Annotated in this window: 77 protein-coding genes, 1 tRNA gene and 2 pseudogenes (2 of these 80 cut by a window edge); 33 read left to right on the forward strand and 47 right to left on the reverse strand. The window is 43.1% G+C overall.

What is annotated here, in order from left to right:
• The 3 genes from KUL49_RS02140 to KUL49_RS02150 all read right to left on the reverse strand — a co-directional run.
• Positions 1-174, reverse strand: partial view of an MFS transporter gene (locus tag KUL49_RS02140; protein WP_131136139.1) — the beginning only. 1,404 nt of this gene lie to the left of the window's left edge; 174 of the gene's 1,578 nt are visible here — the first part of the coding sequence; it begins with the start codon at positions 172-174; its stop codon lies off the left edge, out of view.
• A gap of 107 nt (positions 175-281) precedes the next feature.
• The gene (locus tag KUL49_RS02145) at positions 282-1,268 is read right to left on the reverse strand and encodes an SMP-30/gluconolactonase/LRE family protein (RefSeq protein ID WP_131136140.1); all 987 of its coding nucleotides are present in this window, start codon (positions 1,266-1,268) and stop codon (positions 282-284) included.
• A 5-nt stretch (positions 1,269-1,273) separates the two neighbouring features.
• Entirely contained in the window at positions 1,274-3,613 is a 2,340-nt protein-coding gene (locus tag KUL49_RS02150; RefSeq protein ID WP_131136141.1) for a beta-galactosidase, read from the reverse strand.
• Positions 3,614-3,887: 274 nt separating this feature from the next.
• Between KUL49_RS02150 and KUL49_RS02155 the strand changes: the two genes are divergently transcribed.
• The 5 genes from KUL49_RS02155 to KUL49_RS02175 all read left to right on the forward strand — a co-directional run bounded on the left by KUL49_RS02155 (position 3,888) and on the right by KUL49_RS02175 (position 10,080).
• Complete coding sequence (locus KUL49_RS02155) at positions 3,888-5,018, forward strand: mandelate racemase/muconate lactonizing enzyme family protein (protein ID WP_131136142.1); 1,131 nt, start codon at positions 3,888-3,890, stop codon at positions 5,016-5,018.
• A gap of 10 nt (positions 5,019-5,028) precedes the next feature.
• On the forward strand, positions 5,029-6,057 hold the full coding sequence (locus KUL49_RS02160; RefSeq protein WP_131136143.1) for a zinc-binding dehydrogenase: 1,029 nt from the start codon (positions 5,029-5,031) through the stop codon (positions 6,055-6,057).
• Complete coding sequence (locus KUL49_RS02165; RefSeq protein WP_131136144.1) at positions 6,057-6,818, forward strand: SDR family NAD(P)-dependent oxidoreductase; 762 nt, start codon at positions 6,057-6,059, stop codon at positions 6,816-6,818. Before KUL49_RS02160 ends, KUL49_RS02165 begins: the two co-directional genes overlap by 1 nt.
• Positions 6,819-6,821: 3 nt before the next feature.
• Entirely contained in the window at positions 6,822-8,273 is a 1,452-nt protein-coding gene (aldA, locus tag KUL49_RS02170) for an aldehyde dehydrogenase (RefSeq protein WP_131136145.1), read from the forward strand.
• A 286-nt stretch (positions 8,274-8,559) separates the two neighbouring features.
• Complete coding sequence (locus KUL49_RS02175; RefSeq protein ID WP_131136146.1) at positions 8,560-10,080, forward strand: ISNCY family transposase; 1,521 nt, start codon at positions 8,560-8,562, stop codon at positions 10,078-10,080.
• A 255-nt stretch (positions 10,081-10,335) separates the two neighbouring features.
• On the opposite strand, the pseudogene KUL49_RS02180 reads toward KUL49_RS02175, so the two are convergent.
• The 4 genes and pseudogenes from KUL49_RS02180 to KUL49_RS02195 all read right to left on the reverse strand — a co-directional run.
• Positions 10,336-10,689, reverse strand: a pseudogene (locus tag KUL49_RS02180) (ISNCY family transposase); the annotation flags it as partial.
• Positions 10,690-10,804: 115 nt separating this feature from the next.
• On the reverse strand, positions 10,805-12,622 hold the full coding sequence (locus tag KUL49_RS02185) for an RICIN domain-containing protein (protein WP_131136147.1): 1,818 nt from the start codon (positions 12,620-12,622) through the stop codon (positions 10,805-10,807).
• A gap of 364 nt (positions 12,623-12,986) precedes the next feature.
• The gene (locus KUL49_RS02190) at positions 12,987-14,549 is read right to left on the reverse strand and encodes a sodium/sugar symporter (protein ID WP_131136148.1); all 1,563 of its coding nucleotides are present in this window, start codon (positions 14,547-14,549) and stop codon (positions 12,987-12,989) included.
• Between the two features lie 71 nt (positions 14,550-14,620).
• Positions 14,621-16,138: a sulfatase gene (locus KUL49_RS02195; protein WP_242633700.1), complete on the reverse strand. Its 1,518-nt coding sequence runs from the start codon at positions 16,136-16,138 to the stop codon at positions 14,621-14,623.
• A gap of 128 nt (positions 16,139-16,266) precedes the next feature.
• On the opposite strand from KUL49_RS02195, the gene KUL49_RS02200 reads away from it, so the two are divergent.
• From KUL49_RS02200 to KUL49_RS02215, 4 genes are read left to right on the forward strand one after another with little or no spacing between them, the layout of a single operon-like run.
• Positions 16,267-17,292, forward strand: a complete 1,026-nt coding sequence (locus tag KUL49_RS02200) for a sialic acid TRAP transporter substrate-binding protein SiaP (protein ID WP_131136149.1) — start codon at positions 16,267-16,269, stop codon at positions 17,290-17,292.
• Positions 17,270-17,782, forward strand: coding sequence for a TRAP transporter small permease (locus tag KUL49_RS02205; RefSeq protein WP_131136150.1), 513 nt, complete (start codon positions 17,270-17,272; stop codon positions 17,780-17,782). Before KUL49_RS02200 ends, KUL49_RS02205 begins: the two co-directional genes overlap by 23 nt.
• Positions 17,783-17,785: 3 nt before the next feature.
• The gene (locus KUL49_RS02210) at positions 17,786-19,072 is read left to right on the forward strand and encodes a TRAP transporter large permease (RefSeq protein ID WP_131136151.1); all 1,287 of its coding nucleotides are present in this window, start codon (positions 17,786-17,788) and stop codon (positions 19,070-19,072) included.
• 14 nt (positions 19,073-19,086) lie between these two features.
• Positions 19,087-20,151, forward strand: coding sequence for an L-dopachrome tautomerase-related protein (locus tag KUL49_RS02215; protein ID WP_131136152.1), 1,065 nt, complete (start codon positions 19,087-19,089; stop codon positions 20,149-20,151).
• Between the two features lie 55 nt (positions 20,152-20,206).
• Here KUL49_RS02215 and KUL49_RS02220 read toward each other — a convergent pair whose 3' ends face one another.
• From KUL49_RS02220 to KUL49_RS02255, 8 genes are all read right to left on the reverse strand, one after another.
• Positions 20,207-22,498 (reverse strand): molybdopterin cofactor-binding domain-containing protein, encoded by a 2,292-nt coding sequence (locus KUL49_RS02220; protein WP_131136153.1) that lies wholly within the window; start codon positions 22,496-22,498, stop codon positions 20,207-20,209.
• Positions 22,495-22,977 (reverse strand): (2Fe-2S)-binding protein, encoded by a 483-nt coding sequence (locus tag KUL49_RS02225; protein ID WP_131136154.1) that lies wholly within the window; start codon positions 22,975-22,977, stop codon positions 22,495-22,497. Before KUL49_RS02225 ends, KUL49_RS02220 begins: the two co-directional genes overlap by 4 nt.
• A gap of 54 nt (positions 22,978-23,031) precedes the next feature.
• Positions 23,032-24,600 (reverse strand): alpha-L-fucosidase, encoded by a 1,569-nt coding sequence (locus tag KUL49_RS02230; RefSeq protein WP_165477862.1) that lies wholly within the window; start codon positions 24,598-24,600, stop codon positions 23,032-23,034.
• Positions 24,601-24,616: 16 nt separating this feature from the next.
• Positions 24,617-27,325 carry a CRTAC1 family protein gene (locus tag KUL49_RS02235; protein ID WP_242633701.1) on the reverse strand — a complete coding sequence of 903 codons (2,709 nt, stop codon included), beginning with the start codon at positions 27,323-27,325 and terminating at the stop codon, positions 24,617-24,619.
• A complete protein-coding gene (locus KUL49_RS02240) occupies positions 27,322-29,265 on the reverse strand; it encodes a CRTAC1 family protein (RefSeq protein WP_131136156.1) in 1,944 nt (647 codons plus the stop codon). Before KUL49_RS02240 ends, KUL49_RS02235 begins: the two co-directional genes overlap by 4 nt.
• A 218-nt stretch (positions 29,266-29,483) precedes the next feature.
• Positions 29,484-30,797, reverse strand: coding sequence for an NAD(P)/FAD-dependent oxidoreductase (locus KUL49_RS02245; protein WP_165477863.1), 1,314 nt, complete (start codon positions 30,795-30,797; stop codon positions 29,484-29,486).
• A gap of 16 nt (positions 30,798-30,813) precedes the next feature.
• Positions 30,814-31,125 carry a 2Fe-2S iron-sulfur cluster-binding protein gene (locus KUL49_RS02250; RefSeq protein ID WP_131136158.1) on the reverse strand — a complete coding sequence of 104 codons (312 nt, stop codon included), beginning with the start codon at positions 31,123-31,125 and terminating at the stop codon, positions 30,814-30,816.
• 109 nt (positions 31,126-31,234) lie between these two features.
• Positions 31,235-32,365, reverse strand: a complete 1,131-nt coding sequence (locus KUL49_RS02255) for a cytochrome P450 (RefSeq protein ID WP_131136159.1) — start codon at positions 32,363-32,365, stop codon at positions 31,235-31,237.
• 393 nt (positions 32,366-32,758) lie between these two features.
• On the opposite strand from KUL49_RS02255, the gene KUL49_RS02260 reads away from it, so the two are divergent.
• Both KUL49_RS02260 and KUL49_RS02265 read left to right on the forward strand, forming a co-directional pair.
• A complete protein-coding gene (locus tag KUL49_RS02260) occupies positions 32,759-33,610 on the forward strand; it encodes an SDR family oxidoreductase (protein WP_131136160.1) in 852 nt (283 codons plus the stop codon).
• 4 nt (positions 33,611-33,614) lie between these two features.
• Positions 33,615-34,538: an AraC family transcriptional regulator gene (locus KUL49_RS02265; protein WP_131136161.1), complete on the forward strand. Its 924-nt coding sequence runs from the start codon at positions 33,615-33,617 to the stop codon at positions 34,536-34,538.
• 6 nt (positions 34,539-34,544) lie between these two features.
• Here KUL49_RS02265 and KUL49_RS02270 read toward each other — a convergent pair whose 3' ends face one another.
• Positions 34,545-35,399 carry an AraC family transcriptional regulator gene (locus KUL49_RS02270; protein ID WP_242633702.1) on the reverse strand — a complete coding sequence of 285 codons (855 nt, stop codon included), beginning with the start codon at positions 35,397-35,399 and terminating at the stop codon, positions 34,545-34,547.
• A 303-nt stretch (positions 35,400-35,702) separates the two neighbouring features.
• Between KUL49_RS02270 and KUL49_RS02275 the strand changes: the two genes are divergently transcribed.
• Positions 35,703-36,830 (forward strand): alcohol dehydrogenase catalytic domain-containing protein, encoded by a 1,128-nt coding sequence (locus KUL49_RS02275; protein WP_131136163.1) that lies wholly within the window; start codon positions 35,703-35,705, stop codon positions 36,828-36,830.
• A complete protein-coding gene (locus KUL49_RS02280; protein ID WP_131136164.1) occupies positions 36,830-37,630 on the forward strand; it encodes an alpha/beta hydrolase family protein in 801 nt (266 codons plus the stop codon). Before KUL49_RS02275 ends, KUL49_RS02280 begins: the two co-directional genes overlap by 1 nt.
• 110 nt (positions 37,631-37,740) lie before the next feature.
• Here KUL49_RS02280 and KUL49_RS02285 read toward each other — a convergent pair whose 3' ends face one another.
• Together KUL49_RS02285 and KUL49_RS02290 are read right to left on the reverse strand one after the other, a co-directional pair.
• Entirely contained in the window at positions 37,741-40,128 is a 2,388-nt protein-coding gene (locus KUL49_RS02285) for an alkaline phosphatase D family protein (protein WP_131136165.1), read from the reverse strand.
• Between the two features lie 62 nt (positions 40,129-40,190).
• Positions 40,191-42,521, reverse strand: a complete 2,331-nt coding sequence (locus KUL49_RS02290; protein ID WP_131136166.1) for a beta-galactosidase — start codon at positions 42,519-42,521, stop codon at positions 40,191-40,193.
• A gap of 232 nt (positions 42,522-42,753) precedes the next feature.
• Here KUL49_RS02290 and KUL49_RS02295 point away from each other — a divergent pair, with 232 nt between their 5' ends.
• The 3 genes from KUL49_RS02295 to KUL49_RS02305 all read left to right on the forward strand — a co-directional run bounded on the left by KUL49_RS02295 (position 42,754) and on the right by KUL49_RS02305 (position 46,199).
• Positions 42,754-43,356 carry a GntR family transcriptional regulator gene (locus KUL49_RS02295; protein WP_232369732.1) on the forward strand — a complete coding sequence of 201 codons (603 nt, stop codon included), beginning with the start codon at positions 42,754-42,756 and terminating at the stop codon, positions 43,354-43,356.
• Between the two features lie 229 nt (positions 43,357-43,585).
• Positions 43,586-45,298 carry a sulfatase-like hydrolase/transferase gene (locus KUL49_RS02300; RefSeq protein ID WP_131136168.1) on the forward strand — a complete coding sequence of 571 codons (1,713 nt, stop codon included), beginning with the start codon at positions 43,586-43,588 and terminating at the stop codon, positions 45,296-45,298.
• Between the two features lie 25 nt (positions 45,299-45,323).
• The gene (locus KUL49_RS02305) at positions 45,324-46,199 is read left to right on the forward strand and encodes a beta-agarase (RefSeq protein ID WP_141306329.1); all 876 of its coding nucleotides are present in this window, start codon (positions 45,324-45,326) and stop codon (positions 46,197-46,199) included.
• 127 nt (positions 46,200-46,326) lie between these two features.
• On the opposite strand, the gene KUL49_RS02310 is transcribed toward KUL49_RS02305, so the two are convergent.
• Positions 46,327-46,977: a putative glycoside hydrolase gene (locus KUL49_RS02310; RefSeq protein WP_131136170.1), complete on the reverse strand. Its 651-nt coding sequence runs from the start codon at positions 46,975-46,977 to the stop codon at positions 46,327-46,329.
• Positions 46,978-47,108: 131 nt separating this feature from the next.
• On the opposite strand from KUL49_RS02310, the gene KUL49_RS02315 reads away from it, so the two are divergent.
• A complete protein-coding gene (locus KUL49_RS02315; protein WP_131136171.1) occupies positions 47,109-48,584 on the forward strand; it encodes a tryptophan halogenase family protein in 1,476 nt (491 codons plus the stop codon).
• Between the two features lie 81 nt (positions 48,585-48,665).
• Here KUL49_RS02315 and KUL49_RS02320 read toward each other — a convergent pair whose 3' ends face one another.
• Positions 48,666-51,221, reverse strand: a complete 2,556-nt coding sequence (locus KUL49_RS02320; RefSeq protein WP_165477864.1) for a glycoside hydrolase family 2 TIM barrel-domain containing protein — start codon at positions 51,219-51,221, stop codon at positions 48,666-48,668.
• A gap of 152 nt (positions 51,222-51,373) precedes the next feature.
• On the opposite strand from KUL49_RS02320, the gene KUL49_RS02325 reads away from it, so the two are divergent.
• Complete coding sequence (locus tag KUL49_RS02325; RefSeq protein ID WP_131136173.1) at positions 51,374-53,698, forward strand: FdhF/YdeP family oxidoreductase; 2,325 nt, start codon at positions 51,374-51,376, stop codon at positions 53,696-53,698.
• A 70-nt stretch (positions 53,699-53,768) separates the two neighbouring features.
• On the opposite strand, the gene fdhD is transcribed toward KUL49_RS02325, so the two are convergent.
• The 7 genes and pseudogenes from fdhD to KUL49_RS02360 all read right to left on the reverse strand — a co-directional run bounded on the left by fdhD (position 53,769) and on the right by KUL49_RS02360 (position 66,174).
• Positions 53,769-54,542 carry a formate dehydrogenase accessory sulfurtransferase FdhD gene (fdhD, locus tag KUL49_RS02330; RefSeq protein ID WP_242633703.1) on the reverse strand — a complete coding sequence of 258 codons (774 nt, stop codon included), beginning with the start codon at positions 54,540-54,542 and terminating at the stop codon, positions 53,769-53,771.
• A gap of 72 nt (positions 54,543-54,614) precedes the next feature.
• Complete coding sequence (locus tag KUL49_RS02335; RefSeq protein WP_131136175.1) at positions 54,615-55,184, reverse strand: molybdenum cofactor guanylyltransferase; 570 nt, start codon at positions 55,182-55,184, stop codon at positions 54,615-54,617.
• Positions 55,185-55,281: 97 nt separating this feature from the next.
• A complete protein-coding gene (locus KUL49_RS02340; protein ID WP_207308447.1) occupies positions 55,282-56,694 on the reverse strand; it encodes a sulfatase-like hydrolase/transferase in 1,413 nt (470 codons plus the stop codon).
• A gap of 75 nt (positions 56,695-56,769) precedes the next feature.
• Positions 56,770-58,932 (reverse strand): hypothetical protein, encoded by a 2,163-nt coding sequence (locus KUL49_RS02345; RefSeq protein ID WP_131136176.1) that lies wholly within the window; start codon positions 58,930-58,932, stop codon positions 56,770-56,772.
• 88 nt (positions 58,933-59,020) lie between these two features.
• Entirely contained in the window at positions 59,021-62,773 is a 3,753-nt protein-coding gene (locus KUL49_RS02350; RefSeq protein ID WP_242633704.1) for a TonB-dependent receptor, read from the reverse strand.
• A 182-nt stretch (positions 62,774-62,955) separates the two neighbouring features.
• Positions 62,956-65,046 (reverse strand): annotated as a pseudogene (locus KUL49_RS02355) (agarase); the annotation flags it as partial.
• A 363-nt stretch (positions 65,047-65,409) separates the two neighbouring features.
• Positions 65,410-66,174 (reverse strand): IclR family transcriptional regulator, encoded by a 765-nt coding sequence (locus KUL49_RS02360; RefSeq protein ID WP_131136179.1) that lies wholly within the window; start codon positions 66,172-66,174, stop codon positions 65,410-65,412.
• A gap of 177 nt (positions 66,175-66,351) precedes the next feature.
• Here KUL49_RS02360 and KUL49_RS02365 point away from each other — a divergent pair, with 177 nt between their 5' ends.
• A complete protein-coding gene (locus tag KUL49_RS02365; RefSeq protein ID WP_131136180.1) occupies positions 66,352-67,119 on the forward strand; it encodes a phytanoyl-CoA dioxygenase family protein in 768 nt (255 codons plus the stop codon).
• 67 nt (positions 67,120-67,186) lie between these two features.
• Here KUL49_RS02365 and KUL49_RS02370 read toward each other — a convergent pair whose 3' ends face one another.
• Positions 67,187-68,182 carry a 6-bladed beta-propeller gene (locus KUL49_RS02370; RefSeq protein WP_131136181.1) on the reverse strand — a complete coding sequence of 332 codons (996 nt, stop codon included), beginning with the start codon at positions 68,180-68,182 and terminating at the stop codon, positions 67,187-67,189.
• 81 nt (positions 68,183-68,263) lie between these two features.
• Here KUL49_RS02370 and KUL49_RS02375 point away from each other — a divergent pair, with 81 nt between their 5' ends.
• The 8 genes from KUL49_RS02375 to KUL49_RS02410 all read left to right on the forward strand — a co-directional run bounded on the left by KUL49_RS02375 (position 68,264) and on the right by KUL49_RS02410 (position 77,590).
• Positions 68,264-69,418 carry a mandelate racemase/muconate lactonizing enzyme family protein gene (locus KUL49_RS02375; protein ID WP_131136182.1) on the forward strand — a complete coding sequence of 385 codons (1,155 nt, stop codon included), beginning with the start codon at positions 68,264-68,266 and terminating at the stop codon, positions 69,416-69,418.
• 3 nt (positions 69,419-69,421) lie between these two features.
• Positions 69,422-70,699, forward strand: coding sequence for an MFS transporter (locus KUL49_RS02380; protein WP_131136183.1), 1,278 nt, complete (start codon positions 69,422-69,424; stop codon positions 70,697-70,699).
• A 21-nt stretch (positions 70,700-70,720) separates the two neighbouring features.
• Complete coding sequence (locus tag KUL49_RS02385) at positions 70,721-71,344, forward strand: bifunctional 4-hydroxy-2-oxoglutarate aldolase/2-dehydro-3-deoxy-phosphogluconate aldolase (RefSeq protein ID WP_131136184.1); 624 nt, start codon at positions 70,721-70,723, stop codon at positions 71,342-71,344.
• A gap of 109 nt (positions 71,345-71,453) precedes the next feature.
• Entirely contained in the window at positions 71,454-74,207 is a 2,754-nt protein-coding gene (locus KUL49_RS02390) for a TonB-dependent receptor (protein ID WP_131136185.1), read from the forward strand.
• Positions 74,208-74,252: 45 nt separating this feature from the next.
• Entirely contained in the window at positions 74,253-75,818 is a 1,566-nt protein-coding gene (locus tag KUL49_RS02395) for a tryptophan halogenase family protein (protein ID WP_131136186.1), read from the forward strand.
• 55 nt (positions 75,819-75,873) lie between these two features.
• Positions 75,874-76,599, forward strand: coding sequence for a SapC family protein (locus KUL49_RS02400; RefSeq protein ID WP_131136187.1), 726 nt, complete (start codon positions 75,874-75,876; stop codon positions 76,597-76,599).
• A gap of 12 nt (positions 76,600-76,611) precedes the next feature.
• A complete protein-coding gene (locus KUL49_RS02405) occupies positions 76,612-76,821 on the forward strand; it encodes a LacI family DNA-binding transcriptional regulator (RefSeq protein WP_131136188.1) in 210 nt (69 codons plus the stop codon).
• 280 nt (positions 76,822-77,101) lie between these two features.
• Entirely contained in the window at positions 77,102-77,590 is a 489-nt protein-coding gene (locus tag KUL49_RS02410; protein ID WP_131136189.1) for a hypothetical protein, read from the forward strand.
• A 171-nt stretch (positions 77,591-77,761) separates the two neighbouring features.
• Here the strand turns inward: KUL49_RS02410 and KUL49_RS02415 are convergent, their stop codons facing one another.
• The 3 genes from KUL49_RS02415 to topA form a co-directional block, all read right to left on the reverse strand.
• Positions 77,762-78,388 (reverse strand): leishmanolysin, encoded by a 627-nt coding sequence (locus tag KUL49_RS02415; protein ID WP_242633705.1) that lies wholly within the window; start codon positions 78,386-78,388, stop codon positions 77,762-77,764.
• A gap of 363 nt (positions 78,389-78,751) precedes the next feature.
• Positions 78,752-79,303, reverse strand: coding sequence for a DUF2058 domain-containing protein (locus KUL49_RS02420; RefSeq protein ID WP_131136190.1), 552 nt, complete (start codon positions 79,301-79,303; stop codon positions 78,752-78,754).
• Positions 79,304-79,441: 138 nt separating this feature from the next.
• Entirely contained in the window at positions 79,442-82,096 is a 2,655-nt protein-coding gene (gene topA / locus KUL49_RS02425; protein ID WP_131136191.1) for a type I DNA topoisomerase, read from the reverse strand.
• A 395-nt stretch (positions 82,097-82,491) separates the two neighbouring features.
• On the opposite strand from topA, the gene astB reads away from it, so the two are divergent.
• The gene (gene astB / locus KUL49_RS02430) at positions 82,492-83,832 is read left to right on the forward strand and encodes an N-succinylarginine dihydrolase (RefSeq protein ID WP_131136192.1); all 1,341 of its coding nucleotides are present in this window, start codon (positions 82,492-82,494) and stop codon (positions 83,830-83,832) included.
• A gap of 204 nt (positions 83,833-84,036) precedes the next feature.
• On the opposite strand, the gene KUL49_RS02435 is transcribed toward astB, so the two are convergent.
• Positions 84,037-87,276, reverse strand: coding sequence for an S-layer family protein (locus KUL49_RS02435; protein WP_131136193.1), 3,240 nt, complete (start codon positions 87,274-87,276; stop codon positions 84,037-84,039).
• 114 nt (positions 87,277-87,390) lie between these two features.
• Here KUL49_RS02435 and KUL49_RS02440 point away from each other — a divergent pair, with 114 nt between their 5' ends.
• A complete protein-coding gene (locus tag KUL49_RS02440) occupies positions 87,391-88,737 on the forward strand; it encodes a dicarboxylate/amino acid:cation symporter (protein ID WP_014949187.1) in 1,347 nt (448 codons plus the stop codon).
• 400 nt (positions 88,738-89,137) lie between these two features.
• Here KUL49_RS02440 and KUL49_RS02445 read toward each other — a convergent pair whose 3' ends face one another.
• The 6 genes from KUL49_RS02445 to dnaQ form a co-directional block, all read right to left on the reverse strand.
• Positions 89,138-90,364: a lipoprotein-releasing ABC transporter permease subunit gene (locus KUL49_RS02445; protein WP_131136194.1), complete on the reverse strand. Its 1,227-nt coding sequence runs from the start codon at positions 90,362-90,364 to the stop codon at positions 89,138-89,140.
• Positions 90,351-91,061, reverse strand: a complete 711-nt coding sequence (gene lolD / locus KUL49_RS02450; RefSeq protein ID WP_131136195.1) for a lipoprotein-releasing ABC transporter ATP-binding protein LolD — start codon at positions 91,059-91,061, stop codon at positions 90,351-90,353. Before lolD ends, KUL49_RS02445 begins: the two co-directional genes overlap by 14 nt.
• 101 nt (positions 91,062-91,162) lie before the next feature.
• Positions 91,163-92,716, reverse strand: coding sequence for an EAL domain-containing protein (locus tag KUL49_RS02455; RefSeq protein WP_131136196.1), 1,554 nt, complete (start codon positions 92,714-92,716; stop codon positions 91,163-91,165).
• 319 nt (positions 92,717-93,035) lie between these two features.
• Positions 93,036-93,112: transfer RNA gene (locus tag KUL49_RS02460), tRNA-Asp, on the reverse strand.
• 215 nt (positions 93,113-93,327) lie between these two features.
• Positions 93,328-94,818 carry a TIGR03503 family protein gene (locus KUL49_RS02465; RefSeq protein WP_131136197.1) on the reverse strand — a complete coding sequence of 497 codons (1,491 nt, stop codon included), beginning with the start codon at positions 94,816-94,818 and terminating at the stop codon, positions 93,328-93,330.
• Between the two features lie 54 nt (positions 94,819-94,872).
• Positions 94,873-95,592: a DNA polymerase III subunit epsilon gene (gene dnaQ, locus KUL49_RS02470; protein WP_014976297.1), complete on the reverse strand. Its 720-nt coding sequence runs from the start codon at positions 95,590-95,592 to the stop codon at positions 94,873-94,875.
• Positions 95,593-95,703: 111 nt separating this feature from the next.
• Between dnaQ and rnhA the strand changes: the two genes are divergently transcribed.
• A complete protein-coding gene (gene rnhA, locus KUL49_RS02475) occupies positions 95,704-96,174 on the forward strand; it encodes a ribonuclease HI (RefSeq protein ID WP_131136198.1) in 471 nt (156 codons plus the stop codon).
• Positions 96,175-96,196: 22 nt separating this feature from the next.
• On the opposite strand, the gene KUL49_RS02480 is transcribed toward rnhA, so the two are convergent.
• Positions 96,197-97,174, reverse strand: coding sequence for an NAD(P)H-quinone oxidoreductase (locus KUL49_RS02480; RefSeq protein WP_131136199.1), 978 nt, complete (start codon positions 97,172-97,174; stop codon positions 96,197-96,199).
• Positions 97,175-97,430: 256 nt separating this feature from the next.
• On the opposite strand from KUL49_RS02480, the gene KUL49_RS02485 reads away from it, so the two are divergent.
• Positions 97,431-98,624, forward strand: coding sequence for a class I SAM-dependent rRNA methyltransferase (locus tag KUL49_RS02485; protein ID WP_014976294.1), 1,194 nt, complete (start codon positions 97,431-97,433; stop codon positions 98,622-98,624).
• Positions 98,625-98,724: 100 nt separating this feature from the next.
• Here KUL49_RS02485 and KUL49_RS02490 read toward each other — a convergent pair whose 3' ends face one another.
• From KUL49_RS02490 to KUL49_RS02515, 6 genes are all read right to left on the reverse strand, one after another.
• On the reverse strand, positions 98,725-98,982 hold the full coding sequence (locus KUL49_RS02490; RefSeq protein WP_014976293.1) for a DUF2061 domain-containing protein: 258 nt from the start codon (positions 98,980-98,982) through the stop codon (positions 98,725-98,727).
• Positions 98,983-99,266: 284 nt separating this feature from the next.
• Complete coding sequence (locus KUL49_RS02495; protein ID WP_014949177.1) at positions 99,267-99,569, reverse strand: PilZ domain-containing protein; 303 nt, start codon at positions 99,567-99,569, stop codon at positions 99,267-99,269.
• A gap of 257 nt (positions 99,570-99,826) precedes the next feature.
• On the reverse strand, positions 99,827-103,822 hold the full coding sequence (hrpA, locus tag KUL49_RS02500) for an ATP-dependent RNA helicase HrpA (RefSeq protein ID WP_131136200.1): 3,996 nt from the start codon (positions 103,820-103,822) through the stop codon (positions 99,827-99,829).
• A 100-nt stretch (positions 103,823-103,922) separates the two neighbouring features.
• The gene (locus tag KUL49_RS02505; protein ID WP_131136201.1) at positions 103,923-105,269 is read right to left on the reverse strand and encodes a Na+/H+ antiporter NhaC family protein; all 1,347 of its coding nucleotides are present in this window, start codon (positions 105,267-105,269) and stop codon (positions 103,923-103,925) included.
• 455 nt (positions 105,270-105,724) lie between these two features.
• On the reverse strand, positions 105,725-106,987 hold the full coding sequence (locus KUL49_RS02510) for a helix-turn-helix domain-containing protein (protein ID WP_131136202.1): 1,263 nt from the start codon (positions 106,985-106,987) through the stop codon (positions 105,725-105,727).
• Positions 106,988-107,075: 88 nt separating this feature from the next.
• Positions 107,076-107,987, reverse strand: a complete 912-nt coding sequence (locus tag KUL49_RS02515) for a diguanylate cyclase domain-containing protein (protein ID WP_131136203.1) — start codon at positions 107,985-107,987, stop codon at positions 107,076-107,078.
• A gap of 374 nt (positions 107,988-108,361) precedes the next feature.
• On the opposite strand from KUL49_RS02515, the gene KUL49_RS02520 reads away from it, so the two are divergent.
• Complete coding sequence (locus tag KUL49_RS02520) at positions 108,362-111,067, forward strand: TonB-dependent receptor (protein WP_131136204.1); 2,706 nt, start codon at positions 108,362-108,364, stop codon at positions 111,065-111,067.
• A gap of 144 nt (positions 111,068-111,211) precedes the next feature.
• Positions 111,212-113,542 carry a phytase gene (locus KUL49_RS02525; protein WP_131136205.1) on the forward strand — a complete coding sequence of 777 codons (2,331 nt, stop codon included), beginning with the start codon at positions 111,212-111,214 and terminating at the stop codon, positions 113,540-113,542.
• Positions 113,543-113,721: 179 nt separating this feature from the next.
• Here KUL49_RS02525 and KUL49_RS02530 read toward each other — a convergent pair whose 3' ends face one another.
• Entirely contained in the window at positions 113,722-114,141 is a 420-nt protein-coding gene (locus KUL49_RS02530) for a CBS domain-containing protein (RefSeq protein WP_014949170.1), read from the reverse strand.
• A 180-nt stretch (positions 114,142-114,321) separates the two neighbouring features.
• Positions 114,322-115,343, reverse strand: the 3' portion of a protein-coding gene (locus KUL49_RS02535; RefSeq protein ID WP_131136206.1) for an isoaspartyl peptidase/L-asparaginase family protein. Its footprint extends 46 nt past the window's final position; 1,022 of the gene's 1,068 nt are visible here — the last part of the coding sequence; its start codon lies off the right edge, out of view — the gene reads right to left on this strand; its stop codon occupies positions 114,322-114,324.

Genomic DNA, 115,343 nt, shown 5'->3' on the forward strand with positions numbered 1-115,343 from the left:
AAAAAGCACGCCGAAACCAGGCGCGCTTACTACCGCGCCTACTTGTAAATCACTGAGACCAAATTCCATAGTGATGAACTTTACAGTACCCGATATAAGTGCTGCATCTAATCCGAATATAAACCCACCTAGGGCCACGATGATTGCATTGGCAATAATTTGTCTGGAGTTCATTGATGATCTTCTTTACCATTGTTAAAGGCTGGTTAAAACACCCAACCTGCTCGTAACATTTATCTTACCCCAAACCACACCAATTGTTAACAATAAAATATATACAATCAATTCAAACTTAGAGTCATCAGTGTGTCGTTCGCGGTTATGTATAGCGTTTTATAGGAACTATCGAAAGCTACATTTGAAGTAATATTAGGGATAGAAATGTGACCAACTAAGATCAGATTGGTATCGAAAACAAAAAGCCCACCAGGTCCTGTAGCGAACAACAAACCGTTAGAATGGAAAACTAAGCCATCAGGCATGCCCTCCATTACTCTTCCCTCTACGTTTTTATGTTCATGTATAAGAGTTTTCTTTGTTACTGCATTATCTGTGTCTAGGTCTAGCTTGTACCACGCTTTATGCTGTTTATCGGATATTGCTACCACTATATAGCTTTCATCCAACGCTAATGCTATTCCATTGGGAAAGCTAAGTTCACTTTCTAATAAGGTAAGCTTCCCGTCTTTTGGTAACAGGAACACGCCTTGAAAGGGTAATTCTTTGTGTGGATCATTTATGCCCATCGGTAAGCCATAAGGCGGGTCGGTAAAAAACAGGTCTCCTTTCTTATTAAATACTCCATCGTTTGGGCTATTCAAACGCTTAGAATGATAACTCGTGGCTAAGTCCTCATAAGTCATACTTGGCTTATCGATAGTTCCCATCATTTCGCTTACCGTGCGATTTCTGGATTGAAGTAATATGAGCTTTCTTGCGGGAGAAATAAGTAAACCGTTAGAGTATCGGCTATTACTTAGATACTCACGCACCCCAGAAGCTTCAGTGTAAAGGTATACTTTACTCTCTGGTATATCAGAAAATAAAAGCCCATTTAATTCATCAACCCAAACAGGGCCTTCTGTCCATTGAAAGCCTCGCTCTAATACACATAGTGCGCTGTCTTCAGTCACTAAGCGCAATAAATCTGAGTTCGTGGAGCGAAGGCGCTCACCTAGAGGCGTGCATTCTTTGCCGAGAACCATTGTTGTAGTAAAGGTAACCGTACAAGCGATAACATAACCTATCCATCTAATAAGTGACTTCATGATGATTACTTCTCAAACCTACGTTGGTATAGCGAATTGTTAACCCGCTTAACTGATTTGATAAATGGTTTATAGGGAATATCAGCAACTGAAACGAAACCTACATTATAATTTTCGCCGTCATAAGCGCGCCCTGCGATTGGAGAATCTATATATTGGAACCAGTGTGCACCGACAAAATATGGGTTGTCGATAACTGAATTCATATAAGTCTCATACATTTGTCCTCTTAACTCTTGGGTATGCGCACCTATTAACCCAGGATTGAACAATCCAGAATCCAAGGCCCCCATATGAAACTCTCCGATTATAGAAGGCATATCAACTTCTTCAAGAAATCCCCAAAACGCTGTATTAATGCCCTCTCGATAATAGTTGTAACTCATGACATCGACATGCTTGGCAGCAGCTTCACGTAACTCAGGGGTCATTCCCCAGTCGGCGAACCTAGCTCCCATATACAAATGATTAGGCATATATTTGTCCATTGAGCTAGCTACCGTCTTAAAATAGGCTTCCGCATAAAAGGTAAGGAGTTCACTGTAGTCTTGTATGGCTTCTTCTGAATTGAAGTTAATCGCAAAACCCTTGTTCAGTTCATCAAAACTGTTGAACGTTTTGCCCCAATTCTTGTTTAGCGACTCAATGGTGTTATATTTCGTTTTTAGCTTTTCAACAAACGCTCGTTTTGCGGGGCTTTCGCTGGCATTAAGCGCCATCGTACCCGCTACTAGACCGAATTGAGATTCGGGGCTCCCCATAATCCCCCAACTCTTTTCGTTATCGATAAACACTCCTACGCACCAAGGGCTATTTTTAACTTCTAGCGCTATCTGTTTCACTGTAGTATCAGTTCGTTCAGCGAACTTTTTATCAAAAGGGTCGGGAATAGGTGCCCAATAGTCATTGCCTGAGCTTACCGTTTTGAAATCACCAATAATCCAGCCATTAGCAAAATAGGGAAAGTTATTGTTGTCATAAAAACGCGTATCAATCCAGTTACCAAACGAAGTAAAGCCCCAGCTTTGCATACGCTTAACCGTTAGTGACTCCCACTTATCTAGTACTCCATCTACCGTCATATCGTCAAACTTTCTAGCCAGGTTTGCCATATAAAAACTGTAGGTTTCACCTTTATCAATAGTTCCTGTATGCACAGAACGACGATAGCCATAAAAGTTACCTAAATCTTCATTATAATCGGGTAAGGAAGTAAACATATTGGCACGTATGGCAGATGCCTCGAAGCGATGCTCCGCTGCTGCATTACTCAGCCTATTGAGGCCCATTGAATCTTCAGGCGTTAAATCAGTACTCACCCTTGATTTAACATAGGCGTCAGATACATCAAACCCGGTGATAGTAGATGTATTTGCCATTCGAACATTGGCTATTCCTGTTGAGAAAAACAAATACCCTTCAGGGTCTACAAGGGCCCATTTTCCATCATGCTTTTCAGTGCGAAAATACCCCGTACTTTCTAATTTTGGTCCATTGAGGTACCCACCAAATTTGCTCCTATCAGTGGGTAATTGCGCTTGAAGTTCAACACTTTCTTCTTTGAAATGTTGCCGCAAATTGTCGATGGACATAACTTTGCCTTCAAAATCAATTTTATTGTTTTGGCCAAATTCGTCGACAATATGCTTCGCCGAATCTTGAATAAAAGAGGTTGGGCGCACTGCTCTGATATCTCTAACGGTGATATATTTATCGGCCATTACCCCCATCACTTGGAAGGTAATTGATTTGATTTTACTGACATCTATCTCTTTTGAGCCCGTTCTCCATATTAACTGAGTATAGTCGGTGTCCCAATGTTTAGGGTTCGAACGCATACCAGTATCTAAGGAAACATTCTCCCCTTTTATCAAAGAATAATAAGATGCAGAAGAATGAGGAGGTATAGCGCTATTGCGATTGTGTTTTTTCCCGTGCACATCAGTTAGGGCTACATGAAGGTGTACAGGCTCACTGCTCGGGTTATCAATATCCATTACTACGGCGACCGTGTCGTTCAAGCTAAAATCCCACGTCGACTCAGCATTAATAGTTAAAGATGGTTTGTTTGCTAATGCTGCGTTAAATTTTATATTGAGTTGCCTTTCTCCATCGTCTGCGGTTGAAATTTGCCAATCTACTGCATTAGCGTTTATCAGGCTTTTAGTGTTTTCATTTAACTTAACCATCGACTCAAGCATGTCGTGTGAAGTATTACTTTCATGTTGTGAAGCCAACTCTTTCGTGTCAGTAATTAAATATGCTTCGCGCTTTGCGCACGATTGAAGCCCAACCGCAGCCAAAACACACGTGGCAACCACGCCAAACCTGGTTCGAATAGTCATAATAACCCTTGAAAAATATCATTCGTCTTACCAAAAACCTTACTTTTAATAATAAAACTGTCAACATTTTTGTTAACATTTCACAAAATTAGTTTTTTGAAATTATCCTTTTGAAAGATATTAATAAAATAATCAACAACATAGAAAAGTATTATAAATTTTACGTTGCTATTTTTACCCAGTTGCAAATTCGCTCTTTCCCACAAACCAAAAGTTTGCTATTAATTGTTAACAATGTACATAAAAAAACTATACGTTTAATAAGGATGCGAAAGTGACAGCAATCCCTTTAAGTACGAATCATGTTTCTGCTAGTGGTATCAAAGATGTTGAGGTTAGCTATTACGTTATCCCACTCCCCGAAGTGTTAAGCGACGCAAAACACGGTGACCATACACATTTTGAGTTGATTACCTGCACAGTGACATGTGGAGATGGTACCCAAGGTACTGGCTATACCTACACAGGCGGTAAAGGCGGACAAGCTATATTCAGCCTTTTAAAATATGACTTAGCCAAATTTTTGGTAGGTAAAGATGCTGATTGCGTTGAGTCTATTTGGGAACAAATGCAGTACGCTTTGCATTATGTAGGCCGTGGCGGTTTAGTAAGTTTTGCAATATCCGCCGTAGATATAGCATTGTGGGATATACGCTGCAAGCGTATCCAGCAGCCTTTGTGGCGTTTAGCGGGCGGCTGTGCAGATAAAACACCTTGTTACGCTGGAGGCATTGACCTTAACTTTGACGAAGCGAAGCTTATATCAAATGTTGACGGCTATTTGAAAAAGGGTTTCAAGGCGATAAAAATAAAAGTCGGCAAACCTGATATAAATGAAGATATTGCCCGTGTAGCTGCAATTCGCCAGCATATTGGTGACGATATCGCGTTTATGGTCGACGCTAACTATTCTATGTCTCCAGAACACGCTATCCGCTTCGCAAATGCGATAGAGAAATACAATATTCACTGGTTTGAAGAACCAACCATTCCCGATGACTACCAAAGTTATTCTCGCATAGCTTGTGCTACCAATATCCCTTTAGCAATGGGAGAAAATTTACATACATTGTATGAATTCAACTACGCGATTAATCAATCGAAGCTTTCGTATTTGCAGCCTGATGCCTCCAACATTGGTGGTATTACCGGTTGGTTAAAGGTCGCAAGTCTCGCTCATATTAATAATTTGAAGGTTTGTAGCCACGGAATGCAAGAACTGCATGTCTCGCTAATGGCATCCCAACCCAACGCAGGAATGATGGAATATCACTCTTTCCCTATCGATGCTTATACAAAGCGGCCGGTTACCTTGGATAAAAATGGCTTTGCCTTAGCACCAAATGACGTTGGTGTAGGCGTAATCTTTGACTCAGAAAAACTTTCACCCCACAAGGTCATGTAAGGAATTTATTATGTTTTCAGCACAATATGTAGGCAATAAAACGTTTGATGTACAAACAGGTACGGCAATACCGCCAGGGCCAGGGGAAGTTAGGCTTAATGTAGGCTATGTAGGTATTTGTGGTACGGACATGCACATATATCACGGTGTTATGGATGCTCGTGTTGCTCCTCCACAGATTATTGGTCATGAAATGTCAGGAGTGGTAGCGGAAATTGGTGAAGGTGTTAGCAATGTCGCACTGGGTGACCATGTGGTAGTAAGGCCTCTAGACTATTGTTTAGCGTGCCCTGCATGTGAAGCTGGACACTCGCACGTTTGTCAAAACTTAAAGTTTATGGGCATAGATACACCGGGAGCCTTTCAAAGCTCTTGGACTGTTAAAGCTAGAACATTACATAAACTACCTAGCAATGTGTCGTTGAAAATGGGCGCACTAGTAGAGCCTTTAGCTGTAGCCTGTCACGATGTTTCACGTGCACGCGTTTCTCAAAATGAAGATGTTATCGTTATTGGCGGTGGCCCTATTGGTCAATTAGTGGCTTTAGTTGCTAAAGCTAAAGGCGCTAACGTAATGATTTCTGAAGTAAATGACACGCGCCGAAAATTTGCTGAAAATAACGGTATAAAAACTGTTGACCCTATTAACCAAGATGTTATTGAGCAGGTAAATACATGGACAAATGGCAAGGGCGCTGATGTTGTTTTTGAAGTATCAGGTGTGCAAGCCGCTGTTGATGTAATGACGGAAATTGCGGCAGTAAGGGGGCGTATTTGCATGGTAGCTATTCACTCCCAAAAACCACAAGTAGATTTGTTTAAGTTTTTCTGGAAAGAGCTCGAGCTTTTAGGTGCTCGCGTATATGAACACGAAGACTTTGAACACGCAATATCCTTAATTGCGAATGAGTCGTTAGATTTAGCCCCTTTCATTAGCTCAGTAAACCAATTATCAAACATTGGTGATGCATTTGCTTCAATGGACGGAAACCCATCGGGTATGAAAGCGCTTGTGTCGCTTATTGAGGAGGTACAATAATGAGTGAGTTATTCAGCTTAGAAGGGAAAACGGCATTGGTGACCGGCTGCAGCAGGGGTATTGGACAAGCCATGGCGATAGGGCTAGCACAAGCTGGCGCAGATATAATAGGCGTATCTGCCTCGCTCAAACCAGATAGCGAAACTGAAAAAGGTGTTACAGCTACAGGTAAGCGCTTCTCAGCTTATAGATGTGATTTCGGCAATAGGGATGACGTCTATCAATTTATTACAAAAGTAAAAAGCGAACACGCTAAAATAGATATTTTAGTGAATAACGCTGGTACTATACTACGGGACCCTGCTACAAATCATAGCGATGAATATTGGGGTAAAGTTATCGAAGTTAATCTGAACGCACAGTTTATCCTTAGCCGTGAGATAGGCAAAGATATGGTAGCGAACAAGTCAGGAAAGATTATTTTCACGGCATCATTGTTAACCTTCCAAGGGGGCATCACAGTACCCGGATATGCCGCGAGTAAAGGCGCAATTGGACAACTGACCAAAGCACTTGCTAACGAATGGGCAGGGCAAGGCGTTAACGTAAATGCTATAGCGCCAGGATATATTGCCACCGACAATACAGAAGCGCTAAGAAATGATCCAGAAAGGGCGTCATCAATACTAAGCCGCATACCACAAGGCCGGTGGGGTGAACCCACAGATTTTGTGGGACCTACGGTATTTTTAGCATCTAAAGCATCTGACTATATGAATGGTGCTACTGTTCTGGTTGATGGCGGATGGATGGGAAGATAATTCATGTTCAAATACAATAAAAAGCATTTTATTAATGGCCAATACTGTGAATCAGTGTGTGCGGAGTCTATACCCGTTTTAAATCCTTCAACAAGCGAAGCAGTGGGTGAAGTACCGCTGGGTTGTGAAGATGACGCTGAGCACGCGCTTATTAGCGCGCAGCGAGCCCAAAAAGCGTGGGCTAAAAAAACGGCGCGCGAAAGAGCTTCTATATTGAGAATATTTGCGCAACTTATACGAGAAAACACCCCTACCCTGGCGCCGTTGATTGTTCAAGAACAAGGTAAGCTTATCGGTGTTGCTGAAATGGAGGTTGCCGTTACCGCTAGCTTTATCGACTATGCATGTGACAACGCACTCACCATAAGCGGTGACATCCTTCCTTCGGACAATGAAAACGAAAAAATTTATATTCACAAAGTACCGCGCGGCGTGGTTGTTGGTATTACAGCATGGAATTTTCCGTTAGCGCTGGCTGGCAGAAAGATAGGTCCAGCCCTAGTGACAGGAAACACTATGGTGTTAAAACCTACAGAAGAGACTCCGCTTTCAACACTGATGCTTGGCGAATTGGCTAATCAAGCTGGAATTCCAGCTGGAGTGCTCAACATTGTCAACGGTACGGGAAGCTCAGTAGGTCAATACCTGTGCGAAAGCCCTATCACCAAACTTATTACCATGACAGGTAGTACTCGGGCAGGTCAGCACATATATCAATCAGCCGGTAAGCATATGATACCTGTAATGCTCGAGTTGGGTGGTAAAGCGCCCTTTATTGTTATGGAAGATGCTGATATAGACAAAGCGGTAAACGACTTAATAGACACCCGTTTTGCTAATTGTGGTCAGGTCTGTACTTGTGCAGAGCGCCTTTATGTTCATTCAAATGTGTATGATGAATTTATTGAAAAGCTTACCCCTAAAGTCAGAGCATTAGTGGTAGGCGATCCAATGTCGCCAACAACGCAAATGGGCCCGAAAGTTAATGCTCGAGAGATTGACAATATTTCGTCTCTTCTGGGTAAGAGTTTAGAACAAGGCGCAGAAATTATCACAGGTGGCAGTAAAACAAGCATTGACGGCTTTGAGAAGGGTCACTGGTTTGAACCTACATTGGTGGGCAATGTTGCACAAGATAACGTACTTATGCACGAAGAAACGTTTGGCCCTATTTTGCCAATCTGCAAAATTGACAGCATAGACCAGGCTATTGCATACACAAATGACAGTGAATACGGACTATCCGCGTACTTATATACTAAATCACTTGCATATATAAACCAGGCCATTGACGAGATGGAGGTTGGTGAAGTGTATGTCAATAGAGGTATCGGAGAGCAGCATCAAGGTTTCCATAATGGTTGGAAAAAGAGCGGAATGGGCGGCGAGGACGGTCAATACGGTCTAGAGCAGTACCTTGATAAGAAAACTATTTATATGAACGAGGCGATTTAGCACGTTATATGTACTAGTGTGATGACCAAGGAAAATTGACGGTATAAGTACCAAGCGACTTGTCATATGTACTAGCTCAGACTTGATCTGACAGTTACCCGATTTTCAAGGTGCCGCTGTCAGATTAGATTTGAGCTAGATTCTTCACATGTTAACACCAAGCGACTTTGTCGTACTTTAATTACCACGCGATTCTGTCGTAGTCGCTAATTACCAAGGGAAATTGACGGTTATCTTTAACCGTGTTCTTTGAATGTTTTGTTTGTGCATTTGAGGAACGCTAAGGATGATTGTTTTGAATTCCAAAGCTCAATTGACAGTTGATGTCATCGCGAAAGTGGCTGAGCGTAAAATTACGATAGCCAATGCCACTAAGCTCCTCAATAAATCCAGACGTACTATTGAACGGTATTTACAACGTTATCGAAGCCAAGGCTTACAGTTTGTTGTTCACGGAAATAAAGGCTGCAAGCCAGTTAATAAAACGCCTGACAGACTTAAGCAGCACGTTCAGTCGCTAATCCGCGAGAAATACTATGACCTGAACTTGTTGCACCTCGCCGAGATACTTGAGACTCACGAACACATTCTTGTTAAGCGCGAGACACTGCGTAAGTGGGCACATGATATCCATCATGTAAAACGGGCGAAGCGCAGGCGCAGCCGTGTTCACAAACGTAGAGAGCGAATGGAAGCACCTGGATTAATGCTACAAATGGACGGCAGCACACATCACTGGTTCGGCGATAAGAAATCGTGTTTAATCGCCATGATTGATGATGCTAATAGCGATATTCATGCTGAGTTTTTTCCGTCAGAAACGACTGAAGGGTGTATGAAAGTCATGCGCTCAGTCCTTGAAAAATACGGTGTATTTAAAACTCTGTATGTTGATCGTGCCGGAATATTCGGTGGCCCCAAACGCTGCAACTTCTCCCAGATGCAACGGGCCTGTGAGGAGTTGGGGATTGAAATCATCTTCGCCAGTTCTCCTCAGGGTAAAGGCAGGATTGAACGCGCCTTCGATACCCTGCAAGACAGGTTAATACCGGAGTTACGACTTAACAATATTACTGATATGACGGGCGCAAATAGCTACCTCCAACACGTCTTCATCCCCCAGTTCTGGCGTAAAAACCTGGTTGTAAAATCAAGAACGTCAGACACCGAATATGTGCCTGTATCCCGCTACACCAATCTTGATGATATCTGCATCACCAAGGTCTTCAGGAAGATCCGTAACGACCATACGTTTAGCTACAGGGGAAAACTCTACTTCATCGACTCACCACTTAAGCACTCAATCGCAAATCAGAAAATTGAAATTCGTTCCGGTAAAAATAAGCGGTTCGATACTTACTTCGCTGGACGACAGCTACAGGTAACAGAAGTCACTGAGCCTGAAAAAGTGTCCTCGGAAGACAATGAGATCCAGAAGAAACTAGAAGTATTAGCTTTGGCTGACAGGCTTGGAAATGTGGCAGAAGCATCTCGGCTTAGTGGCGTCTCCCGCGATACGATTTACCGCCATCGTAAACTGATAAAACAAGGTGGAATCGAATCGTTAAAACGTCAGGAAACGCCGGTTCTTCATCACAAAAATCGTACCGACAGAGCCATTGAGGAAGTCGTCATCGAATTCTCCCTGGCTAACCCACATCTAGGTCAATCCAAGGTGTCACGGCTGCTCAAATCTGAAAGAAACATCGATATACACGCTAGCGGCGTTCGCAATATTTGGCTAAGGGAAAACATGAATACTACTGCGTTACGATTGGCAAAGCTTGCCGAAGAGCAGCAACATTGATAGTGTGATTACGTCAAAATCGCTTGGTGCTTATACCGTCAGTATCCCTTTGTAATCAGCTAATTCATGTAATAATATCACTTTTTCGTCCGTAAAGTTGCAGTACATACCCTGTGGTACTACACAGGGTATGTTTTATCTTAGAGGCCGTTCACTACCATTTGAATTGCTTCAATAACGATTTCGGGCTGTACGTTATGGATAGAATGCAGGCGCTTTCCCGTAAATATTAATGTGCTATCAGTAGAACGAGAAGCACGACTTCCTATCACCGAACAACCGAATTGTGCTGCCGTCCATTTGTATCATTAACCCTGACGCTTTCATTCACTATCTGCGTTTGTGAACACGGCCGCGCCTGCGCTTCGCCCGTTTTACATGATGGATATCATGTGTCCACTTACGTAGTGTTTCGCGCTTAACAACAATGTGTTCGTGAGTCTCAAGCTTTTCGGAGAGGTGCAACAGGTTCAGGTCATAGTATTTCTCGCAGATTAGCGACTGAACTTGCTGATTAAGGCTGTCAGGTGTTTTATTAACTGGCTCGAAGCCTGTATTTCCATGAACAACGAACTGTAACTCTTGGCTTCGGTAGCGCTGCAAATAACGTTATCGTGGTTTACTAGATATTACAGCTTGGACACCTCGCTCATTAGCATCCTGCCTAAGGCACAATGATTTATATTGGGGGCCTGAGCCCCCGTAATTTTTTGGGGATATCTGGTCAATGCCTTTGATCTGGTGGCAAGTCAGATGGATCACCAGTGTTGAAAAGTGTTGCCGTGACTAATCCAGACCCACCAAGATTTGTTGTTGCACCAAAGTTAACAAAACTTCCTGCTAATGTGGAACGCTCATTCTCTTGGAGTGTTCCATTCTGATTGTCGTCTGTGTTAAAGAGATTAATGGTGGCCAGTCCAGTACGTGAAGAGCTAAAAAGGTTAAAATTGTTTCCATTAATTTCTAAATCTCTAAAAGCGAGCCCGAAAATGCCGCTTCGTCCTGAACCGTAAAAATTATTGTCGATAATTTTTACATTGACCGTAGCTTCTTCACTTTCAGCATTGTTTCCGTGGTCTTGATAAGGTAATACGCTGATCCCCTGGTTATTTTGTGCACCATTAACTACTCTATTAACAGCAATAGCATTATTTGAAATAGTTATGTCTCTCGACATATGCTCGACGTTTATTCCGCTTGAGAAATCAAATTCATCATTCGTTAGACCAACTGTCTCGACGAAGTTATTGCTTATAGTCACGTCAGCTACTTTGGCAAGGGCTATTGGGAATTCCGAAGCGCGTAAAGGATCACTAGGCTGTAAACCTTGATTGTTCGATATAATTCCATTTTCGAACTTAATTATAAGATTATCGTTCACGCGACGTTCTTCAGTATTATTAGGGAAACCCGGTGCTGGTTGAGGATTGAATCCGTCATTCCCACCATCAATTTGAATACCAACTTGCATTGGGTTCTGCCCTTCTTCAACAAAGAAGCGATTGTCTCTGATTATTAGACTACCCGCATTTTGAAAAAAGATTTGCTCCCCAAAAGCATTTACAAAGGCAGTAGGAACTCTATTAAATTCTGATAGCTGTGCATCTCGTGTTAAATCAATCGCTTTGTTTAAATTCTTAAAGGTACAATTTTCAACTCTTAGATTCGAAGGGATGATTCCTTGGTTTCTCAGTCCAGCCGTCGCATTAGTTAAAGTCACGTTAAATAGGGTCAAATTGCTTGACCTTGTTATACCTCTATTATCAGTCTGTACAAGCGTATTAGATCCATCTCTACCGCTGCCATTGATTGTAAGATTTCTAATGATAACATTACTCGCTGACACAATTATCGCTGGAGTAAATTCTGCATATTCCCCTTGTGTGGGTGTGGAGTAATTGATGGTCGCGCCATTGCCTTCAAGCACTATACTCTTATCGATAACAATTGCTTCATTAGAGCTAAAGTCAGATGATAATGTAATGATATCACCAGAACTTGCACCAGCAATACGTGCAACTAGAGCAGAATATGAACTCACGCCACTTTGATTGCTGCCTTGTATTGATGATTGCGGCGTAAATGCGAGACGAGTCTCATTGCAGCCGTCCCACATAACCAACCCGGTTCCATTGCTCGGATTCGCGGAACCATCACCTGGATGAACACACTTACCGCTAGAAACCTGCTGCAGACTGTCTAAAGATGTACGTCTGAATCGTATACGATCTGCAAAATCACACCCCTCCCACAACACAAGTACAGTTCCATTACTTGGGTTAGGGGAGCCTCCTGGATGCACACATTTATTGGATGGGACATGTTTAATACTTCCTCCGCTGGTCCAACTAAACTGCGCTGCACCGCCAGTACAGTTATCGGTTAGCACTACTTGGGTGCCATTTGGAGGCGAGTTGGAGTTATTGGCAGTTCTTAAGCATTTACCTGAACTATGCTCAATGGTCTGAGCACTTAGTTTAAATGAGGTAGAGAGTGAAGCAATTGCAACAAAAATTATGTACAACGCAAATGTACTGTTCATGAGTTAAACCTTTAAAAGTTATGCTTGCTTGTTAAATTCCCATTAACAACAATATAACATATGTTAAATGTTAACAATATGAAATTGACATTTTGAAGCACTGACCCATAATTAATTATTCGCGTTTTAAACAATCACCTTTTAATACCATAACGATTAAGTAAAAGCTTTTAATTTTCTCTTGCTAGAATTTTGTTTATATCAGTATTGGAATGCCTACTAAATGAATCGCACAAATCCCTTGAAGCCGTTCTTGATAGTTCACATTTCACTGGTTAAGGTAGAGCGTTTAACGAACCATCCTAAATTTAACGTTCGGTTGAACTCAAAACGCGAGTCTTCTCACCGCTCCAACGCGTCTCCACTACCACCATGTAAAATAGAGTAATACGAGCAAAATCATAATTCCCAGTGCTGACACGTTAAAACTACGCTGCGTTTTAAAATTGATTGTCGAGACATCTACAGAAGTATCTGTAACAGAGGGTTTTCCGAGAAGTGATGTAATGGTCGCTACAACTATGCACAAAATGAATACGTACCCGATACGATCCATAAATGGTATAGCAGGCCACGCTAACTTAAATACAATTGAAAAACCAGCCGAGCTTAACGCTGCCGCAAGGGCACCAGATGATGTCGTTCGTTTCCAGAACATACCTAAAAGAAAAATCGCTGTGATGCCTGGCGAAAAGAGGCCAGTAAATTCTTGGATATATTGAAATGCCTGATCAAATTTTCCGAGGAGTGGTTGGGCGGTCAGTAATGCCAAAATCAAAGATACGATCGTAGTTATTCTCCCCACTCGGACATAAAATTCCTGACTCTTATCAGGCTGTAAAGTCCGAAATATATCCATTGTGAAAATAGAAGAAATACTATTTGTCATCGACGCAAGCGATGAAACAATAGCAGCAACTAATGCTGCGAATACCAACCCTTTCAGTCCAATTGGCATTAGTTCCATCATTGATGGGTATGCCTGATCGGGCGCGGTCAAATTAGGATATAGGATAAACGCAGCGATTCCCGGCAACACGACAATAATAGGCATCAGTAATTTAAGGTAGGCTGCAAAAGCAATACCTTTTTGTGCTTCTTTGAGACTTTTTGCTGCTAACGCACGTTGAATTATATACTGATTGAATCCCCAATAACCTATGTTCATCACCCATAATCCACCGACTAGTACTGAAATACCAGGAAGACTCATATAGTGCGGACTCTCTTTTGACAAAATCATATCAAAGTGTTTTGGCGTACTTTCGGTCATAGTGTTAAAACCAGCTATAACTCCTTTACCATTTCCGATAGTATCAAGAGCTAGATAGCTCAACACAAAGCCACCTACAACGAGTAAAACCACTTGAATAATGTCGGTATAAGCAACTACCTTTAGCCCGCCATAGAGTGAGTAAACTACAGAAAATGAAGCTAAAAAAATCATCCCATATAGCCAACTAATTCCCATTATGGTTTGGATAGCCAGTCCTCCAAGCCATAACACAGAAGTAAGATTTACAAAGATAAATACCGAAAGCCAAAACAAAGCAAGTGTTGTCTTAACTCTGGAGTCGAAACGCTGCTCCAAATACTGAGGCATTGTATAAATTGCGTTTTTCAAGAAAATAGGAAGTAAATATTTTCCCACTACGATCAGAGTTATCGCCGCCATCCACTCGTATGAGGCAATCGCCAAGCCTATCGCATACCCCGAGCCTGACATACCAATTATTTGCTCTGCGGAAATATTCGAAGCAATTAAAGAGGCACCAATCGCCCACCAAGGTAAGGCCTTACTTGCTAAAAAGTAATCTTCTGTATTCTGGTTTTCCTTTCGCTCATTTTTGGAAAGCAGGTACGCTATGAACAAAAGGCTTATTACATAGCCAATGAAAATTGCTAAGTCTAGTGATTCCAGCTTCATATAATTTCCCTGAACAGCCGGTTAAAAACATTAACGTTCGGTAGTGGATTTCCAAACGCTAACTTTGTAATTCATTCGATTACATACACTTCCCTATTCTTAGCTTCAGTAAGATTACGCTGATGTAACGCCTCGAAAAACTTATCGACTTCAGCTTTATATTCCCATGACTGCTGAAGTACATTATTTTGATTTTTTTTGTTCCATATATTCCACTTGCGCGCCAGTGATTGTTGCGCCTCAATATTGGAATCTACGATGTTATTCGATTCTGTAGGGTCATGACGCATATCGAAAAAGCTTCTCCCTACACCAGGCAACGGTTGGTTCATATATTTGTAATCCTCTGTACGAACAGCCCAAATATGCTGGGCTTCTTCTAACCTCCAAAACAATGCCTTATGAGGAGAGCCTGTTTTTTCACCTGTTAGATATGGCATCAAATTAACTCCTTCAAGATCTGCGGTGTTTGCGTTCGCTAATACCGTGCTTGTAGCGGCTATATCCAAAGAAGATACTAGGCCATCGAACACCTGCCCTGGGGCAATTTTGCCTTTCCAATTGGCAAGAAAAGGGACGTGTATACCTCCTTCTAACAAACTCACTTTTCCACGTCTGAACGGTGTATTATCAGCCCAGTCGCTGGTAGGTTGCCAGTCTTCCGGATAAACCCCACCGTTGTCGGAAAGAAACAGTATAAGGGTGTTTTCCCTCAAACCTTGCCTGTCCAAAGCATCAATAATCATCCCAATACCACTGTCCATCTCATCGACCATAGCCGCATATACTCGTCGCTCAGTATCTTCAATATGAGCGTACTTTTTTATTGTGTCTTCGGGTGCTTGCAGTGGCGTATGAGGTGCGTTGTAAGACATGAATATAAAAAAAGGGGATTTTCTATTTTCTTCGATGAAGTCCGAAGCCTCTCGACTTAATGCAGTAGTCAGGTATTCCTCAAATTCAGCAACCTGCGTATTTCGCATAATCGGCAATGAATAGCCATCTCCTCCAACAGTAACTTGGCCGGGCATATAATTATGTCCACCGTCTAAAAAGCCATAAAAGTAGTCGAATCCTCTTTTGTTAGGTTGAAAATGCGGGGCACCACCTAGGTGCCACTTTCCAAAAATAGCTGTACGGTAACCTACCTCTTGTAACCTTTCTGGAAAAGTCTTAACAGACAGAGGCAATCCCATGTTTTTATCTTGCGGAAAGTAGCTCACATTATTTTCCATACCGAAACGTGCTTGATATATTCCGGCTAATAACCCAGCTCGAGAGGGACCACAATAAGGATGGGTCACATAACCGTTTGTGAACTGCACCCCCTCTGCAGCTAAAGCATCAATATTTGGTGTTTGAATATCGGTTACACCAGTATAACCCACGTCGTTATACCCTAAATCATCCGCCAATATGACGATTATATTTGGCGGAGTATCACTCCCTGCTCGAACACTTTCATAGGCTCGTTTTTCACTAGCAGTCGCTTGTTGCCAAAACATTCCAAGAATGAAAACCACCAAGCTCAAAAAAAGCCATGGTCCTCTATCAGTCTCATTACAACCCACATTTTCTGTATTACTCATGTGTCTTCCTCTTAAAAACGTGTCGGTGTTTCATCATGGAAACCAAATTACTTTACAACAGCATAACATTTGTTTATTTTGTTAACAATTAACTGTAATACAAATTAATATTAGGATAAACAGTAGCGATGAAAGTTTGGCTAGTCGTTTTGCGCTATCTACACTCTGCTTGTTGGGTTGCGGGCATTGGTATTTCGATAGGCATTTCTATTGAGGTATGCGCGGCTGAGCCTCATACAGCTTCATCAAACGCAAGAATAGTGCGCTGGGCGCATGTGTACGAAGCCTCTCATCCCCTTCATAAGTGGGCAGTATGGGCTAGTGAGCGCTTTTACGAAGAAACTAATGGAAGGTACAAGATTCTCGTCTACCCATCTTCTTTATTAGGTAAAGAGGGTCATCTCAATCAGAGTCTTAGTTTAGGTACTGTAGATATTATCTACACTGGTATCAGTTTTGCGGCGCAAACTCACCCTCCGTTGGGCCTCTCTGAATTACCCTATATTTTTGATGATATCTCTCATTGGCAACGTTTTTTTAAGTCCTCAATATTCCTTGATATGTCGGAAGACTACAGCGAGCTTGCTAGTGGAAATCGTATCGCAAGCGTTACTTATTATGGAACCAGACACATGACGGCAAACCGTCAAATAAATACACCCGAAGATATACAGGGGCTAAAAATACGTGTTCCAGGTGCAAAGGTTTACCACATTTTTCCTCTTTCTTTGGGGGCAAAGCCCAGCCCTATTGCCTTTTCAGAGGTATACTTAGCGCTACAACAAGGGGTAGTAGATGCACAAGAAAACCCGTTACCGACTATTTCCGCTAAAAAATTATATGAGGTGCAAACCCATATTAATTTAACAGGTCATATACTTGGCTCAATACTCACCATTACCAATAGCCGGTTTTTAAACGAGCTTTCCAAGAAGGACCAGGGCGTTTTATTAGGTCTACTAGAAGAAGCATCAACTCGCGCATCTCGAGATATAGAACTGGAAGAACTCCAGCTCAAACGTTGGTTTATTGACAACGGAGTGGTAGTCCACACACTTGATACGCAGCCCTTTAAACGTGCAACGCAACGTTATTTGTCAGATCGCCTTCAACCTAAGAGCCAAGGTATTTATGATAACATCCAATCTCTCTAGTAAGTCGACTCAAAGCACAAAGGAAAAAGTCGAATTAGACGAAAAAATAGCCATTACTTTGTTTTGGCTCTTGGGTTTAACGCTTACTGCACAAGTGTTAAGTCGCTATCTATTGAATGCGCCATTAGGCTGGACAGAAGAAGTCGCCCGATATCAATTGATTCTTCTAACCTTTTTAGGCGCTGCTCAAGGCTTTAGAAAACAAACCCACATTAGCTTTAGTTACTTCCAACTGCGCTTACCCAGTAAAATTAAATATTGGGTTACTCGATGTGTTTTGATTGTGAATTCGGTTACTTTGCTTTTCCTCGCTGCCTCTAGTCTTATTATTGCTTTAAAGATACAAAATCATGAGATGAGCGCACTAAACCTTTCATTCAGCTACTTATATAGCTTTATAGCACTGACTTTGCTTGCATGCTTTGTTCGTGCTGCACAGCAACTGTTCTCTTTTTTATTACAGAACACTTTTAATACAAGCGTAAATTAACTTATGACCATACTACTGCTTTTTATCTCGCTTTTTGCGCTTATATTCATCGGTTTTCCCATAGCAATAGCGCTTATCGTCGCGTCTTTACTTGCTATTTTGTACGAAGGAAGCATTCCTTCTGTTGTTGTTCTGCACCAAATGGTAGGTGGCATGGATAGCTTTCCATTACTTTCGATTCCATTCTTTGTTATGGCAGGCGCATTAATGAACCAAGGTGGCATTACTCATAGAATATTTGACTTTGCCCAAGCACTAGTAGGTTGGTTACGCGGTGGGTTAGGACACGTAAATGTAGGGGCTTCAGTATTATTTTCCGGAATGTCTGGTGCAGCGGTTGCCGACGCTGGTGGACTCGGAGCAATTGAGATAAATGCTATGAAAGCGCGAGGATATGACACGGACTTTGCCGTTGGGCTTACGGCCGCATCCTCAACAATTGGGCCTATAATTCCGCCAAGCTTACCTATGATTATATATGGTGTACTTGCTTCAGAAAGTATAGGTAAGTTATTTGCGGCGGGTTTAGTCCCAGGGCTTTTAATGGCGCTCGCACTGTCACTAATGGTCGCCTTTGTCGCTTATAAACGTGGGTATCAAAAAGATGCTGGTTTTGCTTTTTCTACTATTTTAAGCACGTTTAAAAGAGCTGGGCTTTCGTTGATGACGCCCTTTATTATTGTTGGCGGTATAGTGAGCGGCTTTTTTACTGCAACTGAGGCCGCCGTGGTCGCCTGCGTTTACGCCATCATACTTACAGGGTTTGTGTACAAGACTCTTACCTTAAAACGACTCCTTACAGTGTCTTCTGAAACTGTTGAAACTACAAGCATGATAATGTTGATCATTGGCGGTGCAGCCATCTTTTCATGGGTATTAACCAGTCAAGGTATTGATGCGATAGTCGCTGACTTTTTAGCACAAACGGATACAAGTAAAGTGACGCTATATCTGTGTATTACTCTTTTGCTTTTCATTGTGGGTTGCTTTATGGAAACCATTGCTGCTATCACAATTTTAACCCCAATTTTACTTCCAATCGCGATAGCCGCCGGAATAGAGCCGATTCAATTTGGTATCATTATGCTGCTTAATCTTATGATCGGGCTACTCACCCCTCCTCTGGGCATGGTGCTATTTGTACTTGCTCGAGTTTCTGGTTTAACAGTTGAAAAAACGGCTAAAGCTACTATGCCATTTCTATTACCGCTGATTATTGTGTTAGTGCTAACTATGATGGTACCGGAGATCACGCTTTGGTTACCCAATTTATTGTATCCAAACACTTAATTTATGGAGACTTTATGCGCCTTCGTCTGGTCATTGCTTTATTAATTCTTATAGTAAGCCCGCTAAGCCTACGAGTTTTTGCTGAACCTAATTTCGACGTTTTATTTGAGCTGGATGAAACTGTACCACCTGCAAATATTGCCGTTACACCAGAGGGGCGAACATTTCTAAGCACACACCAAGCTTACGGTGCTAACTACAAATTGTTGGAAATTACCCAAGACGGTGAGTTTGCTCCCTACCCCAATAAAGCATTTAGTGAATCCATGTTTTCCGTTTTAGGCACAGTTGCAGACAAAGAGGGCGTCTTATGGTTTCTAGATACAAGATGGGATTACCATTCAGGTAGAGTAATTGGATGGGATACGAAAACCGAGACATTATTTAAAATGTTTCATATAACCAAACCTTATATTGGTGAGAACTATATTTTAAACGATTTAGCGGTTGATAGAACGCATAATGCAATTTACATCTCAGATACTGCTGACGCAAAAACATCTGCTCTAATCGTTATAGATATTGATACCGGATATATTCGTCGTGTACTTTCAGGGTCTACCTATACTATTCCAGAAGATAAAAACATAGTAATTGACGGTAAGGTTCTCCCAATGGGGGAAGAAAATGCCCGTATAGGCGTAAACCCGATAACCATTGATCACAACGATGAGTGGGTCTATTTCGCGCCAATGACGTCTGAATCGCTCTATAGAGTTAAAACTGAAGACTTGCTAAACGATACGTTAAATGATGCACGCTTAGCAAGCAAGGTTGAATTTTTCGCCCGCAAACCATTTAGTGATGGAATTACCATAGATACAGCTGGAAATATTTATGTTTCAGACATAACTAAAAGCACACTTGGCATCATCAATAATAAAAGACAATATCAACCGCTTTTTAAAGATGAGAGACTCGCTTGGGTTGAAGGGTTTGCCAATGCAGGCGATAAAGGTATCTTAGCAACGGCCAATCAATTACACCGCTCAAAAGCCTTCAACAAAAGTAGTACTTCTACTAACAAGTTTTACATCATCCGCTTTACACCAAAAGCCAACGCCGGCTTTGGTCGCTAGAACGATTGTGCCAATGCAAGGCATTGGCACTTACATTTACAACCTGTAATGAATATCAAACTGAATAAAATTTATTAAGTGGCAACGTGCGATGACGATTTCCTGTAGCTGAGAAGATGGCATTTGCAACGCTTGGCGCAACAGGCGGAACCCCAGGTTCGCCCACACCACCCGGCGCGTTGCTCCCCCCATCCATTATATGAACATGTATTGCAGGGCACTGTGACATTCTTAGTACGGGATAATCGTGGAAATTAGATTGCCTCACCGCGCCCTTATCAATATCTATTGTTCCCATCAGCGATAATGACAACCCAAAAATCATCGCACCTTCCATCTGAGCACGAACTCTATCTGGGTTAACTACGGTTCCACAATCAATTACGCAATGCATTTCTTCTACAGCCAATTTTTTTTCAACAACCTTTACCTTTGTTGCCACCGCAACATAGCTCACAAAACTTCGGTGAACAGCGAGCCCCCACCCTTCCCCGTTCGGTAACGCTTCGTTTAGGGGGGCGTGCGACAATAAATTTTCAACAACCTTACGATAGCGTCGCGTTGAGTATGGGTGGCGCGTTAGTGTTTCGGAGTAATTGGTAAATTCAAAATTGTATTCTTCTTTGTGATCGATATCTTTATCCTTGGCAAGATTAGCAAGGATAAAATCAGACATGGACAAACCTACCTTGTGTGCCGCCTCATCTACCGCACAGTTTAACGCAAATGCATGTTGAATATTGCATACAGAGCGCATCCAGCCGATTCTAACTGGACTATCTGCCATTGCCTTTTCAAATAACGCATTATCTACATCGTAAGGGAAGTCTGCAAAACCGAGGCTCAACTCAAAATCTTGGGGCGTATTCGCCTTATGATCGAATGTGGATAATATGGTGGGATAAGCCGTAAGGCGGTGCCATGCTAATAATTTACCTTTTTTATCAATACCCACTTTTATTTTTTCCACTGCTCCAGCATGATAGTAACCGTGCTTGATGTCATCCTCTCTAGTCCAAACCACTTTAATGGGTTTCGATATTCTTTGCGAAAGAAAAACAGCTTCGTTTACAAAATCAGATTTTGATTTTCGACCAAATGCGCCGCCGAGAAGCGTTGGGGTAACTATAAACGATGATTCAGGCAAACCTGTAAGTGCCGCGGCGTTTTGCATTGTCGATTGCGGATCTTGGACACTTGCATAAATTTCGCACTTGTTGTCTTTGAACCACGCTGTCGCCGCGGGTGTCTCCATTGGTGCGTGAGCAAGATAAGGGGTTTGATAACTCGCTTCTAGAATTAAATCCGACTGCTCAAAGCCTTTTGTAACGTCACCTTTTCCTCCTACTTTTTCAGGTAAATCAGATAGGCTCTTTCTCCACATATCAAACGAAGGTTCAGAATTCACCTCCCTATTCGCTTCACCTTCTTCGTTATAAGTCCATTTAACATTTAGTAATTTTCGACCTTGCATGGCTGCCCATGTATTAGTAGCAATCACTGCGACACCAGCTAGGGGGAAATACACAACCGTCTCCTTGGTCGCAGGCATTTGTATTACCTCTTGCACTCCCGGAACTGCTAATGCGGCAGCTCTATCAAATGACTCGACTTGACCGTGAAGAACCGGGCAACGCTCGATAGACGCAATTAGCATTCCTGGCAAGGTCACATCAATGCCAAAACACGCTTTTCCTGATGTAATATCATCAATGTCAACGATAGTAATGCCTTTCCCAATATATTGATAATTGGAAAATGGCTTAAACTTTAATGTGTTTGGCTCGGGTATCGATTGTTTGCTAGCAAGTTCGGCCAAATCTCCGTAAGCGAGAGACTTATTGTTTTTCTTATTAAAAACTCTCCCGTTTTTTGCAAAAACGTCTTGTAAAGAAACCTGCCAATACTCCGCACCAGCACTTTCTAGCATTGTGCGTGCAGAAGCGCCTACTTCTCGCAATTTATCCCAAAAAAGCCGGATGCTAGTGGACCCATCGGTATTTTGATTTCCGTATGCCTTGTTACCACGTCCTTGAATAACCCTCACCATTTCCCAGTCAGCCTCGAGTTCGTCGGCAATAATTTGAGCAATACCGGTTTTTGACCCCTGCCCCATTTCCGAGCGATGAGAAACTATGTCTATGGTGCCATCGGTATGGATTGACACAAATATATTAAGCCGATGATGAGGCGCTATAGCGTCAAATTTTATACGCGATGAGTCACTTGCACCTAACGCATATGTCGTATTGCAGGCCAATAACAGTCCTGAGCCTGCTACGCCAGATAACCTTAGAAACTCTCGGCGAGATAATTTTGCTAGAAATGCAGTTGGTGGCGCTATCATTTTTTATCACCTGCTTGATTGCTTTGCATTAGCTTTGATGCGTGCTTAATTGCCGCTTTGATCCTCGGATAAGTGCCACAACGACAAATATTACCTGACATAAACGCATCAATATCAGCATCACTTGGTGAAGGGATGTGATTTAACATCGACAACGCGCTCATGATTTGTCCCGACTGGCAATACCCACATTGAGGCACATTGTATTCTCGCCATGATATTTGAATAGCGTGTTCCTGCCCTTCTTTACTAACACTCTCGATCGTCGCAATTGCAGAACCTTCGACCACTCCTACGGGTGTAATACACGAACGCACAGCCTCGCCATTTACATGAACTGTGCAAGCACCGCATAACCCCATACCGCAGCCAAACTTTGTTCCTTTCTTATTAAGCACATCACGCAATACCCATAGAAGCGGCATGTTTTCCTCCACATCTACTGTGTGTTGTTCGCCATCAATGTAGAGTTTCATCATGCGTTAGTTACCGCCACTATTAGTAAAAGATACGAGGTCATCATTACGTTTCTCTCATTGTATAGAAAAGGCATACGCCAGCTGTGAGGGTGAATTCGCTTTGAGTTTTATCCGCAAGCCATCCATATCTTGCTTCCAATATTCGATGTAGTTGCCATTCAAGCTCTTTACAGAAGTGACAGCATCGTGTTCTAGGCTGTTGTTTAAGGATAAAGATGAAATTAGGATTTCTTCATGCGGCATACCTAGGGTAATTGCATATAGCGTATTATCGTTTTGAGTAAATCTTATATCTTGAGCGGTATAGTCGACATGTTTTGTAAAATGACCACTATTTGACATTTTAGTAGGACCTTCACCAAAAATTTTCCATGGTCGGGTTTTGTAAATTGCCTCGCCGTTTATACGAAGCCAATTACCCAGCTCCTTCAATACAGCTTTTTGATCCTCAGGAATAGTGCCATCAAATTTAGGAGAAATATTCAGCAATAACTGACCGTTTTTGGATACAATATCAATAAAGTCATGCAGCACCCAACTGGCAGGTTTTATTTCCAAGCCCTCGATGTACGACCAACTTTGCTTCGAAATAGTATCATCTGTTAGCCATGGCAAATTGGTTAGCTTGTCGCGACGGCCTTGTTCAAAATCCTCTACGGAGAAGCTGTAAGGCATGTCCCTATCTTTATGCGTTATCATGACGTCTTTACCCCATCGCCCCGCCGCATTTAAATAGTAGGAAGCAAATTCAAATCGCGCTTGCTCTGGGATTAAATCCAGCCAAGTGTCAAACCACACAATGTCGGGCTGATATTTATCAACAACTTCTTTTAAACTGCCTAACCAGAATGTATCTATCCACTCTTCTTCTTCCATATTACCGTATAGAATCGCCAATTCAGGATCATTTGACGAGGTGGCTAAGCCATCAACCCATGGAAAGTGTGAATTCCAGTACATGTGATACATATCCAAGTGGCCATACTTTTGCAAGGCCTGTTCATATGACTGCCCCTTATAACGCTGTAAATTTCTAGCGTGATGAAAAGTGGTAATAAGCTTCATTCCCCTCTTTCTCAACTCTGCTGTGATTTCCCCTGTAATATCGCGTTTAGGGCCAATATTAGCCGAGTTCCAAGGAGTAATTTGACTATCCCACAACGCATAGCCGTCGTGATGCATAGCGACAGGCCCCGCAAATTTAGCGCCTGCTAATTCAAACAAACCTACCCATTCTGCAGCGTCAAAGTGTTCAGCGGTAAAGCGCGGAATCATATCGTGATACGCAAATTCTGATGGGTGCCCAAAATTTTGAGTATGCCAATCGAGAAGCTCAATATGATAGCCTGGTTTCTTTCCTTGCCAGCTTTCAGGTGGCACTTTAAAGTGCATCCATCGGGGGTACCATTCGTTTCCTTTTGCAGCTACTGTATAGGGGCCCCATGTAAAGTAAATTCCCAATTTCGCATCTCTGAACCAGTCAGGCACAGCATAATGACGAGCCAACGATTTTTCATTCGCAGTGTAAATTTCTTGAGCTTGTGCTTTTGCAGCAAAACACAGCATCAATACGAATAGCGCAAATATTGCTGATACTACGTTTACCGTCCTTATCTTTTTCATAATGTTGACTCTTTTACTAGTACAAGTTAATCCGTTCGATACTGTCTTCATACATGTTGCCGTCACTTGAGGTAAATACCACTCTTAGCGTGTAGTACTCTCCTGGTTTTAAATTAGAAGAGGGCAACAAACCTTGCAGATTAATAGAGGCGGTGGCGCTGCCTTGTTCGGTGTATAGCACTGACGAATCTACTTCAATTCTATCTTCTAAAGGAATGAGGCTTGATGAGCGGTGACGCAACCAAAACTGCATGCCCCCTTCATCTGCGGCAATTACGTTTTGGCCAGTTCCTGCATGATATTTTACTGTCAGCGTAAGAGGCTTTGAGCTATCTATACCGTTCAGTTGAAGATCCTCTTTATCAAGGATGTTTACGAATGGCGTCCTCTTAACTTTTGAGGCAAGCTGTTCTTTTAGAAAAACAGAATGAACAGAAGCATTATTAGGTTTATGCTTTCCTACGGTAAGAATTTGGTTAATTGAAGGCTTTTCGATTACGAGGGTTTCACCATTTCTCCAGCGTATTTGTACTTTGTTTATATGAGCAGTATTTCCAAGCCCAAAATGTACGATATTGAGGAAACTCTGGGAAAATATTTCCCCAGCTGAACCAACGCGTTTTTTGAACTCACCGGCCGGTGTAGTTAATGTTACATAAGCGCCTAATGCATCTACATTGCTTTTTGGAGAGTAGCCAACATTCATTAATGCATAGTTACTCTTGCTAGTGTTATTTTTGCCATTGTTTTCGTACAGATACCAATAGCCATGCTCGCTTCCAGAAAGAATATCGAGGTAACCATCAAGGTTAAAATCGAACGCTTGCCCCATATCTCCGAAGCCAGGCCCACCGTGGTCACTTGCGCCGTGCATTGTTGATGTTTCGAACTTCCCCTTTCCAGTATTCAATAACATAACATCAGCAATACGCTTATCTACTCTACCCCAACGATAAACGAACAAATCCTGATAAGAGTCGTTGTTGAAATCGCCTGTAGTAACTCCCAGTGCATTTCCCCCTAGAGGAATGTCCCACTGAGCTGAAACGTCGAAAAAGCGACCACCTCTATTTTCTAAAAGCATGTCCTGAATGTTTCTGTTTTCAGGTTCGAACGCTGGATTTGCTGCGGTAACACCCTGCAAGGTAAAAAAGAAGGACCAAAAGATATTGCCATTTCTTACCAGCTCTGCGTTCCACTTCCCATCACCTAGATAACCAAAGTAGACGCCATTATCTTGCCGTATTTCAGGCCAGCCTCTCGCCATCTCGGAATTAAAGGTGAATTGACCACCAGACTGAATATTGTGTACAGCTTTGCTTGCCCCTAAATAAATAGGGTAGTCTTTACCTCTAAATCCCATCTGCCCTAGAAAGTAATAATTATTAAGGGTAATTGAGTCATCCGCGCTAAAGCTGAAACTGTCCCGACCTTCATACCCTCTTGTTTTTATAGCAAAAGATTTTGAGATAGGGTCAAAGTCCATCGAAGGAGCTTCGCCAAAACCGTGCTCGAATTCTTTGCCTCTTGCAAGATATAGATCAAGATCGCCGTCATTATCTATATCAATGTCGGCGATAGCCATAACCTGCCGAATGTCTTTTATCTCTAATGGCAACAAAGATGATACGTCAGTGTAAGTAAAGTCACCGTTTCCTTGCCACAAAGTTAAAGGACCGTACATAATGACGTCGTCAATACCGTCGTTATTAAAATCGGTGATCAGCGCTCTCGACGCCCTAACATCTTCTATCCCCGGTACTGATTTATAAACAAATTGCCCCTTGCCTTTATTCTCAAAAAACATATGCTGCGGCTTACTGTGCGTTAAGCTCGTTTCGTTAATAACGAAGAGATCTAAGTCTCCATCGAGATCCACATCAGTAAACCTCGCGCCACGTCCACGGCCACCTTTGTCTATGCCTGCATCGCCGGTAAAACGAACAAAGTTCCCGTTGTCGTTCACATAAAAATAGGAAACTGAAGGTGTGGTTCCATTACCTCCGCCTCGAGTGAGCATTAAGTCAAGGTCACCATCGTTGTCATAATCGCCAAGAGCCGTTCCATGCAAGTCTTGCATTAGCCAGCGAGAAAGGTTGCGAGAGTGCTTAGTTACTGTGAAATCACCATTATTCCAGTAAATCTTGCTACTTTCCGCATTATGATTATTAACAATGAAATCGTAATCACCGTCTTGGTCAATATCAGCTACAGAAGGCCCGCCATATTTTAGAGATGGCACTTTGTCTATTCCGGCTTGCTCAGTAATATCGAAGAAGGAGGGAAGTGCAATTGACGATTTCTCGATATGCCAATCTAATAGAGTTAACTCACCGTTTATTGTCTTTAGCGTGAGAGCTTTTTCTCCTGTTGATTCAAACGCTATCAGCGAATGCAAAGTTTGCCTCCCCAGCTCGGGCACACTGACATTATCGACCAGTAATTCGTTACCTGCTAAAACAGTAAACCTAGTAAGGCGTGAATGATTATTGACTGTAAACACCACTTTATAAGCATGTGATTCAGTAACATTCATAGAAACAACCAAGGGTTGTTGAGGGGTAATTATACGACCGTGGTGCTTTTCATGGTTATAAGTGCACCCAGCTATAGCAATTAATAACGCTAGCAAACACGCTATAATCGCAAGATTCGATAACCAGTCCTCCTGTTGAGGCTTATCTTCCTTAGCAATTCGCAACCGACACTGATTAATGTTTTTCACAGGTTATCTCCGACCTTTACCAACTGATCAGCGGGCAAATCTTTGATTGTAGTTACTTCTTTATCTCTCCATTGAACGCGGACTTCTTCTATAACCTCTTGCATACCTAGCCCCACATGGACAATATTCAGCAGACTTTGTGAATGGTTCGCATTGGGCGAACCAACAAGCGTAAAATGTTGCTCACTAGCGGTTTTTACCCAAACTTTGGCCCCCATGGGATCAATGCCGTTTGGCGAATAACCTATGTGTAGCAGAAGGAAATGGTTTTCAGTAGATGGTGTGACGTTGTGATACATATGCCACTTACCGTTATCATCATCACCACTTAAAATATCGAGTTTGCCGTCAAGATTGAAGTCAGCCGCGATCCCCCCGTCGCCATGAGAATCCATTCCCACTTCACTTGTAGCGTTATGATGTACTGACTCTTCAAAAATATAACCACCCTGATTCAGTAACATTACATCAACCACCCGGCGTTTGAGCTCACCGAATCGATAAATGAAAAAGTCAGCTAGCCCGTTATTATCAAAGTCACCTGCTGTTACCCCCCAGTTGTTATCACGAGTTGAATTGGGAAGAACATTTGAAATGTCGGTTAACACTCCATTGTCATTGCGTAAAAGCACATCAGGCACAGACAAATCTTGAGGCTGCCATTGCGCCTCATATTTTTCTACTCCAATTACAGACGCTCTCAAATCCCAAGCTAAGTCAGCGGCCATGTTCCACTCAAAGCGCCACTTGTTGTTGCCTAAGTAGCCAATGTACCACCCTGTTTCTTCAACTTTATCGGGAAAGCCTTCAGCTTCTGTTGGTAAAATGGTTACTGGATTGACAGGGGTTGCTATCTGGCGCTTATTTTGCCCAATAAATACAGGCATGCTCTTCAATAGATTTGCTCGAGGAAAGTGATAAAAGTCTGTTAAGGTAAGTGCATTATCAGCGTGAAGATACATGCCGTCGTGGCCCTTACCTCCCTTATCCCTTAAGTCTAAGCGTTTTCGCTTTTGGTCAAAACTTACCGCGTTATTTGCAATGGTGTAATACAGCTTCCCTCTCGCAAAGTAGTAGTCAAGGTCTCCGTCATTATCAATATCGGCCTGCGCTACTGTAACAGTTCCAGGATAGTTCTTACTGTTCTGAGGAAATACCGAAGAAGACGTATTTGTGAAAGTCAAATCACCGTTTCCTTTCAATATCGTGCTTTTATCATAGCTAGTAAACGCAATAATGTCGGGTACATTGTCATTGTTATAATCTGTAATAAGCAGACGTTCAGCTTCAATATCTTCGAAACTGGGACTGCGAAAGTAATCGAACTTCCCATTTCCTAGATTTTCAAAAATAATGTTTCGAGGTGTCGACTCATTGAGCATTTTAGCCGCATTGATCTGCAAGAAATCGAGGTCGCCATCATTGTCAAGGTCAACCCAGCGAACGCTTCGCCCTCTGGCCCCCAACTTTGATACCCCCGCAGCCTCTGTTACATCAGTAAAAATTCCATGGTCGTTGCGCAGCATTCGTTGAGGAGAAGGGTGCAGACCGTTTCCCCCTCCCACAGATAGCAAAATATCATTGTCGCCATCTAGGTCGTAATCCCCCGCAGCAATACCATGCAGATCAACTTTCGGAAATATTTTTTCATGCTCTACATAGCCGTTAGCAGACGTTGCCATAAACAACTGTACGGGAGTAGAGTCATGGTTTGTTAGAAGTAAATCGTAAAAACCATCTTGGTTTAAGTCGGCGACAGAAGGGCCTCCATACTTCCAATTAGGCTGCGTGATTAAACCTACTTTTTCAGAAACGTCAGAAAACACAACCTTTGCAGTGCCGTCTTGCTCGTGTGTATTGCTACATCCCACTACCACTGCCGCACTTAAACAAGCCGTAACAATAGCTGAAAATACGATAGCGCAATTCTTTTTGTTCATAAGTGTTCTTTGACCAATGTTTATTTAAACCTGCTTGGCCGGCACACACACCTGCCAACATTATCGAACAATGACAACTGTTAACAATATACACAAGAAAACAAAATTTCAACAAATAACTACATTTCGTTTACAGTTAGATGTTGCGAGATTTGAAAAGAATTAACTCGAAGAGAAGGACGGAGTTTTCTTAGCTCCGTCCTTATGGCCACACGAAATTAAAGCAGGTCGGCAAGACTTTGGGATGGGTCGGCTAATTTCGACTTATCAATAAAGGCATTTTTGTCAATCGCTCTGCCACCAAGTACATATGATTTAGGTGAGTTAATTGCCTCAACACTTACTAGTTTGTTTTGCACAAAGTGCCAAACCGACAGCGCTTCTTTTGACTCTTGGCGTGTAACCTGACAATCTGCGTTTACAGGAAGGCCTACCATTTGAAGTTTCATGTTGTACTGATCTGACCAAAACCATGGTATTGCTTTATAATTCTGCAGTGGAGCAGCATCACCAGCGTTAGCTACGGATATTTGCTGTATATTTTTTGCCGCAACCTTGGCCTGCTCCAACGCGTTTTGTACTGATTCAATATGGCTGTTTTCACCATACAATGGATGAGTAAAGCTAGTACAATCTCCAATAGCCCAAATATTCTTAATCGAAGTCTGCATGTGCGTGTTGACGCTTATTGCACCTCTATGGAGTAACGTGCCAGCCTCTTGTGCAAGCTCGCTATTCACTCGCACACCGACCCCGAGTAATATAGCGTCGGCGCGATACCGCTCACCATTATCACAAACTATCCATTGAAAACCTTTATCTGTGTCTCGTTCTACCGCGCTTACGTTGCGCTGACATAAAATCGTCGCTCCATTTTCCTGATGTATTCGGGCAACATGATTTGACACAGATTCGCTGGCAACACGAGCAAGAATTCTCTCTTCGCGCTCGATGACAGTAACGCTGGCCCCAGCTTTACGCAACGAAGCGGCTGCTTCGAGGCCGATATACCCTGCCCCGACTATTACAATGTTTAAATTACTTATGTTTTCGCGTTTAGCATTCATTAGTGATTTGAGTGCAAGAGCATCCTTTGCATTTCGCATCACGAGACAATTTTCTGCGACATTGAGACCTGGTATTGATGGAATAATTGGCGACGCACCAGTAGCGAATACCAAATGAGTGTATTTGATAGAGTAACCATTTTCTGCGTTACCTGAGCCACCTTTGTTAAACGAAACTATGTTTTCTTTAGCATCAACTTTCGTAACCATAGCCCCTAGAAATAATTCAATGTCTGCTTGCTCGTAAGCGCTCTTAGCTTTTAACGGTGCCGGGGCGTCATCCAACGGTGTATTAAGAAATGCTTTAGAAAGCGGTGGGCGGTGATAAGGCAAATGAGTATCGGCATCAATAAGCACTAACCTTCCACTAAACCCTTGCTTTCTCAATTCAAATGCACAGTTAACTCCAGCATGACTCGCGCCTACAACTATGCACACCGGCTCTGATTGTATTTGTTCAGACACTATGGTTACCATTGCATTAATCTCTTACCACTGTGACGCTTATGCCACTTATTTCGTCAGATAGTGCCACTTGACAGCAAAGACGACTTGTTTCACTAACACCTTCTGCAAGCTCTAACATGTCTTTTTCGATATCGTTTGGCTCTCCTACACGAGCATAATCTTGCTCGGAAACACGAACATGACAGGTGGCACAAGAACAGACTCCACCACAGTCACCATCTATCCCAGGAACATTATTCGCTACAGCTAGTTCCATTAAAGAACCCGATTCGCCCTGCGCATTGATTGTTTGTCCATCTGCGGTAATAAAAGTTACGTTTATCATTTCTATGTCCTGTACTAAAGTGATGCTTATCTATGAATTAATATTTTGTTAAGCGTAATTTGAAATATTCCTAAAGTATCAACTACATTGCATTCGCACACGGCAGCAGCTACAGCTTATGTAATCGTACATTTAGTGAATGAAAGCCGACTTTGCGCTTAACGTCCCCCCAAATCTCAATGTTCTCTTCATATTGCCCCACTTCAATAGCAGAGACTCTTTGGGTCAGTTGAAGAATCCAAATCCTCAATAGTGCTCGAGCATGAGTGGCACCTAAACAGTTGTGGATCCCGAAGCCAAAAGCAACGTGGGGGTTGGTTTTACGCGTTAAATCCACCAGATTTGGGTTTTCAAATACGTTTTCGTCACGATTAGCAGAAGCCCAACAAAGTGAAATACGAGTATCATTTTCCACTTGATGTCCGTTAACCTCGCCATCTGCCGTAGCCACTCGTCCCATATGCGTCAATGGAGAAAAATAGCGAATTAACTCCTCAACCGCGTTATTTACAAGCTCAGGTTGTGTGCGTAAGAGTGCTAAATCATCTTTGTTTTCGGAAAAATATGCCAACGTATTAGTTAGCGCGTTGATAACCGTGTCGCGGCCGCCTGCAAAAGTAAGGACCATAATGCCTTTTATCTCTTCATCGGTTAGCGCTTTACCTTCCACTTCGGCAGCGAGCAATTGACTGTAAATATCTTTTCCAGGGACTTGTTTTGCTTTGGCTATTTGCTTATCTAAATAGTCATAAAGAACGTTGGCTTTTCCAGCATCAAGAGGGTTGTCATCACTTCTAAAAACATGCGTTCCCCAACTAATCCATGTTGCTGCCTCGGCGAATGGTACATTTAATAGCGTTGTTAAAGCCTGTGACTGCACAACTAATGCAATTTCATTGACCGCCTCGGTATACGTATTACTATTAGTTAGTAAACTATCAAGCATGTCGCTTACAATACTATTAAGTCGTGCTTGATAAGAGTCTTCCAAAGGACGTTTAAACCAAGGCTCAAGCAAGGTTCTAAAGCCTTTGTGGGCAGGAGGGTCTACTTCAAAAGGTATTTGCCTAATATCTCTAATGGCCACTTCAGAAGGAACGACAATGCGACCTGGTTTTGCCCCAGATTGAAACAATTTCCAGTTGTGCGCCGCTTTTCTCACCTCTTTTAGTCCCAACACTATTGTCACAGGATCACTTTGATCATCAATAGCTAAAACTCCCTCATCACATCGATGCATTGCAAAAGCATCATTAAAAATACTTACTTTTTTTCTTTCGATGCAAATGGGCAGCCGCTTTCTGTTTTCGCTTCAATCTTATTAGAATCACAACGCTGTTCAGGCTCCATTGTGCGCACTCCTATTCGTTGCTGTATGGGTTCATAGCCAAATTACTGTAGGAGCATGCTAGCAACATTTTCTTTACATTAGTGACAGGCTACTATTCAGAAATATCAAAAATATGCTCTTTTGAGGTTGTTTTGGACGATGGCAACAAGACAAATAACCAGTTAAAGCTAAAAATTCACTGTTAAAATGTGCTGCAATAATGTGATTTTGTGCACTGCTAAATACCCACTTTCATATAAAATTCAACCTGAATGTATATGTTCACAATAGAGGATTAGACCTATGAAACGTGTTGCACTAATAACCGGAACATCAACAGGGCTAGGCATTTCACTGAGTATAAAATTAGCTAGCATGGACTTTGTCGTATACGCCACTATGCGCGATACAAATAAAAGAAGTGAGCTACTAGCAGCAGCTGAAAAGGCCAATGTAAGTATCAATATTTTGCCACTTGATGTGCAAAGCAATGAAAGTGTAAATCGAGCGGTGGCTCGCATTATCGATTCACATGGTCAAATTGATGTACTAATCAATAACGCGGGTGCAGGATGCGTGCGTACAACGGAGCATGCAAGTGAAGACGAAGTGAAGTGGGTAATGGATGTAAACTTCCATGGTGTAGTGCGCTGTACAAAAGCCGTTCTACCTCATATGCGTTCTGCTGGACAGGGAAAAGTTATCAATATCAGTTCTGTTGGCGGTCTGGTTGGCCAACCTTTCAGCGACATATATTGTGCAGCAAAGTTTGCTGTAGAAGGTTATACTGAATCACTTGCAAGTTATATTACGCCGAATTTTGGCATTCAGTTTTGCTGTATAGAACCTGGTGGTATCAGCACTGAGTTTGCTAATAATGTAGTGGCTCAGCTCCAATCTAACGGTCCGCTTCCTGACGATGAATACAAAGCGGTGTTTGAAAAATTCTTAGCTAGTGGAGCTGGAAGTGAACGTGGAAATCTTTATCAAACCGCAGATGAAGTTGCTGACGTCGTAATAAATGTAGTCAAAGAAGATACTATGCCACTTCGCAGAAGAACTTCCGAGTGGGCCGAAACTTTCTGCTCATTAAAAACACAGGCTGACCCTGACGGTTTAAAACAAGTTGCATTAGTAAAGCGTACGTTCGGATAACTCGATGGCAGGCAATACAAAGTTCTACGAACATATTGGTGACTACCTTAGTGCTATTGGTGTTGATGCCCCCGCTCACCCATTGGTTGCTTCGCTAAAGCTTAAAGAAAAAGAAATAGCGGAGCGGTCATCTAATGTTGAACCAGGCACGATGCTTTCGGGTGGCTTTTACTTTTTGTCGTTAAAACAAATCGTTGAAGGCCAAGTTCATTATGGGCAGACCCATTATGACTGCCAAACGGGCACTTTGTATGCCATTGCTCCAGAGCAACGCGTTGCTACCTTTGACATTAAAACGCGGGGCGACGTCAGAATTCTGCTGCTTCACCCCGATTATATTCGAGGACACGCTATAGAGAGCCTGCTTCGAGAGTGTGGTTTTTTCCACTATCAAATTAACGAAGCGCTTCACCTGTCGATTTCTGAAAAGCAAACACTGGCTAATTTATTTGACGCATTAACTGTAGAGCTTTCGCAGCCCTACGAACCTTCAAGTCGAGATATTATCTTATCTAACATCACCACCCTTTTGCATTATTGTTTACGATTTTATCGACGTCAATTTTTACAACGGCGGGAAATATTTAGTGATTGGTACGGTAGACTCATTAAAGAGCTTGATAGATATTATGCCCGTGAAGCCTGCCACCAGTTACCTGAACTTCAAGAAATAAGTGATGCGCTAAACGTTTCGAGTCGCTATCTAAGTGATGCACTTAAGGCACAGATGGGACTAAGTGCAAAGGCGTGCATGCAGCAGTACATCATCGACAAAAGTAAAAGCATGCTGTTAGCCAACATGCAAAGTGTTAATCAAATCGCTTACGCATTAGGGTTCGACAGTCCAAATTATTTTAGTCGTTTATTTAAATCAAAAGTAGGCGTTAGTCCTAACCAATACAGAAAGCAAAGAGCGGAAAAGCATTAAACTCGCTCACTCTGTATTTGTCATTGAAGCGCGAAACTGCCTTGGCGTTTTTGAGAACTGCTTCTTAAATTGTGCAATAAAGTGAGATGGACTAGAAAAGTTTAGCTCATAACTTATTTGTGTGATTGACAATGTTGATTGGCTGAGTAGCCTTGCTGCGCTGTATAACTTATGACGCAGCGCGTATTCAGAGAAGTTAACGCGAAAAATCTGCTTAAACATACGTGAAAAATGAGATGGCGATAAATGACACATATTTGCCGCTTCAATTAAAGAAAGCTCTACTGCTGATTGGCTTCTAAACTGATTAATAACTGGCAACATTTTTTCATAAAGCGGAGAATAGGTTATTGGCTGATTAATACCTCCTAGAGCGGGTTTGGCATACTCTCCAATGGTGAGTATCAACAATTGCAACAGTACTAAACTGCGGGCGCTATTAGGATCTTGCTGGTAACTCTCTAACAACCAGTGAACTTGCTGTTGTATTTCGGTGATGCGAGACTTGGGGAGTCGTAAATGTAAACCGTGTTGGAAAAAGGCATTGGCTTTTGCCATTTTTTCGTCGCCCAATACGTGCGGCATAAACTGGACAATAAACCAAGATTTTTCTCGATCGCTGCAACTGAAGTTATGCGTTTCAAGTGCAGGGGTAAACACGATATCAAAATCGTCTAATTCTGACTCTCCTTGACTGTAAAAGTACTGCCCTTCTATTTTCTCAAAAATAATAAATTCATGAACTTCATGAAAATGCATAAAACAATGATATGGGTCTTTTTCATCGTATTTAACATGATGCACTTCGAAATTTCGTCCCTTTTCTATACAGAATGGTTCACAGTACACCGATTTATTCACTGTCAGACTCCTTGAACTCGATAGTTTACAACCCGTTTAAAAAGCAACTTATTACTGTGTTCAGTAATGCAACAAAAATGACACTAAACAGTGTATTTAAGAAATTATTTTGAGCATATTTAGCATATAAATGACATTTAGGATACTTAGCGCTATACGTTAACGATAAAACAGGTCTTGGCTAAACACACGGGCTCGTAGAAACAGCAAATTTTTGACATTTAATCACGGCATAATGACAGAAGCGCTTCAAGCACTGTGTTTCAATGATTAACAATCTGTTAATAATTATAAAGTACCAAAATGATCCCATCAAAATCTGTCACATCAGACGGCAACGGCAACATCACTGTAGAAACCATATTTGTAGGACAGCCAAATACGGGGGAAGTACTCGTTAAAGTAGTCGCTGCTGGACTATGTCATACTGACTGGGATTCTATTCAAAACTGGAACAAGCCATTTATTGTCGGTCACGAAGGGGCAGGAATAGTAGAAGCGGTAGGTGACGGCGTGACTCATGTAAAAAAGGGTGACAAGGTCATTTTAAACTGGGCAATTCCCTGCGGCGCATGCTTTCAATGTAGAGAAGGAAATTTACACATATGTGAAGTGAACTCCCCTGTGTGTGGTTGCGGGCTTAAGGGACATGCTCATATTGCATCAAGTCAAAAAAATAATATTCCCATTGAACGTTCTTTTCATTTAGGGACACTCAGTGAATATACTGTAGTAAAACAAGAGGCGGTTGTTGTTGTCGACTCTGCTATTCCCTTCTCGTCGGCGTCTATCGTAGGGTGCGGAGTAATGACAGGCTGGGGCTCGGTAGTAAACGCAGCTCGCGTCGAGGCAGGTGCATCAGCCTGTATCATTGGTTGCGGCGGTGTAGGACTCAATTGCATACAAGGAGCAAAGCACTCGGGTGCAGCTATCATAATCGCCATTGACATAAACCAAGAGCGACTCAATCAAGCCAAACAGTTTGGCGCTACTCACGGTATTATTGCAGAGAAAGATGACCTTGATTTTCAAAAAGTCGCGCATCAAGTTCGAGAAATTTGTGGCGGCAGAGGCGCAGACTATGCGTTCGAGTGTACAGCCATTCCTGCACTAGGTTCGGCACCACTAGCATTGATAAGAAGTGCGGGCACCGCTGTTCAAGTCAGTGGTATAGAGCAGCGTATTGATTTTAACTGTGAATTATTCGAGTGGGATAAAATATACATAAACCCTCTCTACGGTATGTGTAACCCCGAACGGGATTTTGCTAAATTGCTCAAGCTTTACGAAGCAGGAAACCTAAAGCTTGATGAGTTGGTCACAAAAACTTATACAATTGACGAGATACATACTGGGTTTGATGATTTACTAAACGGTCGAATTGCGAAAGGCGTTGTTATGATGCCTGGTTTTACCAAGGATAGTTACTAATGACAGTTAAAAGACTAGAAGTATCCGACCCTCGCTTCACCTCTGACAACCTTACATTGATTACTGTGCATTCGAGCGCCGTTAACGGGCGGCGAGATATTAGTGTTTACAATGCGCACCCTGAGTCCAAAGATTTACCTGTTGTGGTTTTACTGCATGGTGTTTATGGTAATCACTGGGTTTGGATGAACCTAGGTGGTGTCCATGAGGTTTACAGACGATTGCATAAAAAAGGGCTTGGTGAATTCGTATTAGTTATGCCATCGGATGGCGCACTATGGGATGGCTCGGGTTACCTTCCTTTAAAAGAGCATGGCAATTATGAAACCTGGATAGTCGAAGATGTCAAAGATGCTGTAACTCAAACCATAGATGCGGTAAGTGAGCAAAGCAATTGGTATATATCGGGTCTTTCCATGGGAGGGTTTGGGGCTTTGCGTCTAGGTGCAAAATATCCATCGGTATATAAAGGGATATCGGCTCATTCAGCCATCACCTGCATGGATGATTTTACGCATTTTGTCGACTACCCTATCGAAACTTATTGCTGTGAAAATGAGTATGAAACCGATTTAATGTACTGGCTTAGTAAGAGCAAAAAAGAACTGCCTTCTTTGCGTTTGGACTGCGGTTATCAAGACGTACTCTACGAAAGTAACAAAGTATTGACGAGCCAACTAAGACATGAGGGTATCTCTTTTGATTTTGAGTGGCTTGATGGTGGCCATGAATGGTCATATTGGCACAGAAACGTAGAGAAAACGCTGCGTTTTTTTGATCAGATTCAAAAGCGTTTATGAACCTTAAACGTTGAAAAACTAACGCAAGAAAGCGCTACTAATTTTTATACTACTTACCGCTCATCGCTATTTTTTGATGAGCGGATTTTTCAATTTAATACCATTAAATATTAATTCAACAAATTTTCACCCGCGTTTTCTTTTGCATAGATAGTGACGGGGTAGCCCGGAAACCGCGGGGATTCGCTATCGGCACTAATATCCACATTAAACCGGTAAGCATCTACTGTGTAGGTCTGCTTTGATACGTCAAACTCAATGGTCCCAAATCCACTGCCTTTTTCATGGGCTTTGACATATCGATTTGGTGACTCCCCTACGTCCGGGTTGGCAACAGCATACACATAAATGTCATTTCCGAAAGCATCTCGATAGTTGCCGGTGTTGGGCATATTATGCTTAGGTCTCTCGACACAAGGCAGTCCCGCGTCTTCCGGTAACCACCAGCGAGGCCAGCCAGCTGCAATAGCGGGGGAGCAGAAAGCCCAATTGCTGTCTCTTGGTTTATGTACCCCGTATTGAGAAAGCGTGCCTAGATGAGTATCGCCGCAAATGTGCAACGCTTTTGCCTTTCTCATGATACTGACCGCACGATTTCTAGCGGAAGCGGGCCAGCCACTGCTATCAAAGTCATATTTAAGGTAACGATCAGGGCGAGGTTGGTGCGTAGCAATACCTGCAAATACGGTTTGACTCAGCACCGCTGCCAACATATTTGTTGGTTTGTTCTCTGCCCACGCTGTCAAAAATGCTTCTTGCTTTTCTCCTAATAAATGAAGGTTTTCGCTGTCGAACGCAGGATTGAAATAAGTAGGCTCCTCATCTTGCCCAGTTTCGCCCACAACAATATCCATTACATCGGGAGCACTTTTCCACTGTCTATCAGCTAAAATCGCAAAACTGACACCAGCGTAATTCAACGTTGTGTAGTAAGTACCAATACCGTAATCTCCCAGGGTATCGTCTATGGGCGCAGGCAGGTGCGATACACAGCTTCGATGTATTGCGTTCACCACAGTTGCCGGTTCAGCATACCCTCCAAGAATAGACGCCGTTACATCTTCGTCTAGGTTATCCATGGGCTTTCCCCCTTCCCCCCATAGATTACCTTGCAATACGTCATGATCATCAGGTAAACAAACTACTGGTGTTTGGCGCATAGTTTCACGAAACGCCCAGCCAAACTGATAATACTTACGCAGGTAATTTAACATCGCACGTTTTTCAGGTTTACGAACAATTCCGTAGCCACCATGATGTTCGTAGAGTTGGTCTCCAGAAAAAAATAAAAGATCAGCGTCGTAACGCAATACATTATCTACCACTGGCTGATAAGGAAACGCATAGTCATTTTGACACGTAAGCGACGCCAATCTCAAAGGTCTATCAACTGGTTCAGCCTTTATAGCGCCCTCATAATCATACTCATTCTTGCCACTTTTCTTAACGTTTCGATAAATGAGTTTGTAGCGGGTGTGTAAACTACCATCCCAATTTGGGATGTGAAACGAGGCAGAACAAGAGAGCTCGTCAATTGTTTCCGTTGCAGACTCAATCCACTTTCCGTTTTGATAGAATGCTAAAATTAACTGACTATTATCTTGTGTACCGATCGGAGCCATTACAGCGGTCAAATTTAGCTCGTGCCGATTTACGTCACCCTTTGCTTGATCCCCATCTGAGATACAATTCACCGTGTACATTGCCCACATGATTGGTCCAAAGATCCTTCTCTTATCATAGCCTATGCCTGCACCTTCAAGAGTCCAGTTACTAAATGAAAAGCGACTTCCAGTATGATGTTCAGGCTTTTCTGAATTAGGCTTATCTTCAAAATCCGTATTCGCGGCTATCGCAATATTGCCTTTCACCAGCTCTTTTGACTCCAATTTTTCAATACTTGCTATGAGAGCTTTTGTTCTAAGTTCATAAGCAGAGAGCGTTAACTTCACTGCGTTGCCTTGCTTTTCCCCAACAAGTTTTAAGAGGATTGATCGTTGCGCTGCTATCGGAACCGCTTTTGAACCAATAAATAGCGAGTTTTGTCGGATCCCTGCTTTTATTCCTCCTTGAGCGAAACAGTTACTGCGATATTCATCTATCTCGCTTCGTAGCCCCAAATTAAAACCCGCGCCGCCCTTAAAGAATGGCGTATCGTCAGTCTCTACTACTACCTGTGTGATAAAGCCTTGCTCTGGCTGAATAATAGAATGAGTGAGCAAATGCACATTCCGACAACCTTTTTTGCTACTGCAGTAAGCTTGACCACGCTTTATTTCCCAGTCTTCCATGGGGTTTGCCCATACATTCTCCCCCAAAAACGGGCCGTCAAAGCGCTCGTCCCAGTCTGCTTTAAAAGGTTTATTAAAAGAACTAGATGTTAGATTTTCATCTTGTGAGTCAGAATAACGTGTTACACAGCCTAACGAAGTCGTTACTGCGGAAGCAAGAGCGAGTTTTAGTGTTCTTCGCTTTAATAAATCAGGGCGTTCAGACATAGTAAACTCCTAAATAAAAAGGCCTTAAAACAGGCCTTTTTGTCAAACAAAAATGTATCTAGCTACTTAAAGCGTCTTGAGTACATATTACCGTTTATCTCCCGCGCAGCCTCCACCATAGGAGCATAAGGGGTGTCGGTTACGTTAACGAAGCCCACGTTGTAGTTTTCGCCGTCATAAGCACGGCCTGAAATGGGTGAATCCATATACTGGAACCAATGGGCGCCAACAAAATAGGGATTATCGATAACGGAATGCATATAGTCTTTGTACATTTCTGCTCGGTCTTGCTGTGTAGCTGCCTGGATCAAACCGGGGTGAAATAGCCCATTGTCTCGGGCACCAAAGTGAAACTCGCCAATAATACTAGGCATGTCTATTTCTTCTAAAAATGCCCATGACTGCGGGTGTATACCTTCTTTATAAACATTGTAAGACATTACATCAACGTGCTTAGCAGCAGCTTTTACGATCTCCATCGGTTTACCCCAGTCAGGGAATCGCGCGCCCAAGTACATGTGATTAGGCATATGCTTATCTAATGCAGTGTTCACTATTTTGAAATACTGCTCACCATAGTGATATAACATTGCGCTATAGTCTTCTAATTGAGCCTCGTTTCTTATCGACGAGTCAATGCCTTGATCAAACGCCTCCCATGAAGCGATGTCGGTTCCCCATACTTCATTAAGCGAATTTATATTCGAATATTTCGCTTTCATAAGTTCAGTGAAAGCTGCTTTTGTAGGTACATCTTTACCATTTCGCTTTAGCGTATGGAGCACAATTCCGTATCGTGTTTCATTGCTTTCACTTCTACCGAAACTTTTTTCATTATCAATAAATACGCCCACACACCAAGGGTTATTCTGAACTTGGTTGGCAATAGTAGCAGCAGTAATATCAGCACGACGGGCAAACTCAGGGTCAAACACATCGGGTAATGGAGCCCAAAAATCGTTACCGCTCGACACCGTTTTAAAGTCACCAATTATCCAACCATTGGCAAAAAACGGAACTTCATTATTTTGATAGAAGCGCGGATCGGTCCAATTTCCTAACGAAGAGAAACCCCAGTATTTCATGCGCTTAATGGTCACTTGTTCCCATGCTTCCAACGGGTCTTCACTTCCGTATTTGCGTTCCAGGTTGGCTGCATAAAAACTAAATGTTTCACCTTTTTTCACTGGGCCAGAATGAGCGCTTCCACGGTAACCAAACCACTTCCCAAGTGGTTCATCGTAAGACGGCAACCATTCAAACAAGTTAGCACGTACTTCAGATACAACATGTCTACTTGGAATAGCTTCATCATTTACCCGGTTAAGCCCTTTCGAATCTTCTGGTGTAACGCCGTCACCTCCCAAATCAACTAGGCTTTCATCAAAACCGTATCCGGTCATTGTTGAAGTGTTTGATAAACGAATAATGTCTAAACCTGTTGCGAAGTAAAGATACCCTTCAGGATCAACAAGTGCCCATTTCCCATCTACTTTTTCTGTTCTAAAAAAGCCTGTAGCCGCGAGTTTAGGGCCATCTTTATAACCCCCGAAGCGCGAACGATCCGGCATCAGTTTGTTATCTAGCTTTTTCGCTTCTGCCTCTCTTGCAGCTTCAATTTCTTGCTGGGAATGAATTTTTCCTGGAAATTCAACATTTGCATTCTGACCAAACTCATCAACTATTTGAGTAAGAAAGTTCTCATTCATTTCTGGATTCGGTCGTAATCTAATATTGCCCAACGCTATCGATTTATCGAATAAATTACTTTGTACTGATAAACTTATTTCAGTGATACCCTTGAGGTTAAGATTTTTCTTGCCCCACATCGAAATAAACTGCACATCATCTGAATCCCACGTTTCAGGATTGGAACGAAAACCTGATAAAAAGTTTAGTTCCTGATTTACATTACCATCTGGAGTCGCCAAATCATGCCCGCGCATTTTTGCATAGTAAGTGGTTGTGTCCCCTCTTGGTACTGCAACACTTCGCGTATACGTTGCCCCATCAACGTCAGAAATATTTAAGAAAAGTTGAACGGGATGTTCTCCAGTATTTTTAATATCCATTGCTAGATTGAAATCATCTAAGTGACTCATATCCCAAGGCTTATCAGGCTTAATTGAGATGCCGGCATAAGGATTTTCTTTACCCATAAAGGTTATATCTAAACGACCATCGTTGGCTTGCGCTGTTGCATTAATGAGGCTTACATTATTGTTTAATGACGACTCAGAAAAGGCGATGAGCGTCTTTTCTTGCTGAAGAAGTGCTGCGCTATGAACGTTACTTTCACTCTGTGAAACAATGTCAGTCTTCTCACTACTTTTTGTCTGTTGACAACCCAAAAGGCTCAAAGAAAGCGCCAACGCTATGGCTGTTCTATTCATTTCTTTTCTCACAATTTATTAACAATCAAAACTTAGTATAACCACATTCAAGACAACATTAAACTGTTAACAATTAAAATTATAATTTTTTTGCAGTAGGCTTAGCCAAAACTTTATTCGACATTTGATATTTAGCGCTGGTTTGCTAGCTGTGCTTTTAAAAATCTGGACATTTCACAAAATAAAGTTAACAATTTATCGATGATTAAATTCTAAAATAATGAAGAGTCTTATGAAGCCTAAAATACTCTCAGTGCGTGATCAGATAGCAGATGTTTTACGCTCAGACATTATATCCGGTGAGCTTGCGCCAAACACAAAGTTAAACGAAATACAGCTTGCAGAGCGCTTCGGTGTTTCAAGAGGTCCCATTCGAGATGTGATACTCAAACTGACAAAAGAAGGCCTTTTAATTAGTAAAAATAACGTTGGTGCGTCGGTAAACAACCCACTGCCAGCGGCCCTTCAAAAACTCAGTATTGATATGCGAAAAAAGATTGAGGAGTTTGCTGCTAAAGAAATTATTGGCCTTATATCCAAAGAGCAACTTGCAGAAATGGATAAGCTTATTGCCATTATGCAAGAGCATTTTGAGAAACAAGAATATACTGAGCTCACCAAGGCTGACATAGCTTTTCACCAGTACTTTGTAGAGCTTGCTGGTGGAGAAGACCTACTTAATTTATGGTACCCCATCGTTATCCGTATGCGCATGAACTATCAGCGCATCAAAACCTCAGATAAGCTCGTTGAAGAGCATAGAGATATCGTTGATGCGTTTAAGAATGGAGACGTAAAACAAGCTGTCGCGGCAATTCGGAAAAATATCAAATAACGCTACGCTTACCCCTTTAAAGTCATGAATCTAAAGTGTCGTTTTAGGCACTTTAGTTCGCCCAACTCATGTCTCTATATATATCAGTCTTTCTTTTCCTTATCCTTTTTTGTAACACTTGACATTTTGTTAACAATTAACGTAAAACAATAATGGTGTTTTGGCACCTGCTTAACTGCGTTTTCTAGTTTTCGCGAGCCTTGTGTGTTTTGAAATTGAAGGTACTTCTATGAAAAAACTGTTTATTTGGATACGTTTTGCATTCTGCCTAAGTGTTTCATCCTTTAGTTTAGCCCAAGAAATACAACCAAATATTCTACTCATTGTTTCTGATGATGCTGGCTATAGTGATTTAGGAAGCTTTGGCGGCGAAATAGAAACCCCAAATTTAGATGCACTAGCAGCTAACGGCCTAAAGCTTTCGCGGTTTTACAGTAACGCAAGATGCAGTCCAACTAGGGCATCACTCCTAACGGGTGTAGAAGCAGCTCACGTGGGTTTCGGCGGTGGCGTTGTCGGGGACTGGGAACGGGAGTTACCTTTTCCAGCACACCGCGCACGTTTAAAGTATGTACAACCTTTAATTTCAGAGCTGCTTCTTGATTCCGGCTATCAAACAATGATGGTAGGTAAATGGCATTTAGGTGGAAGCTACATTAAACAGCACCAAGAAAAAATGGCACCTAAGTGGAAAGCTGTCCACCCTCCACAAATGGCACTAACCGCTCAAGAAATGGAATTAGACTATTTGGCACTGCCGCCACAACGAGGGTTTGAAAAAAGCTTTGTATTTCACGGTGCACAAGGAAATCTATTTTATCAGCCTGGCCTTCCACATCCCTATTACCACAACAACGAACCAGCCGAACTCAAATACAAACAGCAATATGATATGCGATGCTATAGCGACACCGACTATAGCAGGAAGCATTACTCTGCCTGTGATGGCAAGAAAGGTATAGCATTTTATGCGACCGATGGCATTACGGATGAAGCTATCTCGATGCTAAAGCAAACAACAATAAAAGATAAACCGTTTTTCATGTACGTTGCTTACCGAGCACCACATAAACCGCTTCAAGCACCAAAAGAACTTGTCGATAAGTACAAGAAAAAATACTCGGATCTGACCGGTATCGCTAAAGGCCGACACAAGCGACTTGTTTCTCTTGGAATGTTTCCCAAAGAAGCAGAAGCGAGAGATACAAATGCATTTTACAACAATATGCCAGCAGAGAAATATACACAGTATGTTGAAAAAGCGTCTTTCCACGCAGCTATGATGGAAAAATTAGATGACAACGTGGGGCGACTTGTTTCCCAACTAAAGGAAGCGAGTCAGTTGGATAATACGTTAATTGTTTACCTATCAGACAACGGCGCAGCTTCTCACATAGGCGACCTTATGAATCAGCCCTATGCTGGAGTAAAAGCGCTGCTTTGGGAAGGTGGGGCGAGAACTCACGCCATATTACATTGGCCCAACACAATACAGCCAGGCTCATTGTCTAACGACATAGTATGGGTAGGAGATCTATTCTCTACCTTTATTGAGCTTAGCGGGGCGGAGTTTCCTCAAATATTTCGCGGCAATACTCCTCGCCCGCCCGATGGACGAAGTATCGTTCCTTTACTTAAAGGTAAGCAATTACCCCCTCCTATTGAGTTATATAACAATGATAAGGGACAGCAAAGTGTACTGTATAAAGGTAAGTGGAAGCTTCTTATTGAGCCCGGTTGGTATTTACAAACGCTCGCAAAACCAGGTGTAGCAATTGAGCTATATGATATTGAAAACGACCCTGGGGAGGTGAACAATGTTGCGGACATGCACCCTGAATTAGTGAAGCGCTTAACTACAATGGCTGAAGAATGGAAGAGCAGAAACAAGATTATAGATTACAGGCACATTATCAAAATTAAGCCTAATGACCCATATTAAACCGCTAACTTAAAGGTACTAAGACATGCGAGTAGCCTACTTGTTACCCCTTTTTTTCGTACATTCCGTCTCAGCTAAGGATTGGGATGCTTACCCAGTACCAGTCGATGCAGGTGAAGGAATGAAATGGCAACTTCATCCGTTATCAGATGACTTTAACTATGACGCACCCGCTGAAAACAAAGGACATAGCTTCGCTGAGCGCTGGTATGAAGGATTTATCAATAGCTGGAAAGGACCTAGTCGTACAGAATGGCATCCACACCAGTCTTTTGTAAAGGACGGTAAATTGCAACTTTCTGCCAGTCGAAAACGTTTATCACAGAAAATAATGATGGGAAGTATCACATCTCATGATTCGCTAACTTACCCACTCTATGTTGAAGTAAAAGCTAAGATAATGAATCAAGTATTAGCGTCAGACTTTTGGCTTTTGAGTAAGGACTCCACCCAAGAAATTGATATTCTTGAAGCATATGGTGGAGATCAGCCGGACAATAAGTGGTTTGCAGAACGACTTCACTTAAGCCATCACGTTTTCATAAGAGAGCCGTTTGCAGATTACCAGCCAAAGTCCGAAGACACATGGTTTTACAACGGCACTACGTTTAGAGATGAGTTTGTCAGAGTTGGAGTGTATTGGCGCGATCCTTGGCACCTAGAGTATTTCGTTAATGGCAAAAAAGTAAAGGTCTCGTCTGGTAAAGATGTTATCGATCCGCACAACTATACAGACGGCAAAGGACTGAATAAACCTATGCAAGCCATCTTTAATTTGGAGGACCAGGACTGGCGAACGTCACAAGGATTAACACCGACGAACAAGGAACTGGACGACAAAACTCGCGGTAACTATCTTGTCGATTGGGTGCGTTTTTATAAGCCTGTTCCCGCTGAATAATCTAAATGAGCGGTAATCTAAAATTGAATCTGGCACCGTTATCCAAACAGGAAGGATCACCAGATTCAATTTGTGTGATTTGTTATAAACCGCTTAGCTGCAGTGCTAGCTCAGCCTCGCTATGCAATTAACACCCTATCCCTTCAGGAAGGGCAGACAATCTAATATCACCAAGAACAATTTCCATTTTTCCCTCGGTCGACAGCTGCATTATTGAGGTGATTTTACTAAAGTTGACACTTCCACCATCAAAACATTTGAGTGGAATTGGTACAGTAATCCATTCTTTTTTAGGAAGCTTTTTTAAAACATTCTTTAAAGGAAATGACGCCCTCTGCTTCCAGTTCCATTCACTTTCTATCGTCCAATCCACCAGCTCTTTAGGCGGGCTCAATACCATAATGTCTAACGCGATTGCAGCATTCTCTTTTACCGATGATAAATCAATAAATCCACCAGTATTGGTAAGAGTAGCAGTGAGAATATTCTTATCTATTCCACCCCATTCGGTTTTAATATCTTTCGGTTTCCATTTTAACTGAATCGCATCATTTCCATTTTTTCCCTCCACGGCCCTTAACACTAAGCTATTTCTAACTGTAGACGCGTAACCGTTCTCATCAATGCTGTTTTTCCCATAGTTTAAACTTAATTCCCAAGGCGATATCACTAGACCTTCATGAAAGTAATGGATGTTAGGGTCCGTTTCATTTTGTTTTCCAAATGCACTATTGGAAACCAACAGGACAACTACTAAAGAACACCAACGTGTCAACATTTTACTGCTTCCTTATCTATTTATTACTTGAATCTTTTCGCGGATTATTAGAATATCTCAAACTAACTTTGTTAACAATATACAGAAATTATGTTAACACAGAATCTACTATTAAAAATATGAAGAGTTCTATGGACACAAGTGTGATGAAGGTGACGATATTAGGCGGAGGAACCGCAGGTTGGATGGCTGCTGCTCTCCTTTCTAAAACATTCCGTAGTATCGAAATTACCCTAGTGGAATCAGAAGACATAGGTACCATTGGTGTAGGTGAAGCAACTATCCCCAGCCTTCACTTCTTCAATGATATTATGCATATACGGTCTACCGAGTTTGCCAAGGCAACAGCGGGAACATTTAAACTCGGCATACAGTTTGAGAATTGGAAAGCAAAGGGTGAACACTATTTTCACGGATTCGGCACTACCGGCGCTGGCATGTGGGCGGCTGGCTTTCACGAGTATTGGAAGCGTGGGCTTTCATTGGGAATTAGTCAACCTTTCGGCGCTTATAATTTAGAAGGCGTAGCAGCTAAACAAGGCAAGTTTGCTCATGTACAAGGGGGGCCCAATTTTGCCTACCATCTTGATGCAGGCCTTTTTGCTCAAAAACTACGAATAGAGGCACAAAAGCTAGGTGTTAGACGCATTGAAGGTAAAGTCTCAAGTGTTGCAAAAAGCGAAGAAAATGGATATTTAACACATCTGGTATTAGAGACAGGAGAGCTCATTAGTGGTGATTTGTTCATTGATTGCTCTGGCTTTGCAGGATTACTAATTAAAGGCGCACTGGATACGCCTTATGTTGATTGGTCTCATTACCTCCCGATGAATAGAGCAATACCACTCCAAACTAGCCTTACTTCGCCTCCTGCCCCCTACACTCGCGCAATAGCACATGAAGCAGGGTGGCAATGGCGAATTCCCTTACAGCAAAGAATGGGGAATGGAATTGTGTATTGTGATGATTACTTATCAGACGATGAAGCACTCAAACGATTGATTAATGATGTTGAGGGCGAAATATTAACAGAGCCCCGTGTAATAAAGTTTGTAACTGGACATCGGGAAAAGCTTTGGACTAAAAATTGTATAGCGCTAGGCCTAGCTGGGGGATTCATCGAGCCTCTAGAGTCTACCGCTATTCACCTCATTCAGCAGGGATTGATGCAACTGATTAAGTATTTTCCAGCTAATGGGATCAACCCATTGGAGGTTGATTTATACAATGACTACATGCTGAACGATTATCGCGACATTCGTGATTTTATCGTTCTACATTACTGTCAAACCGAGCGTGATGACTCGGATTTCTGGCGTTACTGTAAAAACCTCACCCTGCCTGAGTCGCTTTCACACAGGATGAAGTTGTTTTCAGAGACAGGGCGATTTGTACAGCGAAAAGAGGAAATATTTTCCGACTCGTGGCTACAAGTAATGATCGGACAGGGACTTATTCCCCTACAACACCACCCTCTTGCAGATGAAATGAGCGAGCAAGATTTAGCTCAGTTTCTCAAGGCTACTGAATCGACCATTATAGAACAAGTGAACAAATTGCCTTCCCACGAAGAATACATTCGCCGTTTTTGCTTATCTCAATACTAAAAATTCCCGCGACAATTGCTCGCGGGAACGCATTTATGACTTGTTAATGTGCTGGTTTTGTTAACCATGAGGGCAACGGATCTATTGCTGTACTTGAACAGTCGCCTTGCTTTCGGCATCGTTGTGTAGGCGAGCAGTTATTGTGTAATTCCCCGGCTCAATACCTTCTAATATGGCGAGTGCTCTTCCTTTGTAAGTATCAACAGAGTTACTTTGAAAAGGCTGAACACTATTAACCCAACCATTATCTATACCAAGTAACTTAATACCTTCTGGTATATCTAGTGAAATATTCGCATCCGTGAAACGAACAGGGCGACCCATACTATCTACGAGCTGCATCTCTACATGCACCACTTCCCTCTTTTGCAATTTCACAATTGATTTATCAATACTCATAAATACAGAAGTGGGCATTCCCACCGTTTTTATACTGTCCGATGCACCGCAATCACCTTCTGCGCGAATCTCACCAGACTGAAACGGTACAAACCATTTAAATATGCGATCATCGTGCTCTTTCAGTAATTGCCTCCCATAGGAAACTTCATTGACAAACAATTCAACCGCTTCACAATTACTGTACGCTTCTACAACCGTATTCTCATTTTCGTTGTAATTCCAATGGTGTTCAACGTCGTGCCATTCCCACACTCGCGTCTTCCAACCGTCTTTTTTGCGCTCTACAACGTTGCCATTATCATCAAGCTCATACAGCGAATCCTCAAGCAGTTGCGTTGTCAGATACATGTGGGGTGCATCTGACCATAGTGTTTTAAACATATGAAAAGACGGCTTTTTAAAGCCTGCAAGATCGAGAAGGCCACTGTTTACTCCTTTACGCGGCCACCCGCCATGGGCTTCGCCCATGTAATCAACGCCCGTCCACAAAAAGGTGCCAGCAATTGCAGGGGTATCTAAAACCCCCTTCCATTCATGCCATTGAGGAACATTTTCAGTGCCCATGATCATTTTTTCAGGAAACAATCTTCTTCCGTAATCGTAAATAACCCGTCGATAACTATAACCAACAATATCCAACGCATCTGTATAGCCTGAAATGTGGCTAACTGAAGGTAAAATTAAATTAGCGATAACGGGCCTTGTAGTGTCTAATTCTTTCACCCAAGATGACAATTTCTTAGCCGTATCTGCCAGTGTATATGTACCTTTTTCGCCACTTTCAAAACGCTGCTTTATTTCTTGCGAAGAAATAGGGGGCAGCGTATAGAAATAATTGCCGTTCGCATTCATATCGAAGTATCCAGTGGAAGCCGCATACCTTGGGTAAGTCCACTCTATTTCATTGCCGATACTCCACATGATAAGAGAAGGGTGGTTTCTGTCTCGTAACACTGCTGCGTTTAAGTCTTTATGAGCGTGACTTTGAAACCAATCAGCATATCCTCGACTTATATAATCATCGTGGCGCTCCTGTTGGTTTAAGCGTTTATCTTTAGGATAATCCCACTCGTCAAAAATTTCTGCCTGCACCAGAAAGCCTAGTTCATCACAAAGGTCCATCAGTGTTTTTGAAGCTGGGTTGTGAGACATACGAATTGCATTCACACCGGCTTCTTTTAGACGAACCAAGCGACGACGCCATACGTCTTCTGGCACTGCTGCACCCACTAGTCCCCCATCATGATGAAGATTGACGCCCTTAATCAAAGTATGTTTGCCGTTTAGGAAGAATCCACCATCAGGCTTGAACTCAATCGTTCGAAAGCCAAGAGGTGTCACTACCTGATCTTTAGTATCTTGTCCATCTGATAACGTGCTAACCACTTTGTACAGATAAGGGGAATTCATATCCCACAGCTTCATTGTTGATACATTAAGAACTTGTTCTACCTCTAATGATGAGTTCGACATTACGGTAACTTCATCGATTTGCTTAGCCACCACTTCGCCTTCATTATTAACGACAACGCTTTTGAGCATCGTTTTCTTCGGTTGGTCATCCTCGTTCTTTAATGTCACTTTAATGCGAGCATCTCCTGAATCATGCGATATATTCTCGGTGGTAACTTGCGTCCCCCAAACAGGAATGTGCAGTTTTGGTTTGTTGTAGAACGTTACATTACGGTATATACCAGATCCTGGGTACCACCTTGAGTCAATATACCTTGTCCGGTCGACCCTAACTGCCAACACGTTTTCATCGCCCACAGGATTAAGGAAAGACGTCACATCAACTGTAAACGGTGTGTAACCATTGACCTCACCTCCTACTCTTTTATCGTTGATGTAAACTGTCGAATGGTTATAGATGCCGTCAAAATTAACCAAAATAACACTATCGTTTTTCGATGCTGGAGTGACAAAATGTTTGCGATACCAACCTACCCCGCCCGGTAAATAGGCAGTGGCACCATCCCATTTTTCTTCAAATTCATGCGACACAGACCAATCATGAGGTAAGTTGACGCTTTGCCAAGCCGAGACATCCAAGTTGAGCTTGCTGAATTGTGCTTTATCCTCTTCAATGAACAGCCAAGATTGGTTAAAGTCCTGAGGGCCAAGGCTTGAGTAGACAGTGTTCGGTCTAGTGGGCTTCTCACTACTTTTGCTAGATTGGAAGCCGCAAGCGGTAAGAATCAAACTTAAACCGAAGACATAGTAAAATTTAGTCATAATTAATAGTAAATTGTTAACAATATTTGATATACAATTGCAAATTGTAAACAATGTGTCAATGAGTTTGCTCTTACTGAGAGTGAGCTTTATTTCATAATCGAACATACATAAATAAATTTTGACGCTTAGAACAAAGGTGGTGCGGGCGCATGAGTGATAAACGAAACATTAAGCAATATGACAAACCCGCTGGCGGATGGGGAGCGCTAAAGAGTGTAACCCAGAGCTGGATCCAAAGTGAAAAGCCACTTAAGAATTTACGCGCTATGCTCAAGATGAACCAAGACAAAGGCTTTGACTGCCCAGGCTGTGCGTGGGGTGAATCACCAGAAAGTGGTTTAGTGAAGTTTTGTGAAAATGGTGCTAAAGCAGTTAACTGGGAGTCTACCGGTCGCTATGTAGACCCAACATTTTTCTCTAAGTATTCGGTCGGCTCACTTAAGAAACACACCGACTACTGGCTTGAGTCACAAGGAAGACTCACCCACCCCATGCGCTACAATGCTCAAGCAGACCACTACGAACCAGTGTCATGGGACGATGCCTTCGCACTTATCGCCAAACACTTGAATGGTTTACATTCCCCTCATCAGGCAGAGTTTTACACCTCAGGGCGGGCGAGTAACGAAGCCGCCTATTTATATCAGTTATTCGTGCGCGCATTTGGAACAAATAATTTTCCAGATTGCTCAAATATGTGTCACGAGGCGTCGGGGCAAGGTATGAAACCAACCATAGGTGTGGGTAAAGGTACGGTCACATTTGACGACTTTGAAAAGGCAGATACCATATTTGTTATTGGTCAAAACCCCGGGACTAACCACCCTCGCATGCTTGAGCCGCTGCGCGATGCCGTGAGAAGAGGCGCTCAAGTAGTTTGCTTTAACCCTTTAAAAGAGCGCGGGTTAGAAAAGTTTCAACACCCGCAGCATCCCCTTGAGATGTTAACTAATGGCTCTGAGCCAACTAATACCGCCTATTTCAGGCCTGCTCTTGGTGGTGATATGGCGGTTATGCGCGGCATCGCTAAATGGCTGCTGACATGGGAACAAGAAGCCAAAGCGAACAGTGCTCCTCCCGTATTCGACCACGACTTTATTAACGCACATACCAATGGAATGAGCGACTATTTGAGTACCGTTGAAGCGACGAGCTGGGAGCACATTGAAGCGCAGAGCGGTTTATCAAAAGACGATATTCGTCACGCGGCAACCATGTACAAACGTGGAAAACGGGTGATCATGTGCTGGGCAATGGGGATCACCCAACACAAGCACTCAGTAGCTACGGTTCAGGAAATAGTGAACGTTCAGCTACTACGAGGAAACGTGGGTAAGCCAGGTGCAGGGCTTTCTCCTGTTCGGGGTCACAGCAATGTTCAGGGAGATAGAACCGTCGGTATTAACGAAGTACCGCCTAAAGCCTTGCTCGACGCGCTAGAAAGCAAGTTTAACTTCGCCGTTCCACGAGAAAGAGGTCACAATACCATTCAAGCTATTCAAGCTATGGAAAGTGGTGAGTCCAAAGTCTTCATTGGCCTTGGCGGTAATTTCGCCCAAGCGACGCCAGATACGCCGCGTACTCATGCTGCGCTGTCACAATGCGACTTAACGGTACATATCGCCACCAAGTTGAATCGCTCTCACCTAACTACAGGTAAAGACGCGCTTATCTTACCCTGTTTGGGACGTACTGAAATTGACATGCAGTCTAGCGGGCACCAAGGCGTGACTGTGGAAGATACGTTTTCTATGGTCCACATTTCTTATGGCCAACTCCCGCCAAGCTCGCCCGAACTTCGCTCTGAACCCGCTATTATTGCTGGTATTGCGAAGGCAACGCTTGGTAACAAACCAGTAGACTGGGACTTTTTAATAAGCGATTACGACAATATTCGTGAGCTCATTGCCGATACCATCGAAGGCTTTACAGACTTCAATAGCAAACTCGCTAACCCAGGTGGTTTTCACTTGGGCAATGCTGCGAGTGAGAGACGCTGGTTAACACCTTCGGGCAAAGCCGAGTTTGCCGCGAACGCGCTGCCAGATTCACTGTTAAATGCTGACCTAATTGCGAAAGGCGAAGAGCCGGACCTCATTTTACAAACACTGCGCTCTCACGATCAGTACAACACAACTATCTATGGTATGGATGACCGCTACAGAAACGTGTTTGGCGCGCGGGACGTTCTTTTTGTTAATGAACGTGATATTAGGAAGCTGGGATTTAACGATGGCGATAAAGTCGACATTACGTCAATGTGGAACGATGGCAAAACACGCCAAGTTAAACAGTTTATGTTGGTGGCTTACGACATCCCGCAAGGTCAAGCGGCAGCATATTACCCCGAAACCAATCCATTAGTACCGCTAGAAAGCTACGGTGATGGCACGTTCACACCAACGTCGAAGTTTATCGCGATCAAACTTTCGAAATCTGAATCAGATGGAAGAATAGCGGTCTCTGCAGTGTAAGCTTTTCGGTGCTTATCCGGTACGCTACTTATCGATAAGCGCCCATTGCTTCTTATAGGTTCGCTGTGCACTACTTTTCTTGCGGTGCGTAAGCTCTTGGAGAGTCATACTTAGGTACATGAATCAGTGTGAGACCGTAACGGCTTGCCCACTTTACTGACAACGCTGTGGGGGCAGATAGCGTTACTACCAAAGGGAATTTAGCTCTTATCGCTTTTTGAACCAGCTCTACACTACAGCGACTTGTAAGCACAACAATACCTTCAGGCTGAAAGAGTTTATTGGTAGTGATAGCACCAATTAATTTATCAAAAGCATTATGCCTTCCTATATCTTCTCGGCATGCCAGCACATTGCGCTTAGCATCAATATAGAGCGCCCCGTGCACTGCACCGCTTTGCTGGGCTAATGTTTGCGCATTAGATATGAGGCTTCGTAATCCGTTAAACCAGCTTACATCTGGTAGAGGCGATAATTCAATAGACGTTAATTGAGGTAAAGCGTTGTCTAATGCCTCAACACCGCAAAGTCCGCATCCCGACGTGCCCGCCAACTGCCGTTTATTTTCCTTTAATTTCCAAAAAGCCTGGTTAGCAATTTCAACTTCAGCATTAATGTGTTCTTTGTGATTCGTCAATTCAATGCTGTAAAGCTGACGAGGGTGTTCGATAATGTCGTTACTTAAGCTGAAACCCACAATGAAATCTTCAATGTCGTTGGGCGTTATCAGCATGACGGTGTAATTGATACCATTATAACTTATGCTCAACGCAACCTCTTCAGCCAATGCAAAATATCCTGGCTCGAGCTCTTGCCGTATTAGCACAGCTTTTTGCATTGCCATTAACTGCATTCCTCTTTTTAAATTAATGTTTTAACTACAGTTATTTTATATTTCTCATAAAGTTCTAACACGCTAAATTGAGCCAAATTCTTTGGGCCAGTCACTGGGTGAATTAACATTTAACCACTGAGAATTTTTAGTATTGTCGTCGTACAAATTCTCGTAGGCCAATGCATTAATAGATTCCAGAAAGCCAACAACTCTTCGCTTGTTTTTTTCAATTAGGTAGTCTTCAAGCGTGGGGATTGTATTTTTTTCGATAGGCATATAGAAGGGCATAAAACGAGATCTTACATAGCAGGCCCGTTTTTGAGCACGTCCATAGTTTACCATGGCACTCAAAAAAGTAGGTAACATTAGCGGCATGTCGACGGGTAAAACAAGCAGTTCAGCGTTTGCACTTTTTTTGTTTTCGCCAAGAAAAGTTAGTACTCCATGAACACCACCTAGAGGGCCTACATGCGGAATTTTGTCGCCCACATAGCCATCTTCATTGCGACTAACTAGGATCTCTTGGCAGCCTGCCGACCGCAATATCTTTGATGCACACTGTATAAGCGTATTCCCTTTGTACTGCATCATTGCCTTGTCTTGTCCCATTCTACGAGACTGACCACCTGCTAGCACAACTCCATGCAACATCTTGTTCTCCGTAATTTTTGTAGTTAACTATACAGAACAGCTGCGTCAACGCAGCCATTCTTACGAAGCATCTTACTAATATGTCAAAAATCAGCAATTATTGTTTTTCATGATGTCTGAATTTATCCATTCTCTCCATTGCCAATCCCTCATATTTGCGTTCCAATTGCCATAATGGACGATCGAGTGAAGTTTCCCATTCAAACAGCTTTTTATACAGTTGCCTGACACGATTGGGGTATTCCATTGCTAGATTATGGTTTTCTGACACGTCATCACTTAAATTGTATAGCTCAGCGGGCCTATCTGGAAAGCGCAACAGTTTCCAATCACCATCTCGAATTGCAGCTCGATTCTCTTTTTTCCAAAACAACGTCTTATGTGGCCTTTCACTTAGCTTCCCTAATATAAAATCAGTGAGTGCTACACCATCAATTTCTCCGAGTGTTTCAATGCTTCCTCCCCCCATCTTTACAAAAGTGGGTAAAAAATCTAGGAAACTTACTGGAAACTCATACACTGTATTAGCACTTATTAATCTGGGCCACCGCATTATAAGCGGTACTCGAATTCCACCTTCTAAGTGATTTGCTTTGGTGCCGCTTAATGGAAAGTTGTTACCAGCGTTAGTATCAGAGGGTGCCCCATTATCATTAGTAAATACCACTAGTGTATTGTCTGCAACACCACTTTTATCCAGTGCTTCTAACACTTTTCCAATTTCTCTATCCATCGCCAGCGTCATCGCTGCTAATGTTTGTCGACGTGGCGGTAAATGTTGAAATTTTGCTAAGTCTTCAGGCTCTGCTTCCATGGGAGTGTGAACCGCAGTTAGTGAAAGCATAAGAAAAAACGGGCCTTGCTGCCGATGAATAAACTCTACTGCATTGTCTGCTAAAGCTTTGGTTAAATATTCTGTAGGCTCTTGAAAATTCCGAAAGCCAAACTCAAGTTTATTTTCCGGCTGAACACTTCTATGGTAATCATCAAGCGCATAATAACTTCTAGAACCACCGCGCAAACCATAGAAGTAATTAAACCCACGCTTGGTTGGATGATATCTATCGGCATTACCTTGATGCCATTTACCTATAAGGCCAGTGTTATACCCCAGTTTACGCATGTGTTCGGCAACGGTGACTTGGTCTAAGGGTAACCCCATATCTTCGCCAAGCAAAGCCGATGAATAACTCATATAGCCTGGTACGTTGTTTTCTTCATAACCAAATCGCTGCTGGTATTTTCCCGTGTATAAGCCGGCTCGCGATGGGCCACATACAGCCGCCGTTGTATATGCCTGAGTAAACTTCATTCCTTGAGCTGCTAATTTATCTAAGTTAGGGGTTTTCATTTGGGTGCTGCCTTGAAAACCAAAATCAGCATACCCTGCGTCATCTGCGAGAATAAATAGAATATTGGGCTTTTTGTTCGAATCCTGGCCCGCAGCGCTGAAAATAGACCAAAAAGCTAACAATAAAAAAAATAGCTGTATTTCATAATAGAGTGCCAAATTTTTGCGTGATTAAAGCTCCTTAAAAAAACTCCAGCTAATTGCTGGAGTTTTAAAGAACGAGTAATCGAAGCGTTAAGGAATGCGAACAACCGTCAAGTTATCAATAATGTACTGTGCATTATCGCCATTTATCATGACATGCATCATGACATTTTCACTATCCCAATCAGTCACAGTGCCAAAGCCCTCAAAATGAGATGATTCATCAGCAATGCTGTGCACAGTACCATATTCCGGACCGTTCCATACCGTACTGAATTTTGAAAACTCTAGCTCATTATCTAAATTTTCAAAAACAAACTCAAAGGTATAAGCGCCAGCATCATTGATATTGGAATCCGCACCTGAAGCCTGGTTTTCAGCGTAATTAAGATATTGCACATCATAAGATATGCGATATTTAGCGCCAGATGTTAACGCTCCTACGGAGACAGGGAAGCTTAAAGTCACTCCTTCCGCCGCATCCGTCGTATCGACGTAAAGCACATGGTTATCAGGATTATTTTCGTCGACACGTACTTCGACAACTCCTCCACCGCTCGTGTTGACCACGTAATCATTGTCTTCGAAATTACCGGGGCTATTTGATAGAACATCAACACCTTCTATGTTGTCATAACGAGTAAAATTAAAGTCGTCGAACACGGGCATGCCGTCATTACCTAACCATGCGCTCATCACAAATAGACGAAGCTGGTCAGCAATGTCCATGGGCGTTTCGCCATCACCATTTGGCGTTGCCAAATAGCCAGACTCAGTGTCGAATTCAACTAGCAAAGGTCTCCACGACCCGTCTGCTGGATGTTCAGGTCGTACGCCCCCCCAGAAATTATGAGTACCATTAGGATCGTTGTTTATAACAATATAAGGCGATGCCTCCCCAGCTCCTACGTAAGCGTTGTAGCTCAAGTAGTACTTCGCACCGACCTCTAAATCTGGAAACGATGTAGTTGTTACAGCGTAATAACAGGGGGCTCCCATCATTTGAAACGATGCATCTCCATTTGCAACAATTGAGGTAGTTATTGCTGCTCCAGGGTCACACCATGTCGCTTCAAAACCTGCGCCGCCATTTTCAAAACCTACATCCATGCCATTTTTTGCTAGAAGGTTAGATTCAACGCCATTTACACGAATAGCTAACTCCCTCTCGCCATCAGAAAAATTTCCTTTATCGTCAGAAACTTTCATCGTAAATACGAAGTCTTTGAATCCATTCGGACTTATTTCGTCAAGAAAGGCATTAGGGTTAAAGTAAAGAATGTTGTCAATAACACGCCCCTCAAATGAATTCTCGTAGGCCACACCGTCTAACTTGATATCGCTAATAACAATAGCATCACCTTCTCGCTCTTCAATCTCTTTCGCGAGGTCGACTTCGAGCATTCCATCAGTTTCAAAAATATCTTCCGTCAAGAAATAGTTAAGAACCAGTGGCGCACCGGCGATATCTTGCACTCCTAGTACGTTGACATATAACACTCGTTCCAAATCAAACCTATGGTCGCTAACTGTATAAGTATATTTGAACGTAACCTTTTGTCCGTCTGGAATGCTGTCTTCTACGGCAGATATATCAACCTCTATATTAGTACCGTTGATAGTCACAGGTAAATCGTACTCATTCATTGAGTCAGCAACAAGATTACTGATTGTAAGTGGCTCATTATCTGCGTCAGTAACATCACTTAAGCCATTAATAACTCCTATCCCGGAATCTTTAGTAAAATTAGCCGTTAAATCGTTCGCAATCTCAGGCGCGAAATCTTCACCCTCAAACGTAATTGTTGCTGTTCGTGGCGTTTTGTTTTGTCCATCAGAAATATTAAACGTCACTACAGCAATATGTGTTTCCCCCGTATCCAAATTAGGCGCTACAGCTGAGGGGCGAATACCAAGTTTATTGCCATTTTGCTCAATACCCGCATTTATAATTTCATCAGCTCGCGGGCCTGATACAGAAATAGAAAGATCAGTCACCGTCATGTAGTTGCCATCGGCATCTGTTGCTACTCCCGGCCCTGTAAGAGCACCTGTAGGCGTTCCTAAAAGCTCAATAAACTGCAAGTCTTCTTTTTCATGCACGGTAAGCGTAATATCTCCACCGTGAACAGGGGCTGCTGTATTAACTTGTTCGGGCGGCGTAAAGTCGTCATCACTTCCTCCACCGCAACCATAAAGCGCTGTAAGTACAGTCAATCCGATCAAGCTGTAACGTTTTTTATATGTTTTCATAACCGTTTTACCATTAATCTGTGATATTTCGTGCGGTAGGCTAGACATAAGTAGTAGTTACCGCACTCTGCTCAAACTTAATTACCTATTAGAAACGTACTCTGACACCAAGACGATAAGTTGACCCTACCTTATATTTGGTATAAGTCCGGTGGGTAGGTGCATCACCGTCAAGTGGATTGCCTTCTTCTAACGCAACGAAATCGTAGCCAGCAGCATTATCTGCAGCTTGTCTAACCACATTTAATGTTCTGCTTGTGAAGTAAGTTCTAAAGGCTTCGTCAGTTAAATTAATAGCTTGGAAGGTTACGGTTACATCCTCGTTAACTTGATAAGAGGCGGAAAGATCTAATGTATTGCGGCCTTCATTCCAAATTGAACCTTGGTTCCAGCTGCGTCCATACTGACCGTTCGCCCAGTCTTTGCCGACAAGTGAATCTGTCATACCTTGAAAGCTTAAGCGTATTTGATGACCTTTATGCTCCCAAAAAGCAGTAAAGTTATAGCTATGTTCCGGCGTATCTGCGACAGGATAGGAAGGCAGTAAAAGATTAGGATTTATTGAAGAATACTCTGACTCATATTCACTCTGTTGATAAGTATAGTTCGCAGAAACACCGAAACCACCTACCCATTCTGGCGCATCTAAAAGCTCAGGTAAGAAATCGTAAGTTTGCACATACCCAATTTCGATACCCTCAATTTCAGCATCTCTCGCATTAACGGTTTTTGTTACCGTCATGTTTGCACAGTTATCACGGGGATCACCAGAAAACGTAGTAGGGTCACCGGGTTGATAGGCAAACTCTGTCGTTGCAATAATAGGGTGGCAGTTTTCTAATGCGGAATCATCTCCGGTATCGACTAAAATTAAGTCATCACCACTTTCAGGTGCATTTGCAGGGTCTCTCACGCTGTTAACAAAAGAGAGCGTTGTTTCACGGTCAGTAAAGTTTGACATATCCTTTCTAAAGTAAGCCAAACTTAGCAAACCAGTGTCACTGAAATACCATTCTAACGACAAATCTAGGTTATTAGATTCTAGTGGCTCAAGCTGAGTGTTGTACATATCAACTCGACCAACGTTAAGATTTCCGCTTCCCCAATAACTTCCTTCTGTTACTTTATAGCCTGGGCGCAACAGATCGATTTCTGGACGCGTCATTGTTTTAGAAACCGAGAAACGACCGATAAGTTCATCAGAAAATGCGTAGTTAATATTTAAACTTGGAAGAATATTTTCGTAGCTGTGAGTTTTGAAAGCTGGTATTGATGCAACTTCTCTGTTCTCGACAGAACCCCATGAATAGTTAGTATTTACGCCGTTCTCTTCTCCATTCCATTGAGGCAAATTATCCCATCCATAAGTACGACTTGTATTTACACTGGCGTAGCGCCACATGCTCTGCCATAACAAATTATACTCGTTTAGCGTAGGGGCTGGTCCCTCCCCCATTCTGAAAGCGTTTAAAGCATCCGCGTAATCAGCAAAGGCAGTATCATGGCAAGGCCCAACATTTTCCATTCTTACCCAAGTAGAAGGATCTGGCCCTGCACTTGTATCCCAACCCAAACCATCAACCCGTTGATATTTTAGCTCGTAGTCTTGGGCTATCCCATCTGCACCAAGGTTTAGTGTTGGACACTCGGGAAGTGAACGGTCTGCAAGGTTGCTCAATGTATGGCGGTCAATTTCACGCTGTAAATCTGAGCCATTTTGTTCAAAATAGCGCATACCAGAAAAGCCAGCAGCTTCGACTTCAGTTTCTACGTACCTTACGCCAACATCACCAGTTAGCCTGCCATCTAATAAATCGAAGTTTGCTTTCAGGTAGAAAGCTTTAGTATCGAGATCGGTTTCACGAGAGGCAGTATCGTCCACATTTCGGATAACATCTCCATCGCCGAGTACGAGTGCTTTTGCCGCCTCAACATCTATTGGTGTCCACCCGACTGTCGCCCCTTCTCTGGCGTAACCCAAGCTTTCCATAAAATCATCGTAGGGAATAGGGCTCCCAGCAATTATATCTCCACGGATATCAATTAACGACCCTCCTAGTTCTACCAACGTTTCGCCAGTGACCGGGTCTTTAATAACTTCTGACGCTTGGAGAGATTGGAAAGTGTAAGCTTGATCATCGACCTTTTTATTCCGCGAAGTAACTTTTGCACCAAATTCAAGTGTGGTTATCCCAAGCTTATCGAGATCGAAATCAAAATCTATTTGCGCATTTGAAATACTGTCTTCTACTGTTACGTCATTTTCACCAATATAGCCAAGATGGAACGATGTTACATCTTGTGGATTAAACCCAGTAAAGGCGATGTTGTCTTCTGCTCCTGGCACTCGTGATCCAGTTTCATCTGTGTATGCATAAAGGTTTTCACCAAGGTCAACGAAGGTATCTCCGTAAACCATACGACAAGTATTTCCTCCTCCAGTACAGTCGACACCGACAGGCTGGACGTTTTCACCGGCATCCCATAGTAATCGCGCTGGAACCTGATAAAAATTCTCCATTACAGTATAGGCATTAGGCAAACTATTAGACTTACTTGATGAATGCCCAATTAGTGATTCCACTCTTAAATTGTCAGTTAATTCACGTTTGTAGTTTAATGTTGCACTGAAGTTTTCGTTTTCAGTTCCGCCATCATTTCGAACAATATTTCCGTTTCCGTATCGATTTAAGCGTTTCGTCATATCATAAGTAGATGTATCGACTTGTATCCAATCAATTGGATCGCTAGACGGGTTTGGTGGCCTTACAAAGCTTGTTGGAGTAACACCTTCGACCCAATTTCGATTGTTTGCAAAACTCTTTGCTTGAATCGCATCAAACGTTCTCACGAGCTCCTGTTTACTGTAGGTTGCATCGAACATAAGTTCTGATACATCATCAGGAAGGAATTGTATTCCCAACGACCCACCATAACGGTTGCTTTCATTTTGATGAAGTTCATAACTTGCCAATGAAGGTTCAATTGCTTTTACCCCTGATATGACATTGCCATTCTGATCTATGGCTTGCGCATATTCTTGTGACTCAACGAAATTCCCTGCGTTATATTGATCTTTTCGATAAGCATTAGTTTCATCATAAAGCGTGAGCGCTACACCCAAATTGTTATCAAAGAATTTCTCAGAAAATGCGAATTGAAGTTTGTGATTTTCTTCATCAGCAAAGTCGTTATATCTACCTTGCAACGTAAGAGAGCGTACGGCTTCAGCTTGATTAAGCGGTCTTACCGTTACTAAATTAACAGATGCACCCAATGAGCCTTCGTCGTGATCGGCACTCGGTGTTTTTACCACTTCCAATTTAGATAAAATATCAGCGGAAAAAGAGCTTAAATCCACAGCTTGGGAAAAGTCGGTGGACGTTAATGCCTGACCATTCAGTGTTATAGCATTTTGGTTAGCATCAGCACCCCGAACGGTAATTTGCGTCCCTTCACCATCGTTATTTACAACCGTAACACCTGTTACGCGGCCTAGTGCATCAGCAATATTTTGGTCAGTAGATTTACCAATATCTTCTGCGTTGATTGTATCCCTAACGCCAGAAGCAAAGCGCTTATCATTAAGTGATTTTTTCAAACTCCCTTTATAGCCAGTTACCTCAATAACTTCTACCTGTTCGTCTTTGGACTTTTCATCGCCTTCGCCAGAATTTTCTTGCCCTATGGCATTGCAACTCAAAGCCGTAAAAACAGCTAGACTAACGCCGCTTAAGTGAAATCGTTGTTTTTTGACGGTCATATCCCAGTGCTCCCGCTCAATGAATGTGTGGATTTTAACTACTTCAAAAATGTTATTATTTTGTAAAGGCACTGACATAATGGCCACAATTAACAACTATGTCAATAATAAATTGTTAACAATTTGACAAATTAATACTTACGTATAAGAGGTTTAAATGACGAACGATTTTTTTGCAAAACTCTTTGATTAAATTAAAAAACACCTTCAAACTCTCTCAAGCTTGAAGGTGTTTTCGACTACTGGTTTTGTATGAAACGTTACTGTTTTTTATCAAACTTTTTCATGTACAAGTCTTTATTGAATGTGGTCATGGCCTCAATTAATTCTGGGTATGGCATATCAGCTACGGTAACAAGGCCAATATTGGCATTTTCACCATCGTGGGCGCGGCCCGTTATCGGTTCATCAATATACTGGAACCAATGCGCACCAACCATATAGGGCTTGCTAATAACGCTTTCCATATACTCCGTGTACATCCTTGCTCTATCGGTTTGGTCGCTAGCATGCACGATTCCGGGGTTATAGAGTCCTGAATCAGTCGCCGTCCCTATATGAAATTCACCAATAACTACGGGTAAATCTATTTCGTCTAAAAATGCCCAAAACTCTGGCTGCATACCCTCTTCATAAATATTGAAGCTCAGTGCGTCAGAGTACTTTAACGATGCTTTGATAATTTCATCGGGCATTCCCCAATTAGCCATTCTTGCGCCCATATAAAGGTGATGAGGCAATACATCTTCTAATGTGTTATGAACCACTGAAAAGTATTGCTCTCCTAAAAGCTCGAGTAACATGGAAAGGTCGCTTATAAGGTTTTGTCCGTGAGTGTTAAAATTAACGCCTGTTTCAAAGTATTGCCAATTCGGATAATCCGTCTGCCATGCATCGTTTAAGTTATCAATCGTTTTATATTTATCCCTAAGCGCAATTGAAAAAGCCTGCTTTGCTGGACTATCTTTGCTATTTTTACTGAGGCCATCAAGAATGACACCGTATTTTTGCTGAACACTACCTTCTCGCTCCCCCCAACTTTTCTCGTTATCAATAAAGATCCCAGCGCACCAAGGAGAACCATTTACTTCCTCAGCAATTTTCTCTATCGTTACTCGCGCACGCTTTGCGAATTCAGGGTCAAAAGGGTCTGGCATCTCTCCCCAATGATTTACGTGGCCAGAGAGGGTTTTAAATTCACCAATTATCCACCCATTTGCAAAGTAGGGAATCCTCTCAGAGTCATAAAACATCGGATCAACCCAGTTCCCAAAAGAAGTAAAACCCCATTCGTGCATTCGCTTAATAGTAATGTCTTCCCATTGACTAAGGTATTCATCACCATATTTCCTTTCCAGATTAGCGCGATAGAAACTAAACGTTTCACCATGTTCAATAGGACCTTTATGAGATGTCCTTCGATAACTGTAGTGCTTTGCTAACGAATCGTCATAACTAGGCAGCCATTCAAACATGTCACGACGCACTTTTGAAATTACTGTGGCAGTTTCTCTTATAGCTTTGGGTACCGAAACAATATCAATTGAATCTTCGGGAGTAAGTTCGTCGGAATCAATTTTTCTAAGCTCGCTATTGTTATAATCCATACCAGTATAAGTAGTGGTATTGGCCATTCTTACGTTAGCAGGTCCATGTGAGAAGAACAGATACCCTTCAGGGTCCACCATCCACCACTGCCCATTTACTTTTTGTGTCCTAAAAAAGCCAGTTCCCTGTTGTTTTGGCCCTTTTTTCCATCCTCCATACTGGCTGCGGTCATTCCAAACAGCTGCCGATGACAACGCTTCAGCCTCACGTTGAGCGCGCTCTCTTAATTCAGTGTTGGATGTCACTTTGACATTATTGTCTACACGTGTGCTTTGCCCAAACATATCGACTAGTTTAGATAGCCAAAGCGGGTTAGTTTCAGGGTTTTCTCTAAAGCGTACGTTTGATAGTTCCATGGTTTTCGTCTCTAAATTACCGATAACGAAAAACCGTACTTGATCAAAGCCTTGGTAATCTTCGCCGACTTTTTTCCAAGAGCGCCATATCATCCTCAACTCTTCAGAGTTCCAAGAAGGAGGATCTCCCCAAAAACCAATATCTGCCGAAGCTTCTTCGCCACTTAACGGAAAGAATACTGTCCCTTGATAATTCGCAGGTATACTTACCGAATGACGTTGTTTTACCTCTTCCCCATGTAGAATATCCACATATAAATGCAGTGAAGTTTCGTTATAGTTATCTACATCAAATGCAAGATTATTATCGTTGAATTGCTCAATCTCGTTAATTTCACGCACATCAAACGTAATCGAAGGCATATGCACATCTTTAGGGAAAGAAAGCTCAAGCTTATTCTTAACGTTTTTTTATTTTCCTCAGTTTCAATTACAAGAACACCGTCAACTGAGTATTTTTCAAACACCGAATGCGGCAAGACATAGTCAGCGTTTTGTACGGCACTAACCAACTCAGTAATCTGTTTGGTAGAAGGCTCTCGTGCATTATTGCTATCACACCCTACTAAGGAGAGTGCAGCGGTAAGGCATGTTGCTAGACAAGTTAACTTGAATACTTTTGACTGACTTTGTTTAAGACGAAAGCCACGATTATGCGAGAGTGTGCTATAACTACCGGTCACGTTACATTTCCTTTTAATAAAATAAATTGTTAACAATCTACAACTCATTTTTAACGAATGCAACGTTTTAAAACCCGAGAGCTTGATTCAACTTATTGATTGCGTCTAGAAGTGCATCAGTACTTTGCCGCTGATTTATATCTAATTCATTTTTCCCGCTAATATCGCTTATCATTAAAGCGCCTATTTGTTTACCCTCGTGACGCCCTACTAATCCAACTAATTCTTTGACACCGTTAATATGAAGGCTTTCTCTCCAATCAAAATGGGACTTTGACATCGCTGCAATGTCGTTAATAACCTTAGTACGAGTCGATGTAACGTCAGATATGCCTTGTAACGCCTCTTTGATAATCAACTCTCTTACTTCATCCTTACTATGTGATAAAAGAAGAAGACCAGGATTAGAGGCAATTGTTGAGAAGCAGCTGCCCTCAGAATAACTTAGAGAAACTGCCCCTGGGCTCCTTGCGTGAACTAAAACCATTGTTTTACTTTGGTATAACACAAAAAGTTGGCACGATAACTTCGTCTCGACGGCTAAGTTTTCCATGATAGGTAGCGCCTGTTGACGAATTAAGTCTAATGGTGAAATAGAACGAGCCAAGTTATAAAGCTTGAGTGAGAGTCGATACTTGCCGGACGTTTCATCCCTAATTAGGTAGTTGTTACGCGTTAAATTTACCAACACTCTAAAAATTTCGTTGGTACTCCTATTAACACCTTTCGAAATTTCACTTTGAGATAGTGGTGCACCAATCGTGGCTAAATACTCCATTATCTCAAAACACTTATCTAATGCGGGTACTGCATAATTATAGTTGCTTGCCATAACTGCTCTCTTTTTACTGGTGAAAGTTAAAAAAATTCTTTAGCCCTATTGCACTGATAGCGACTTCGGCAGACTTTTATATTTGAAAGTAGTATTTTTATATAAAATTAACATTGCATTTACTCATCATTTGCTCAATATTGTCAACAATACACAAAAAACAAACAGGGTGTTATTATGGCAAATTTAACTAAACAGCAAATAGAAGACTTTGAAAGAGATGGGTATGTAATCGTTCGCAGCTACTATAGCGAAGCAGAAATAGCCAAGTTACAAGATAAAGCATTTAACGATGACTCGTTGTACCAACGAGCCTGGGACAAAAAAGACGCTTCAGGTACTGTCAGCAAAGTCTGCTTGTGGCAAGATTTAGGCGATGATTTTTACTCTATGTTCTCCAGAGGAAGACGACTTGCTGATGCATGTGAAGAGATCCTTAAAGAGCCAGTTTTTCATACTACGACCAAGATCATGATGAAAGAGCCCTTTGTAGGGGGAGCTTGGGAGTGGCATCAAGATTACGGATATTGGGCGACAGACAACTTCCATCTATACCCCAAGCTTATTAGCTGTATGATTGCTATAAATCGTGCAACGATTGAAAATGGTTGTCTTCAAGTATTAAAAGGTTCTCATCATATAGGTCGCATTAACCATCAGAAAACAGGAGACCAAAAAGGCGCAGACATGGATTTTGTAAATGAAGCGCTTAAACATCTAGAACTCGTTAATGTCGAGCTAGAACCCGGTGATACACTGTTTTTTCATTGTAATCTCTTACATAAATCAAACCAAAATCGCTCTAAAGATCCTCGTTGGGTAATGATTGCGGCCTACTGTGCAGAATCAGCTAAACCATTTAAAGAGAACTCGTTAGTATATCGGCCACTGAATAAGGTAGAAGACGATGCCATTTTAAAATGGCAAGAGTCGTCTGCGACCTAGTTGATAAATAGTGTAAGTATAATTTTGTAAATATGGAGAGGAAGGTGTCCACTTCCTCTTTTAACTTCTACACTCTCAATAATTTTTTGGGATGGATCCCATTCGCATTCCATTCAGCTAAATACAGATTATCCAGTTTATCTTTTGCAAGTCCGTGACAATGTTTAAATGTTTTAAAGTCGCTTTTGAGCATTTTTCCCTTATCCGGTAGTACTCCACCTAACACAGAAATAAGGCTATCGCTCTCATTAAAAATACAGATCACGCCTGAATTATGCTCAGGATTGTTTTCTAACCCAGTCCAACAAACTGGTGCTACCATAAAATTACCTATAAATATTGGCGCGTGAATGAAAGCACCAGGGACATGAAGCGACCTTACGTATCGGCCATCCAAGGTATACCACATTAAAGAGTGTTGACTCCTAGAGCTAACTAAAAGAAGTGGTTCACTACTTCGATAATCTATCGTAATACCGTGGCCATTGCATATTTTTTGCTTCCCTTCTTGGCCGAATTTCTTAATAAAATTGCCATTTTCGTTGTAATGCAAAATGTAATCGCTCCCATAACCATCGACAACGAAAAACTCACCGTTGTCAAGCACAGCAACGTCTGTTGGATTAAATGGCATGTCGATTTTATACGCGCCATAAGTTGCTGGATGCCCTATAGTAAATAAAACCTTTCCATCCCTAGTCGTTTTTGAAATTGCCCCTGACTGTGGAATCATTTTATTAAATGGAGAATCCCATTTATCAACACTAATTCCATCCCATTTCCTATTTAACATCCAACCGCTATCCACCAAGAACAGATGTGTTTTATCGCCTATTACGTGAGTTTTAATACCGTGCAAGCCAGGCCACTGTCTTCCCCAACTATCCACTACATTACCATTTTCATTGTATTCAATAATATTATGATCAGGGTGGTCTGTAGCTAAAAGTAGCTTATCTTCCACGAAGACCAATGCATGTGCATTAAGCGGGCCTACCGGAGAGTTGTTAAACTTGCCCCACTCAATGTCGATTTCATAAACCCAACCGTTTTGCCCCAACATTCCTTCCCTCACTTTTCAAACATTATATTGACAACTGTTAACATTTTGATCGAATAATAATAGTTTACACAGGAGCTGACAATGGTGATCAATGAAATATCGACGTTTGTAAAACGTCTTGGTTTTAGGAATGTGCTTTTTGTTAAAGTAACTTGTAAATGCGGAACTTACGGCTGGGGAGAGTCCGGCTTATCAAGTAGAGAATTTGCAGTCGCAGGCGTAATTTCACATTTTGAGCAGTTTCTTATTGGGCGCGATGCACAGAACGTCGCAGCTCTTTGGCAAGAAATGTATCGAAGCCAATACTTCGAGGGAGGGCGTGTACTTAGCGCGGCAATTGCGGCTATAGATATAGCGCTTTACGACATTTTAGGCAAAAAGCTTAACGTCCCCATCTATCAGCTGCTTGGCGGTAAACAAAGAAATAAAGTGCCGCTATTTGCAACCGTTACCGCTCCCCTCGACGATAATATTGTCAAGCCTTGTTTATCACTACAAGAAAAAGGATGGACACACATAAGACTCACAACTGGTTTGCATGGTGATATCAATAAAACTACTGTTTATGATACCCGTAAAGAGCTGGCTAATGCAGCCAGAGCAATAATTCAAGTTAGAAAGGCTCTTGGCACTGATATTAAACTAGGTATCGACTTTCACCACCGTTTATCTGTTGCCGAAACAAAAAGTTTTTTACAAAGACTCCCTGATGGCGTTCTCGATTATATCGAAGAGCCAATCCGAGCTGAATCTCCCGATAGTTACTTACAAATCAGAAGTTCTTGCAACACCTCCTTTGCCATTGGTGAAGAGTTTACTAGCAAGTGGGCATTTTACCCATTTTTGAAAAATCAACTGATTGACTTAGCGCGAATTGACATTTGTAATGCTGGAGGGTTTACCGAAGCGATGAAAATAGCATCGCTCTGCGAAACTCTCTATATTGACATGATGCCGCACAACCCATTAAGCCCTTTGTGTACGCTAGCTACAGCACAGTTTTGTGCTGCTATCCCTAACTTAGATAGCTTAGAGTGGCTTCCCTATGGCGATGAAACATCGCTTTATTCAGAGTTATTCTCAAAGATGCCTCAGACAGAAGGACCCTTTTTGCAACTTTCAGATGCCCCCGGCCTTGGTATTGATATTAACGAGGACGCCCTACGAAAGCTCCCTTTTGATTATTGGGAAGCTCCTAGGCTTGCTAAGCCCGACGGTAGCTACACAAATTGGTGAATTATGAATAGCAAAAGACAGAAACTACAGGTTCTTACTCTTATTTTCATAAGCGTCGTTATTAACTATATGGACAGGACAAATTTATCGATTGCCGCAGCTCAAATGAAGAGTGAGCTGTCTATTTCTACGGTTGAAATGGGGCTGCTTTTTTCCGCTTTCGCTTGGACCTATTCATTCTTACAAATACCCGGAGGCATTTTAGCTGATCGAATAAAAGTAAGAGTTCTCTATCCTATCATCATGATAGGTTGGAGCGTAGCAACTCTCGTACAAGGGTTAATTAGTAATTTCGCGGCATTAATAGGCTTACGCATGCTCGTGGGCGCATTCGAGGCACCGTCTTACCCACTGAATAACAAAATAGTAAGTCAGTGGTTTCAAGAGCAAGAGCGCGCTGGCGCCATTGCTGTTTATACCTCTGGACAATTTATCGGATTAGCGTTCGCTATTCCTTTACTGGCTATTGTTTTAGAGTGGGTGGGTTGGCGTGGACTTTTTATTACATCTGGCGCAGTGGGTATAGCCTGGGGGTTAGTATGGTATTTCATTTACCCGAGGCGTCTCTCACTTGGGAAAACGATGTCTAAACAAGGTAATACTCCGCCCTCCTCTGCCGACTTAAAGACCACAAAACAACAGCTAAAAGTAGCATTTACAAACAGAAAGCTGTGGGGCCTATACCTAGGTCAATTCTGCTTGGGCAGTACATTAGTTTTCTTTCTTACATGGTTTCCGACTTACTTATCTGACTACAGAGGGCTGAGTATTATTAAGTCTGGGTTCTATGCTGCTATTCCATTTTTATGCGCATTTTGCGGTGTACTTATTTCCGGCACAGTTAGTGACAAACTTACCCGAAATGGAGTAAGACCTGAGTTATCAAGAAAGGCGCCTGTTATTATTGGTTTACTTCTTTCTAGCAGCGTGATCGGTGCCAATTACGTAGAATCACCAATTTGGGTAACTGTATTCCTTTCTTTGTCTTTTTTTGGAAACGGCCTCGCGTCAATCAACTGGGTATTTGTATCGTTAATTGCGCCTAAATCGATGGTAGGTCTGGTGGGAGGCTGCTTTAACTTTATTGGCGGGCTTTCTGCAGTCATCATCCCCATAACAATAGGTTTTCTTGTCGCAGATGGTGACTTCAAGCCAGCACTAGTTCTTATATTCTCGCTGGCTCTAGTAGGCAGTCTCTCTTTTATATTTTTAGTCGGAAAAATTGAACAAATACCTGAACCGTCGACGCCTTCAATGTCGTCAAACAATTCTTTGCTTTAACTCATTAAACGGAGAGATGAAATGCACGAAGCGATAGCTGAAATACATAAAACTAAAATTGTTGCCATTATTAGGGTTAAAGACTCCTCTACAATTGGCTTAATAGCGAAATGTCTAGTAGAAGCGGGAATTACTGCACTAGAGATAACAAGTAATACACCGGACTATCTAGACTCAATTACCCAATTACAAACCAAATACCCTTCAATTTTTATTGGAGCGGGGACTATTACAAATGACAAACTTGCAAAAGATGCCATAAGCGCAGGTGCACACTTTTTAGTTACGCCCAATACGTCTCGTCAAGTTTTAGATGTTGCCAAAAGCACTCAAACACCGATTTTAGTGGGGGCGTTAACTCCCACTGAGATATATCAAGCTTACGAATGGGGAGCTGATCTCATAAAGGTCTTCCCAACCAATTCGGTTACATACGACTATATCACTTCATTAACGTCAGGCCCATTTAATGATATCCCTTTAGTCGCAGTGGGCTCGGTTGACGAAAATAACGCAAAGAAATGGATAGAATCCGGAGCTGTATGCGTAGGATTCGGCGGTGAATTGACTAGCCCAATCTTGTCAGCGGAAGAGTATATAACAAGAAAAAGCCGCATAATATCCCTCATAAAATCAATAAGCTAAAAATAAACACATACTTTTAAATTTCATTTTTGTTGACAATTAACAGTTAATTAAGAATACTCACAACAACACATATTGTTTACAATTAACAAACGTATGAGACACAATTATGAAAAATTTCGGTTTGACAACGTTATCTTTGGCCGTAATCAGTTCGCTATATGGTACAAATTTGTTAGCTCAAGAGAACGATGAGAGTAATGTTGAGGTAATTCAAGTTAAAGGGATTAGGGGAGCGCTTTCATCTGCGATGGATGTAAAACGTAGCTCTACAGGCGTTGTCGATGCTATTTCAGCAGAAGATATCGGTAAGTTTCCAGATACCAACCTTGCAGAATCCCTTCAACGCATTACTGGAGTCTCCATTGATAGAACAAACAACGAAGGTAACCAGGTTACCGTTCGAGGCTTTGGTCCTAGCTTTAATCTCGTTACTTTGAACAACCGACAGATGCCCAATTCATCTGCACTTGAAACAGCTGGAATTTCTAGAAGCTTTAATTTTAGAGAATTAGCGGCTGAAAGTGTTTCAGGTGTAGAAGTCTATAAAACCGGTCGAGCGAACGTTAGCTCAGGCGGAATTGGAGCTACAATCAACATCAACACCGCTCGTCCATTTTCAATGGACGAATTCGTTGCTGCTTGGAGTGCTAAAGCAGTGATTGATACCAGTGTAACCACTGGTGATGATGTGACACCTGAATTATCTGGGATGATTAGCAAAACGTTTGGCGACAGAAAGTTTGGTGTCTTAGCCTCTTTTTCTCATGCAGAAAGGGATAGTCATGTAGATAGGATCGGGGCTTTTAACTGGGACCAAGGTTTTCCAGGCCAAGCTAACCCAGATACTAGTGCAATCGATACAAATTTAAACCCTACCCTCACCACTTGGCGCACACCTACTGTAGATTTAGATGATACCAATTATGAGCGAGAGCGTCAGAACGGACAGCTTGTTCTTCAATATAGTCCGATTGACTCTCTGACTATAACGGCTGATTACGTCATGTCTCGTTTGGAGGAAATGGGTAACCAACACCGTATGAGTTTCTGGTTTGACAATGTAGAAGAGGGGTCGGCAGATGCAAACGGTACAATCATTAACCCACTTCGTACAAATGATGAGCTTAATTTTTGGTCTTGGGAATATAATTTTGAAACTGAAAACGATTCTTTCGGTATCAATTTTGATTGGAAAGCAACCGATGCACTTAACTTAAAACTCGACATTCACGATTCAACGTCGCACTCTAACCCTGGTGCTTTACCTGCTGAACGCTTAGCTAATTTGAAAAACCCTTTTGGCAGTGCTGCGCCAGTAACTATCTCCGCCGATTTTAGCGGCAACATCCCTACGGTGGCATATGATGATTCAGCCTTGGAAGGTGGGGCCTATGCGCTAGAAAATATTGAAGGCGATTTATATCAAGAACGTGGATTTGAGGTTGAAAACAACATACAACAAGTTCAGTTTTCTGGCCGTTGGCTCAATTTAAAAGATGGTGCGCTAGATGCTATCAATTTTGGGTTGGCACACACTAAATACACAATCGATTCAGTAAAAATAAACGGCGCTAATTTCGGTCTAGGCAACGGCGCTCTCGATATTAGTGAGTTAGATTTAGCCTTTATTGACGGCGACATAGGGTTTGAGTTCATTCCCGTATATAGCGCCGACCAATTCATTTCTTTGACAAAAGAGCAAGGCCTATATATTGAGCCTAATAAAAGCTTAAACGGCATAGAAGAAAATACCACTTCAGCCTACCTTTCGTTTGATTTCATCACTGAATTCAACGATATGGAAGTGAGAGCAAATTTCGGCGTTAGATATGAAGAAACTGACGTAGAATCATATTCCATCAATCGCCCGGTGATAGGCTTTAATTGGCTAACTCCTCTTGAAATGTCAAAAGTTTTCGCTGACACCGAGGTATTTGAAACACTTGAGGGTAGTTATGAACACTTCCTTCCTAATCTTGACTTTTCATTGAATGTTACCGATGACATTGTCGCTCGGTTCGCCTATAGCCAAACAGTTGCTAGAAGTGATATTACTGCAATGTTCCCTGCTACAAGCCTAATTAACCACTTAGCAACCGGGCCTTTCAGAGCTTCGCAAGGTAACCCTAATCTTCTGCCCTATGAAGCAGACAATTTCGACTTATCCGTTGAATATTACTACGATGAAGGAAGCTATGTATCACTAGGGCACTTTAGAAAGCAAGTCGATAACTTTATAGCAGTTGGCGAAGAAGAAAGAACTATTGATGGTTTGAACGGCCCACTCACAAATCCAGCAGCGGCCAATCGGCCGGGTTGTCCAGGGGGGGCAGCTGATAACCCCCTCCCCGCTTGCGTATCTCAACCCGGAGATCCTGTTATTGAGTGGATAGTATCTACGCCACTGAACCTAGACGAAACTCGCGTCTACGGTTGGGAATTTAATATTCAGCATATCTTTGGCGACACAGGGTTCGGCGCAATTGCTAACTATACTATGGTAGATAGTAGCGATACCTACGATGTTTATTCACTTGAAAATGACTTTGCATTACCCGGCTTAAGTGACTCTGCCAACATCGTTGCATTTTATGAGCAAGACAATTATCAAGTTCGAGTTGCTTACAACTGGCGCGACGACTTCTTACTTCAAGGTGGCATAGAGCCATTATTCACCGAAGCTTATAGTCAAGTAGATATCTCTGCAAGCTACGATATCAATGAATCACTTTCTGTATTTATTGAAGGTATCAACGTTACTGATGAATCAACACGACGTCATCAGCGCTTTTCTAATCAAATTAGAGACTACGAAGAGTACGGACCTCGTTACAATTTAGGTATTCGTGGGAAATTCTAGACATACAGGGGACGCCGATAGCGGTCGCTATCGGCGATTGTAATTATGGAAAGTACTCACACATCGAGCGAACACAATTTACGTAATATCGTTATTTTAGGTGGCGGAACTGCTGGTTGGATCACCGCAGGTGTTATTGCAGCAACGCATCGAAGTAATAATTCGACCAACCCTTCTATTAAGATAACGCTGATAGAAGCGCCAAGCATTCCTATTGCGGGAGTGGGAGAAGGTACTTGGCCATCTATGCGCCGCACGTTAAAACTTTTGGGCGTTTCTGAAACCGATTTCATTAATCAATGTAATGTCACCTTCAAACAAGGTGCAAAGTTCAGACACTGGGTTACTGGGAGGGACGACGATGAGTACTACCATCCTTTAGTCGCTCCCAACCATTACAATAATATTAACTTTGCTGAAAGCTTCGCTACTCAAAAGTTTCCATTCAGTTTCGACAAAGCAGTTTGTACCCAAGGTCATATTTGTGATTTAAATTTAGCGCCCAAAAACATTTCACACCGAGAATATGAAGGGCTCCTAAATTACGCCTACCATCTTGATGCAAATGCTTTTGCTCTGTTTTTAAAGAAACATTGTACCGAAACGCTTGGTGTCACGCACATAGAAGCGGAGATTGAACGCGTTGAAGGGGAGCCTGATTCGCCCATAAAAGCTTTGGTAACAAATAGTTCAAATCGCATTGAGGGCGATTTGTTTATTGACTGCTCTGGTTTCAAAAGTCATCTCATTGGCGGTCACTTTAACGTAGAATATCAATCGTGTAAGGACATTTTATTTTGCGATAAAGCGATAACAACTCATTTGGCATACGATAATAACGCACCACTTCTACCCTACACACTATCGAGTGCTACCGACGCAGGTTGGATCTGGGATATCGGGCTGACTAATCGACGTGGCGTTGGTCACGTTTACTCATCAGAGTTTATTGACCAAAAGCAAGCTAAGTCTCGACTTGAGCAATACGCAAAAAGAAAGCTTCGCGATGATGAAGTCCGGACGTTTGATATTGCTCCTGGCCATAGGAAAGAGTTCTGGAAGCAAAATTGTGTGGCCGTTGGTTTGAGTGCAGGCTTTCTTGAGCCGCTTGAGGCTTCTTCCTTGGTACTCGTTGAAATGGCAGCCAAATTCATTGCTGAACAATTGCCTCGTAACACTAACGTAATGGGTGTTATTGCTAACCGGTTCAATGAAGTGTTTCGTTACCGTTGGTCGCAGATCATCGACTTTTTGAAATTGCATTATGTATTAAGCGAACGAAAAGAGGCGTTTTGGCAGCAACATAGAAATCAAGAAACATGGACCAAGTCATTAAGCGAAAATTTACTCCTTTGGCGCTATCATTCTCCGTGGCATAACGACTTTACTCGTACGGAAGAAGTGTTTCCTTCAGCGAGTTACCAATATGTTCTTTACGGTATGCAGCCTAATTACTCATTTATAAACACCGCTGCGCAATGCCAGCACAAGCATTATATTGAATTGTTCGCACAAGATATTGAACTCCAACTACACCAACAAAAAGCTCAACTTTACGACCAAAGAACGCTGTTGAGTAACGTACGTAAGTTTGGGTTTGCACTGGGGTAATACAGTCTTTACCACGCCAGAATAATGATAATAGACGAACAGCCCTAAGAGATTAATGATGAAGAAATATATTCCACTATCATTCGATACACACCCGAATATAAAAATTAATAAAAACTACACAGGATCTTGTGTATTTAATGAAAGTACTTTTCCTATTCTGTTCAATGAGTTTGAGCAAATTCAGAGAGAGTATCCCATCGCTATATTCAAATCTATCGATGATGGCGCATTGAGTATTCACGCTTTGACGGCATTTGACGAAGGAGTAAATGAATTCATTATTGAGGGAAGTTGGAAAGCTCAATACATCCCTTTATTTGTAAAGTGCCATCCTTTTTCAATAGAGCTTGATGAAAGTAAACACACACGCCTATTGATTGATGAGCAACACACAGCTTTCAAAAACGGTAGCGAACCACTTTTTGCAAAGGATGGTCTACCAAGTTCCTTTACCCAAGCCATGAAAAAGTCTATCGAACAAATAAGTTCCCAGCAGCGTTATACTGAAGGCTTTCTTCATTTTGTTCAGGAAAATAGACTCTTAAAGACAGTCTCGATCGACTTTACAGATCATCAGGGTATCAGTCATAGAAGAAACCATCTTCTCACAGTGATACCTGCAGATTTTCTTACTCTGTCTCCCTCTTTACAAGAGCTTGCTTTACGCAAAGGCTATTATCAAGCAGCCGTTTACATTCAGGCCAGTTTGCATTCCCTAAAAGAGCTCTTTGATATCTTTTCTCGTCGCATTCCCCCAATAAAAGCTCATCACCGTTAAGAGAGAAAAATAATGCTTACAATTAAGGATATTGCAAAAAAAGCAGGTGTATCACAGGCAACAGTTTCGAGGGTGATAAACAACACCAAAACGGTAAAGCTGGAAACAAGAAGACACATAGAGCAAATAATTAAAGAGCTAAACTATAAGCCAAACCCGAATGCAGTGATGCTAGGAAAAAAAACATCTACGCAATTGGCATCGCATATTCTAAATATTTAGATACTGGTTACCAGGTGCTTCAAAAAGCCGAAGCGTATACGAGTAAAAAAACATCCCTATTCAAGTAAAAAGCGCGGAGCCTAACGCAAATAGTGAATTAGATGCCATAACCAGCTTGCTCTCTTATGGATGCTCACCTGTCGTTGCACAAGCGCAATATATTGACGATGCAACGTTGAGAAATCTGATGGTATATTACCCAAATCTGTACATTATAGACCGTTTTGTAAAGTCGTTTCCTGAGCGATGCGTAACCTTCGATCATCAAAAAGCAGCTGAAATGATAATTGACTTTGTCCAAAAAGATAGCAATTGTCTTTGTATCTATGACATTAAGCCTGCCTTCAATGCTCACTACAGAGAGAAAATAATTAGGGACAATTTAGAGGCCTCCTTTTTGGAGCATAGGACAACAGATAGCTTCAATAACGGCGAAAACCTGATGCGAGACCTCATTTCCTCTAATGACATGCCAAATATAATTATTACAGATCTACCAAGCACGGCAATGGGTCTAGCCAGTGTATTTTATGACCATTTTAGTAACAGTAAGCATCATATAAATATAATTACATTCGGAAACTACTGTTCACCTTCTCCATTTAACGCTTATATTACTAGTGTGACTTATCCACTTGCTTTATTGACTGAAAAACTATTTGATAAAGCTTTCGCATTAGAGGCTTTAACCAATGAACAATTAGTTCAAAAGTTTTTACCAACGATTAATAGAAGCCAATCCTACACTTCTAATGCGTTATTGCTCTAAGATTTTAAGCGCGACGTTGGTGGCTTAAATACCATAACATCAGAATAATAAGGTATAACGTCGATGCTTCACTCACCGCATGAGTTACGATAGTTAAATAGCCAATATCAGCGAACGATGCGACAGTGGTATCACTTAATGTAATTGGATATGGCCCCAGATAACCGGTCATTAAGTCTGAAGTGTACTAGCTCCACCAGGCCAAGGCTCATCCCAATGACTGTTAGCAGTACCCTCTCCCCCTCCGAGTTCTACTGGAATAAATTCAGCGTCTTCAACAAATTCTTGTCGATATATTTCTAGCGCATACTCCCCCGTGTATCGCCCCGAATTCATGACATAATTTGACTGGCTACCCGCTCTTAAAAAGTCAGTTGTCCACAAAATTCCAAACCCGATAACATGAGCCATTTCGTGTAAAATAACATCGAACAGTGTGCCATTATTTTCCATGTTATCTAAATCTGCCGTATCAAAGCGCATGCGACCTCTATTTGCATAAACAAACGCACTATCGGAGAACTGCATGATACTAGTTGGGCTAGCACTGCCTACCCCCCCGCCTGGGCCATCAATTAGCGCTCCACTCGCATCTATAACAATACTGTGGTCAAACGTACTTTGAACGCCTATCAAATAAGATTCCCTATAAGCAACTGCATCGTCAAATGCGCTGGATTGTGAAGGCGTTAGACCTCCAAGATTATTAATAGAAATGTTGAACAGCCCTGCATTTGCAGGCAGTGATATACATAATGATACCGCGACACCTAAAACCAGCTTCGGTAAACCGTTCATGGCTTCCCTCCCGAGTTGATAAACAGCATGCTATGCTAATAACTATTGCCAGCGATACTTATTACGCTTTAGTAACTATAGACTAGAAAGTTGAGGCGCAATGCATTTTTAACAATTAATGCGTAGCGGCTCAAATATGAGCGCCCAAAAGAACATCAAAAAGAATACTTAAATTAAAACAGTTATTTAATATATAACCCCTGCAGTAAAGAGGGTTACAATCGCACTCGCTGTGAGCCCGTTTAGCCAAAGTCTGGCTATTGGGAAAGGTATGTAAAACGCAGAATAGGTTAAATAAAAACAGGGAAAGCTTACTCACCACCCAATTTACCTTAACGCAAAAAGGCGGTGAGCTTTGGAAGACTACCAGGTCAAATCATCTGGGATTTCGTAGTCGGCATACCAGTCGTCTTCAGCTTCGTCATTACCGTCATTACCACTCTTATCTAGATCAGCACGATAAATAATTGAAGCTTCATCACGCTGAGCAATTTTGTCAGCAACCGGCGTCGGAACCAGTTCGTAAGCGTCGTCTAGCAGTACCACGGTCAAACGACCTTTTGTTACTTGCTTGTGCATTTCTTCGCTCACATACATACGTTTAACGACATTGTCGTGAGTAAAGTTAAGTAGCGTTTCGCCGTTACGCGGCTGTTTGTTTACAGTAATAAGTTGTCTGACCTGTGCAGCAATCGAGCGCTTTTCTCTTTCTTGCTGCTGAAGTTGATTCAGTTCTCTTGAGCGCGCCTTTTTCTCTTCTGCGGCTTGTTGGGCCGCTAACGTTGCTTCATCAACGACAGGTTGTTTTTGCTTATTCTTTTGCTTTTGTTTTTTGCGTTTATCTGCACGCGCTTGCTTTGCAGACGCTTTATCGGCCAAACCGGCTTTCAGTAGTTGGTCTTGTAAGGAGGCCATAATTACTCTCTGTTACTCTGTTTCTATTGATACGCTTTGCAGACGTTTACCGTCTTTTAACTACGTAACAAGCCCGAGCAATGTCGGGCTTGTGAATTTCAATTAAAGGTCTATTTTACGTTTTCCGAATTAAAGGCGTTACTTCTTCTTGGCTTTAGTCGCTGGCTTTTTAGCGGCTTGCTCCTGCCATTTGCCATTGTCGTACCACGCAGACCATCCTGTTGCTTTACCGTTGTCATTCTCAGACATCACGTATTGCTGTTTGGTCTTCCTGCTGTATCGAACTATTGCAGGGTTACCATCAGGGTCTGTTTGTGGCGCATCAGCAAGATAGTAGAATTTCGGCGAAATTCTATCTCTAAAGCGAGCAAGTTCTTCCACTTTCGGCGCACGAGTTTCACGCGACTTTGGAAAGTTATGCGCCGCTAAGAAAATTCCCGAAGCGCCATCACGTAGCATAAAGTGCGCGTCAGACTTTTCACACGGAAGCTCAGGTAAATCTACCGGATCTTCTTTTGGCGGCGCAGCTTCACCGTTTCTAAGTAGCTTACGAGTATTCTTACACTCTTCGTTGGTGCAGCCGAAGTATTTACCAAATCGACCGTTTTTAAGCTCCATATCGCTGCCACATTTATCACACTCAATAATGGGGCCGTCATAGCCTTTTATCTTGAATGTGCCTGTTTCAACTAAGGTGCCATCACATGTTGGCGTGTTACCACACACATGAAGTTTACGGGTTTCGTCAACCAAGTAACTGTCCATCGCCGTGCCGCACTTAGGACAACGCTTTTTAGAACGAAGCGCTTCTGTTTCGAGCTCTTCTTCATCGTCCACTTTCACGACTTCATCACCAGGCGTTAAATTCATGGTGTTTGTGCAGCGCTCTTTCGGCGGTAAATTGTAGCCTGAACAGCCCAAGAATACGCCAGTTGACGCGGTTCTCACGTTCATTTCACGGCCGCATTTATCGCACTCAACACCTGCAGGCACTGCCTGATTCAAGCGCATACCGCCCTCTTCAGGGTCTTTCTCAGCGTTTAACAGTTTTCCGTAGAAGCCGCTGTAAAAGTCGTTGAGCACGTCCTTCCAATCTTTCTTGCCTTCAGCAATATCATCAAGATGCTGCTCCATGTTGGCAGTAAAGTCATAGCTCATTAAATCGTCAAAGTTTTCCATCAGACGATCGTTTACGATTTCGCCCATTTTCTCGGCATAAAAACGCTTGTTCTCTAAGCGCACATAGCCGCGATCTTGAATCGTCGAAATAATACTGGCGTAGGTCGATGGACGACCAATACCGCGTTTTTCAAGCTCTTTTACCAACGAAGCTTCATTAAATCGCGCTACAGGCTTGGTGAAGTGCTGTTTAGGATCAAGCGCTTTTAAGTCAAGCACATCGCCTTTTTGTACATCAGGCAACATGAGCTCTTCTTCGCCTTTTTTGCGAAGCTGAGGTTGAACGCGAGTCCAACCATCGAACTTAAGTACGCGGCCTTTCGCCGTCAGCTCGTAATCACCCGCCGCCACTTTGATAGTGGTTGCATCGTACTTAGCTGGAGTCATTTGACAGGCCACAAACTGGCGCCAAATAAGCTCATAAAGACGCTGTGCATCGCGTTCCATATCGCCTAAACTTGCAGCACTTATGCTCACGTTTGAAGGGCGGATCGCTTCGTGCGCCTCTTGCGCACCTTCTTTACTGCCGTAGCGATTTGGCGAATCAGGCAGGTACTTGTCACCAAAATTATCTGAAATATACGCACGAGCATTGTCCAACGCCTCTTGGCTTAAATTGGTTGAATCCGTACGCATATAGGTGATGTAGCCCGCCTCATAAAGGCGCTGTGCCATCATCATGGTTTTCTTAACACCAAAGCCCAATCGAGTACTTGCCGCTTGTTGTAGCGTTGAGGTAATAAATGGTGCAGAAGGACGACTTTGCGTAGGCTTTGACTCGCGGCTTTCTACCGTGTAGTTAGCCTCTTCTAAGTCAGCAAGCGCTTTATCTGTTTCGGCCTTGTTTTTAGGCTTGAACGCATTGCCCTGGTGCTTTGCTACCAGCATGCGCAGTGCCGCTTTTTGCTGGCTAGTTAAATCTGCGTGTACGTCCCAAAACTCTTCAGGTACAAACGCTTTAATTTCTCGCTCACGCTCTACAACAAGCCTAACCGCTACCGATTGAACACGCCCAGCTGAGAGGCCTCGCGCAATTTTTTTCCACAGAAGTGGCGATACCATGAAGCCTACAACACGGTCTAGGAATCGACGAGCCTGCTGGGCGTTGACGCGAGAAATGTTTAGTTCGCCCGGATCTGAGAACGCATCTTGAATCGCGTTTTTAGTAATTTCGTTAAACACCACTCGCTGGTAAGTTTTGTCTTTTTTACCTAGCAGCTCTTGTAAATGCCATGCAATCGCTTCCCCTTCGCGGTCCAAATCGGTCGCGAGATAGATAGTGTCAGCATCTTTAGCAAGCTTTTTAAGTTCGTTAACGACTTTCTCTTTACCCTGTAGCACTTGATAGTGGGCTTTCCAGTCTTTCTCTGGATCCACACCCATTCTGTCTACAAGCTTCAAATATTCGTGACGGCGAAGATATTCTTGACGCTCTTCTTCGCTTAAAGTTTTGAGTTCTTTAGCCGGTTTTTTAGGCTCTACTTTGCCTAAAGCCTTCGTCGGAAGATCTCGCACGTGGCCAACCGAACTTTTTACGATAAAATTTTTACCGAGATATTTATTTATCGTTTTCGCTTTGGCTGGTGACTCGACTATGACCAGTGATTTTGCCATATAATTGAACTAAACCTATTGATTTTTAATGACTATTTACGTCAAATTCTGAAAATTGGAGCAACCTTGCACTATATATAGGGTACTCGCTCTTTTTTAACATATATCTACAAAGTGAATGGAAAACAAGATCTTCTTCATACTTATTCTTTCCTTTGCTTTAAACACGCGCAAAAACCGTACAATAAATAAACAGCGCGATTGGCATTGGCCTTAAAAGCCGTATAATGCCAGCCATTCCAACCTAGCCTGACAACATGTTCAGGTGTGAAGAAGTGCATCGTTTGCCCCTGTAAAAGAACGAAAGCGTTGCCGCTGCTATTAAATTAATCGCAGTGCGTATGGAAAAGTAACATATAGGGTCAAACGCCAAAACTCCAAGAATGAGGGAAAGTATGAAGCAGTTTGAAGTTAACTTTGATGGTCTTGTAGGACCTACCCATAACTATGCCGGTTTGTCGTTTGGCAATGTCGCTTCCCTGAACAACGCAAACGCAAAGAGCAGTCCAAAGCAAGCTGCAAAGCAAGGCTTAGCCAAAGCAAAGGCGTTGGCCGATATGGGAATGGTTCAAGGTGTGTTGGCCCCACAAGAACGTCCTGACATCGCCGCACTGCGCCGATTAGGCTTCACAGGCTCTGATGCTCGCGTGCTAGAAAGCGCTGCAAAGCAATCTCGCGAGATTTTCCTTGCTTGTTGTTCTGCCAGTAGCATGTGGACTGCAAATGCCGCCACTGTGTCTCCTAGTGCCGATACTGCCGATGGTCGTGTTCACTTTACCCCTGCAAACTTGACCAATAAGTTCCATCGTTCATTAGAGCCTCAGGTTACAGGCAATATCCTGCGCGGTACATTTGCCAACGAAAAGCACTTTGCTCATCACCAGCACCTGCCAGATAACGAGCATTTTGGTGACGAAGGTGCAGCCAACCACACGCGACTTTGCAGCAACTATGGTCAGGCAGGCGTAGAGTTGTTTGTTTATGGTCGTCATGCATTTGATACCAGCAAACCAGCATCGAAAAAATTTCCAGCTCGCCAGACGTTAGAAGCATGCCAAGCTGTAGCCCGTTTGCACGGCCTTGAAGACGATGGCGTAGTTTACATGCAGCAAAACCCAGAGGTTATCGACCAGGGCGTATTCCACAACGATGTGATCGCTGTTGGTAACCAAAATGTGTTGTTTTTCCACGAGCAAGCGTTTTATCAAAAAGACGCTGGATTTAAAGAGCTTCAAGCTAAATTTGGTAGCGAACCGCTTCACTTTATCGAAGTGCCGACTGCTGAAGTCTCTGTACAAGACGCAGTAAAAACCTACTTGTTCAATACACAAATTATTACCCTTCCAAGTGGCGACATGACAATTATTGCGCCAACTGAATGTCAGGAAAATGAAGCCGTTAAGCGTTATTTAGACAAGCTGGTATCTCTGGGTACGCCCATCAAATCGGTTAATTACTTTGACGTTAAACAAAGTATGCGTAATGGCGGTGGACCAGCATGTTTGCGTTTGCGCGTTGCAATGAACGACCAAGAACTCGCTGCGGTTAACCAAAATACGCTAATCAACGATGCACAATTCGCACGCTTAAATACTTGGGTCGACAAGCACTATCGCGATGAATTAAGTGAAGATGACTTGCGCGATCCGCAGCTGCTAATTGAATCTCGTACTGCGCTTGATGAGCTTACACAAATTCTTAAAATTGGTTCGGTTTACCCGTTCCAGCAGGGGTAAATAATCATTATCAACTCGATGAATTGAAAAAATAAGCAATTAAAAGCAACATTTCCTCAATCTTATCACGTGTCCTTATATTTATAAGGCTCTACTAAAAAAGCCTGAATTTGAGGTTAAAATCAAACTCAGGCTTTATTCAAACTTCAAACGATTTACTCTTCCTAACTCGCGGTTTAAACCAAATTTAGCGTTCTGATTACCTTAGTTGAAAGGTACGCCAGTTTCACAAACTAAGTCGTCATCCGTGAAATCATCATCGCCTTCACCAAAAGGGTTTGCAGGGGGGCTAACACCTTCGTCGTTAATATCATCTGCAAGAATTTCCAGTCGATACTTCATGGATGCTTGAGCTTCACTACCTGTGGACTGCCCAAACACCGTTACTTCCGCGAAATACCATACCGCGTAACTTTCAGGGTAACGATATTCTAGTTCTGCATATCCATTTTCATCCGTAATACCATCGTTGGTTAATGTCACGGTACCGACTATTCCAGGAGTGAGTTGTTCGTCATCATTGAGATCTTCTCCGGCATCTAATATACCGTTAGAGTTTTGATCTTCATTAGTACACTCAGTAACATTAACAGGCTGCCAGATTGAATTAACCGTATTGTATTCCCAATCCCCCCTCAGATAAATGCCGCGTCCGCTTCGGTCATTAAATTTAACAGGGGTAATCGATGCCGTTAAATTTACCCCGCTGACCGGGCGTCCCACTGAATCAGAAACAAAGATTGCGAAACGTTTTAGATAAGAAGTAGTAGTAGGCGTTTCAATAACATTACCCGTGCCGATAACAATATCGAATGCCCTAGCACCTACTGTCAGCATTATTTCGTCATAGACTGAATCATTGTCCGCTACTGTGGCGGTTATAACCACATCGTCTTCAGAAGTAACAGAACCTGAGGTAAATACAGTGGTCGCTATACCTTTGCTATCTGTCGTTGCCTGAGACGGTGATACAAAACCAGTAGAGACATCTGATACAGAGAAATTAACCACGCTGTTTTTTACTAAGTTACCGTCGATGTCACGCACAACAGCACTAATAGTGCTCGTTTGTCCGTCTGGTCCCAGGATATCAGGGGAAGCATCGGCGATAAGGGTAGCCGGTGTAGTTGCGATAAACTCAATTTGCGTCAATGCAGACACTAATGCGTTACCATTATCATCACTTGCTGATGCGCTAATAGATGAGATGCCTGCGTTGTCTGCACTAATTTCAATACTCGCTTGGCCATCAGCATCAGTAACGACTGTTGGCTCTCCAGCAATTTCGCCGCGGGAGGCACTGAAGGTAACCTCTTGACCCACTACTGGCTCGTTGTCTTGGCGCCACTGCACAGTAATAGTTTGCGCTTGCCCCAGCGGCACTTCTTCTGTTGGCAAATTAACAAAATTAAACTCGTCTTGCTGAACTTGCACGGTAAAGCTTGTTTCAGCATTTAGGGCAGATGCCATGATAGTATCTTCCCCTGACGACGTTGCAGTATATGACACAGTCGCCTGACCATTGGTTCCTGTATTAACTGAAGTACTGCTAAGGGTGCCGCTAGTGGCGCTTAAAATTATATCCTCGTTGTTGATAGACTGCCCATCGGAGTCTTGAAGGCGGATAGTATACTCAACGGTGTCATTTAAAATGACTGAAGACGCACCGTTAATGGTTACTTCTGTACCAGCAATTGTAATATCAACAGTTTCAGTAAGACTTCCCGCTTCTGCTGTTACAGTTATAGTGCGGTTTGATTTATTATTTTGTGATGTTAGTACTGCTCGGGCTGTTCCATCAGCAAGGGTTTCAGGCTGTGTTAACTGAAGTTCAACACCATCGCCTGTCTGTGCCGAAAAGCTAACTTCGACCCCTTCCATTAACACACTCTGTTCGTTTTTGACCAAGGCGATGAGATCGACCTCATCACTGCCACTCGAGGCCAACTGAATACTGTCAGCGAAAAGCTCTAAAGAAGCAGGCTCTTCACTAACCGTGGTGCTACCTTCAGAACTGAAGGTTGTTGAATCGGCCTCACCCGTAGCTAAAGTAGCTGTCACTTCACCGTCACCAGACGCGCTTCCCACCGACATACCTATTGTTGCAACACCTTCTGCATTTGTAAGTGCTGTTGCTGTGTCATTTGAAAAGGTAGCCAGTTCATCGTTACTTAACGAAAAGGTTAGCAGGAGGTCAGTCTGAGGTTCACCCAAAGAATTAGTGACTGTCGCTACTGCAGTCAAAGCATTGCTAGATGAAAGGTTATTATCGGCTTCACCACTTTCATTTTGCAAAGTTAGTGAAACATTTATCGTTGTAGGCTCGATTGTAACTGCTGCAGCTGTAAAGGTGGTAGAACCCGATTCGCCTGTTGCCAAAGTAGCAGTGACTTCACCATCACCCGATGCCGTACTGGCGTTTAAAAGCAGCTGAGCAACGCCTTGCGAGTTGGTTCGTGCTGTGCCTGTGTCATTGCCGAACTCTGCTAACGCGTTATTGCTTAAACTATAAGTAAGTAGAGCATCAGTAAATGGATCTCCATTCTGATCTGTTACCGTTGCAACGGCAAATAAACTATTGTCTTCAGACAAGTTATTGTCCGGTTCCCCATCTTCGTTTTGAAGGCTCAAAGAAACAGTTATTGTCGTGGGGTCTGTACCAGAAATTGCGGTCGCTGAAAATGTTGTCGTCGCTGTTTCTCCAGTTCCCAAGGTAGCGGTAATTTCACCACCACCAGAGGCAGTGCTTGCATTTAGTCTTATTCTAGCTTCACCGTTATTGTCAGTTCTCTCGGTTCCTGTGTCATTACCGAACTCAGCTAACTCATCGTTACTCAATGTGAATGCCAGCAAAGCGTCTGAAACTGGAGAACCATTCTGATCTGACACCCTTGCTATCGCAAACAAGCTGTTATCTTCTGTAAGATTACTATCAATCTCACCTGCTTCGTTCTGAAGAATCAACGATACAACTAAAGAGTCTGGATCTGTGCCGCTGACCGCTGTGGCTGAAAACGTGGTAGTTCCCGTTTCGCCGCTACCGAGCGCAGCGGTAATTTCGCCATCTCCAGAAGCCGTGCTGGCATTAAGGCGTAATCGGGCTACACCATTTGAATTTGTACGCGCCGTTCCCGTGTCGTTGCCAAACTCTGCTAGTTGTTCGTTGCTTAGCGTAAAGGTTAGTAACGCGTCTGCATGCGGATTGCCATCTTGATCTGACACGGTCGCAACAACAAACAGACTATTGTCTTCAGAAAGGCTGTTGTCGCTTGCTCCACTCTCATTTTCCAGTGTTAAAGCGATTGTATAGGTTGGTGATGTGGTACCGCCGTCTCCGCTTCCGTTATCCGTGTTATCTCGAGAGACTGATGAACCGCCCCCACCACATGCTGTTAGCATAAATAATGCGCTAATTAGGCTTAGCGTTTTCGCTAATGTCGACATAATTCGTTCCTGAACCTCTTTTATTGACAATTGCGTCGTTTTTTATGTTTAAAAATCAACTGAATCTGGCACACTACGAAAGATTAGAAATATAAAAATGCACAGGGAACATTAATGTCTTCATCTGCACATAAATATAGTTTAACCGCCCGCATCTTTATCGGCATGGCTGCCGGTATCTTGACTGGTGTCTTTCTCCAATTATTGTTTGATGATAGCGGAGATTTTACTTTTTCGATATTCGGTTTAGAGTTCTCAACGTATAACATTCTTGTAGAAGGTATATTTTCCACTCTCGGCCAAATATTTATTGCCAGCTTAAAAATGCTTGTGGTTCCTCTTGTGTTTGTTTCCTTAATTTGCGGAACCAGCACACTGTCTGACCCCAGTAAACTAGGAAGACTTGGCGCAAAGTCAGTCGGACTCTATGTTGTCACAACTGCCATTGCCATAACACTAGCCATGAGTATAGCTTTAGTGGTGTCTCCGGGTGACGGGCTAAATCTAACAACAGAAACTACCTTCCAAGCGAAAGAGGCCCCTAGCCTGTCTGACGTTATCGTTAACATGTTCCCAAGCAACCCAATTAACTCGATGGCACAGGGCAACATGCTACAGATCATTGTGTTTGCCGTACTGTTTGGTATAGCTATGGCGATGACAGGTGATGCGGGCAAGCGTCTTACCGCTATCTTTGAAGATATTAATACGGTAATCATGCGTCTTGTTACCATCATCATGAACTTAGCGCCATACGGCGTGTACGTGTTGATGGCGAAACTCTTCTCCACTATTGGTGGCGAAACAATTCTGAGCCTGGCGAAATATTTCTTCTTAGTATTTGGCGTGTTAATCCTTCACGGCCTGGTAACCTACTCAGTGCTGCTAAAAGCTTTATCGGGATTAAACCCTGTTATCTTGATGAAAAAAATGCGTGACGCTGCGCTATTCGCATTTAGTACCTCAAGCAGTAGCGCTACCTTGCCCGTCACTATGGAAACGGCGAAAAACAAGCTTGGCGTAGGTAACTCGGTATCGTCGTTCACCCTGCCGCTAGGCGCAACAATTAACATGGACGGCACGGCCATAATGCAAGGTGTAGCCACGGTCTTTATTGCTCAGGTTTACGCTGTCGATTTAAGCCTTGGCGACTATATGATGGTAGTACTTACCGCCACCCTTGCTTCTATCGGAACCGCTGGTGTGCCAGGTGTGGGCCTTATCATGCTAGCTATGGTATTGCAGCAAGTGAACCTACCGGTTGAAGGGATCGCACTTATTATCGGTGTAGACAGACTGCTGGATATGACACGCACTGCGGTAAACATTACAGGCGACTGTATGGTGTCGTGCATTGTAGCTAAAAGCGAAGGAGCACTGGACGAAAGCGTTTATAACGATCCTAAAGCCGGTTTGAAGCAGGAAGATGTGGACTTCGAACATTTTGAAAAGAATAAATAACGACTACAAAAGCTTCTGTAGCTCGATTTACATATGAGTTTACAGAAGCAGTCGCATACTAAAAAAGGCCAGCATCAATTGCTGGCCTTTTTAGTTAGTTGCTTGCTCCGTTATACCAATCCGCATAGATAATTGCCTACTCAGAAGGCGCTGGCAAGCTTCCTAGCAAAGCGTGGGAATGCAGGAATGGCTGTTCCCTTTCAAATTCCCAGAATGAAGCTAGGAAGCTTGCCAGACCTTCCCGAAGGGCGAGTTTAAAATGTCCGTACTCTTTGTTGTGTCACCTTGATGTAGAACCACTATACCTGCGGTAACACGCCGCGATTACGAACATTTTAACTCTCGCTGAGTGGGTAATGATCTATGCGGATTGGTATTACTTACCCTATTGAGCTTAAAGTTAGTGAAGCGCTGATGAAGGTGATACTTTGGCTGCCTTTTGCGCCGGGTAAATAGTAGCGCCCACACTCAAGAACATAGCAACAACCACGGTTACAACAACGTCTTGCCAATGTAGATCAGATGGTAGGAAATCGATGAAATATATATCGCCTGATAGAATTTCTATGCCTATCGCCACCTCAATAAAGCGAACAATCTCAGAGAGGTTAGGTGCTACCAGTAGCGCTAAAACCACACCTACAGTAATGCCTATAACGCCATTGATAAAGCCCTGCAACACGAAGGTATTGCGAATTAAACGATCCGTCGCTCCCATGGTTTTTAATATTGCGATGGCAGCCTGTTTGTCTCTAACCGCCATAACCAGTGACGACACAATGTTAAAACAAGCAACGGCAATGACCAGCGTCAAGGCGATATACACCACAGCTCTAACTAGCTGAATATCGTTATATAAGTGGCCTTGGGTACGTGTCCAGTCAGACATGTAAACACCCTGAGGGTAGCTGTAACCTATATCTCGCATCGTGTCGTAAGATGAAAATGGGTCGATAAGTGTAAGCTGAATTCCTTGTGACTTAGATGAAATACCAATAGCTTCAGACGCTGTTTCCAAGTGCATTAAACCCAGCTGGTTATCGAGTTCACCGCCAACAGATAGCACTCCAGAAATAGAAAGCGTAATTGAACGTGGGGCTTTGAAGGTTAGATCCTGAGTTGTTTGGGGAATGAGTATTTGAACAATGTCACCAATATTAAGGTCCATGGAAGCGAAAATACCCTTTCCTACAATGAGACCATTTTTCTGCGTCGAAAAACGTTGCCAATCCTCACTTGTGACTCTTTCAGCATATTTGTAGCTAACACTGTTTACCGGAATACCAGTAACGCTAATTGCCTTCAACTCCCCCTTTGACTGCAACATTCCGGTTATCCCTGTGTATGGCGTGACAGAGGCAATACGGCTATCTTGAGACAAACGATAGAGCTGCGCGTCTAAATTTTCTATTCCGCTTTCGCTCTTGCTATATAATTCACCATGAGGAACCACACTCAAAATACGACTTGTAAGCTCTTTTTCAAACCCGTTCATTACGCTCAGCAACACAATTAGTACAAAGCAACCAAGGGCAATCCCAATGGTGGATGACATAGAAATAAAAGAGATGAAACGCTGTTCTGAACGTGTTTTTCTGAAGCGTTGGGCCAATTCAAAGGCGAGCATCTTGGCTCTCCTTGAATAACGTATCGCTCGCTAATCTGCCGTCCTTTATCTTCAGCACCCTGTCCATTTTCCCGGCCAAGGTAATATCATGGGTAACGACAACAAACGCTGTCCCTTTTTTATCACTTAAGCTAGTAAGCAGTTTATAAATTTGCTCACCCGTCGAGTCATCAAGATTTCCTGTAGGTTCGTCGGCCAGTACCACTGATGGCTCGGTAACTAAAGCTCGTGCTATTGCCACACGCTGTCGTTCACCACCTGACATGGTCGATGGTAAATGGTCGACGCGGTGAGAAAGCCCAACTTCATCTAACATTTCACGAGCCTTGCCGTGGGCCAATTTGGTCGAGAGCCCTCTAATTCTTAGCGGCATTGCTACATTTTCTAACGCTGTGAATTCACCAAGTAAATGATGAAATTGATAGATAAAGCCCATTTCGTCATTGCGAAGCTTTGCTAATGCATTCCCAGATAATTGACCGAGTGATTTTCCATTGAATTCGACTTCACCGCTAGAAGGTTTATCCAACCCTCCAAGAATATGTAAAAGGGTGCTTTTACCTGAGCCGGAGCTACCTAAAATAGCAACATGTTCGCCAGCTTTTATTGAAAGAGAGACATCGTGTAAAACGGGGGTAGCATTACTGCCATCTTGATAGGTTTTATTAATATTGCGGCAAATTAGCACGTCCTGCATGCGAGTATTCTTCTTTAATTTCCAGACGGTGAATGGTAGCGTTAAACACTACCAACACCAACTGAAAAATAACAGCGCTAAAACGTAAATATCAATCTGTGTTATTGCGTGCCTTGAACGCTTTTGGCCAGTGCATCAGCCGACTGTGGCTTGCCAAACAACCACCCTTGACCAAAGCCGATGGTTAATCCTTTCAGTTCATTGCATTGTTCAATGTTTTCAACTCCTTCTGCAATTAAATCAACATTAAGTCCTTCGGCAATGCTCACAATGTGAGGGATGAGTGATGAACGAATACTGTTATCTTCCATATCCATAACAAAGCTGCGGTCAATTTTAAGGTAATCACAGTTTAGCGTTTTAAGCTGGCTTAAATTTGAATAACCCACTCCAAAGTCGTCAATTGCAAATAAGAAGCCTTTACTCTTCAGTGACTTAATATGCTTCACCGCACTATGAGTGGCGATTTGCTCATCCTCGGTGATTTCTAAAACTAACTTGAAGTTCTTTACGTTCATATCTAGTACAAAGTCTAGGTCCAAACAACCTTCGCGGGTAAAATCGAAGGGGAATAGATTAAACGATACCTTAAAGCCTTCGGGGATCTCTGGGTTTTCGTTGAGTTCTCTCATGGCGGTGGTAATCATATCAACCGTAAATTCCCAGGTCATATCCTGCTCTTTTACCTGAGGAATAAATTCGTCAGGGTAAATCGGCCCAAATTCATCCTCAAATCGACTCAATACTTCGCACCCAATGACCTTTCCCGATTCCAAGTTTACAAAAGGTTGGTACAAGCAATAGAACTTATGTTCTTTTAGCCCTTTACTGACGCGAGACTCAAGTGAACGTCGTCGTCTTAAATAGTTAAAGGTAAGCATATGCGTCAACGCTGCTGTCATTAACATAGCAAACACAAACAACACCAGCTTGCCCATGTGCAAATCTAGTACGCGACCGTGATCAGATTTCACTTTTAGGCAGGTATGATTGTAGCGTTCATCACACTGGATAAATTGTAAGGAAAAGTAGCCAGTGCGTGCGTCCATGTCATCTTGGCTGAGGGTAGAACCGACAAGGCTAGGATTACCTGCCATATGATAAAACTGATCGCCATTGTAGAACAGCTGCCAATCTTGCGTGTAGCTGTAACCAATGACACTATCCATATCCAATACTGCGTTGTAACGTCCCCGCTGTACTATAGTACCGGTAGCTTGTTTATCGAAAAGCTGAAGAGGAGTATTTATCCAAAAAGCGTCGCCAAGCTGAGTATAAAAATCAGGCTTAACCTCTTTCATGGGCTCTTCTAGAATGCCCAAATAAGTACTGCACAATAGCTCGTTATTTTGATAAAAACCTATCTCTTTTACAAATCGAGAGCGAAACAAGGTTTTTCGCATTTCCGCTAAGTTATCCATTTCACAGGTTTGATACGGCAGCGCATTTAGGTAATCGAGCGTAATCTCAGCATCTCTAAATACTACGCGCACATTATCTAGTATTTCTGTAGCGCGACTCTCCTCTTGTTCTCGAATAAACACAAACATAACGATAGCAAGTAATAGGGTCACACCCACTACGCTTAGCAATGACACCCCAATTGCTTTTAAATTATCAGCAAGAAAGTACTGTTTTTGGTCGCTTTTATTCATAATTTCCGTGTTTTTTTAGCGTGAACGACCTAACTTTAGTACAAATTAAAAAAAAGACACTACGACTTTAGGGCATGTTACTGTTTGTTGGGTGTTTTTTTACTTTATAGAAGACTATTAATCGAAGAGGAATAATGTTTCTAGTGTCACATTGTGCAATTGGGAAATGGAGCAATTTCTTGAATGGCTAACTGACAAGAGGGTAAGAATAAATAAAGTGCGATTGCGAGAACAGCAATTTTAACGACAGAGTAAAAAGAGAACTTTTTGAATGTCCCCAGAAGGGGGAATTATCTAAGAAGGAAAAGCTTATCATTAATGGCGGAGCGGACGGGACTCGAACCCGCGACCCCCGGCGTGACAGGCCGGTATTCTAACCAACTGAACTACCGCTCCACATCTTCAATGTTATCAGTGAGTTGACTTGGCTGTTGTTGCCCTGTCCCCTGACTGCGGCGCAGATAATACGTATTCCCCTATGTGGAGTCAACGCTTTTTATTAATAAAATTGTCATCTGCGGTTTGTTTGCCTGTTAAATAGGCATTATGTCGAAATAAAATTCAAAGTGAACAAATTAGCGACGCCTTAAACTGAAGCGCTGATCTCCCTGCTATTCCTTTTCAGCTTTTTCACGCTTCTTGAATAGACCTAACAGTTTTTTAAACCCCTTAGGTTCAGATTCCATAGTAAGGTCAGCATCGGTGGTTTCTCCCGATGGCTTTGCAGTACTATTTGCTTGCTTAGGCGCAGACGCCTTTTTTCGCATAATAATAATTACAGCAGCAGCGATTACTCCGATGAGCACTATAGACCCATTTACGGCCACCAGAATGAGGGTTAGCGTCCCATCATCCATTTCATCTTCTACCGAATTTGGCTGCATATCGTCTTGTGGCACTTCAGGTTGCGTTATTAAGGGTGCACTGCCATCAACGATAGGATCTTTTCCATTGATTAAAGGGTCTTCAACCTCAGGCTCGGCTGGTCCCTCTGCCACAAAACTATATTCAGGGACATCTAATATAAAATCGCGCCCATCCATTGTCGTGCCGTAAGCAGTGAGTTTTACCCTAAAAATTCCTTCTTCGTAGGCGACAATTAAGTGCTCTCGAGGATCCACACCGCCTTCTGTTAGCGAAAAATTCTGCATATCGGAATTAGGAAACTTCACTTTGCCATCGACTAGCAGTGACTCGATGTCGACTAATTCACGGTCTACATCAATAACAATTTTATGATAGCCCTCTCCGCCTCCATCCATTTCAACATCAATAGACACGGGATTTTCATGTAAGACGATAAGTTCGCCTATTTGCTCGCGGGTGTACATTGGTGTGCTTACGCGAAAAATAGGCTTCCATTCACCAGCCGGTATTTTCAAGTTGAACTGGCCAGTAAAAACGCCATCTCCTGGTCGCTCATCCATCCCTCGTCCATCGTCTTTAAATGTCGCTATGCGCTGGTCATTTGTACCAAAGTTGCCATAGTTAGGATTATTGGTACTCTTAAACTCAATCTCTAAGTCGACGACATCTCTGAACTGTTTGTTTTCTATAGGCTTGCCGTTGTTGGTTAAATAGGCTGTGGATTTGAGTATTTCGCCGGCAAACAGCACATTCGGCAACGGCTCAGCATGAAGTTCAACATTAGACAAAACCATTACACGGCTTTGCGGTAATACTTGACCTACAGCTTGCCAAGGCCCAGGCACAGGATCTTTGATGGTGATCATGTCAAAGGTATCAGCGTCGTACCACTGCACCATTTCTTCGTCGACGCGCCCTTGAAATAGCTTTGAACCATCGGGTCTAACCAGCACCACAGGGGCAGAACCGTACTCCCTAAAGAAAACCATGGTGATTTCTTTAACGTTATAGTCAACGCGAAAGCGGTTTTGTAACAGTTGAATGGAGTTGGTGTATTCATCACCAAGCTCTGTAAGAGGAGATGTATCTATTGTTGCGTTGCTTGATTGAGCATTTTGTACAGCGCTATCAGCAAGCTGCCTTGCAGCGTCGCGTTCGTCTTCTTGCGACTGAGCGCCAGCGCTTAAGTGTATAAACAATGATAAAAAAATTACCCAATAAAACCACACTCTCACGCTACGCTGCTCCTGCATTGTTTGGCTATTTTAGTTCTGTTTGATTATGTTCTGCTAAGACACCTCTTCAGGCTGAGGACGCCATAAACATTTGCCACCCGCTTTTTCGACAATATCCAAGCGGGCCTCATGCTGTGTTATTTCATCGGCGGAGGCTTTAATAACCTTTAATTTATTTGCGCTTCGGTTAATTCTACGAATGGCAGTTGAGTCAGCGTCGCTGCCAGAGCTAGACGCCAGTTTAAGCTTGGTTTGCCCACCGGTCATCAACAGATAAACATCTGCCAGGATTTCCGCATCCAGCAAAGCGCCGTGAAGGGTACGATGACTATTGTCTATACCATAACGCTTACACAATGCATCAAGGTTGTTCTTTTGGCCTGGGTGCATTTGGCGAGCAAGAGTAAGTGTATCTAGAACATCGCAAATTTGGTTAGTAATAACGCCTTTGGTAGACGCTTCCATGCCAAACTCGTGATCCATAAACCCAACGTCGAAAGGCGCGTTGTGAATGACTAACTGTGCCCCTTTGATAAAGCTCACAAACTCCTGAGCCACTTGAGAAAAGGTAGGCTTGTCGGCAAGAAATTCATTGGTTATACCGTGGACTTCAATTGCCTCTTGTTCAATGTGACGGCCCGGATTGATGTAAACGTGAAAGTGATTCCCCGTCAATCGGCGGTTAACAACTTCAACACACCCTATTTCGATAATGCGGTGGCCTTCTTTGGGGTCAATACCTGTGGTTTCAGTATCGAGAACAATTTGGCGCATGGAACCTCTACTATAATTACACTTTCATTTTTTGATAGTATATCAACCCCTTCGCAATCCGCTAAGGGAAAAGACAATATAAATTAAGCCAGTTAAATCAAAGGAAACGCTGTGGCTCAAAAGACCATTCATATATACACCGACGGCTCGTGCTTAGGCAACCCTGGACCGGGCGGGTACGGAGCTGTACTGATTTACAAGCAGCATAGAAAAGAGTTGAGCCACGGCTTTGCCCACACAACTAATAACCGTATGGAACTATTAGCCCCTATCGAAGCGCTTAATAGTTTAAACGAACCGTGCAACGTTGAATTAACTACCGACAGCCAGTACGTAAAAAACGGTATTAATCAGTGGATCCATAACTGGCGCAAGAACGGTTGGCGCACGGCAGATAAAAAACCCGTCAAGAACGCAGATTTGTGGAAGCGACTAGATGAAGCGGTAAAAAAGCATCAGGTAAACTGGCATTGGGTAAAAGGCCATTCGGGGCACCCTGAAAATGAGCGCTGTGACGACCTGGCCCGCAAGGCGGCAGAAGCCAATCCAACGAAACCCGACGAAGGCTTCGTTGGCAATTAGATAAGCTTACTGCAAAGCGCGTTTACCAAGAAAGAACCAACTTGCCCTGCGTATCGTTGTTTTCCAAACGCACGTGGGGTTCGCCGATATCTTCAATGCTATAGTGAGTATCGATATTTACCCTAAGCTCTTTATTCTCAAAAGCGGGCAAGCATACGGTAGTAAAGTCACGAATTAGATCAGCTTTATAATCGTCGCTTCGATTTCTAAGTGTCGTGCCAATAATGGACGCCCTTTTACCTAACAGCATAGCCATATCGAGGTTATCAGCATATCTCCCTGCCAGCATCGCTAAGTAAACCACTTTTCTATCTTGCTTCAGTATTTTAAGGTTACGGTTGAGGTAGTCGCCACCTACCATATCAAGCACCATATCACCCCCTTCAGGCCAGACTTTTTTAAGCACATCATCAAACTGTTGCTGCTTATAATTGATAAGATGCTCTGCGCCATTGCTTTCACACAACGAAAGCTTATCTTGACTTGAAGCCGTTACCGCACTGTGTACGCCCCAATATCGACAAAGTTGCGTGGCAGCCAGCCCTACACCGCTTGCACCGCCATGAATTAACGCCCGTTCAGCCGGCTTTACATGCGCGATTGTGCGCAAACACTGAAATGCCGTAAGAAACACTTCGGCCAAACCCGCGGCTTCAAAAAACGGCATGCCTTTGGGAATGGGCATTAAATGGGCTGGATTAACGATCACTTCAGTGGCATAGCCGCCACCTGCAACCAAACCAAATACTTCGTCACCTTCTTTAAATGCAGTGACGTCACTGGCAACCTCTGACACCACGCCAGCTACCTCTAATCCAAGAATACCGCTCTCGCCTGGTGGAGGTGGGTAATTCCCCTGGCGTTGCAAGGTATCCGCACGATTCACCCCAAACGCTTTTACGTCAACTTTTACTTTCCCTGGTGCTAGCGACAGCCCTTCACATTCCTTTACAACAAGTTCGCTTGGGCCGCATCCTTTTTCAAAATCGACATATCGCATAATTTACATCCAATCCTAGTCTTAAATTTTAATCGTAATTTGGCTACGTACTTTTATATCAAACAGTTTGGGTTTGTTTTGTGTTTATACCAGTCCGGATAGAGCATTTTAACTCTCGCTGAGTGGGTAATTATCTATGCAGATTGGTATTATTAACACAGAACTTATGAAATTGCGTATAATCGCGACCATTCTCATAAGCGAGTAAAATCGCTTAACTCTGTTTCACATTTATTAAATTAGTACGAGAGCCTTCATGTCAGCACAGGTCATATTACAGCCATCCAGAGACAAATCACTTCGCCGCAAACACCCTTGGGTATTCGAAAGCGCTGTGGCTGAACTAAAGGGCCGCGCGCGAGTTGGCGATACGGTAGACGTATTTGACTCTGAAGGCGACTGGTTAGGGCGAGGCGCTTACTCTCCAAATTCAAAAATTCGCGTTCGTATGTGGACATTCAAGAAAGACGAAAGCATTGATAACGGATTTTTCCTACGCCGTTTAGAAACTGCACTAGCCCTTCGCAAACGCTTGTTTGACCCAAACAAAACCAACGCGTTTCGCTGGATAGCGTCTGAAAGTGATGGCCTTCCAGGGATCACTATAGACCTATACGACAATGTTGCAGTACTTCAGCTTTTGAGCGCGGGCGGCGAAAAACACAGAGATAAGATAGTGTGGGCAATTACTAAACTAATGCCTAATGTACACATTTACGAGCGAAGCGACGTGGACGTGCGCAAGAAAGAAGGCTTGGAGCCTGTAACTGGTGTACTGCATGGTGAACCACCTATGCAAGTTACAGTAAAAGAAAACGGCATCAACATAGTGGTTGATATCGAGAACGGCCATAAAACCGGTTTTTACCTTGATCAGCGAGACAGTCGCGCGGCGGCTGCACACTACGCGAAAGATGCCGACGTACTCAACTGTTTTAGCTACACAGGTACGTTTTCTTGCTACGCACTTGCTGGCGGTGCTAAATCTGTTACTAACGTTGATGTATCTCAGCCTGCTCTTGATTTGGCTAAGCACCATGTAGCCATCAATGGTTTAGACGAAAACAAAGCCGATTACGTAAACCAAGACGTGTTTAAGGCACTCAGGGAGTATCACGAGCAGGGCAAACAGTTTGATATGGTGATACTCGACCCGCCAAAGTTTGTCGACAGCAAGGCAACATTAAACCGTGCTGCCCGCGGCTATAAAGACATTAATATGTACGGCATACATGCTGTTAAATCTGGTGGGCTGCTGCTTACATTTAGCTGCTCTGGCCTTATGCCGGCAGATTTATTCCAGAAAGTTGTGGCAGACGCTGCACTTGATGCAGGTCGTACTATCAAAATTATCGCAAGGCTTAATCAAGCCTCAGATCATCCTATCATTGGCAGCTATCCAGAAGGCTATTACTTGAAAGGTCTAGTGTGTGAAGTCACCGACGACTAGCGATTAAAAAAGCGCCCTTGTTGATGTATAGGGCGCTTTACGAAATCTATTGAGCTAACATTACGTTGTGCGAAAAGCTTACGAAGGTAAATCCATTTCCTTAAGATGCAAAGGTTATCTCATTGTTAGAAAAGCGACTTGATAACTGTTGTGAACTGTCATCTGATTGTTCCTTAACAACACCCTCTTTTTCTTCAACTTTCTTCCACACCATCTCGTGAAAATAAAACGCCACGGTATTAATGGCTGGCTCAACCAACGCTACGGCACCGCCTACTACCACACTTCCTGTCAGTAAGTAGGCAACCGTAAAGGCCACTGAAAAGTGCATCACTGCAAAGGTCATCGTCTTTTTCATAGTCATCGCTCTCTCAAAGTATTAAATCAGTTTGCTTTCGCATTAATGAGAATTATTAGCAATTAAGACTGAGAGTTAAAATAGAAAAAACTGAACGGCCTATTCGGTTTAGTATATGAAAGCTGAAAGACTGTTTTCAAACCACAACGGGATGGTCAACATTGGAGTGTAAAGAAAGAAGCAACACCGCGGGTACGTCATTGCTGTAGACCCTGACGCCTTGTGTTTTTTAGTTAGACACGAAAAGGCGAAGCTTTTACCCCGCCCTAACACGTTAGATTAGACTATTTCATCTGAGAAATTTCGACGCCTATAATGCAGCTTGACTCGGATTCTGGTTCACAGCGCACAACAGTCGCTAATGCTGCCAAAGATGGGATTTGCGAACTAGATGACTCTATTGCAACACTCACTTGTGTACCCACCTCAATTGAGGGTTCATCGACTTCCAAAGACATACCTGTAGCACTGATATCTCTACACATTGCCTGCATGGTGCGGCTCGACTCATCATCAGTAATTTGCAACTGACAAGGCGAATTTACCATCATCCTGAAAAAATTTCGCTTATCGTCGTATCCCAACATGTCTACTTCTCCTGATTTTTAGCGTTACGCTGACGACTACATCTGATGTTATAGGGCGATGCCGGTAACTTGTCAATCGAACTGTATAATATTTATTCAACAATTATTAAAAGTGTACTTTGGTCTAATTTCGACTACCTTCCCACTTAAATCAGCGACTCAGCCGTTTCTGCCCGCTGTTTTGTTTGCGGTAACAAATATATGCCCTCATGCCCTAGCCTGGCTCATTGATGCTACCTTACACCTAACGCCCTTTTTTAAAAGTCAGCGAGGTGCAAAGTGATACGCTTAGCCGAAATGGGATAAGCCGTACCAAGCTGCTGCGCAAACAACGAAACCCGTAATTCTTCTATCATCCAGCGCACGTCATTAAGAGCTTGAGGTACTTTACCTTTGGGGTACTTGCTGCACGCCTTTTCCCATTCTTTAATCGACTTTTCTACCGTGACCTGATGCATTCTGTCTTTGTTGGGATCAATGGGGAGCTTCTCTAGCCGACGAGCTAAACCTTTAATGTAACGATTCCAATCATCTAACCTACTCTCGCCAATTTCAGAAACAAAACCAGGAAAAACTAACGATGCCAAGTGGGCTTTACAGTCACCTAAGGCGTTTATCATCGTCAGCGGCACGTTACCTTTCATTTGCTTCTGGCACTGGTGCGCGAGGGTAAGCCCCTGCTCCACTTGTTTGGCAATCTCTAACACTCTGTCATTAATGTTTGCACGAGCAATCTCTAAACAGGCTTCAAAATCGGCTTTGCTGCGAATGTCGGTGTTATTGGTTTTGCAGTAATCACTGACAATGGCGTCGATACCCGCAAAAATACAATCATCAATTAGCGCTTTCACTTGTCCAAATGGATTGAAATACAAACCCAGCTTGGCTTTATTAGGTAATTTGCTTTGCAAATAATTAAGGGGCGACGGCATCGCGTTTTTAATCAAGACATTCACGCCTTGCTTATGCAGCACTTGGGCTTTATCCGCTTCTTCAATTAGCGCAATATCTACCTTATCGCCCTTTTGTACCAGAGCCGGGAACGCCTGAACTTCGAACCCGCCAACTTTCTGCACAAAGGTTTCTGGCAAGCTTTCGAAATCCCACTGTTCGATGTTATTTCGCTCTAACTCGGGTGTTGCGGCTTTCTCAAAGGTTTGCTTCACCTGCCCTGCACACTGCTGTTTAAGCGCGTGCAGGTCGTCACCTTTGGCAATATCATCACCGTTGTCATTAACTACCGCGAAGTGCATTTTTAAATGCTTATCAAGCTGTTCTAAATTCCACTCTTCGCTTTCAATAATAACGCCTGTCATTTTGCGTAACTTATCGGTTACAGCTTCAAGCAAAGGCACCGGACGGTTGTTCTTATCTGTTTCACAGATATCAGCAAGGCATGCTTCAGCAAAGTTTGGCGCAGGCACAAAGTTACGACGCAAGCGTTTTGGCAAGGTTTTAATTAACCCCACAATAAGGTCGTGCCTTAGTCCCGGCACCAGCCAATCAAAACCTATGTTATCAACTTGATTAAGCACAGGCAGCGGGATGACAACAGTTACGCCATCGTCTTCAGCGTTAGGTTCGAAGTTATAGCGAAGCGGCAGCGTAATATTGCCTTGGCGCCATACATCAGGAAATGCGTTTGCTACCGACTGCCCAGGCTGCTGACGATATACGTCTTCTTCTTTAAACGTTAAACTGTCGTTGCTTCCGTGTTGCTTAAACCATTTCTTAAACGCCGCATCATTATTGGCTTCAACAGGAATGCGCTTCGCGTAAAAGCTTACCAGTTCTTCATCATCGACTATCAAATCGCGACGACGGGTCTTTTGTTCAAACTCGTCAGCCTGCTCAAGCAGCGCCTGATTTTCCTGTAAGAAACTGTAATTGAGCTTAGTATTGCCCTCGACTAACGCTTCGCGGATAAATAGCTCGTGGCAAATTGGCGGGTCGATAAGGCTATAAACCTTCGCACGCTTCATCACTATTGGTAGCCCGAACAAGGTTACTTTTTCAAAGGCAATCACCGCACCGCGCTTTTTAGACCAATGGGGCTCTGAATAGCTTCTTTGCACAACATGCTCGGCCAAAGGCTCTACCCATGCTGGATCAATTTTTGCCACCATACGAGCAAATAGCTTAGAGGTTTCTACAAGCTCAGCTGCCATTACCCATTTGGGCTGAGACTTTGATAGCCATGAACCAGGGAAAATAAGAAAGCGCGAATTACGCGAACCCATATACTCGCGCTCTTTATCTTTAAAGCCCATGTGAGACAGCAAGCCGCTGGCGATGGCTTGGTGAATAGCCTGATAGTCGGCTTCTTGCTTTGAAATGCCAAAGCCCAGCTCAGCGATAGACTTTTTAAGTTGGCTAACAATGTCCTGCCACTCACGCATACGTAAATAGTTGATGAAATTTTGCTTACACCATTTGCGCAATTGGTTTTGACTCAGTGCGTTTTGCTGCTCTTTAAACGCCACCCACAAGTTGTAAAGACTGATAAAGTCAGAATCTTTATCGTGGTATTCGCTGTGCTTCTCGTCTGCTTGCTGGCGTTTTTCCTGTGGGCGCTCCCGCGGGTCTTGTATAGAAAGCCCTGCCGCAATCACCATTACTTCGCTAAGCGCATTAGTACGCTCGGCTTCAATCACCATACGTGCATAGCGAGGGTCGATAGGCAAACGTGCTACTTGACGACCTAACGGAGTAAGCTGCATTTTGCCGCTTTGCTTGGTTTTCCGGTTATCTTTGCCTTTCGCAATAGCTTGAATTTCTTCAAGTAAACGGAAACCGTCGTTGATATTGCGGTTATCAGGCGGCTGAACAAATGGAAACGCAGCGATATCGCCTAACCCTAAAGCAAGCATTTGCAAAATAACCGACGCTAAGTTGGTTCGTAGGATCTCTGGGTCGGTAAATTCTGGGCGGCCTAAATAGTCATCTTCACTATAAAGACGAATACAAATACCGTCTGACACACGGCCGCATCGCCCTGCTCGCTGATTCGCTGACGCTTGAGAGATGGGCTCAATAGGTAAACGCTGTACTTTACTTCTAGCGCTGTAGCGTGAAATACGGGCAAAGCCCGGGTCAATGACGTATTTAATGCCGGGGACCGTGAGCGAGGTCTCTGCCACGTTGGTGGCAAGTACAATGCGCCTACCGCTGTGAGACTGAAATATGCGGTTTTGCTCTGCCGCCGACAACCTCGCATACAGCGGAACAATTTCAGTGTTGCGATAATGCTGTTTGCTCAAAGCATCTTGGGTGTCGCGTATCTCGCGTTCTCCGCTTAAGAACACTAAGATATCGCCCGGAGCTTCACGCATTAGCTCGTCGACAGCATTTACGATGGCGTCGCTTTGATCAATATCGTCATCATTGTCTTCTGGCGCGTGGTAGCGAATTTCTACCGGATAGGTACGTCCGCTCACTTCGATAATAGGCGCATTATTAAAATGCTTAGAGAATCGCTCTGGGTCGATGGTAGCTGATGTTATGATGAGTTTTAAATCAGGGCGCTTATCTAAAAGCTGACGCAAATAGCCTAACAAAAAGTCGATATTAAGGCTTCGCTCGTGGGCTTCATCGATGATGATAGTATCGTATTGATTTAAAAAGCGGTCTTGCTGCATTTCAGCTAGCAGCATACCGTCGGTCATAAGCTTAACGTAGCTTCGCTCGCTTACCTGATCGCTAAAGCGAATTTTAAAACCCACCTTTTCGCCAAGCGGCGTGTTGAGCTCTTCGGCTATACGGGTGGCTACACTTCGCGCCGCTAATCGTCTTGGCTGGGTGTGGGCTATCATGCCATTTACACCGCGACCTAACTCTAAGCATATCTTAGGTAGCTGCGTAGTTTTACCCGACCCAGTCTCACCCGCAACGATAACCACTTGGTTATTCGCAATCGCTTCTTTAATGTCTTCTTTTTTATCGCTAACCGGCAGCGGTGGGTATTCAACTTTGGGTAGGTTGTTCTTACGCCAATTACGCTTTTCTACCGATGCATCGATGTCGCCTTCAAGTTTTTCAAACTGCGCTTTCAAGCTTTCTTCGCTAACCGCGCTGTTACGTTTTGAAACTTTGGGATTAGCAGCTTTTTTCTCCGCGCCTTTTCCTTCAACACCCGATTTATCATTCACTTTTTGTGCAAGCTGCGTAATGCGGCGCTTCAAGCGAAATTTATCTGCGCTCAAACAATCATCTAGTTTGTTGTAAAGAGGTTTTATTGCAAGTGTTGAAGACAAAGTGACATCCTAAAGCGTGTTTCTAATCATCAATAAAATTCGGGCGGTGATCCTAGAAGATACCGCCCTAAAAAGCCAGCGTGTTAAGCGTTACGAGAATTTAAGCGCTTTGGGTTAATTCATCGTCTTGGGGCGTTTTAAAACGGGGAAAACCGAACCAAATGGCCGCCACACCAAACACGAAAATCAGCATGGGATACCAGCAGTACGGTGTAATAGCTAACGGTGAAATACCTACTACGGCCGCGGCACTTAAAAGCTGCGCACCGTAAGGGACTAAACCTTGGAAACTGCACGAAAAGATATCCAAAAGTGATGCGGTACGACGAGGGTCAACACCGTATTTTTCATTTAAGTCTTTAGCAATTGGACCTGCGGTAACAATCGCAATAGTGTTGTTCGCCGTTGTAATGTCCAAAAAGCTAACCAAACCAGCAATACTGAACTCAGCGCCTTTCTTTGACGTGACCTTACGAGTTAAGCGCTCGATTAACCATGTTATACCGCCGTTAGCGTGCATAAGCGCCACAATACCGCCTATGGTTATAGCGATCATCGCTAAGTCTTGCATCCAGCCCATCCCTTTTTGGATGCTCTGCATCATTGAAAGTGGCGTAAAGCTGCCTTGCAGCAAGCCTACTACACAGGCACTGGCAATACCCACTGCAAGTACGCTAATGACGTTAAACCCTGTTAGCGCAAAAGCGATAATGCACAAGTACGGTACTATGCGCCAAAAATCGTAGCTGCCACCTTCAACAATACCTGAAGTATCAACATCCACCATAAGCAGCAACGCCATGGTGACAATGCATGCCGGCACAGCAACCATTAAGTTTGCCTTAAACTTGTCTTTTAGCTGTACGCCTTGGGTCCGGGTTGCGGCAATGGTGGTGTCTGAAACAAACGAGAGGTTATCACCAAACATTGCGCCCCCCACCACAATACCCAGCGCCATTTCCACCGGCAGCCCTAAACTTGTGGCAAGGCCCGCACCTATTGGCGAGAGCGCGGTAATGGTGCCCATGGACGTACCCATTGAAAATGATATGAAACAACAAATCAAAAACAGGCCAGGCAGTATAAGCGCCGAGGGCACAAATTGTAGTGCCATGTTGACCGTGGCATCTCGAGCGCCAATATCAATAGTCACCGCATAGAATGCACCGGCTAACAGGAATATAAGCACCAAGAGAATAATGTTTTTATCGCCACCGCCTTTGCAAAACGTTTGTACTTTTTCAGAGAAGCTGACCTTTTTCCCTTTCGGGTTTAAACATAGGCCGTACCCAGCGCTGATAAAGAAAGCAACCAAAATAGGCATTGCGGTAATATCATTTGTGGTAACTCCTGTCACTACAACAAGAATCACAAAAAGCAAAATTGGCGTTAAACCTAGCGGGTTGGGTGCGATAGAATTTGGTGCAATGTCATTATTTTCGTGCACAGAACACTCTCTTTTGGGTTTTATTGCGTGACTGCAAAAGTTTAAAGGCTACGCTGAAAAGCCACCTGCCGGTTGCGAATGCGTAAAAAAAGCTTCAACGAAACCATATTGTGACGGTCTTGAACCGTAAAAAGCTAAGGCAGCAAAGGATAAAAGTTTTTTGCGACATTGAAAAGGGATTTACTTTCTAACGACTCTCTCAGCTGCATTGTGCAAAACGCCGCCATTAACTCAGATTTTGAATTTCTGATTAGATGAGACGACAGCCGTTTGGCGGTTGAAGGCGTGTTTAGCCTAGTTTTTTAGTCTTATTGCATAGCGGTGTGGCCTAGTTCTTTTTTATAGCTTTATCGCATAGCTTTGTGGCATAGGTCTTTTTTACAGCCGTATTGCATAGCTGTGTGGCATAGATCTTTTACGCAGGAATGTGCATAGGCACACTTTAGTCATTCTCGTTAAATTCTCAGTTCGCTAGGAGTTTTACCGGTAAGCCTTTTTACCGTACGTCTAAAGTTAGGTAAATCGTTAATGCCCATTGCATTGGCCGCCGTCTCGTTACTCACTTTGTGCACCGAAAGAAGTAAAAGTGCATGATTGCGCTGTACTTCCTCGCAGAGCGCGCGATAGCTAGTACCGTATTCCTTTAATTTCCGCTTAAGCGTAGCCACACTGATATCAAAAGCATCCGCCAATTCAGGTAACCCGATATTTGATGCCTGTGTGCTTGAGGACACATAAACATAACGCCTCACAAAATCAGGCAAAGACAAACGATTATGTAAATCAACAGAAGCCCTTTCTTTTATTTGCGTTGTACTTTCATTAAAACAGTCTTTCGACGATACCTGCGAACCAGCAGAGCAATTCGGCTGAACTGCCTTCTCCAAAGGTTCGCGTAATACATCTTTTTCAATGCAAATACTGTTAAAAGGGCGATTAAACGATAACTTAAGTCCAAGGTGGGTTTCGTAATCAGCAATATTTTTTGGTCGACTCCCGGTAAAAGTAAAAGACAAACGCAATCGCTTGTTTGCAATACTTTTCATGAGTGCGACAACGGTTGCGAATGCCACTTCAATGATGAACTGAAGTTGCTTGCTGCTTACCCCGGTGAACTGAGGCACTAAGATTATATGATCGGCGGTTTCAAAACGCTGAAACTGGCACAGCGGTAAGCTACACCACCTGAATGTATGGCGTTGAGTCAGCTGTAAAAGTAGCTGCTCAACATCCTCACATGATTTAAGCACACTAAGTGGACTAAATAGCCACTGCGACGCCAAAGCCCCTCCCAGCAAAAAACTAACATCGCCGCCTTTTGCTTGGTTTTGAACATTCACTAACAGCGATGAATATTGATTTATGCTTAAGAGTGTATTGGGTTTCAGCGCATCTTCAAAAATGCCGGTACCGCGCAACAGCTTATTTTTATTAGCGCCACGAGACAGCGACACATTGAGTACCGCCTGTACCAACCAATACCCAAAGATCACTTTCTCTTGGCTAGACATCACTACGTTATCACTACCAGAGACACCCACGCCAAGCCCATCAGCACCGCCATTTACAGAGACACCCACGCCAAGCCCAACAGCATCGTCATTTACAGAGACACCCACGCCAGATAGACCTGTTAAATAACGACGCTGAGCTACTGCTGCTTTCTCTTCGTCAGCAGAATCTCGTAGTGCGTTGAGTCGTGGTAACGTTAAATCCATGAGTTACTCGCTGCAGGCATCTTCATTTATCTTCACCGGTTACCCTTACCTATTACTTTCGCCAAATACACCGACCAAACCGGCCTAGTTACGCTGCGCTGTCATGGGCCCGCTCAAGTTTTGAGAGCATGGTGTTGAGCACAGTTGCAAGGCGTTGGTTGGATAGCAAAGTCACTTGAGTACTGCGTGCTGTGGTGTAAATAGCGTTTGCATTTTGGCTGTGTCTAAACGCAAGGTGCTGAATGCTCACTTTGATATCGTTGAGGATAACGTCGGCCTGCATGGGCGAGACGTCGGGCATCAGAATAGCAAATCGGTCACCGGCATAGCGGCACGCTAAATCTTGCTGACGCAAATTCATGATCACCAATTGCGCAATGTCGTGCAGATACCTATCGCCTTCTGTGTACCCATGTTTTTGGTTAAATAAAGAGAAGTTGTTAATATCGATAATAGCGATAACCGCCGACTTTCCCGACTGCTGTAGCTTATTAATTTGTGCTTTCCAATACTCTGCGCGGTAAAGTTGAGTGATTGGATCGATGGCATCGTGATCGCGAAAATCCCATTCTCGACGTCGTAATTGTAAATTCAATGCGCGCTGCTCTAAATGCCACTGATACAGTGCCGCTGTCATCACTACCATACCCACAGCCGCTGGGAAAGACTCGATCATACTTATCCAATAAGCCGCGTCTGGATAATGAAAAAACTCATCTAAGAAATCTAAGCTGACCGAGAATAAGAAGAGGCCGAGCCCGACAGTGAGAAGACTGGTTACTTTGCCGGGAGGACGGCTGGCAAGCGCAGCTAGCATCCACGCCAAAGTTAAAAAAGCAATGCTTCCCTCCCCCACAATATCGAGGCCTGATATCACGGTGCTTTCTTTTGCATTGCCAAACATAAAAGCTAAACAAACCGCTAACGCCACTACGCAAAATGTAAATGCTAGCCAAAGCTTGTGATGCCTAAATTGTGTTGAATTTGTAAAGGTAAACATAGTGCTCTCTTTGGAAATCTCTTGAATTGGATACATCACGCGTTAGTCCGGTCAGCGCCAGCGTTTATAACAAAACGAGAGTCTTGCCCAAATCTGATGAAACTGTCGAGGGTCAGTTTGGCTCAGCAATGTGACATCTTGATGGCAGCGAACTTTAGGAGCATAAAAAAAGACACACAAACCAAACAAAATCAGTAATTTAAGCAAGGGTCAATTTAGCTCAGCCAATTGCAAATAGGCGACAATTACCGATTGTGTACCGCTTGTTCCATCAAATCGTCATATAACTGTCATGCAGGATTCTTAGGGTACTCATTCACTTACTTAGCACTTATTCAAAACGCCTTTTTACTGCTTAATTAATTGGAAAATAAATGAAAATTAAAACCGCGTACTCTTCTCTAACACTTGCCTGCATAGCGGCAATGGGCCTTAGCGTCGCTACACCTGCTTCAGCTGCTGATGGCATAATTATCGGTTCAGTAAAAGACGCCGCACAGACGCGCAGCTATACCGGTGCTCAAATTAAGCTTAAAGAATTAGGACTAGTTACTGAAGCAGGCACAGACGGTACATTTCGGTTTCCATCTATTCCAGAGGGTACTTACACGCTAGAAATTTCTTATCTTGGTGAGGAAACGGTTACGCAAGCGATAAAAGTGACAGACAACGGCATTGCGCGCTCAGCCGTGGAGTTTGGCAGCGGCGATACCATCGATGAGATCTTGGTACGTGGTCAACGAAGCGGTCAGGCAAGTGCCATAAACCAGCAGCGAACGTCAGATCGTATTTCATCTATTGTATCCGCAGATGCCATTGGACAATTTCCAGACCAAAATGCTGCTGAGTCGTTACAGCGTTTACCTGGCTTGTCAATTGAGCGAGATCAGGGTGAAGGTCGTTTCGTCGGCATACGCGGTATCGACCCCAACTTGAATAACGTAACCATTAACGGCTTGAATGTTCCCTCGCCTGAATCAGGCGTACGTTCAGTAGCCCTTGACGTCATTCCCTCTGAACTCATCCAAACGTTAGAGGTATCTAAATCGGTAACGCCCGATATGGACGGAGACGCCATTGGTGGTTCAGTCGCGGTGAAAAGCGTGAGTGCGTTTGATAAGGCTCGAGATACCGCGAGCGTAACCGTGCAAGCCAGTCAAAATGATTTACGCGATGAAACCAGTCCAAAGCTTTCTGGTACGTTTACCAAGAAGCTTTCGCCCGAATGGGGGGTGGCAGGCGCCATTTCCTACTTTGACCGAGATTTTGGTTCAGACAATGTTGAAAGTAACGGTGACGATGAGCTTGAGCAACGTCACTACACGATCACTCGCGAACGTTTGGGTAGTGCGTTAAATATCGATTTTCGTCCTGACTTCAACAACCAATACTTTCTTCGCACACTTTACAGTGAGTTTTCTGACGACGAATACCGTCAAGGTAATATATTCACGTTCGATGGCGAAGACTCAGAAATAGAAAGAGAAAGTAAAGACCGCTTTGAAAGTCAGAGTATTTTTACTGTGGCGTTAGGTGGTGAACACCAATTAGATACCTGGAAAGCAAACTGGCAGCTCGGTTATGCAAAGTCTGATGAAGACGAGCCAGATGCACTGTATTACGTATTCAAAACTGAAAATGACAGTATTGACGCAGACTTAAATACTATGCGTCCAACCGTGTCACAAAACGCTGATGCCATGGACTTATCAACCTACGAGGTCGATGAGATCAGCTTTGAAGATAACTACACGAAAGATACCGAAACCAGTATTAAACTCGACGCCGCCCGCCCCATCAACCTTGGTGGCTATATCGGTGAGTTAAAAATTGGCTCGAAATACCGAAGCCGAGAAAAAGACCGCGACAGCAGCATCGCTATTTTTGATGGAGACTTCGACGACTTAGACGCTTCGCAATTCGGAGCTGCCAGTCCAGACTACTCTCTTGATAACTTTGGGCCTGGGCTTAATCGAAGTGAAATGCGTAACTACTTTAACGAAAACCGCGAGAGCTTGGAATTAGACAGCCTAAATTCTGAAGTAGAGTCTCGTGGCGCGACCTATGTGAATGAAGAGGATATTTTTGCCGCTTATATCATGGGCAGCATAGATATAAATAAACTTCATTTGGTAGCAGGGGTTCGCTATGAACGTACTGACTTTTCTACATCGGGTATGCGAGTAGAGCTTGTAGAAAACGAAGAAACCGACGTGGAAGAAGTGGTAAATACGCGATGGGAAGCAGAGCGCGACTACGATCATTGGTTACCCAGTGTAAATGCCAGATACACTGTTTCAGATAAACTTCAGCTTCGCGCTGCCTACACCCAAACTATTTCAAGACCAAAATTTGAAGATGTAGCGGCATTTCAAATCATCGAGAGTAAAACGGAAGAAGATGATGGCGTATTTGTGACCGAACGAGAGGCGGAAGTTGGCAACCCTGACCTTCAGCCTTACGAAGCACAAAACGTTGATTTGTCGATTGAATACTATCCAGGTGACATCGGTGTAATTTCAGCAGGGCTGTTCTACAAGAATATTGATAACTTCGTTGTGTACGCTGATGTTGCAGATACAACCGGTTGGGAAGGTTTTGAAGAGGTCATACAGCCAATTAACGGCGACTCTGCCAATTTAACCGGCTTAGAACTTTCTTGGGTGAAAGCTTTCAATAACGGTTTTATTGTTTCCGCCAATGCTACTTTTAGCGATTCTGAAGCGACTACCTTCTTAGATGGCGAAAAATTTGAAACCCAGTTACCAAATCAATCAGACCGTATTGGCAACATCACCATTGGGTACGAAGCGAATGACTTCAGTGTACGTCTAGCCACCACCTATAAAAGCGACAATTTCGAAGAGATTGATGGTGACATGCTCAGATTTGAAGACGACCACGTACAGGTTGATTTCATGGCGCGCTACTACATCAACGACAGCATGCAGGTGTATTTCAACGGCATCAACTTAGGTGACGAACCTTTCTACAACTATTTCGATACGCGCAACCAAAACGCGCAGTATGAAGAATACGGCCGCACGTTCGAACTTGGCTTTACTTGGCAGCTTAACTAGGCAGGTATATCGAAAGTTAATTATTGAGTTTGAAGGCCGTAGGTAATTTGGCCTTCAAACCTGCTCTTAATAATCTGTAAGCCATGTTTTAGTCGATGCGCCATGCATGGTTTGATCTCAGTAAGTTTCAGGACAATAACAACAATGACCAATCAGCGTCACACCAAAACAGTTTTTAAAACCACAATTACCACAGCGGCACTTTCAAGCGCACTTTTGACGTTGTTCGGTTGCGCAGCCTCTCACGGTACCAATACCAGCGCAGATAGCAGTGCAAATACCAGCGCAAATATCAAGTTAGCGCACAGCGAAAGCCAGCTAGTAAAAGCAGAAAGCCAAGGCATCGCATTACCGCTAACAAAGCTAAAAAATGGTTTAGGCCTGACTCTGCACTACCAAACGCACGCCGACCATTCTAACACCCAAAGCGCTTACAAAGACGCTTACAAAGACACCCATACTAACAACACTAGCAAGGACGCCCGCGCCAACAACAAACATAAAGTTTATGATGACACCCACGCTATCAACATTAATGTTAACGAACATAAGGGTATTTCACTAAGTAACTCTGAAGGAAAAAAACACTTCATTGCGGGACATTACACCTTAGCACGTGCCGAAGTTGTGGAATCTAATTCAAAACAATGGGTGTCTTTAGTAGTGTTCAATAACAACACCCAGTACATAGAGGTGTATCGCATTAACGCCGCGTCTCTTGAGGTTTACCAACCGCAAACCCACTTGACCAAAGGTTCTGAAGCCATTTGTGCTACAACATCAAGCGCTGGCGAACTGCAAATTGTTAATATCGATGCAACCGGCACGCTTAATCAGTATGAATTTTACAACGGGCGTTTTTTATCGCTTAGAGACTTTGCGATAGGTCCAGGCATTAAAAGTTGCGCGATAAATGCCAACACCGAAACGCTATACCTTGCTGACGAATTTGCCGGTGTGTGGCAATTAGATACCGATATTGAAAGTGAGCTAGCAAAAACCCTTATTTTTCACAATCAAGATGTTGCCATTGAAGGTGTAGCCACCCTATCTTCAACGACGGTAGATGGCGTGGATATCGCTGCCTGGGTGAGCCCGGATGCCAGCGGGGTATGGCTTAAAGCGCCATGTCTTACGGAATTTGTCTCGCTAATGAATACGGCGAACGAAAGTAACTCAGCAGCTCGCCAGTTAAAAGCAAACAACAGGTCTACTTCTATTCAGCCTGAATTCGTTCACCTGTCGTTAAGTGAAGAAGGCACACACATTTCTCTTGTTGTTGATGATGATGAATCAGGCGACGTGTTTTCTGCCGAACTTCCCTCAAAACTAAGCGCAGCTTTACTTCATCGACAATGCGGCACCGATTTTAAAGCTACCTCGCCAAAAGAAAATCACATGGAGAAGGCATATACAAATAACAGCGCATCCCAACATGCAAACCTCACTATCAAGGTTAAACCCGATGTTGAAACTGACCCTGTGGAAAATCATGGCGACGCTGCTGACGACCCAGCCATTTGGGTCAACTCGCACAGCGCTTCACAAAGCCGCATAATCGGCACCGACAAAAAAGGCGCATTAAATAGCTATGACTTAGACGGCAAGCTAGTGCAAAGCCTTCCTGTTGGCAGAGTGAATAACGTTGATGTGGGATACAAGGTATCTGTGGCAGAAACCAAAGCTCGGCAAAGCGATACGCCACTTATCGATATCGCAGTGGCATCAAACCGGTCGAATAACAGTTTGTCTGTATTTGAAATAGATAAACGCGGTCATATGACTCAACTTGGCCACATAAGCACTACACTCAATGATATATACGGCATGTGTCTGTTTGTGTCAGGCGGAATAGCTCATGTATTTGCTAACGACACCAGTGGCCGCTTCGAACGATATAGCGTGTCTATCTCCCCAGACAAAGCTGTTGATGGACATTTAACACAGTCCTTTTCACTGCCCTCACAGCCAGAAGGATGTGTTGTGGATACTAAAACGAGCACGGCATACTTAGGTGAGGAAGGTGCTGGGATTTGGGCCTTGGATATTACTTCAAACAGCAATCAGCCTCAGTTCATCGCTGAGATAGAAGCCCCGGTAGAAGCTGATATTGAAGGGCTGGCTCTGTTTGATGTAGATTCACAAACTTACCTAATCGCATCTAGTCAGGGTAATAACAGCTATGCTATCTATCACGTACACACTGAGAACCCTGAAGTCTTGGAACTGATGGGGCTTGTTCAAATTACGGCAGATAAAGCCACGCAAATTGACGGCGTGTCGGAAACAGATGGGCTTGATGTAACCAACGCTAACTTGGGAGGAAGGTTCACCGAAGGGCTTTGGGTAGTACAAGATGGAAGAAACGTCATGCCTAGCGAGACCCAAAACTTTAAGCTAGTTGCTGGTGCTTCACTTAAAGATGCGATCAGAAAATTAGCGAGCGCCAAGCGTGAACGCCACTCACACATGTAACAAATAATACGAAAAGTAAATAAGAAGGAGGCGTTAAGCAAGTTAACGCCTCCTTTCTGGTATATGATAAATGCATGGTGCCGCACCAGCTTCTGGCCTTTCTAACCCAGCGCCGCACCTTCATTCATTACGCTACCTGCAGCGCTAAATCCTACCAAGCTAAATTAAAGTGCGTTAGTCTAGCCCGCGCGCTGGTATCCATCATTTAATTGAACATCAATAGCCCGTAGCACTGCCGTTCGATTAATTGAGCCTAACAGTACCCCGTCATCATCAACAATGGGGTAAACTCTCGGCTTTTCCTTTAACAGCAACTGCGCTAACTCTATTACCGACATATAAGGTTTGATAGAAATCACAGGGGTTTTCATGATTTCCCCTACTCTACAAATTTGTTCGCGATAGTAGCTTGACGCAATCATTTGAGCGATACAGTCTTGCTCAGACAAAAAGCCCACCACTCTACCTTTGCTATCGAGTACCGGACCACCACTCTGCCCACTGGCTAATAACACTTCGACAGCCTGCGCAACGGGCATATCGACATTAAGCTTCACTGGGTGAGTATTCATATAATCACTGACTTGCAACGATTCCATTTTCAATTCTCCAGCCGTGGCGCCTAATGTGACCGATACTGCGACTTAATTGGCGTTACGGCACTTCAATTATTTTTAACCACATGTGAAAGCAATTTTCCCCCACACTTTAAGATTAGACGTTTCGTTGCATACAAGCCAGCACATTTAACATTAAAATAACAAATAGTTTTTCAGTGATCAGTCCTTGTAAATTGCCACTTTAACTTTACCATTTATGTCAACACTAGCGCGGTACATACCCGCAGAATTGAAAGGCATAGCGACGTTACCTTTAGCGTCAATAGCAATCACACCGCCATCGCCACCGGCGTTTACAAGTACGTCGTTAACTACAGTGTTCGCAGCGTCATTTAACGTTAAACCCTGGTACTTCATTCGCGCACAAATATCTGCTGCCACGTTGTATCGAATAAAATATTCACCATGTCCTGTGGCCGATACCGCGCAGCTTTCATTGTCGGCATAGGTACCCGCTCCAATAACAGGCGAGTCTCCAATACGTCCATACCGTTTAGCCGTCATTCCGCCAGTGGATGTTCCCGCGACAATGTTGCCCTCTCGGTCCAATACTACGGCTCCAACAGTGCCAAAGCGCTCGTTGCCTTGCTGCGAACCGTAACCACTCGATACCTGCTGCATACGTGCTTTCGCTTTATCTAAAGCCTGTTTGCGAAACTCGGTATCAAAAACGGTGTTGTCTACCTGTTCAAGGCCGTTTTCTTTTGCGTAATCTTCAGCGCCTCTCCCAGAAAGCATAACGTGTGGAGATTCATTCATTACCAATAACGCAGCCTCTATTGGGCTTCTTATTGTTTTCACCCCCGCAACAGCACCTGCATTTTTACTGCCGCCGTGCATTATCGACGCATCAAGCTCGTGCTCACCGTCGAAGGTATATACCGCACCTATGCCAGCATTAAACAAAGGCGAGCTTTCAAGAATTTTGATGGTTTCTACTACCGCCACTTCACCTTTTTCGCCTTTCTGCAACAACGCGTAGCCATGCTGCACCGCTTGGGTTAATACTCTTTTATAGTCCGCTTCTTTTTCTGGCGTCATCGATGATTTTAAAATGGTTCCTGCACCGCCATGAATAGCGATAGCTACGGGTGTTTCTCCTAATTGTTTGGAATCATCCGCTATTGCGGGAACACTCGTAATGGCAAACGACGCAGCAAGCGCGCCTATTGCATAAAGTG

This window comes from Alteromonas sp. KUL17 (assembly GCF_006538305.1).
Classification (GTDB): Bacteria; Pseudomonadota; Gammaproteobacteria; order Enterobacterales; family Alteromonadaceae; genus Alteromonas; species Alteromonas macleodii.

Excerpts from the sequence above, each read along its gene's own strand:
- KUL49_RS02145 (WP_131136140.1), bottom strand. The coding sequence starts at position 1,268 with ATGAAGTCACTTATTAGATGGATAGGTTATGTTATCGCTTGTACGGTT.
- KUL49_RS02150 (WP_131136141.1), bottom strand. The coding sequence starts at position 3,613 with ATGACTATTCGAACCAGGTTTGGCGTGGTTGCCACGTGTGTTTTGGCT.
- KUL49_RS02160 (WP_131136143.1), top strand. The coding sequence starts at position 5,029 with ATGTTTTCAGCACAATATGTAGGCAATAAAACGTTTGATGTACAAACA.
- KUL49_RS02165 (WP_131136144.1), top strand. The coding sequence starts at position 6,057 with ATGAGTGAGTTATTCAGCTTAGAAGGGAAAACGGCATTGGTGACCGGC.
- aldA (WP_131136145.1), top strand. The coding sequence starts at position 6,822 with ATGTTCAAATACAATAAAAAGCATTTTATTAATGGCCAATACTGTGAA.
- KUL49_RS02175 (WP_131136146.1), top strand. The coding sequence starts at position 8,560 with ATGATTGTTTTGAATTCCAAAGCTCAATTGACAGTTGATGTCATCGCG.
- KUL49_RS02185 (WP_131136147.1), bottom strand. The coding sequence starts at position 12,622 with ATGAACAGTACATTTGCGTTGTACATAATTTTTGTTGCAATTGCTTCA.
- KUL49_RS02190 (WP_131136148.1), bottom strand. The coding sequence starts at position 14,549 with ATGAAGCTGGAATCACTAGACTTAGCAATTTTCATTGGCTATGTAATA.
- KUL49_RS02195 (WP_242633700.1), bottom strand. The coding sequence starts at position 16,138 with ATGAGTAATACAGAAAATGTGGGTTGTAATGAGACTGATAGAGGACCA.
- KUL49_RS02200 (WP_131136149.1), top strand. The coding sequence starts at position 16,267 with ATGAAAGTTTGGCTAGTCGTTTTGCGCTATCTACACTCTGCTTGTTGG.
- KUL49_RS02205 (WP_131136150.1), top strand. The coding sequence starts at position 17,270 with ATGATAACATCCAATCTCTCTAGTAAGTCGACTCAAAGCACAAAGGAA.
- KUL49_RS02210 (WP_131136151.1), top strand. The coding sequence starts at position 17,786 with ATGACCATACTACTGCTTTTTATCTCGCTTTTTGCGCTTATATTCATC.
- KUL49_RS02215 (WP_131136152.1), top strand. The coding sequence starts at position 19,087 with ATGCGCCTTCGTCTGGTCATTGCTTTATTAATTCTTATAGTAAGCCCG.
- KUL49_RS02220 (WP_131136153.1), bottom strand. The coding sequence starts at position 22,498 with ATGATAGCGCCACCAACTGCATTTCTAGCAAAATTATCTCGCCGAGAG.
- KUL49_RS02225 (WP_131136154.1), bottom strand. The coding sequence starts at position 22,977 with ATGATGAAACTCTACATTGATGGCGAACAACACACAGTAGATGTGGAG.
- KUL49_RS02230 (WP_165477862.1), bottom strand. The coding sequence starts at position 24,600 with ATGAAAAAGATAAGGACGGTAAACGTAGTATCAGCAATATTTGCGCTA.
- KUL49_RS02240 (WP_131136156.1), bottom strand. The coding sequence starts at position 29,265 with ATGAACAAAAAGAATTGCGCTATCGTATTTTCAGCTATTGTTACGGCT.
- KUL49_RS02250 (WP_131136158.1), bottom strand. The coding sequence starts at position 31,125 with ATGATAAACGTAACTTTTATTACCGCAGATGGACAAACAATCAATGCG.
- KUL49_RS02255 (WP_131136159.1), bottom strand. The coding sequence starts at position 32,365 with ATGCATCGATGTGATGAGGGAGTTTTAGCTATTGATGATCAAAGTGAT.
- KUL49_RS02260 (WP_131136160.1), top strand. The coding sequence starts at position 32,759 with ATGAAACGTGTTGCACTAATAACCGGAACATCAACAGGGCTAGGCATT.
- KUL49_RS02265 (WP_131136161.1), top strand. The coding sequence starts at position 33,615 with ATGGCAGGCAATACAAAGTTCTACGAACATATTGGTGACTACCTTAGT.
- KUL49_RS02275 (WP_131136163.1), top strand. The coding sequence starts at position 35,703 with ATGATCCCATCAAAATCTGTCACATCAGACGGCAACGGCAACATCACT.
- KUL49_RS02280 (WP_131136164.1), top strand. The coding sequence starts at position 36,830 with ATGACAGTTAAAAGACTAGAAGTATCCGACCCTCGCTTCACCTCTGAC.
- KUL49_RS02285 (WP_131136165.1), bottom strand. The coding sequence starts at position 40,128 with ATGTCTGAACGCCCTGATTTATTAAAGCGAAGAACACTAAAACTCGCT.
- KUL49_RS02290 (WP_131136166.1), bottom strand. The coding sequence starts at position 42,521 with ATGAATAGAACAGCCATAGCGTTGGCGCTTTCTTTGAGCCTTTTGGGT.
- KUL49_RS02295 (WP_232369732.1), top strand. The coding sequence starts at position 42,754 with ATGAAGCCTAAAATACTCTCAGTGCGTGATCAGATAGCAGATGTTTTA.
- KUL49_RS02300 (WP_131136168.1), top strand. The coding sequence starts at position 43,586 with ATGAAAAAACTGTTTATTTGGATACGTTTTGCATTCTGCCTAAGTGTT.
- KUL49_RS02305 (WP_141306329.1), top strand. The coding sequence starts at position 45,324 with ATGCGAGTAGCCTACTTGTTACCCCTTTTTTTCGTACATTCCGTCTCA.
- KUL49_RS02310 (WP_131136170.1), bottom strand. The coding sequence starts at position 46,977 with ATGTTGACACGTTGGTGTTCTTTAGTAGTTGTCCTGTTGGTTTCCAAT.
- KUL49_RS02315 (WP_131136171.1), top strand. The coding sequence starts at position 47,109 with ATGGACACAAGTGTGATGAAGGTGACGATATTAGGCGGAGGAACCGCA.
- KUL49_RS02320 (WP_165477864.1), bottom strand. The coding sequence starts at position 51,221 with ATGACTAAATTTTACTATGTCTTCGGTTTAAGTTTGATTCTTACCGCT.
- KUL49_RS02325 (WP_131136173.1), top strand. The coding sequence starts at position 51,374 with ATGAGTGATAAACGAAACATTAAGCAATATGACAAACCCGCTGGCGGA.
- fdhD (WP_242633703.1), bottom strand. The coding sequence starts at position 54,542 with ATGGCAATGCAAAAAGCTGTGCTAATACGGCAAGAGCTCGAGCCAGGA.
- KUL49_RS02335 (WP_131136175.1), bottom strand. The coding sequence starts at position 55,184 with ATGTTGCATGGAGTTGTGCTAGCAGGTGGTCAGTCTCGTAGAATGGGA.
- KUL49_RS02345 (WP_131136176.1), bottom strand. The coding sequence starts at position 58,932 with ATGAAAACATATAAAAAACGTTACAGCTTGATCGGATTGACTGTACTT.
- KUL49_RS02350 (WP_242633704.1), bottom strand. The coding sequence starts at position 62,773 with ATGTCAGTGCCTTTACAAAATAATAACATTTTTGAAGTAGTTAAAATC.
- KUL49_RS02360 (WP_131136179.1), bottom strand. The coding sequence starts at position 66,174 with ATGGCAAGCAACTATAATTATGCAGTACCCGCATTAGATAAGTGTTTT.
- KUL49_RS02365 (WP_131136180.1), top strand. The coding sequence starts at position 66,352 with ATGGCAAATTTAACTAAACAGCAAATAGAAGACTTTGAAAGAGATGGG.
- KUL49_RS02370 (WP_131136181.1), bottom strand. The coding sequence starts at position 68,182 with ATGTTGGGGCAAAACGGTTGGGTTTATGAAATCGACATTGAGTGGGGC.
- KUL49_RS02375 (WP_131136182.1), top strand. The coding sequence starts at position 68,264 with ATGGTGATCAATGAAATATCGACGTTTGTAAAACGTCTTGGTTTTAGG.
- KUL49_RS02380 (WP_131136183.1), top strand. The coding sequence starts at position 69,422 with ATGAATAGCAAAAGACAGAAACTACAGGTTCTTACTCTTATTTTCATA.
- KUL49_RS02385 (WP_131136184.1), top strand. The coding sequence starts at position 70,721 with ATGCACGAAGCGATAGCTGAAATACATAAAACTAAAATTGTTGCCATT.
- KUL49_RS02390 (WP_131136185.1), top strand. The coding sequence starts at position 71,454 with ATGAAAAATTTCGGTTTGACAACGTTATCTTTGGCCGTAATCAGTTCG.
- KUL49_RS02395 (WP_131136186.1), top strand. The coding sequence starts at position 74,253 with ATGGAAAGTACTCACACATCGAGCGAACACAATTTACGTAATATCGTT.
- KUL49_RS02400 (WP_131136187.1), top strand. The coding sequence starts at position 75,874 with ATGATGAAGAAATATATTCCACTATCATTCGATACACACCCGAATATA.
- KUL49_RS02405 (WP_131136188.1), top strand. The coding sequence starts at position 76,612 with ATGCTTACAATTAAGGATATTGCAAAAAAAGCAGGTGTATCACAGGCA.
- KUL49_RS02410 (WP_131136189.1), top strand. The coding sequence starts at position 77,102 with ATGATAATTGACTTTGTCCAAAAAGATAGCAATTGTCTTTGTATCTAT.
- KUL49_RS02415 (WP_242633705.1), bottom strand. The coding sequence starts at position 78,388 with ATGAACGGTTTACCGAAGCTGGTTTTAGGTGTCGCGGTATCATTATGT.
- KUL49_RS02420 (WP_131136190.1), bottom strand. The coding sequence starts at position 79,303 with ATGGCCTCCTTACAAGACCAACTACTGAAAGCCGGTTTGGCCGATAAA.
- topA (WP_131136191.1), bottom strand. The coding sequence starts at position 82,096 with ATGGCAAAATCACTGGTCATAGTCGAGTCACCAGCCAAAGCGAAAACG.
- astB (WP_131136192.1), top strand. The coding sequence starts at position 82,492 with ATGAAGCAGTTTGAAGTTAACTTTGATGGTCTTGTAGGACCTACCCAT.
- KUL49_RS02435 (WP_131136193.1), bottom strand. The coding sequence starts at position 87,276 with ATGTCGACATTAGCGAAAACGCTAAGCCTAATTAGCGCATTATTTATG.
- KUL49_RS02440 (WP_014949187.1), top strand. The coding sequence starts at position 87,391 with ATGTCTTCATCTGCACATAAATATAGTTTAACCGCCCGCATCTTTATC.
- KUL49_RS02445 (WP_131136194.1), bottom strand. The coding sequence starts at position 90,364 with ATGCTCGCCTTTGAATTGGCCCAACGCTTCAGAAAAACACGTTCAGAA.
- lolD (WP_131136195.1), bottom strand. The coding sequence starts at position 91,061 with ATGCAGGACGTGCTAATTTGCCGCAATATTAATAAAACCTATCAAGAT.
- KUL49_RS02455 (WP_131136196.1), bottom strand. The coding sequence starts at position 92,716 with ATGAATAAAAGCGACCAAAAACAGTACTTTCTTGCTGATAATTTAAAA.
- dnaQ (WP_014976297.1), bottom strand. The coding sequence starts at position 95,592 with ATGCGCCAAATTGTTCTCGATACTGAAACCACAGGTATTGACCCCAAA.
- KUL49_RS02480 (WP_131136199.1), bottom strand. The coding sequence starts at position 97,174 with ATGCGATATGTCGATTTTGAAAAAGGATGCGGCCCAAGCGAACTTGTT.
- KUL49_RS02485 (WP_014976294.1), top strand. The coding sequence starts at position 97,431 with ATGTCAGCACAGGTCATATTACAGCCATCCAGAGACAAATCACTTCGC.
- KUL49_RS02490 (WP_014976293.1), bottom strand. The coding sequence starts at position 98,982 with ATGAAAAAGACGATGACCTTTGCAGTGATGCACTTTTCAGTGGCCTTT.
- KUL49_RS02495 (WP_014949177.1), bottom strand. The coding sequence starts at position 99,569 with ATGTTGGGATACGACGATAAGCGAAATTTTTTCAGGATGATGGTAAAT.
- KUL49_RS02510 (WP_131136202.1), bottom strand. The coding sequence starts at position 106,987 with ATGGATTTAACGTTACCACGACTCAACGCACTACGAGATTCTGCTGAC.
- KUL49_RS02515 (WP_131136203.1), bottom strand. The coding sequence starts at position 107,987 with ATGTTTACCTTTACAAATTCAACACAATTTAGGCATCACAAGCTTTGG.
- KUL49_RS02520 (WP_131136204.1), top strand. The coding sequence starts at position 108,362 with ATGAAAATTAAAACCGCGTACTCTTCTCTAACACTTGCCTGCATAGCG.
- KUL49_RS02525 (WP_131136205.1), top strand. The coding sequence starts at position 111,212 with ATGACCAATCAGCGTCACACCAAAACAGTTTTTAAAACCACAATTACC.
- KUL49_RS02530 (WP_014949170.1), bottom strand. The coding sequence starts at position 114,141 with ATGGAATCGTTGCAAGTCAGTGATTATATGAATACTCACCCAGTGAAG.